93 protein-coding genes, 7 tRNA genes, 3 rRNA genes and 2 pseudogenes (2 of these 105 cut by a window edge) are annotated in these 115,343 nt (G+C 58.9%); 60 read left to right on the top strand and 45 right to left on the bottom strand.

From position 1 onward, the window contains the following. A protein-coding gene (locus tag DXC90_RS03920) for a DNA/RNA non-specific endonuclease (protein ID WP_117734846.1) crosses the window boundary here: on the top strand, positions 1–196 show its final stretch. Its footprint begins 782 nt before the window's first position; only the last 196 of its 978 coding nucleotides appear in the window; its start codon lies off the left edge, out of view; its stop codon occupies positions 194–196. A 114-nt stretch (positions 197–310) separates the two neighbouring features. Here the strand turns inward: DXC90_RS03920 and DXC90_RS03915 are convergent, their stop codons facing one another. From DXC90_RS03915 to DXC90_RS03900, 4 genes are all read right to left on the bottom strand, one after another. Next, a complete protein-coding gene (locus DXC90_RS03915) occupies positions 311–2,386 on the bottom strand; it encodes a translation factor GTPase family protein (RefSeq protein ID WP_117734845.1) in 2,076 nt (691 codons plus the stop codon). A 308-nt stretch (positions 2,387–2,694) separates the two neighbouring features. After that, positions 2,695–3,459 (bottom strand): amino acid ABC transporter ATP-binding protein, encoded by a 765-nt coding sequence (locus DXC90_RS03910; RefSeq protein ID WP_117734844.1) that lies wholly within the window; start codon positions 3,457–3,459, stop codon positions 2,695–2,697. Then, positions 3,452–4,105 (bottom strand): amino acid ABC transporter permease, encoded by a 654-nt coding sequence (locus DXC90_RS03905; RefSeq protein WP_233502140.1) that lies wholly within the window; start codon positions 4,103–4,105, stop codon positions 3,452–3,454. Before DXC90_RS03905 ends, DXC90_RS03910 begins: the two co-directional genes overlap by 8 nt. A gap of 146 nt (positions 4,106–4,251) precedes the next feature. Continuing rightward, complete coding sequence (locus DXC90_RS03900; RefSeq protein ID WP_117734842.1) at positions 4,252–5,112, bottom strand: transporter substrate-binding domain-containing protein; 861 nt, start codon at positions 5,110–5,112, stop codon at positions 4,252–4,254. A 337-nt stretch (positions 5,113–5,449) separates the two neighbouring features. On the opposite strand from DXC90_RS03900, the gene rlmD reads away from it, so the two are divergent. After that, the gene (gene rlmD, locus DXC90_RS03895; RefSeq protein WP_117734841.1) at positions 5,450–6,898 is read left to right on the top strand and encodes a 23S rRNA (uracil(1939)-C(5))-methyltransferase RlmD; all 1,449 of its coding nucleotides are present in this window, start codon (positions 5,450–5,452) and stop codon (positions 6,896–6,898) included. Positions 6,899–6,998: 100 nt separating this feature from the next. Here rlmD and DXC90_RS03890 read toward each other — a convergent pair whose 3' ends face one another. The 5 genes from DXC90_RS03890 to tilS all read right to left on the bottom strand — a co-directional run bounded on the left by DXC90_RS03890 (position 6,999) and on the right by tilS (position 13,746). Beyond that, entirely contained in the window at positions 6,999–7,820 is an 822-nt protein-coding gene (locus tag DXC90_RS03890) for a phosphatase (RefSeq protein WP_117734840.1), read from the bottom strand. A 165-nt stretch (positions 7,821–7,985) separates the two neighbouring features. Next, positions 7,986–9,170: a pyridoxal phosphate-dependent aminotransferase gene (locus DXC90_RS03885; RefSeq protein WP_117734839.1), complete on the bottom strand. Its 1,185-nt coding sequence runs from the start codon at positions 9,168–9,170 to the stop codon at positions 7,986–7,988. A gap of 189 nt (positions 9,171–9,359) precedes the next feature. After that, positions 9,360–11,507: an ATP-dependent zinc metalloprotease FtsH gene (gene ftsH / locus DXC90_RS03880; RefSeq protein ID WP_117734838.1), complete on the bottom strand. Its 2,148-nt coding sequence runs from the start codon at positions 11,505–11,507 to the stop codon at positions 9,360–9,362. Position 11,508: 1 nt separating this feature from the next. Beyond that, the gene (gene hpt / locus DXC90_RS03875) at positions 11,509–12,057 is read right to left on the bottom strand and encodes a hypoxanthine phosphoribosyltransferase (RefSeq protein WP_117734837.1); all 549 of its coding nucleotides are present in this window, start codon (positions 12,055–12,057) and stop codon (positions 11,509–11,511) included. Positions 12,058–12,204: 147 nt separating this feature from the next. After that, on the bottom strand, positions 12,205–13,746 hold the full coding sequence (tilS, locus tag DXC90_RS03870) for a tRNA lysidine(34) synthetase TilS (RefSeq protein ID WP_199406605.1): 1,542 nt from the start codon (positions 13,744–13,746) through the stop codon (positions 12,205–12,207). A 48-nt stretch (positions 13,747–13,794) separates the two neighbouring features. Between tilS and DXC90_RS03865 the strand changes: the two genes are divergently transcribed. Continuing rightward, positions 13,795–14,604 carry an MBL fold metallo-hydrolase gene (locus DXC90_RS03865; protein ID WP_117734836.1) on the top strand — a complete coding sequence of 270 codons (810 nt, stop codon included), beginning with the start codon at positions 13,795–13,797 and terminating at the stop codon, positions 14,602–14,604. An 81-nt stretch (positions 14,605–14,685) separates the two neighbouring features. Here the strand turns inward: DXC90_RS03865 and DXC90_RS03860 are convergent, their stop codons facing one another. Continuing rightward, positions 14,686–15,117, bottom strand: coding sequence for an Hsp20/alpha crystallin family protein (locus tag DXC90_RS03860; protein WP_055251783.1), 432 nt, complete (start codon positions 15,115–15,117; stop codon positions 14,686–14,688). A gap of 275 nt (positions 15,118–15,392) precedes the next feature. On the opposite strand from DXC90_RS03860, the gene DXC90_RS03855 reads away from it, so the two are divergent. After that, positions 15,393–15,860, top strand: coding sequence for a hypothetical protein (locus DXC90_RS03855; RefSeq protein WP_117734835.1), 468 nt, complete (start codon positions 15,393–15,395; stop codon positions 15,858–15,860). Positions 15,861–15,988: 128 nt separating this feature from the next. Here DXC90_RS03855 and rrf read toward each other — a convergent pair. From rrf to DXC90_RS03790, 13 genes are all read right to left on the bottom strand, one after another. Then, positions 15,989–16,104 (bottom strand): 5S ribosomal RNA (rrf, locus tag DXC90_RS03850). Between the two features lie 145 nt (positions 16,105–16,249). Further along, positions 16,250–19,225, bottom strand: a 23S ribosomal RNA gene (locus DXC90_RS03845). A 553-nt stretch (positions 19,226–19,778) separates the two neighbouring features. After that, positions 19,779–21,285 (bottom strand): 16S ribosomal RNA (locus DXC90_RS03840). Together the 16S, 23S and 5S rRNA genes form the textbook arrangement of a ribosomal RNA operon. 950 nt (positions 21,286–22,235) lie before the next feature. Further along, positions 22,236–22,311 (bottom strand) — tRNA-Lys (locus DXC90_RS03835). A 28-nt stretch (positions 22,312–22,339) separates the two neighbouring features. Then, complete coding sequence (locus tag DXC90_RS03830) at positions 22,340–23,620, bottom strand: aminopeptidase (protein WP_117734834.1); 1,281 nt, start codon at positions 23,618–23,620, stop codon at positions 22,340–22,342. A gap of 89 nt (positions 23,621–23,709) precedes the next feature. Then, the gene (locus tag DXC90_RS03825; RefSeq protein WP_117734833.1) at positions 23,710–24,285 is read right to left on the bottom strand and encodes a hypothetical protein; all 576 of its coding nucleotides are present in this window, start codon (positions 24,283–24,285) and stop codon (positions 23,710–23,712) included. Continuing rightward, positions 24,286–25,164: a phosphoribosylaminoimidazolesuccinocarboxamide synthase gene (locus DXC90_RS03820; RefSeq protein WP_117734832.1), complete on the bottom strand. Its 879-nt coding sequence runs from the start codon at positions 25,162–25,164 to the stop codon at positions 24,286–24,288. It abuts the gene before it with no gap. Positions 25,165–25,282: 118 nt separating this feature from the next. Continuing rightward, entirely contained in the window at positions 25,283–26,848 is a 1,566-nt protein-coding gene (locus tag DXC90_RS03815; protein ID WP_117734831.1) for a cell wall metabolism sensor histidine kinase WalK, read from the bottom strand. Positions 26,849–26,859: 11 nt separating this feature from the next. Continuing rightward, positions 26,860–27,582: a response regulator transcription factor gene (locus DXC90_RS03810; protein ID WP_117734830.1), complete on the bottom strand. Its 723-nt coding sequence runs from the start codon at positions 27,580–27,582 to the stop codon at positions 26,860–26,862. Positions 27,583–27,734: 152 nt separating this feature from the next. Further along, positions 27,735–28,946 (bottom strand): twin-arginine translocation signal domain-containing protein, encoded by a 1,212-nt coding sequence (locus tag DXC90_RS03805; protein WP_117734829.1) that lies wholly within the window; start codon positions 28,944–28,946, stop codon positions 27,735–27,737. Beyond that, positions 28,946–29,209: a TIGR03905 family TSCPD domain-containing protein gene (locus tag DXC90_RS03800; RefSeq protein WP_117629999.1), complete on the bottom strand. Its 264-nt coding sequence runs from the start codon at positions 29,207–29,209 to the stop codon at positions 28,946–28,948. Before DXC90_RS03800 ends, DXC90_RS03805 begins: the two co-directional genes overlap by 1 nt. A 128-nt stretch (positions 29,210–29,337) precedes the next feature. Then, the gene (gene purB, locus DXC90_RS03795) at positions 29,338–30,684 is read right to left on the bottom strand and encodes an adenylosuccinate lyase (RefSeq protein ID WP_055251306.1); all 1,347 of its coding nucleotides are present in this window, start codon (positions 30,682–30,684) and stop codon (positions 29,338–29,340) included. Positions 30,685–31,239: 555 nt separating this feature from the next. Then, positions 31,240–31,314 (bottom strand) — tRNA-Gly (locus DXC90_RS03790). A gap of 297 nt (positions 31,315–31,611) precedes the next feature. Between DXC90_RS03790 and DXC90_RS03785 the strand changes: the two genes are divergently transcribed. After that, positions 31,612–35,043, top strand: a complete 3,432-nt coding sequence (locus tag DXC90_RS03785) for a SpaA isopeptide-forming pilin-related protein (RefSeq protein WP_117734828.1) — start codon at positions 31,612–31,614, stop codon at positions 35,041–35,043. A 66-nt stretch (positions 35,044–35,109) separates the two neighbouring features. Here the strand turns inward: DXC90_RS03785 and DXC90_RS03780 are convergent, their stop codons facing one another. Further along, on the bottom strand, positions 35,110–35,328 hold the full coding sequence (locus DXC90_RS03780; RefSeq protein ID WP_022094153.1) for a hypothetical protein: 219 nt from the start codon (positions 35,326–35,328) through the stop codon (positions 35,110–35,112). A 21-nt stretch (positions 35,329–35,349) separates the two neighbouring features. Further along, entirely contained in the window at positions 35,350–38,547 is a 3,198-nt protein-coding gene (locus DXC90_RS03775; RefSeq protein ID WP_117734827.1) for a hypothetical protein, read from the bottom strand. A 198-nt stretch (positions 38,548–38,745) separates the two neighbouring features. Here DXC90_RS03775 and DXC90_RS03770 point away from each other — a divergent pair, with 198 nt between their 5' ends. Further along, positions 38,746–39,768 carry a YafY family protein gene (locus DXC90_RS03770; protein WP_117734826.1) on the top strand — a complete coding sequence of 341 codons (1,023 nt, stop codon included), beginning with the start codon at positions 38,746–38,748 and terminating at the stop codon, positions 39,766–39,768. After that, positions 39,755–40,672, top strand: a complete 918-nt coding sequence (locus DXC90_RS03765) for a YafY family protein (protein WP_117734825.1) — start codon at positions 39,755–39,757, stop codon at positions 40,670–40,672. The genes DXC90_RS03770 and DXC90_RS03765 overlap by 14 nt, the downstream gene beginning before the upstream one ends. Here DXC90_RS03765 and DXC90_RS03760 read toward each other — a convergent pair. Continuing rightward, positions 40,669–43,563: a helicase C-terminal domain-containing protein gene (locus DXC90_RS03760; protein ID WP_117734824.1), complete on the bottom strand. Its 2,895-nt coding sequence runs from the start codon at positions 43,561–43,563 to the stop codon at positions 40,669–40,671. The two genes, DXC90_RS03765 and DXC90_RS03760, sit on opposite strands and share 4 nt — an antisense overlap. Then, complete coding sequence (locus tag DXC90_RS03755; protein ID WP_117734823.1) at positions 43,557–44,522, bottom strand: D-alanine--D-alanine ligase; 966 nt, start codon at positions 44,520–44,522, stop codon at positions 43,557–43,559. Before DXC90_RS03755 ends, DXC90_RS03760 begins: the two co-directional genes overlap by 7 nt. An 85-nt stretch (positions 44,523–44,607) precedes the next feature. On the opposite strand from DXC90_RS03755, the gene rlmN reads away from it, so the two are divergent. Further along, complete coding sequence (gene rlmN, locus DXC90_RS03750) at positions 44,608–45,660, top strand: 23S rRNA (adenine(2503)-C(2))-methyltransferase RlmN (RefSeq protein ID WP_117734822.1); 1,053 nt, start codon at positions 44,608–44,610, stop codon at positions 45,658–45,660. A gap of 199 nt (positions 45,661–45,859) precedes the next feature. On the opposite strand, the gene DXC90_RS03745 is transcribed toward rlmN, so the two are convergent. From DXC90_RS03745 to rpmH, 9 genes are all read right to left on the bottom strand, one after another. Then, entirely contained in the window at positions 45,860–46,114 is a 255-nt protein-coding gene (locus DXC90_RS03745; protein ID WP_117734821.1) for a hypothetical protein, read from the bottom strand. After that, the gene (locus DXC90_RS03740; RefSeq protein ID WP_199406604.1) at positions 46,104–47,009 is read right to left on the bottom strand and encodes a ParB/RepB/Spo0J family partition protein; all 906 of its coding nucleotides are present in this window, start codon (positions 47,007–47,009) and stop codon (positions 46,104–46,106) included. Before DXC90_RS03740 ends, DXC90_RS03745 begins: the two co-directional genes overlap by 11 nt. Continuing rightward, the gene (locus DXC90_RS03735) at positions 47,002–47,802 is read right to left on the bottom strand and encodes a ParA family protein (RefSeq protein WP_117734820.1); all 801 of its coding nucleotides are present in this window, start codon (positions 47,800–47,802) and stop codon (positions 47,002–47,004) included. The genes DXC90_RS03740 and DXC90_RS03735 overlap by 8 nt, the downstream gene beginning before the upstream one ends. A 134-nt stretch (positions 47,803–47,936) precedes the next feature. Continuing rightward, positions 47,937–48,668 carry a 16S rRNA (guanine(527)-N(7))-methyltransferase RsmG gene (rsmG, locus tag DXC90_RS03730; RefSeq protein WP_233502138.1) on the bottom strand — a complete coding sequence of 244 codons (732 nt, stop codon included), beginning with the start codon at positions 48,666–48,668 and terminating at the stop codon, positions 47,937–47,939. A gap of 102 nt (positions 48,669–48,770) precedes the next feature. Then, a complete protein-coding gene (locus DXC90_RS03725; RefSeq protein ID WP_022093802.1) occupies positions 48,771–49,340 on the bottom strand; it encodes a R3H domain-containing nucleic acid-binding protein in 570 nt (189 codons plus the stop codon). Between the two features lie 44 nt (positions 49,341–49,384). After that, complete coding sequence (locus DXC90_RS03720; RefSeq protein WP_117734818.1) at positions 49,385–50,155, bottom strand: YidC/Oxa1 family membrane protein insertase; 771 nt, start codon at positions 50,153–50,155, stop codon at positions 49,385–49,387. A 29-nt stretch (positions 50,156–50,184) separates the two neighbouring features. Further along, positions 50,185–50,409: a membrane protein insertion efficiency factor YidD gene (yidD, locus tag DXC90_RS03715; protein WP_117734817.1), complete on the bottom strand. Its 225-nt coding sequence runs from the start codon at positions 50,407–50,409 to the stop codon at positions 50,185–50,187. After that, positions 50,406–50,744, bottom strand: a complete 339-nt coding sequence (rnpA, locus tag DXC90_RS03710; protein ID WP_117734816.1) for a ribonuclease P protein component — start codon at positions 50,742–50,744, stop codon at positions 50,406–50,408. The genes yidD and rnpA overlap by 4 nt, the downstream gene beginning before the upstream one ends. Before the next feature lie 20 nt (positions 50,745–50,764). Next, entirely contained in the window at positions 50,765–50,899 is a 135-nt protein-coding gene (gene rpmH / locus DXC90_RS03705; protein ID WP_019127408.1) for a 50S ribosomal protein L34, read from the bottom strand. Positions 50,900–51,244: 345 nt separating this feature from the next. On the opposite strand from rpmH, the gene DXC90_RS03700 reads away from it, so the two are divergent. From DXC90_RS03700 to DXC90_RS03660, 9 genes and pseudogenes are all read left to right on the top strand, one after another. Continuing rightward, positions 51,245–52,390, top strand: coding sequence for an ATP-binding protein (locus DXC90_RS03700; RefSeq protein ID WP_117734815.1), 1,146 nt, complete (start codon positions 51,245–51,247; stop codon positions 52,388–52,390). Between the two features lie 15 nt (positions 52,391–52,405). Further along, positions 52,406–54,130 (top strand): DnaA ATPase domain-containing protein, encoded by a 1,725-nt coding sequence (locus tag DXC90_RS03695; RefSeq protein ID WP_117734814.1) that lies wholly within the window; start codon positions 52,406–52,408, stop codon positions 54,128–54,130. A gap of 238 nt (positions 54,131–54,368) precedes the next feature. Beyond that, positions 54,369–55,472 (top strand): DNA polymerase III subunit beta, encoded by a 1,104-nt coding sequence (gene dnaN / locus DXC90_RS03690; protein ID WP_117734813.1) that lies wholly within the window; start codon positions 54,369–54,371, stop codon positions 55,470–55,472. A 9-nt stretch (positions 55,473–55,481) separates the two neighbouring features. After that, on the top strand, positions 55,482–56,588 hold the full coding sequence (locus DXC90_RS03685) for a DNA replication/repair protein RecF (protein WP_117734812.1): 1,107 nt from the start codon (positions 55,482–55,484) through the stop codon (positions 56,586–56,588). After that, positions 56,575–57,138, top strand: coding sequence for a DciA family protein (locus DXC90_RS03680; RefSeq protein WP_117734811.1), 564 nt, complete (start codon positions 56,575–56,577; stop codon positions 57,136–57,138). Before DXC90_RS03685 ends, DXC90_RS03680 begins: the two co-directional genes overlap by 14 nt. A gap of 105 nt (positions 57,139–57,243) precedes the next feature. After that, the gene (gyrB, locus tag DXC90_RS03675) at positions 57,244–59,274 is read left to right on the top strand and encodes a DNA topoisomerase (ATP-hydrolyzing) subunit B (protein ID WP_117734810.1); all 2,031 of its coding nucleotides are present in this window, start codon (positions 57,244–57,246) and stop codon (positions 59,272–59,274) included. Positions 59,275–59,315: 41 nt separating this feature from the next. Then, a complete protein-coding gene (gyrA, locus tag DXC90_RS03670) occupies positions 59,316–62,066 on the top strand; it encodes a DNA gyrase subunit A (protein ID WP_199406615.1) in 2,751 nt (916 codons plus the stop codon). Between the two features lie 12 nt (positions 62,067–62,078). Continuing rightward, positions 62,079–62,303: pseudogene (locus tag DXC90_RS03665) on the top strand (dTDP-glucose 4,6-dehydratase); the annotation flags it as partial. A gap of 1,062 nt (positions 62,304–63,365) precedes the next feature. Continuing rightward, positions 63,366–65,018 carry an RNA-binding domain-containing protein gene (locus tag DXC90_RS03660; protein ID WP_117734808.1) on the top strand — a complete coding sequence of 551 codons (1,653 nt, stop codon included), beginning with the start codon at positions 63,366–63,368 and terminating at the stop codon, positions 65,016–65,018. A gap of 332 nt (positions 65,019–65,350) precedes the next feature. Here the strand turns inward: DXC90_RS03660 and DXC90_RS03650 are convergent, their stop codons facing one another. Continuing rightward, complete coding sequence (locus DXC90_RS03650; RefSeq protein ID WP_117734807.1) at positions 65,351–65,944, bottom strand: hypothetical protein; 594 nt, start codon at positions 65,942–65,944, stop codon at positions 65,351–65,353. A gap of 330 nt (positions 65,945–66,274) precedes the next feature. Between DXC90_RS03650 and DXC90_RS03645 the strand changes: the two genes are divergently transcribed. The 9 genes from DXC90_RS03645 (at position 66,275) to typA (ending at position 72,621) form a co-directional block, all read left to right on the top strand. Further along, positions 66,275–67,486, top strand: coding sequence for a Fic family protein (locus DXC90_RS03645; RefSeq protein ID WP_117734806.1), 1,212 nt, complete (start codon positions 66,275–66,277; stop codon positions 67,484–67,486). Positions 67,487–67,723: 237 nt separating this feature from the next. Next, the gene (locus DXC90_RS09700; RefSeq protein WP_233502137.1) at positions 67,724–68,797 is read left to right on the top strand and encodes a VanZ family protein; all 1,074 of its coding nucleotides are present in this window, start codon (positions 67,724–67,726) and stop codon (positions 68,795–68,797) included. A 10-nt stretch (positions 68,798–68,807) separates the two neighbouring features. After that, a tRNA-Ile gene (locus DXC90_RS03635) sits at positions 68,808–68,884 on the top strand. A gap of 67 nt (positions 68,885–68,951) precedes the next feature. Then, positions 68,952–69,027, top strand: a tRNA-Ala gene (locus tag DXC90_RS03630). A 4-nt stretch (positions 69,028–69,031) separates the two neighbouring features. Further along, positions 69,032–69,108, top strand: a tRNA-Ile gene (locus tag DXC90_RS03625). A gap of 186 nt (positions 69,109–69,294) precedes the next feature. Further along, the gene (locus DXC90_RS03620) at positions 69,295–69,795 is read left to right on the top strand and encodes a bifunctional nuclease family protein (protein WP_117734805.1); all 501 of its coding nucleotides are present in this window, start codon (positions 69,295–69,297) and stop codon (positions 69,793–69,795) included. Further along, positions 69,796–70,185 carry a hypothetical protein gene (locus DXC90_RS03615; protein WP_117734804.1) on the top strand — a complete coding sequence of 130 codons (390 nt, stop codon included), beginning with the start codon at positions 69,796–69,798 and terminating at the stop codon, positions 70,183–70,185. It abuts the gene before it with no gap. A 30-nt stretch (positions 70,186–70,215) separates the two neighbouring features. Beyond that, a complete protein-coding gene (locus DXC90_RS03610; RefSeq protein ID WP_117734803.1) occupies positions 70,216–70,665 on the top strand; it encodes a hypothetical protein in 450 nt (149 codons plus the stop codon). A 117-nt stretch (positions 70,666–70,782) separates the two neighbouring features. After that, positions 70,783–72,621 carry a translational GTPase TypA gene (typA, locus tag DXC90_RS03605; protein WP_117734802.1) on the top strand — a complete coding sequence of 613 codons (1,839 nt, stop codon included), beginning with the start codon at positions 70,783–70,785 and terminating at the stop codon, positions 72,619–72,621. A gap of 127 nt (positions 72,622–72,748) precedes the next feature. On the opposite strand, the gene DXC90_RS03600 is transcribed toward typA, so the two are convergent. After that, a complete protein-coding gene (locus DXC90_RS03600; RefSeq protein ID WP_117734801.1) occupies positions 72,749–73,894 on the bottom strand; it encodes a polymer-forming cytoskeletal protein in 1,146 nt (381 codons plus the stop codon). A gap of 106 nt (positions 73,895–74,000) precedes the next feature. Continuing rightward, the gene (locus DXC90_RS03595; RefSeq protein WP_233502136.1) at positions 74,001–74,690 is read right to left on the bottom strand and encodes a trimeric intracellular cation channel family protein; all 690 of its coding nucleotides are present in this window, start codon (positions 74,688–74,690) and stop codon (positions 74,001–74,003) included. A 303-nt stretch (positions 74,691–74,993) separates the two neighbouring features. On the opposite strand from DXC90_RS03595, the gene DXC90_RS03590 reads away from it, so the two are divergent. Continuing rightward, positions 74,994–76,001: a hypothetical protein gene (locus DXC90_RS03590; RefSeq protein WP_117734799.1), complete on the top strand. Its 1,008-nt coding sequence runs from the start codon at positions 74,994–74,996 to the stop codon at positions 75,999–76,001. 162 nt (positions 76,002–76,163) lie between these two features. On the opposite strand, the gene DXC90_RS03585 is transcribed toward DXC90_RS03590, so the two are convergent. Continuing rightward, positions 76,164–76,254: transfer RNA gene (locus tag DXC90_RS03585), tRNA-Ser, on the bottom strand. Positions 76,255–76,302: 48 nt separating this feature from the next. After that, positions 76,303–76,393, bottom strand: a tRNA-Ser gene (locus tag DXC90_RS03580). Between the two features lie 505 nt (positions 76,394–76,898). On the opposite strand from DXC90_RS03580, the gene rpsF reads away from it, so the two are divergent. From rpsF to DXC90_RS09695, 13 genes are all read left to right on the top strand, one after another. Beyond that, positions 76,899–77,192: a 30S ribosomal protein S6 gene (rpsF, locus tag DXC90_RS03575; RefSeq protein ID WP_006235831.1), complete on the top strand. Its 294-nt coding sequence runs from the start codon at positions 76,899–76,901 to the stop codon at positions 77,190–77,192. 48 nt (positions 77,193–77,240) lie between these two features. Then, a complete protein-coding gene (locus tag DXC90_RS03570; RefSeq protein ID WP_117734798.1) occupies positions 77,241–77,693 on the top strand; it encodes a single-stranded DNA-binding protein in 453 nt (150 codons plus the stop codon). A 72-nt stretch (positions 77,694–77,765) separates the two neighbouring features. After that, positions 77,766–78,032: a 30S ribosomal protein S18 gene (gene rpsR, locus DXC90_RS03565; protein WP_006235829.1), complete on the top strand. Its 267-nt coding sequence runs from the start codon at positions 77,766–77,768 to the stop codon at positions 78,030–78,032. 15 nt (positions 78,033–78,047) lie between these two features. Then, on the top strand, positions 78,048–78,587 hold the full coding sequence (gene rplI, locus DXC90_RS03560) for a 50S ribosomal protein L9 (RefSeq protein WP_089572584.1): 540 nt from the start codon (positions 78,048–78,050) through the stop codon (positions 78,585–78,587). 218 nt (positions 78,588–78,805) lie between these two features. Next, positions 78,806–80,203 carry a replicative DNA helicase gene (gene dnaB / locus DXC90_RS03555; protein WP_117734797.1) on the top strand — a complete coding sequence of 466 codons (1,398 nt, stop codon included), beginning with the start codon at positions 78,806–78,808 and terminating at the stop codon, positions 80,201–80,203. Positions 80,204–80,296: 93 nt separating this feature from the next. Continuing rightward, positions 80,297–81,583, top strand: a complete 1,287-nt coding sequence (locus tag DXC90_RS03550) for an adenylosuccinate synthase (protein WP_117734796.1) — start codon at positions 80,297–80,299, stop codon at positions 81,581–81,583. Between the two features lie 118 nt (positions 81,584–81,701). After that, a complete protein-coding gene (gene purD / locus DXC90_RS03545) occupies positions 81,702–83,006 on the top strand; it encodes a phosphoribosylamine--glycine ligase (protein WP_117734795.1) in 1,305 nt (434 codons plus the stop codon). A 21-nt stretch (positions 83,007–83,027) separates the two neighbouring features. After that, a complete protein-coding gene (locus DXC90_RS03540) occupies positions 83,028–83,723 on the top strand; it encodes an NUDIX domain-containing protein (RefSeq protein WP_199406603.1) in 696 nt (231 codons plus the stop codon). 203 nt (positions 83,724–83,926) lie between these two features. Further along, positions 83,927–85,699, top strand: coding sequence for an ABC transporter ATP-binding protein (locus DXC90_RS03535; protein ID WP_117734794.1), 1,773 nt, complete (start codon positions 83,927–83,929; stop codon positions 85,697–85,699). 19 nt (positions 85,700–85,718) lie between these two features. Beyond that, positions 85,719–86,684 carry a hypothetical protein gene (locus DXC90_RS03530; RefSeq protein WP_117734793.1) on the top strand — a complete coding sequence of 322 codons (966 nt, stop codon included), beginning with the start codon at positions 85,719–85,721 and terminating at the stop codon, positions 86,682–86,684. 317 nt (positions 86,685–87,001) lie between these two features. Further along, positions 87,002–88,507, top strand: a complete 1,506-nt coding sequence (gene carA / locus DXC90_RS03525) for a glutamine-hydrolyzing carbamoyl-phosphate synthase small subunit (protein ID WP_233502134.1) — start codon at positions 87,002–87,004, stop codon at positions 88,505–88,507. A 98-nt stretch (positions 88,508–88,605) separates the two neighbouring features. After that, a complete protein-coding gene (carB, locus tag DXC90_RS03520) occupies positions 88,606–91,920 on the top strand; it encodes a carbamoyl-phosphate synthase large subunit (RefSeq protein WP_117734792.1) in 3,315 nt (1,104 codons plus the stop codon). Positions 91,921–92,064: 144 nt separating this feature from the next. Beyond that, on the top strand, positions 92,065–92,355 hold the full coding sequence (locus tag DXC90_RS09695) for a hypothetical protein (protein ID WP_232049589.1): 291 nt from the start codon (positions 92,065–92,067) through the stop codon (positions 92,353–92,355). On the opposite strand, the pseudogene DXC90_RS09845 reads toward DXC90_RS09695, so the two are convergent. After that, positions 92,287–92,742: pseudogene (locus DXC90_RS09845) on the bottom strand (EamA family transporter); the annotation flags it as partial. The gene DXC90_RS09695 and the pseudogene DXC90_RS09845 sit on opposite strands and share 69 nt — an antisense overlap. Positions 92,743–92,862: 120 nt before the next feature. On the opposite strand from DXC90_RS09845, the gene DXC90_RS03510 reads away from it, so the two are divergent. After that, positions 92,863–94,005 (top strand): YhcG family protein, encoded by a 1,143-nt coding sequence (locus tag DXC90_RS03510; protein WP_117734791.1) that lies wholly within the window; start codon positions 92,863–92,865, stop codon positions 94,003–94,005. A 218-nt stretch (positions 94,006–94,223) separates the two neighbouring features. Here the strand turns inward: DXC90_RS03510 and DXC90_RS09510 are convergent, their stop codons facing one another. After that, positions 94,224–94,568: a hypothetical protein gene (locus tag DXC90_RS09510; RefSeq protein ID WP_157758013.1), complete on the bottom strand. Its 345-nt coding sequence runs from the start codon at positions 94,566–94,568 to the stop codon at positions 94,224–94,226. A 251-nt stretch (positions 94,569–94,819) separates the two neighbouring features. Between DXC90_RS09510 and DXC90_RS03500 the strand changes: the two genes are divergently transcribed. Then, positions 94,820–96,208 (top strand): glycoside hydrolase family 1 protein, encoded by a 1,389-nt coding sequence (locus DXC90_RS03500; protein WP_117734790.1) that lies wholly within the window; start codon positions 94,820–94,822, stop codon positions 96,206–96,208. 20 nt (positions 96,209–96,228) lie between these two features. Here the strand turns inward: DXC90_RS03500 and DXC90_RS03495 are convergent, their stop codons facing one another. After that, positions 96,229–97,050: a MurR/RpiR family transcriptional regulator gene (locus DXC90_RS03495; protein ID WP_117734789.1), complete on the bottom strand. Its 822-nt coding sequence runs from the start codon at positions 97,048–97,050 to the stop codon at positions 96,229–96,231. A 252-nt stretch (positions 97,051–97,302) separates the two neighbouring features. On the opposite strand from DXC90_RS03495, the gene DXC90_RS03490 reads away from it, so the two are divergent. The 9 genes from DXC90_RS03490 to DXC90_RS03450 all read left to right on the top strand — a co-directional run bounded on the left by DXC90_RS03490 (position 97,303) and on the right by DXC90_RS03450 (position 105,341). Further along, on the top strand, positions 97,303–98,106 hold the full coding sequence (locus DXC90_RS03490) for a ChbG/HpnK family deacetylase (RefSeq protein WP_233502133.1): 804 nt from the start codon (positions 97,303–97,305) through the stop codon (positions 98,104–98,106). A gap of 154 nt (positions 98,107–98,260) precedes the next feature. Further along, positions 98,261–99,553 (top strand): PTS sugar transporter subunit IIC, encoded by a 1,293-nt coding sequence (locus DXC90_RS03485; protein ID WP_089572595.1) that lies wholly within the window; start codon positions 98,261–98,263, stop codon positions 99,551–99,553. A 48-nt stretch (positions 99,554–99,601) separates the two neighbouring features. Further along, positions 99,602–99,898, top strand: coding sequence for a PTS sugar transporter subunit IIB (locus DXC90_RS03480; RefSeq protein ID WP_089572594.1), 297 nt, complete (start codon positions 99,602–99,604; stop codon positions 99,896–99,898). 2 nt (positions 99,899–99,900) lie between these two features. After that, positions 99,901–100,242: a PTS lactose/cellobiose transporter subunit IIA gene (locus tag DXC90_RS03475; RefSeq protein WP_117734788.1), complete on the top strand. Its 342-nt coding sequence runs from the start codon at positions 99,901–99,903 to the stop codon at positions 100,240–100,242. Positions 100,243–100,327: 85 nt separating this feature from the next. Further along, positions 100,328–101,815: a glycoside hydrolase family 1 protein gene (locus tag DXC90_RS03470; RefSeq protein WP_089572592.1), complete on the top strand. Its 1,488-nt coding sequence runs from the start codon at positions 100,328–100,330 to the stop codon at positions 101,813–101,815. A gap of 24 nt (positions 101,816–101,839) precedes the next feature. Then, positions 101,840–102,748, top strand: coding sequence for an ROK family protein (locus tag DXC90_RS03465; RefSeq protein WP_089572591.1), 909 nt, complete (start codon positions 101,840–101,842; stop codon positions 102,746–102,748). 613 nt (positions 102,749–103,361) lie between these two features. Beyond that, entirely contained in the window at positions 103,362–103,826 is a 465-nt protein-coding gene (gene purE / locus DXC90_RS03460; RefSeq protein ID WP_117734787.1) for a 5-(carboxyamino)imidazole ribonucleotide mutase, read from the top strand. Positions 103,827–103,861: 35 nt separating this feature from the next. Beyond that, entirely contained in the window at positions 103,862–104,857 is a 996-nt protein-coding gene (locus tag DXC90_RS03455; RefSeq protein WP_117734786.1) for a class B sortase, read from the top strand. A gap of 64 nt (positions 104,858–104,921) precedes the next feature. Next, positions 104,922–105,341 carry a molybdenum cofactor biosynthesis protein MoaE gene (locus DXC90_RS03450; RefSeq protein WP_117734785.1) on the top strand — a complete coding sequence of 140 codons (420 nt, stop codon included), beginning with the start codon at positions 104,922–104,924 and terminating at the stop codon, positions 105,339–105,341. A 90-nt stretch (positions 105,342–105,431) separates the two neighbouring features. Here DXC90_RS03450 and DXC90_RS03445 read toward each other — a convergent pair whose 3' ends face one another. Next, entirely contained in the window at positions 105,432–106,661 is a 1,230-nt protein-coding gene (locus DXC90_RS03445) for a putative ABC transporter permease (RefSeq protein WP_117734784.1), read from the bottom strand. Positions 106,662–106,946: 285 nt separating this feature from the next. Here DXC90_RS03445 and purF point away from each other — a divergent pair, with 285 nt between their 5' ends. The 9 genes from purF to DXC90_RS03400 all read left to right on the top strand — a co-directional run. Then, the gene (gene purF / locus DXC90_RS03440) at positions 106,947–108,617 is read left to right on the top strand and encodes an amidophosphoribosyltransferase (protein WP_117734783.1); all 1,671 of its coding nucleotides are present in this window, start codon (positions 106,947–106,949) and stop codon (positions 108,615–108,617) included. A gap of 157 nt (positions 108,618–108,774) precedes the next feature. After that, positions 108,775–109,878, top strand: a complete 1,104-nt coding sequence (gene purM / locus DXC90_RS03435) for a phosphoribosylformylglycinamidine cyclo-ligase (RefSeq protein ID WP_117734782.1) — start codon at positions 108,775–108,777, stop codon at positions 109,876–109,878. Next, positions 109,868–110,569: a phosphoribosylglycinamide formyltransferase gene (gene purN, locus DXC90_RS03430; RefSeq protein ID WP_117734781.1), complete on the top strand. Its 702-nt coding sequence runs from the start codon at positions 109,868–109,870 to the stop codon at positions 110,567–110,569. The genes purM and purN overlap by 11 nt, the downstream gene beginning before the upstream one ends. A gap of 152 nt (positions 110,570–110,721) precedes the next feature. Further along, entirely contained in the window at positions 110,722–111,186 is a 465-nt protein-coding gene (locus DXC90_RS03425) for a PTS sugar transporter subunit IIA (protein WP_117734780.1), read from the top strand. A gap of 135 nt (positions 111,187–111,321) precedes the next feature. Continuing rightward, positions 111,322–112,542, top strand: coding sequence for a peptidylprolyl isomerase (locus DXC90_RS03420; protein ID WP_117734779.1), 1,221 nt, complete (start codon positions 111,322–111,324; stop codon positions 112,540–112,542). A 54-nt stretch (positions 112,543–112,596) separates the two neighbouring features. Beyond that, positions 112,597–113,040 carry a GatB/YqeY domain-containing protein gene (locus DXC90_RS03415; protein ID WP_006235801.1) on the top strand — a complete coding sequence of 148 codons (444 nt, stop codon included), beginning with the start codon at positions 112,597–112,599 and terminating at the stop codon, positions 113,038–113,040. Between the two features lie 416 nt (positions 113,041–113,456). Further along, on the top strand, positions 113,457–114,188 hold the full coding sequence (locus tag DXC90_RS03410; RefSeq protein WP_055251548.1) for an amino acid ABC transporter ATP-binding protein: 732 nt from the start codon (positions 113,457–113,459) through the stop codon (positions 114,186–114,188). 8 nt (positions 114,189–114,196) lie between these two features. Continuing rightward, positions 114,197–115,072 carry a transporter substrate-binding domain-containing protein gene (locus tag DXC90_RS03405; RefSeq protein ID WP_117734778.1) on the top strand — a complete coding sequence of 292 codons (876 nt, stop codon included), beginning with the start codon at positions 114,197–114,199 and terminating at the stop codon, positions 115,070–115,072. 25 nt (positions 115,073–115,097) lie between these two features. Then, positions 115,098–115,343 carry the beginning of an amino acid ABC transporter permease gene (locus tag DXC90_RS03400; protein WP_117734777.1) on the top strand. It continues 501 nt past the right edge of the window, so the window shows 246 of its 747 coding nt (coding positions 1–246); it begins with the start codon at positions 115,098–115,100; the stop codon falls past the right edge of the window.

The raw sequence follows: 115,343 nt of genomic DNA, 5'->3' as shown, positions 1-115,343 counted from the left end.
CACGGGCAACCACGTGCTCTACCGCGTCACGCCCATGTACAACGAAGAGGAACTCGTCTGCCGCGGTGTCCGCCTCGAGGCGCAGTCGGTCGAGGACCACGGCAAGACACTGTGCTTCCACGTGTACTGCTACAACCTGCAGCCGCATGTGCAGATCGACTACGCCACCGGCCGCAACCAGGCCTCGGGGGATTAGCCCCGAGCCACGACAAGAACCGATTTGCAACCCCACCGGGGATCAAAAAGGGCCGCTCCGGATCACCCAGAGCGGCCCTTGCATCGGCACGTATGTTACAGGCAACGTCACACGCTACTTGGCGCGGCCCTCCTCATAGCGCTCGACCAGCTTGGCCTGAACGTCATAAGGCACCTGCTCATAGCCCGCGGGCTTCATGGTAAAGTCGCCCGTGCCGCGCGTGATAGAGCGCAGGCGCGTCGAGTAATCCGTCAGCTCGGCCAGCGGCGCCTGGGCGATGACCACGGTGTCTCCGCGCTCATCGGTCTCCATGCCCGTCACGCGACCACGCGAGGCCGAGATGTCGCCCATCACGGCGCCGGCGTAGCTCTCGGGGATCGTCACCGTGATTTCCTCGATGGGCTCCAGCACCACCGGGTCGGCATCGGCGCACGCCTTGCGCAGGCCGATGCGGGCCGCCGCGCGGAACGCCATCTCGTTGGAGTCGACGCTGTGATACGAGCCGTCGTACACAGCCACGCGAATGCCCGTGAGCGGGTAGCCGGCGATGATGCCGTCCTTCATAGTCTCCTGAACACCCTTATCCACGGCAGGGATCAGCGAGCGCGGAATGCGGCCGCCCACGACCTCGTCCACAAACTCATAACCGTCGCTCGTACCGTCGGCGGTAATCATCGGCTCCACACGCAGCCAGCAGTCACCATACTGACCGGCACCACCAGTCTGCTTCTTATGACGACCCTGGGCACTTGCCGTGCGGCGGATGGTCTCGCGATACGGGATACGGATCGGCACGCTCTTGGCAGCGACCTTGGTGCGGTCCTCCAGACGATTGAGCAGGACCGAAACCTGTGCCTCGCCCACCGCCGAGATAATGGTCTGGCCGGTCTCCTCGTCGCGGTCGATGCTCATGGTCGGATCGGCCTTGCAAGCCTTCTCGATAAACGTGTAGAGCTTCTCTTCGTCGCCGCGGTTCTCGGCTTCGATGGCGATACGGTACTGCGAGTTGGGGAACTTAAACGCCGCAGCCTCGACCTTACCGGTAATCGAGAGTGTATCGCCCGTCTCGGCAGCCAGCTTGGGCGCCACGATGATATCGCCGGCATACGCGTGCCCGACCTCGGTCATGTCGCGGCCGCACATCACATACAGGTGAGCCAGACGCTCGCCCTTGCGCGTGCGCGCATTGACCAGCTCAAGGCCCGGCTCAAGCGTACCCGTCAGCACCTTGATAAAGCTGATGCGACCCTGCTGCGGATCGGCCAGGGTCTTAAACACAAACGCCACCGGGCGGTCATCGTCGCTCGAGATCTTGAGCGAATCGCCATCGATAAGCGGCATCTCGCCGTAGTCCGTCGGCGCCGGGAAGTACGTGGCAATATCGTCCATCAGCGAGTTGACGCCCTGCTCCTTAATGCAATCGCCCGCAAAGACCGGCACAAAGATGCGCTCGGCGATCGCCTTGGACAACAAGCCCTCAAGCTCTTCCTGCGTCAGTGTCTCCTCGCCTTCCAGGTATTTCATCATCAGCTCATCGTCGGCCTCGGCAACGAGTTCGCACAGGTGGTCGTGGGCCTGTTCGGCCTGGGTACGATACTCCTCGGGGATCTCCGACTCAACGGCTTCAGCGCCGTTGCAATGGCGCGCCTTCATGCGCACCAGGTCGATGATGCCGTCAAAGTCCTCGCCCTCGCCCCAGGGAAGGGTCACGGCGCCCAGACGCGTACCAAAGCGCTCCTGCAGCAGGTCCATCGTGGTCGCAAAGCTGGCCTCGGAACGCGACAGACGGTTTACGAACACCGCACGCGCCAGACGCAGGTCCTCGGCGGCATACCAGAGCTTAACCGTCGTAGGCTGCGGGCCGGCCTCGGCGTCGACAACAAACAGAGCCGTCTCGCAGACGCTCATCGCGGCATAGGCGTCGCCGATAAAATCGGGATAGCACGGGGCATCGAGCACGTTGATGCGCGCACCCTTCCAGTCGATCGGCGCAATGGTCGTCGAGATGGAAAATGCACGCTTGACCTCTTCGGGGTCATAGTCGAGCGTGGGCTTGGTGCCGTCGTGGCCGCCCAGGCGGGCGGTCTTGCCGGAAAGGTGGAGCATGGCCTCGGCGAGTGAAGTCTTGCCCACCCCACCTTGGCCTACGAGCACCACGTTCCTTACGTTACCGGTCTTGGGAGCACCCATGATGACCTCCTTGCAGGGCCGCGCGCAATGCGCGACGCCAACGGGGAGAGTTCGCGGTCGGTGCCGTCCCGGGAGCAGCATGGTCGGCAGCCGAGCCGACTCACCCTCCAAATGTCCTATGCCACCACCCTACCCTTGCATCCGCCTGTCCATGCACACCTTTCGGCGCACGTATGAATACAGACGGCGAGAGGCCAGAGCAAACGTGCGAGGCGATTATTAAACCCCATCGATACAAATAAAAGCCGCCGCAGGCCGTAAGACCTGGCGGCTTCGCCTCAATTAAAAAGTTGAGTAAATAGCTGATCCTACCCCTCGATACGGCTCAAGAACTCGCGGGTACGCTGCTCGCGTGGATGGTCGATGACCTGCTCGGCAGGACCTTCCTCGACAATACGACCGCCGTCCATAAAGACCACGCGGTCGGCAACATCGCGCGCAAACTGCATCGCGTGGGTCACGATCACCATCGTCATGTTCTGCGCCGCAAGGTCTTTAATGACACGCAGCACCTCGGCCGTCAGCTCTGGATCGAGCGCCGAGGTCGGCTCATCAAAGAACAAGATTTCCGGGTCAAGCGCCAGGGCGCGGGCAATACTCACGCGCTGCTGCTGGCCGCCCGAAAGCTCGCACGGCACCTTGTTCTCGTTGCCCACAAGCCCCATCTGAGCAATCAGCTCGTGCGCACGAGCTTCCGCCTGCTCGCGCGGGCGCTTAAGCACGCGGATCGGCGCGTCGGTGATGTTTTTCATCACCGTATAGTGCGGAAACAGATTGTAGTTCTGGAACACCAGGCCGAATCGCGAGCGCGCCTGCTTGGGCACATCGCCCTTCGCATACACCGCGCCCGAACCCGCATCCGTCGCGACGGCAAGGCCGCCAAACGAGAGCGAGCCTCCGTCGAGCGTCTCGAGCAGTGTGGCGCAACGCAGCAGCGTGGACTTGCCGCCACCCGAAGGCCCGATAATCGCCACGACCTCGCCACGCTTCACCTCAAGCGAGATATCCTTGAGAACCTCATTGCCGCCAAACGCCTTGCGCGCGCTTTCGATCTTCATCACTGAGTTAGTCATGGTAATAGTCCAGCTTCTTTTCGGCGGCGCCCAGCAGCATCTCGACCACAAAGTTAAAGACCCAGTAGATCAGCGCCGCGATTGCAAACGGCACCATGTTCACTTGCGAGGCAACCAGCGCCTTGGCCGTCGAGAACATCTCGCCCACGCCAATGGCAAATGCCAGCGACGTATCCTTGACCAGCGTGATAATCTCGTTGCCCATCGCCGGCAAAATGCGCTTAGCGACCTGCGGCATCACAATGTACAAAAACGTCTGCAGGCGCGAATAGCCCAGCACCTCGGCAGCCTCGTATTGACCGCGCGGAATGGACTGCAGGCCCGATCGATAGATCTCGGCAAAGTAGCCGGCGTAGTTGATGATGAACGCCACAACGCACGCCGTCCATTTGGAATCGGGTGTGAGCGAGATGCCAAACACGTAGTACGGGGCAAAGTAGATGGCAAACATCTGCAGCATGAGCGGCGTGCCACGCATGACCGAAATGTAGATGCGCGCAATCCAGCGAAGCGACGCGATTTTGCTCATGCGCATAAACGCCACGGGGATTCCCAGTGGAATCGACCCGAGCAGCGTCAGCACAAACAGCTGCAAGCTGACCAAGAATCCCTGGCCAAGCATCTGCATCATGACTTGGATAGACAACCTACCCTCTCTTTCGCAACAGCAGAACAGCGGATCTTATTCTCAAATAGGCGCAGTGCCCAAGATTGCGAGCGACAAGCCCGACGAAGCGTACTTTGGTACGCGAGGAGGGTTTGAGCGGCAAGATCGGGTTCCTGGGAAAGCCGTTATTTGAGCACCCAATTATCGAAGGAAAGACCGTAATCTGCATACTTGTCGCAGAGGTCCTTAACCGTGCCGTCCTCGTAGAGCGCCATGAGCGACTCGGTTACAGCATCGGCCGACTTGGTGTCGCCCTTCTTAAAGCCAACGGCGTAGTGCTCGCTGGACAGCGGCTTGTCGAGCTGCGTATAGGCATCGGGCTTGGCGGCGAGCTGATACTGGGCAATCGAAAGGTCGCAAGCCACGGCATCGACCGCGCCGCTCTCGAGCTGCATAAACGCCGTGTTGTACTCACCGATGGTATCGAGCGTGGCAAACGTCGCGGCCAGATCCTTCTGGTCGCCCTCGAGCACATCCTGCGCAGCGGAATCGGTCTGGGTGATCACGGTCTTGCCGGCAAGATCGTCCCAGCTCTTGATGCCCGCATCCTTCTTGACCACCAGCACCTGCTCGTTGAGCATGTACGGCTCGGAGAACGTGTAGTCGTCCTCGCGGCCCTCCATGGTAAAGCCGTTCCAGATGCAGTTGATGGCACCCGAGTTGAGCAGCGTATCCTTGGCATCCCAGTCGATGGCCTCGTATTTGACCTCCCAGCCCTGCTTATCGGCAACAGCCTTGGCCAGATCGAGATCAAAGCCGGTGTACTCGCCGTCGTCGCCCACAAAGCCGTACGGAGGATAGGACTTATCAAAGCCCACCACGAGCTTCTTGGACTCCGCGGCACCCTTCGTATCCTTGGCCGCGGCAGAGCCGGCAACAGAGCCCTTACCGGCACCGCCGCCACAACCGACAAGACCAAGGCCGAGCACCGTGGCGAGCGAGCCGGCTAGACCAACAAACTGACGACGAGACATATCGGTATTCATGGTATTCCCCCTTGGTGGCACTTTAGTTAAGTAAAGTGAGTCATGTAACGTTCAGAATCATACACTTTACCTTGATAGAGTACAAGGGAGGATTTGCCCGCCGGGTGCCGGGGCAGGGGTTAAGTTTGCTGCTCTACAGTCCTGCTCACGACGGAGGCCACATTAAGTGGCCTCCTGTTCGTGCGGAACTCGCGACAAATTAAACTCCGCGCCGGGCGCCACTCAGCCGGGAGACAACGTGCTCGGAACCTTAAATAGCCTCCTCTCCAAACGGGCACGTTGAATGCACGGTACAATTGCTTCGGACTTTTCTTTTATTAAATAGTGGGGTTAATTCATGGCAGAATCTCGTGCGGAGCGTAAGGCTCGTCGTGCTTTGATCGAGGCGGCTGAGGGGTCGGGGGAGAAAAAATCTTCTAAGAAATCCAAGGCGTCTCAGGATGCGAAGGGTAAGTCGGCCAAGGGCAAGGCTAAGGCCAAGCGTTCTGGCTCTCGTCGGGGCGGGGATAAGGCATCTCAGACTCGCCCCAAGCACTCGCATAAAGATCCGGCTTCGGCTGCGCGCAAGACTGTGGACCCCAAGTCTCCCTGTTCGATCATGAAAGCTTGCGGTGGGTGCACGGCGCTCAATCGTCCTTATAAGAAGCAGTTGGCGGCCAAGCAGGCTGCTATGGAGGAACTGTTTGCTGAGCTCTGTGAGCGCGAGGGCATAACCGTCGATCCCATTCGCGGTATGGGCGTCACCCTAGGCGACCCGGGCAAATATCCTGCGCCGCGCGGTTTTCGTCATAAGGCTGCCACTCCGTTTGCTCCCGGTAAGGAGGGCGCTGTCCGCTGCGGTTTCTTTGAGCGCGGCACGCACAAGATCGTTGCCGTACCCGAGTGTCCTGTCGAGGCGCCGGGTGCTCGTCAGATTCTCAACGGTATCGCTCGCGAGGCCGAACGTCTGCACATTCCCGCCTTTAACGAAGACAAGCATCTGGGGCTGCTTCGCTATGCCGTCGTTCGCTGCGGCTGGCGCACCGACCAGATTATGGTCACCCTCGTGACCGCTCAGCGCGACTTGCCGTATGCGCAGGAGTTCTTTGAGGCCGTCGCCGCACTCGATCCGCATATCGTCACCGTTGCCCAAAACATCAACGGACGCCCCGGCAACGCCATTCTAGGCGAGGAGACCCGCATCGTGCATGGCGCCGAATGCATGCGCGACCAGCTGCTCGGCTGCGACTTCGACATCTCCCCCACCGCGTTCTATCAGACCAACCCGCAACAGACCGAGCTGCTCTACCAGCTCGCCATCGACGGCATGGACCTGCGCCAGGGCGACGTGCTTATGGATGCCTATTGCGGCAGCGGCACCATCGGCCTTTGCGCCGCAAAGGGTGCCCAGGACAAGGGCATTGGCATCATGCTGCTCGGTGTGGAGCGAAACCCCGCGGGCATTGCCGACGCGCGCCGCAATGCCGAGCTCAACGGTCTCACCCGCAGCGCTTGGTTTATGGCCGACGACGCCACCGACTACATCCTCGATGCCGCCGACAACAACGAACGCGTCGACGTCCTTTCCATCGACCCGCCGCGCGCCGGCTCCACCCCCGAGTTCCTCGAAGCCGCCTGCGCACTCAAGCCGCGCCGCATCACCTATATCAGCTGCAACCCCGTGACCCAAGAGCGTGACCTGCACCAGCTCCTCGACGGAGGCTATCGCCTGCTCAAGATCACGCCGGTCGACATGTTCCCCCATACCGACCACACCGAAACCGTAGCGATCCTCGGGCGCCGCTAGCCCACCCCAGTAGATTTTTGGGACATGCCTTAAAATCTACCGGCACAAGAAAGGGGGCGGCCCGTCTGGACCGCCCCCTTTCGTTGGCTATATGAGCCCGTTACATGCTCTTGCGCAGGTCGCACACGCCGGCTGCCGCCATCTCGCGCAGCAGCGTCTCGCGATCGCGCGTCACAATCAGGTCCAGCGGGAAATGAATCTCGTCGAGCATCTTGCGCGCCTGCTCGAGCTTGCCAATCGCCATACCAATGTGCGCGTCGGTCGAGATGCCAATCCCCACGCCCAGCTCGGCGCAGCGCTCGGCAATCTTGCGGCACACACCCCAATGCTCGGCATCGGTACCATGTTCAAGACTATGGTTGTTAATCTCGATAATCTTGTGCTTGGCCTTGGCCGCCAACAGCACCTCATCGATATCAAAGGGAACACCGGCGCGACCCGTGTGGCCCAGCATGAACACCTTGGGGTGCTCCAGGGCATTGATATACATCTCGGTCGTCTGGGCCAGCGTCGCGCCTTCAGCAATCTGTGAATTATGCACGCTTGCCACCAAATAATCCAAATTGCGCGTAACCAAATCGAACAGCGAATGCTGGCGGCTGAACGGATCGCCGGCAATATCGAGCGTGACAGGAGTGTCCTCGCCAAACAGGCTTCCGTCCAGCGAAACGATATCGGCCTCGGCACCGCGCAACACCAGCACGCCACTCCAAATGCGAGGCCAGACATCCTGGTTGATAAAGAACTGGTAGCTACGCAGGTCATTGGGGCAAGGCGAAACCATAGAGCTCAGATGGTCGGCAGATCCGAGCACCTGCAGGCCACGCTCTGCCGCCCAGTACACATTCTCCTCAATGGTCGAATATGCATGCGCAGAGAACATCGTATGAGTATGGATATCACAAGAAAGCAGGTAGGGCATCGGATCTCCTTATCCGGCATGGCCGTCGCGTATATTCATTGTACGCATAGCCTTCGATAGTCGTAAAACTGCTTCATCCCAATCACACAACGGCATAGACAACGGGGTCTGGCTTAAAACCAAACCCCGTTTCACGTAAAACATTGTAAGCAGAGCGCTTTACTTTCAAAGATATTCGTCGGCCAGTTGCTTCCAGGCAGGCAACGAATTGACGATGGTCTCGTAGCTCACGCAGTAGCCCAAGCGGAACCAGCCCGGCATGCCAAAGCTGTCCGAGGGAACCGCAAGCAGCTCATACTTCTTCGCGCGCTCACAAAAAGCGTTCGCATCGGGCTCCAGCGCCTTCACCCATAGGTAGAACGCGCCATTCGGCTCAACATAGGTGTAGCCGTACTCCGCCAGTGCATCGGTAAGCGCGGTGCGGTTGCGCGCATAGGCCTCGACATCGCTCGGTTCATCAATGCAGTCGATAATCACGCGCTGGAAGAGCGCCGGAGCGCACACGAAGCCCAGCGTACGGGCGGCACCGGCAACGGTGGGCATTAGACGAGCTGCCTGAGGATTCGTATTGGGAACCAGGATCCACCCCACGCGCTCGCCCGGCAGCGACAGCGACTTGGAGTACGAATAGCACACGACGGTGTGCTCGTAAATCGAGGGTACCCAAGGCACCTCGGCGCCGTATACAATCTCGCGATACGGTTCGTCCGAGATCAGCATGATCGGATTCTCGGGATCGCGCTTGGCGTTGACCTCGCACAAAACTTTAGCCAGGCGCGTCAAGGTATCGCGCGTATACACAGCGCCGGTCGGGTTGTTGGGTGAGTCGATAATGACGGCAGCCGTCTTATCGGTAATCGCCTTGAGCACGTTATCCACGCTCAGCTGGAACGTATCTTCATCGGCGAGCGCCTCGACACACGTACAGCCGGCCTTCTCAATCCACACGCGATACTCCGGAAAGTACGGAGCGATAACGATGACCTCGTCGCCCGGATTGGTAATCGCGTTGAGCGTACAGGTGAGCGAAGCCGCCGCACCCACCGTCATAAAGACATCCTTGCCCTCATAGCTCGTGCCAAAGCGGCGGTTGAGCGATTCGGCCACGGCGGTACGGCACTGCGGCAGACCCGGTGCAGGCGTGTATCCATGCAGCTGGTCGCTCGGCAGCTCCAAGGCCTTCTTAATGGACTCAGCCACGGCGGCAGGTGCCGGAACGCTCGGGTTACCCAGTGAGAAATCGAACACGTTTTCCGCGCCGATCTGTGCCTTGCGCTCAAGGCCGTAGCTAAAGATCTCGCGGATGATGGAGCTCTCCGCACCGCGCGCATACATAATATCGTTGATCATCTGTTCCCCTTTCGCATAGGCGCTATTGTACGCTTTAGCCGAGCAAAGTGCCGCAGCAATGTTGATTGGGGACAGACTTAAATGCGTGAAAACGCTCATTTAAGTCTGTCCCCAATCAACAGATGGCTCCATATCGCTCAAAAGAAAAAGCCTCCATAGGTTTCCCCGCGGAGGCTTTTGTGACAAAGATTACTCGTCGACGTCAGTATTGCCGTCGGCCTTCTTTGCGTCAGCAGTCTCGACATCGTCAGCATCCTCAGATGCGACGTCGGCATCCTCCTGCATGGCCGCCTGCGCAAATGCCGCGGCATCGGCCGCCAGCTCCTCCTCGCTCATACGAGGCGCACGCTTCTTGGTCGGCATGCCGGCCGCCTTGGCATTGCGCTCCTCCTTGGCTGCCAGGATATCGCCCTCGCGCTCAAGGTAGGCATCCCACTCGTTGTCGAGCAGGGCGTTCACGGCGTCGCCTTCGACGGTTTCGCGCTCAAGCAGCACCTTCGCCATCAGGTCAAGCTGATCGCGACGAGCATCCAAAATCTCGACCGCACGACGATGGGCCTCACGCATAATGCGCTGGACCTCAATGTCGATGCGACGCGCCGTCTCCTCGGAGTAATCCTGGTGATCGGCGTAATCGCGGCCCAGGAACACCTGATGCTGCGCCTCGCCAAACACCTGCGTGCCCAGCTCCTCGCTCATGCCCAGACGCGTGACCATCTCGCGCGCCATCTTGGTCGCGCGCTCCAGATCGTTGCTCGCGCCCGACGTGATGTCGTCGCACATGAGCTCCTCGGCAACGCGACCGCCCAAGAACACGGCAAGCTCGTCGAGCATCTCGTTCTTGGTCTTGAGGAAGTGGTCCTCCTGCGGAAGCTGCAGCGTGTAGCCCAGGGCCTGGCCGCGACTGACAATCGAGATTTTGTGGACCGGATCGGAGTGCTCCAGGATGTGACCAACCAGGGCGTGACCGCTCTCGTGGTAGGCGATCGTGGTGCGCTCGGCCTCGGTCATCACGCGACCCTTGCGCTGCGGACCGGCAATCACGCGCTCCATCGATTCCTCGACCTCGTCCATCGAGATCACGGAACGATGGCGGCGGGCAGCCAGCAGCGCAGACTCGTTGAGCAGATTTGCCAGATCGGCACCGGTAAAGCCAACGGTCATCTGGGCGAGTTTCTCAAACTTCACGTCCTCGTCCATCGGCTTGTTCTCGGCATGCACGCGCAAGATCTGCTCGCGGCCCTTCACATCCGGACGGTCGACCGTGACCTGACGGTCAAAACGACCGGGACGCAGCAGCGCCGGATCCAGAATGTCGGGGCGGTTGGTGGCGGCGATCAGGATGACCGACTCGCTCTCCTCAAAACCGTCCATCTCGACCAGCAGCTGGTTGAGCGTCTGCTCGCGCTCGTCGTGACCGCCGCCCAAGCCGGCTCCGCGCTGACGTCCCACGGCATCGATCTCATCGATGAAGATGATCGACGGGGCCTGGGACTTGGCCTCCTTAAAGAGGTCGCGCACGCGGCTGGCGCCGACGCCCACGAACATCTCGACAAAGTCGGAACCCGAGATGCTAAAGAACGGCACGCCCGCCTCGCCGGCAACGGCCTTGGCCAGCAGGGTCTTACCAGTACCCGGAGGGCCAACCAGCAACACGCCGCGCGGAATCTTGGCGCCCAGCTTTCGATAGCGATCCGGATCGCTCAAAAAGTCGCGAATCTCCTCGAGCTCCTCGACCGCCTCGTCCACACCGGCAACATCCTCAAACTTGACCTTGGGGCGCGTTGCCTCGTTGGTCTTGGCGTTGGTCTTGCCAAACTGCATGTTCCTGTTGTTGGCGCCCATCATCTGGCGCATAAAGTAGAACATGATGGCGATCAGGGCGATCGTCGGCAGCGCGCTCATCGCCAGGTCGCCCCAAAAATCGGGGTCATTGGTGTTGACGATGTACTTGGTATCGGGGTGCTCCGCCATAAGCTCGGCAAGAGAATCGGAGCCGACATAGGTCGAGGAGAAGCTCTTGAGCTCGCTCGTGTCGCCCTTGTCCTTTTTTGTCTTCCAGTAATGACCCGCCACGCTTCCGTCTTGAACCGTATAGGTCAAATCTTCGACGCGATCCTGCTTAATGGCGTTGACCATCTCGCTCGTCGCGAGCTTTACGGTATTGCTGGAATTGGCAAAGCCGGAGCCCATGTTAAAGAAGGCGTAGCCCAGAAGCGCGCAAGCCAAAATAAAATACAGCCAGCCCGTACGCGTGGGCTTCTTGCCTCCGGGCATCCCCGGGATCTTAGGCTCCCGGGGAGTCTGGGAATTGTTATCGTTACGGTCGTCGGGCATCTTACGAATAAACCTCCGGTTTCAAAATGCCCAGATACGGAAGGTTACGATAGCGCTCGGCATAGTCGAGGCCGTAGCCCACCACAAAGGCATCGGGGCAATGGGTTCCAACATACTTGGGCGTGACGGCCGAGGCACGGTCCTCAACGTCCTTCCACAGGAAGGCGGCGACCTCCAGAGAAGCGGGCTTGCGGCTCTCGAGGTTCTTCATCAGATACTTGAGCGTCAGGCCCGAGTCCAGAATGTCCTCGACGATCAGCACGTCGCGGCCACGGATGTCGATATCCAGGTCCTTGATGATACGCACGATGCCGGAGGACTTCACGCCGTCGCCGTAGCTCGAAACAGCCATGAAATCGATGTTGGTCGGCAGCTCGATCTTGCGCATCAGGTCGCCCATAAAGACCACGGCGCCGCGTAGGACCGCGATCAGCACCAGATCCTTACCCACGTAGTCGCGAGTAATCTGCTCGCCTAGGCGAGAAACGATACCGTCGATATCCTCCTGCGTAAACAGAACCTTCTCGATATCCGGATGTTGAGAAGCCATGACAACCCTTTCTTGTGCTTATCGCCCACACACCGCCGTATGGACGCGAACTACACATTCTAGCAGCGCACGGGGTATATTTACCAGCCCGTGCGCCATCAGCGCGGGAATACCGTCAACGTCGCACAGAATAGTAGGCGCAAGGCGCTATTCCGCATCGACTACGCGGAGCAGATATGCCACGCGCGTTGCGGCCGTGCATTTAAAACGCTCGTCGGCCCGAACGCCCGCAACCCACACCACGGCTCCCCCCGGAGCCGTTCTTACCACGGGCACGCCAGAGCGTTCGGAAACGGGAATGCGCGCCTCGTTGAGCAGGTCGGACACTTTCTTGCTTCGACCACTCATTCCCAGCGGGCACATCACATCCCCCGGCACAGGGTTATCCACCCACAAGCGCGCCGATCGAGCCTCAGCGGGAATCTCTCCGCACGAGCCAGCGAGCATCCGATCGCTATCGCGGTCGGCAAAGCCCAAGGCCGCCGCATCCACGATAGCGGCCACCTCTCCGGCAGCCACAAGCTCGCGGGCTCGATGCACGACATCGTATCCCGGCTCAACGGCCATCGGCTCGGCCACCAGCATACGCCCCGCCCCCAAAGACAGGCGCCCGGGAACGGAGATCCAGTCGGCAACTAAGCCCTCGCGCGCCACCGGGGCCTTGAGTGCCAGCATTCCAAACTCCACGCGCGCATCAATTCCCGCCGGGAGTGTGACCGAGCCCGCACCCTCGGCAACACAGGCGAGCACGCGCTCCACATGCCGCATCTCCGGCCGAGCATCGGGGTCGATGCGCTTAATTGCCAGTCGTACGATGCGCCGGGCAATCACCACCTCGGCCGCGGCAAGGCGGCGCGCGTCGAGGACCAGCGCACCCGCCACTTCCTTGCGCAGGCAGCTTCGAAACGCCTGAGCCGAAAGCTGAGACAAAAACGCATCCTCGTCGCCCAGGATCTCGCAAGCGGCACCAATCGTCTTGCAGACGTTCGCGTTGCGCTGTGCCACCACCGGCATCACCCGGTGGCGCACATAGTTGCGCAGGTACGAAACGTCCTCGTTGCTCTCATCCTCCCGCCACAGCTGGCCATGCACCTGCAGATAGTTCACGAGCTCATCATGCGTGAGGTCGAGCAAGGGGCGTACCACGATGTTCCGACGGCGTGGAATGCTCGATAGACCAGCGGGCCCCGACCCCTTAATCGCATTCATCAAAAACGTTTCCGCGCGGTCCGATGAGGTGTGCGCCGTACAGATGCGGGCCGCCGTCCGCGGTGCGCCCGTCTGGGCGCAGAGCTCACGAACGTATCTCCGTGCCGCGGCATAGCGTACCTCGCGGGCAGCCGCCTCGATATTGCCCGATTCATCATCAAAATAGGCATGCTCAACACACAGCGGCAAGCCATATTGCGCGCAGAGCTCGCGCACAAAGGCCTCGTCGCCATCGGACGCCTCACCACGCAGGTGATGATTTACATGCAGTACGTGCAGACGCTCGCGCGCAATGGAAGCGACGCCGCGCCCGTCCATGATATCCAACTTTGATGTGCATGCCATAAGAAGCAAGGCCGTCGAGTCCGCACCACCTGATACCATGAGCACCACAGGAGCAGCCGTCTGCCGCGTCGCCAGGGCGTAATCATCCGCCCTCGACGCAGCATGATGTCCATAGTGCTGAGATACCGTTGGCATTCGCTTCCTCCTCTATTCGTCCGCACCCATTGTATCCTTTGGAATCTTATGTCTCGCCTGCACCTTCATATCCTCGGCAGCGGCTCAAAAGGCAACTGCGCGCTCATCGAGGGGCCGCAAGGTCTCATCATGATCGATGATGGCCTGTCCCGCCGCGAGACACTTAAACGCATGGCGGAGCTCGGCCTCTCGGCAGACGACGTTGCCGCGCTTGTAATTACCCATGAGCACACCGACCACATCAAAGGGCTCGATGTATGGTGCAAGCACTGGCATGGTCCCCTCTTTGCCAGCAGGGGCACGCTTTCGTGCAAAGAAACCCTCGCACATCTACCCGTAGAGGAATTTGACCCCGGCGACACGCTTTCCATTGCCGGCATCCGCGTACGAACCTACCCAACATCGCATGATGTCATCAATCCTGTCGGTTATCGATTCGACACTTTCGATGACTCCATTGGCTTTGCCACCGACACCGGAGAGCTAACCAAACAAGCTATAGACACCCTCGAAGACTGCCGAGTTCTTGCACTCGAGAGCAACCACGATGTGGCCATGCTGCGCCAAGGAGATTACCCCCGCTTCCTCCAAGATCGAATTTTATCTGCAAAAGGCCATCTCTCTAACGACCAAGCCGCCGGCGCAGCGCGTGGGCTCGTCACCGATCGCACCGAACAGCTCATTGCGATGCATATCAGCCAAGATAACAATCGCCCGAGCCTTACCGTCAAAAGCTATGCCAAAGCTCTAGCCGCAACCCTGGATGACGAGGTCGGCAGTTCCGCCACCCTTCTCCAAGGATCGCGAAAACTCTCGATACGCCCCGCAAGCCAGCATCGACCAGCAACCATTCAATAGTCGTCCCAGACAGCAAAAAGGGCCGGGAATCGCTTCCCAGCCCCTTTTGTTGTCTTTTAATAGCGCGGAGCACCAACGAAGTTAGTCGATGGAGATCTTCGTAACGTTCTTCTTCTCGACGATCTTGGGAACCGTTACGGTCAGGATGCCGTCAGCATACTTAGCCGAGAGGCCCTCGCTCGAAGCGTCCTTGAGATACACGCCACGCGTCGCGCTGTACGAGCTGAACTCCTTCTGCAGGAAGTTCTTGCCCTCGTTCTCCTCGTCCTCCACAACGTTCACGCTAATGGACAGACGGCCTTCATTAAGCTCAACATCGATGTCATCCTTAGCCACGCCGGTCAGATACGCCTTGACCTCATAACCATCGCCCTTGTCCTCGACATCAACGGGAAACGCCTTGGAAGCAATCGAGTTGTTTGCAAGGTCGGTCATGTCATCAAACAGATCGAACAGCGAGCTAGCAGAAGGACGAACGCCAAAAACCGAACGATAAGGAACCATGCTTGCCATGTTTACCACTCCTTTTAAGGACTGCCGAGCCATCTTCTAAGTGACTGGGACTTCTTTTGACGCTCTTATATATGCCCAGCCGCTTCTTATATATACATCGACTATAAAGTTTTTTGAGTCTAGTAGTATAAGTATATCTAAGTCTTATTGACTAAGGTTTTGTCTGATTAGCGGAATTTGAACTAAGACTTAAATAATGTATGCAATCTCATCAAAACTAGACGGCTGACTTACAATGGGCGCATAAACGATATTGATGGCGAACTAAGGGCATCATGGACGATCAAAAACAGTACAACACGCTTATGCCGGAGCAGGACGAAGTTTCCAGCCCGCAACCGATTCGATTCCATCGCCCCCACATCTCGCAAGAGCCCATTAATGATCCAGAGCCCGAGTATGTGACGAGAAACCGATATCAAACACTCGAGGATGCCCAAACGGGACGTAAACATATGGGCGTCGCCTCGGGAGACCCTGTATATCTGAAAGACGCACCATTATCTAACAACAGCGCAGCTAGTGATGGGCCACTGAAAGCATCCGCCGCTCATCAACAAAGAGGTCCTCGACCCAAGCAAACCTTGACGCACTCGGCTCGCTATCTCGAAACGCCAAAACAGGGAAAATCGATCTTCGTTTCGTCAAGTAAACGACGCAAGCAGCATCGACTGACAATCCTGCTTTTGATCATTGTGGCCATAGCAGTTGCCCTCGTTATTCGATTTATTATCTTTAAATAAAAGCTTAGTACCAAAAACGATAAGATCATCTGGGGTAATTGAGTCATTTACGCCTCGTAAACGCAAAAAAGGGGGAGGCCGCGAGGCCTCCCCCTTCTAAGTTCGCTGACGGCTCGGTGCCGTCCACCGGTCAGCGGCGCCCTGGCCTCCCACGGGCTGGCCCCGCAGTACTCTCGGCGCGATGGGGCTTAGCTTCCGGGTTCGGAACGGGACCGGGCGTGCCCCCCATGCTCTGGCCGCTGACCGGTGGGCGGCGCCCACCGTTACGGTGTCCGGTGTCTCTTCACGTGCCCTGGGGGCCGCATGGCGCATAGGAGGAGTCGACTCGGGGGCATCCTCGTGCCCGGACCGCGCATGGAGCGCTCAGTCCCGCGGGCCGCGAGGTGCGGTTCCGGAAGAGCTCGGGCGATTAGTGCGGCTCGGCTGAGGCTGTCGCCAGCCTTGCACCTGCCGTCTATCGACCAGGTAGTCTACCTGGGCCCTTACCGGAAGGAGAACTAATCCCTGGAACGGCTTCCCGCTTAGATGCCTTCAGCGGTTATCCGCGCCGCACGCGGCTACCCGGCCGTGCCGTTGGTCGACAACCGGTTCACCGGAGGTGCGTCCACCCCGGTCCTCTCGTACTGGGGGCAGCCTCCATCGATTCTCCTGCGCCCACGGAGGATAGGGACCGAACTGTCTCACGACGTTCTGAACCCAGCTCGCGTACCGCTTTAAACGGCGAACAGCCGTACCCTTGGGACCTGCTCCAGCCCCAGGATGCGATGAGCCGACATCGAGGTGCCAAACCTTGCCGTCGATGTGGACTCTTGGGCAAGATCAGCCTGTTATCCCCGGAGTACCTTTTATCCGTTGAGCGACGGCCCACCCACTCGGGGCCGCCGGATCACTAGAGCCTGCTTTCGCACCTGCTCGGCTCGTGGGCCTCGCAGTCAAGCCCGCTTGTACTCTTGCATTCAAAAGGACGGTTGCCGACCGTCCCGAGCGGACCTTCGCGCGCCTCCGTTACCCTTTAGGAGGCGACCGCCCCAGTCAAACTGCCCGCCTGGCACGGTCCCCGAGCCGGTTGACGGCCTCGGGTTAGGACGCCGGTCGCGCGAGGGCAGTATTCCAAGGGCGGCTCCCCGGGGGCTGGCGCCTCCGGATCGATGCCTCCTGCCTATCCTCTACACGCGGGACCAGCGGCCAATGCCAAGCTGCAGTGAAGGTTCACGGGGTCTTTCCGTCCTTCCGCGGGTAAGTCGCATCTTCACGACCAGTGCAATTTCACCGGGTCCATGGTCGAGACAGCGCCCAAGTCGTTGCGCCTTTCGTGCAGGTCGGAACTTACCCGACAAGGAATTTCGCTACCTTAGGACCGTTATAGTTACGGCCGCCGTTTACCGGGGCTTGGCTTCGGGGCTTCGCGCGGTGCGCTAACTCCTCCGCGTGACCTTCCGGCACCGGGCAGGCGTCAGACCCTATACGTCGCCTTGCGGCTTCTGCAGAGTCCTGTGTTTTTGGTAAACAGTCGCTTGGGCCTCTCCACTGCGGCCCGCCTCCGCTCCCGGAGCAAGTCCGTTCACGTACGCGCGGGCACCCCTTCTCCCGAAGTTACGGGGCCATTGTGCCGAGTTCCTTGACCATGGTTGACCCGATCGCCTCGGTATGTTCTACCCACCCACCTGTGTCGGTTTGCGGTACGGGCGCGCACGCGCCTGCCTAGGGGTTTTTCTAGGGACCTCGGGCTCACTCGCTTCGCTCAGTCGCTTCGTCCGGAGCCTCGCCCTGTGTGCGGACCGGATTTCCCTGGTCCGCGGGCCGCGCTCCATCACGGGGACGTCCAGAACCCCGCCGAGCCACCCCCATCCGTCGCCCCGTCGGTCGTAGCGCCGCGTGCGCGGTGCAGGAATGTCTGCCTGCTGCGCGTCGGCTACGCCTCCCGGCCTCGCCTTAGCCCCCGACTGACCCTGGGAGGATTAGCCTTGCCCAGGAAACCTCGGGTTCACGGCGGACGAGTTACTCTCTCGTCTCTCGCTACTCATGCCAGCATTCTCACTCCCATGCGCTCCACCGCCGGTCGCCCGGCGGCTTCACCGCCCATGGGAAGCTCCCCTACCGATTCTACTTAGGTAAAATCCCGCCGCTTCGGTGTCCAGCTTAGCCCCGTGTATTGTCGGCGCATGTCCACTCGACCAGTGAGCTGTTACGCACTCTTTGAATGCATGGCTGCTTCTAAGCCAACATCCTGGTTGTCTGGGCGGACGCACATCCTTTGCCACTCGGCTGGAACTTGGGGACCTTAGCGGGCGGTCCGGGCTGTTTCCCTCTCGAGCACACAGCTTAGCCCACATGCTCTGACTGCCGCGCTCTGGGCCGCCGGCATTCGGAGTTCGGTTGGATTCGGTAGGCGGCGAAGCCCCCTCGTCCATCCGGTGCTCTACCTCCGGCGGTGAACGCGCGACGCTAGCCCTAAAGCTATTTCGGGGAGAACGAGATATCTCCGGGTTTGATTGGCCTTTCACCCCTATCCGCAGGTCATCGCCGCCGTTTTCAACCGACGTGCGTTCGGCCCTCCACGGGGTCTTACCCCCGCTTCAGCCTGCCCACGGATAGCTCACCCGGCTTCGCGTCCGCGGCGCGGGACTCAAGTCGCCCTGTTAAGGCTCGCTTTCGCTACGGCTCCCTTCCGGTTAACCTCGCCCCGCGCCAGCGACTCGCTGGCTCATTCTACAAAAGGCACGCCGTCACACCATATAGGTGCTCCGACTGCTCGTGGGCGCACGGTTTCAGGTACTGTTTCACTCCCCTCCCGGGGTGCTTTTCACCTTTCCCTCACGGTACTGGTGCGCTATCGGTCACAGGGTAGTACTCAGGCTTGGATGGTGGTCCACCCAGGTTCGGACCGGGTTTCACGTGCCCGGCCCTACTCAGGGACCGCGTCGCGCCGTCCGGTCTGGGTTCGCGTACGGGGCTGTCACCCGCTGCGGCCGGCCCTCCCATGCCGTTCCGCTCCCCAGCCGGACCTGCGCCCGGGGGCGGCAGCCCCCGGATGCGCGGCCCTGCAACCCCGCCGGCGGAACCCCTGCCGGGTATCCCCGCTCGACGGTTTGGCCATCGGTCCCCTTTCGCTCGCCGCTACTCGGGGAGTCTCGAGATTGATTTCCTCTCCTCCGGGTACTTAGATGTTTCAGTTCCCCGGGTTGTCCTCCCCGCCCCTATGCGTTCGGGGTGGGGATATGCACACTGCTGTGCATGGGTTCGCCCATTCGGAGACCCCCGGGTCGAAGGATGTGTGCTCCTCGCCGGGGATTATCGCAGCTTGCCGCGTCCTTCATCGGCTCCCTGTGCCAAGGCATCCGCCGTGCGCCCGTGGTATCTTGCGGGACCGCTCCCGGGCCCGCGGGATATCCACGTGTCGCTAAAGTTAATTAATCGATATCATGAATAGCGCTCGTATGTCGCAATTCGGGTATCTCATACCGCGGCACAGTGTCTTCACTGTGCTCGCGATCAGATGCTCCTCACTCATAAATAAGTGAATTCTTCTTGTTTGGATCGGATGAATGATTGCTATCATTCTGTCTGATAAATCGCAGAAAAGAATCGAGTCTGGAAGAATGATCTTCCATCTCTCTCCTATCGCTATGCGGCTCTCAAGGTACGCGGGTGCGACCCCGGGGACCGGGTGCTGCGGGGACTTATCCTGGCGGACATCTACCGGACGGGCTCCTGCCCTCTAATTCGAGTTAAAGTGTTTTCTCTCTAAGAATGTATCTCCCTAGAAAGGAGGTGATCCAGCCGCACCTTCCGGTTGGTACGCGGGTGCGACCCCGGGGACCGGGTGCTGCGGGGACGTATCCTGGCGGACATCTACCGGACGGGCTCCTGCCCCCCATTCGAGTTAAAGTGTTTCTCTCTAAGAATGAATCTCCCTAGAAAGGAGGTGATCCAGCCGCACCTTCCGGTACGGCTACCTTGTTACGACTTCACCCCCCTCACCCTCCACACCTTCGGCGCCTCCCCCCTTGACGGTTGGGCCGGCGACTTCGGGTGCAGACGACTCGGGTGGTGTGACGGGCGGTGTGTACAAGGCCCGGGAACGCATTCACCGCGGCATGCTGATCCGCGATTACTAGCAACTCCGACTTCATGGGGGCGGGTTGCAGCCCCCAATCCGAACTGGGGCCGGCTTTCCGGGATCCGCTCCCCCTCGCGGGGTGGCATCCCTCTGTACCGGCCATTGTAGCACGTGTGCAGCCCAGGGCATAAGGGGCATGATGACTTGACGTCGTCCCCGCCCTCCTCCGCCTTGACGGCGGCGGTCCCGCGTGGGTTCCCGGCATCACCCGATGGCAACACGCGGCGGGGGTTGCGCTCGTTGCGGGACTTAACCCAACATCTCACGACACGAGCTGACGACAGCCATGCACCACCTGTATGGGCTCCTCTCGGCCACGGGGTCTCCCCCGCTTCACCCATATGTCAAGCCCTGGTAAGGTTCTTCGCGTTGCTTCGAATTAAGCCACATGCTCCGCTGCTTGTGCGGGCCCCCGTCAATTCCTTTGAGTTTTAGCCTTGCGGCCGTACTCCCCAGGCGGGACGCTTAATGCGTTGGCTGCGGCACGGGGGGATCGCCCCCCCACACCTAGCGTCCATCGTTTACGGCTGGGACTACCAGGGTATCTAATCCTGTTCGCTCCCCCAGCTTTCGCGCCTCAGCGTCGGTCTCGGCCCAGAGGGCCGCCTTCGCCACCGGTGTTCCACCCGATATCTGCGCATTCCACCGCTACACCGGGTGTTCCACCCTCCCCTACCGGACCCAAGCCGCGGAGGTTCCGGGGGCTTCGGGGGGTTGAGCCCCCCGCTTCGACCCCCGGCCTGCCGGGCCGCCTACGCGCGCTTTACGCCCAATGAATCCGGATAACGCTCGCCCCCTACGTATTACCGCGGCTGCTGGCACGTAGTTAGCCGGGGCTTCTTCTGCAGGTACAGTCTCTTCTCTTCCCTGCTGAAAGCGGTTTACGACCCGAAGGCCTCCGTCCCGCACGCGGCGTCGCTGCGTCAGGGTTCCCCCCATTGCGCAAGATTCCCCACTGCTGCCTCCCGTAGGAGTCTGGGCCGTGTCTCAGTCCCAATCTGGCCGGTCGGTCTCTCAACCCGGCTACCCGTTGTCGGCACGGTGGGCCGTCACCCCGCCGTCTACCTGATGGGCCGCGGAGCCATCCCCTCCCGTCGGGGCTTTAGCCGGGGTGCCATGCGGCACCCCGGGGTATCCGGTATTACCCGTCCTTTCGGGCGGCTATCCCGGGGGAGGGGGCAGGTTCTCCACGTGTTACTCAGCCGTTCGCCACTCGCTTCCACCCGGAGGTGGGTGCCGTTCGACTTGCATGTGTTAGGCGCGCCGCCAGCGTTCATCCTGAGCCAGGATCGAACTCTCCGTCCAAAATGTATGGGCTTCGAGCCCGTCCGGTCCTCACAACTTTTACGCTGATCGGTTCCGTTCGATTCATATGGTTCTGTTTGATAGGAAAAGGAATTTCTCGGGGCCGCCTCTCGGCGGCCTTGCGAAAAACAAATCCAAGTCAGACCATTTCAAATGGTTCGATGTCTGCCCGGATGCGACACATCTGTTGTGTCCATCCTCGCAGTATCCGGTTCTCAAGGTGCACGCCTGGCGGCTGATCCGGTCCGACCGGTCCGCGCGGCAAGGAGATATATTGCCAGACCGGAGGGGCCCCGGGGGCGGGAATCACGCACTCCATATTTTGTTCACAAATGAATAGAACCCTCAGTTGCTTCACTGAGGCCGTATTCGAAGCAAGAGCTTCTGATATTGGCGATGACCAGCTGGTTTATAGGTGTTAAGGCATCGGTCATCTCTGGAGCGCCACTTTACTCCAAAAGCATCAGCTATTTGTTTCCCGTCGGTAAAAGGCAGGTTTTGTTCGCCAAGCGTTCTTATATATAGAGAAGTTCGGGTTCGAACCCGTAGCTCGGCAACAGAAAGCGACCAACCGGAGTCGATCGCCTTCTGTTCTATGGTGGGCCGTCAGGGGTTCAGCCTGCTCCGCAGGCGGCCGCTGCGGCGCTTTCTCGCCTCGCGCGCTGCGCTGGCAAACGCTCTCGCGTTTACTCAGCTCCGCGCCCCGACGGGTTCGAACCCGTGTACCTGCAACAAAAAAGCGGCCGGCATCCGCCAGTCGCTTTTCTTTTCTATGGTGGGCCGTCAGGGGTTCAGCCTGCTTCGCAGGCGGCCGCTGCGGCGCTTTCGCGCCTTGCGCGCTGCGCTGGCAAACGCTCACGCGTTTACTCAGCTCCGCGCCCCGACGGGTTCGAACCCGTGTACCTGCAACAAAAAAGCGGCCGGCATCCGCCAGTCGCTTTTCTTTTCTATGGTGGGCCGTCAGGGGTTCGAACCCTGGACCTTGGGATTAAAAGTCCCCTGCTCTGCCAGCTGAGCTAACGGCCCGCGGGTGGCATTGTACCACGGTCTGGGTCTATTCCCAACTCCATTGGCCGTTCTGGAAAATCACAACTTCACGTCCATCAGGCGTAATGCCCGTAATATCGATGTCGTCCGTGCCGATCATAAAGTCGACATGCGTGCTCGAGACGTTAACGCCATGCTCCAGGAGCTCCTCCTTGGACATGTCATACCCGCCCTCGATGCACTCGGGGAAGCCGACACCCAGCGCAAGGTGGCAGCTGGCGTTCTCGTCATAGAGCGTATCGTAGAACAGAACGCCACTTTCGCGGATCGGCGTGTTCTTGGAAATGAGCGCGACCTCTCCCAGATGAGCAGCGCCCTCATCGGTATCGATGATGCTCGCAAGCGTCGCCTTGCCCACGCGGGCGTCGTAGTCCACCACACGGCCGCCCTCGAACTTAATCCAAAAATCGTCGACCTTGTTACCGTGGTGGATGAGCGGCATGGCCGAATACACGATACCGTCGGCACGCATGCGATCGGGCGAAGTGAAGACCTCCTCGGTGGGAATGTTGGGGAAGAAGGGATGTCCATCGGGCGTCTTGCCCTTGCCGCCGGCCCACTCGTGACCTTTCGTCATGCCAATCGTCAGATCGGTTCCGTTCGAAGCGGTGTAGTGCAGGCAATCAAATTGATTATCGTTTAGGAAACGCAGGTTCTTTTCGAATGCGGCGTCATGGAGTTCCCAGTCGCTCTCCGGGTCCTGGCCATCGGCGCGAGCGGTGTGCAGAATCGCATTCCACAGCTTATAGATTGCAACCTCATCGGCGTCTCCCGGGAACACCTCGTGCGCCCAAGCCACGACCGGAGCGCCGGCGATGCACCACGGATTGATGTTGTAATCCAGCCCACGGCGGAAAACTTTGCACTGCGTATTCCTCGCCTTGGATGCCGCGGCCGGCTTGGCTGGATCGATGCCCTTGAGGGCTGCGGGATCCGCACCCTCGATAAAGATAAAGCAGGCACCGTCCTGGGCCAGGGAATCCAGCTGCAGGCGCTTCCACTCGGGCGTCTGCTCAAAATAGCTTTTATCGACATGCTCGTACGTGAGCCTCGTCACGGCATCATCGGCCCAAATGACCGTCACGTGGCCGGCGCCGGCAGCATAGGCCTCCGCGACCACCACGCGCGCAAACGGCGCGCACTCGACCGGAGACTGAACGACGACTTCCTGGCCGGGCTTGACGTTTACGCCCTTGCAGACAACCAGGCGAGCGTAGTTTTTAATCTTGGGCTCCAGGGCCTTCATGCCCTCCAGAGCTTCTTCAACCGTCAGGGCAGCTCGAATCATGTGCCACTCCATCTATCTATAGAACAGTAAAAAGGCGCGCCGCAAAAACGACGCGCCTTATATCTTAGCGATATGTATGGATACAAACGCTACTTCTTCTTGGAGTCCTTCTTGTCCTCCTCGGCAGCCGCGCGCTCGATAAGGGCGTTGAGCTTGTTCTCGGACATGCCCTCGGCCTGCGTGCGGTACATGTTGCGCAGGGGACGAATACGAATGAAATCGTAGATAAAGTCACCCAGAATGATGACATAGGACAAAACGATGCCGACCATCTGGACGGGGCTGGACACCATGCCAGCGGGAGCGAAGTACAGCGAAGCCCAAATGGCCACGACGAGCACCATACCGATGGCGAGCACGGCCCACCAGATGCGACGGCGCTTGGTGTAGTCCTCATCCTGCTTGAGGAGGATATTCGACACCGTATAGATGCGGTCCTCCTTGGCGCGCTGCTTAGCCTTGCGGGCGCGCTTCTCCTCTTTAGAGAGGCCCTCGAGGTTCTCACCCTTCTCGAGCTCTTTGCGGCGTGCCTTAGACGAAGCCGGCACGACGCGAACGGAGCTCGCTGCTTGGCGGGCGGGCTTAGCAGATGCGGCAGACTTGCGCGCAACCCCGGTAACCTCGTGGGATTGCGTGCGCTTGTTCGTGGCGCTGCGGGTACTCACTTACGCGTTCTCCTTCATGCTTGTGAACTGGGAGCCCGTGATGATCTGGAAGGCCTCGCGATAGCGCTCGGACGTGCCATCGATGACCTCGGCGGGCAGGTGCGGGGTCTCCCCCGTCATATCCCAGTTGGCCTTGAGCCAATTGCGGACGAATTGCTTGTCGTAGCTAGGCTGGATCTTGCCCTCCTCGTAGCTGGCAGCAGGCCAGAAACGGCTGGAGTCGGGCGTGAGGCACTCGTCGATCAGCGTGACCTTGCCATCTATGACACCAAACTCAAACTTAGTGTCGGCAATGATGATGCCACGGGTCGCGGCGTACTCAGCAGCGGCCTTGTAGATCTTGAGAGACAGGTCACGAATCTGCGTGGCGATGTCCTCGCCCACGATCTCGCAGCAACGCTCGAACGAGATGTTCTCGTCGTGGTCACCGATCTCGGCCTTCGTGGACGGCGTGAACAGCGGCTCGGGAAGCTTGGAAGCCTCGATCAGGCCCTCAGGCAGCTGGATGCCGCAGACGGTGCCGTTCTCGTCGTAGGTCTTCTTGCCCGAACCGGTCAGATAGCCGCGGACGATGCACTCGATAGGAATCGTCTGGGCCTTCTTAACCAGCATGGCGCGGCCAGCGAGGTAGTCACGATACTCAGCAAACTCCTCGGGGAAATCCGCCGGGTCGATGGAGACGAGATGGTTGGGGACGATATCGGCAAACTTGTCGAACCAGAACGCCGAGATGCGATTGAGCACCTCTCCCTTAAACGGAATCTCGTCGGGAAGAATGAAGTCGAACGCAGAAATGCGGTCGGTGGCGACCATCAGCAGGTTTTCACCGGCATCGTAGATATCACGAACCTTGCCACGGGAATCCGGACGACGCTCCATCGTTGTCACGTGAGTCACTCCTTACCTAAATACGACAGAAATGCGGGTTCTTTCCCACACGTTTTCGCAAACTCGGAGCGGCAGGGACGCGGCCCCTCCTTCACCGAATAGCGAAAAGCTAGTGCTCCATTGTAGTAGATGCCGCGTCCGCCGTGTGCTCGCGGGGCAGATGAATTGTAAAAGTCGTACCCTTTCCAAGCTCCGACTCCACGGATATGTAGCCATGGTGACGCTCGACGATCTGCTTGGTCACGGCGAGGCCAACGCCCAGGCCGCCAGCTTCGCGGGCGCGGCTGGCATCGGCGCGCCAAAAACGGCCGAAGATGCGCGACAGATCGTCCTTGGCAATGCCGATACCGGTATCCGAAACGGCAATACTGACATGCTTGCGGTCACTGAGCACCGACACCACGACCCAACCGCCCTCGGGGGTGTAGCGCATGGCGTTGCTCATGAGGTTGATGACGCATTGCGTGATCATATCGGGGTCGGCCTCGACGACATCATCGTGACCTTGGGTCTCGTCTGCAAAGCGCAAGCGCAGATCGCGGTCGACAAACAGGCGCTCCTGAGCGTTGACGATGGAGCGCACGAAGGGGACCATGTCCACCTGCTCAAGGTTGAGCGGCGCCGTGCTGTTTTCCATGCGCGACAGGTCGAGCATCTGCTGCACCAGACGGGCAAGTCGACGCGTCTCGGAAGCAACGGTTTCCAAATGCTCATCATCGGTGGGATACACGCCGTCCTGCATGGCCTCGACCGTTGCAAGCATGGCCATAAGCGGTGTGCGAAGCTCGTGCGCGACATCCGAGGTCAGGCGCTTTTCGTGCTTCATATCCTTCTCGAGCGAGGTGGCCATCTCGTCAAAGGTCTCACCCAGCTGATCGATTTCGTCATCGCCGCGCAAGCCCGTGCGAGCGGATAGATCGCCATCGCGAATTTGCTTGGCCGTGCTGGTAATACGATGAATCGGCTTGGTGAGCATGCGCGACATGAGCGATCCGATAACGACCGAGATGCAGACTGCCACAACCGCGGCAAGGGCCATGGCGTTAAAGGTCTTCTCTCTAAACGCAGAATCTGCCTTGGTGAGCAGGGCGTCGGAGCCGATGGCCCATAGCTTTACCTGTCCGACATGCTCGCCGGAAGACGTTATGATTTCGACGTTGGCAACACTATCGGAGTCGGTGGGCGCCGACGAAACCGGGCTATGCGAGGCCTTTTTACCGCTCGAGCTGCTCGACGCCGATTCGCTCTCGCGCACATCGGCGGTCGCACTTGCCGAAGGCCATGAGTCGTCATAAACGATCACGCCCTTTTTGTTGACGACCTGCATGCCCAGATCGTCGGACACCAAACTCGATGTCGCGACCGTGCGCAGCTCGCCCGCCGTCCAATTGCCGTTTTCCTCGTACGACGTCGCAAGCTTTTCGGCGGCAGAATTGGCGATCTCAACGATATTGGAACGCGTGTAATCCGAAAAGACGGTGCCCCATACAACGGAGACAACGCCCACCAGCACCAATACCGTCATGAGCGACGTCAGGGCAAAAGCCAGGGCCATACGCGAGGGATAGCTCATCGTTGGCCGTGAATCGGAACGAGGCGTGTTCCAACTTGCTTTGGAACCCGCCTCGTTTTCCTGCTTGTGCTTTTGTCCGATTTCAAAGCGCGCAGGTGTCATATGTGATTTCCCTATTTCTCGTCCGCCTTATCGGTCTTGGCCGGGGCCTCGAAGCGATAGCCAACACCGTGGACGGTGTAGAGCCACTTAGGCTTCTTGGGGTCGTCGCCCAGCTTGGCGCGAAGGTTCTTCACGTGGCTGTCGATGGTGCGCTCATAGCCCTCAAAGTCGTAGCCGAGAACCTTCTCAACCAGCTCCATACGGTTGTAGACACGACCGGGATGACGAGCAAGCGTGGTGAGCAGCTTAAACTCGGAAGCGGTCAGGTCCACTTCCTTGTTCTCGACCAAAATCTTGTGGCCCGAGATATCGATGACCAGATCGCCGAAGTCGAGTACCTCGACGGCGGGCTCGTCGGCCTGATGGGCACGGCGGAACAGAGCGCGAACGCGCGCAACAAGCTCGCGCGGCGAGAACGGCTTGATCAGATAGTCGTCGGCTCCGAGCTCGAGGCCGATAATACGGTCCTCGATCTCGCCCTTGGCGGTAAGCATGATAATAGGCACATCCGAGGTGTCGCGAATGGTGCGGCAAACGCGCTCGCCGGGAATCTTAGGGAGCATGAGGTCGAGCACGACCAGGTCGAACTGATGCTTCTCGAACTCCTCGATAGCAGACTGGCCGTCGCCCACGCCCACAACCCAATAGCCCTCGCGCTCGAGATAGGCAGCGACAGCGTCACGGATTGCCTTCTCATCCTCGACCAGCAGAATCTTTTTTGCATCTGAAGCCATAACACGGCCCCCCTGTCTCAATTAGCTAAGAACAAGCCCATTTTAACGCACCTATGCCCACCGAGCACCGCTGCAGTGCGGCGGCTCGGCGGGCGGTACTCACAATTACAACGCGTTTATTCCCCCGTTGGCGCCTTTTTAACCCCTCGGTACTAAAGAGAGAATAGGCGGGCAGTGACCGTCTCGGGGATTCCCTGGCTGTTGCGTACCGTGGCATAGGTCAAAAACGTATTCGATTTACCCGCCGTAGCTGGATAATCGCCATATTCAAGGGCGCGGTCGGGCGACAGCAGCGAGCCATAGGTTTTGGCGGAGGTATCGATCAGAAAATGCGATGCCTGAACCTTAACCAGATATTTGTTCTTCCTGCCGGCAGCACATGCAAGCGGCTCACGCGACAGGAATAGGAAGGTCCCGTTCTCGTTGCCAATATAGGTGCCCATGTTTCCAAGACTTCCCACGCCGTTATAGGTCGCCTCGATGGAGAACACAAATGTGTCACCCATATATACGGCCTCAAAGGGAGACACCGAGGAGGGAAGGACCAGCTGAGCCCTTTTGGTATTGTTGCCGTCCGTCAGGTCAATCGCCGTCATGCCGTAGTAGACACCCTCGTCATTGCGCACGCGCGGGGATATGGTCAAGATACCGTCACTCACGCGCGGGGCAGATGCAAAGCGACCCGTTGACTTCCAAATGGTCTCGACCTTTGCCTCATCGAGCGAACGGCGGTAGCAATACGAATCGCTACTCGTCTTATTTCCGCCCGTTGAGGGCATCTTGTACCAAATGACAGACGATTCGAACGCCGTAAACATCGGCGGATCGTAGTCCTTGCCGCCTCGGTCGAGCTCAACCACATCTCCGACAAGCGACGCGCCTGCCATACTTTGCGCATAGAGCTTCCATGACGAGTTCGCAAAGTTCATCTCGACCCAAGCAAACACGCCATCGCCGGCGCGGACATCGTAAAACGAATATCCCGTACCTTCGACGGGATCCTCGATAAGCGTCGTGAGCGAGCCATCGCCCAGGTTGAGCACACCAAGCGTATTGGCATGCAGGGCAGAAGCAGGCGCCATCATCGCGGCAGCGTAGTCACCATCGCAGTAGTACAGTAGCGTGCCCAGCGGCAGCGTCCACGAGGCCGCAGGCTCAAGATCGATATCAACAGCTTCGTACTCATCCGTAATCGAGACAATCTTTGAGTCGTCTTTGATAACCTGTGGCTCGCCGGCAGCGTCGTCGCTGGTACCCGTTTTCTTTGAGCATCCGGCAAGCACCGTGGCAGCGCCCGCGGCAGCCCCTCCGAGCACAAAGCCGCGGCGCGATATTCCGTTCTTGATCTGGTCGGCGATACTCATTAGGCGATCTCGGCGCGAGCGGCCTCGATAGCGCGCGTGAGCTGATCGGCGCAAGAAGTCTTCTTCATACCGCAGGTATTACCAGCGAGAACCTCGATGACGCGATCGGCAGGAGCGCCCTCGACCAGCTTGGAGATAGCCTTGAGATTGCCGTTGCAGCCACCGGTAAACTCGACGCCCACCACCTTGTTGCCGTCATCGGACAGGTCAAGGTGAATATTGCGAGCACACACGCCCTGAGGCTTGTAATCAAACGAAATCATGCGATCCTCTCTCAGAATGTTATTCGAGACGACTATTATCCCCGTCTTTCCCTAAATGCAACGAGGCGCTTTGCCGGCAACACACATTACCAGCAAAGCGCCCTAAAAAGCTAACGTTATGCCCGAACCTACTCGAAGCTCAGCTGCTCCAGGCGATCGAAGACCGTGTCGATACGGGTGAGGAAGTCCCACGGATCAAAGATCTCGTCGAGCTTCTCCTGGCTGACGGTGCAGCGCGGGTCGGCCTCGAGACGCTCCTTAAAGGTGGGACCGGAGACGCAATCCTGCACCTCGTGCCAGGTAGCCATGGCGTTTTCCTGCACGATGGCATAGGCATCCTCGCGGGTGATGCCCGTATCGACGAGGGCCAGCAGGACCTTGGAGGAGAAGATGAGGCCGCGAGTCTTGTTGAGGTTGGCCATCATGCGAGCCGGATACAGCTGCAGGCCGTCGATAACGCGGATAAGGCACTGGAACATGTGGTCGAGTGCGATAAAGCTATCGGCCTGGGCGACGCGCTCGGCAGAGGAGTGCGAAATGTCGCGCTCATGCCACAGGGCGACATTGTCGAAGGCAACCTGGGCATTGGACTTCACGACGCGCGACAGGCCACAGACCTTCTCCATGGTGATGGGGTTGCGCTTGTGCGGCATGGCGGAGCTGCCCTTTTGGCCCTTGCGGAAAGGCTCCTCGGCCTCGAGCGTATCGGTCTTCTGCAGGTTGCGGACCTCGGTAGCAATGCGCTCGCAGGTGGCCGCTGTAGTGGCAAGGACGCCGGCCAGGTAGGCATGATGGTCGCGGCTGATGACCTGCGTGGACAGCGGATCGTGAACCAGACCCAGGTGCTCGCAGACATATTCCTCGACAAACGGCTCGATGGAGCTATAGGTACCGACGGCACCCGAGATAGCGCCAAAGGCAACGTTCTTGCGGGCGTCCTCAAGACGATCCAGATCGCGCTTGAGCTCCCATGCCCAAGAGCCAAACTTCATACCGAAGGTCATCGGCTCGGCATGGATGCCATGGGTGCGACCGGCACAGAGCGTGTTGCGCTCCTCGAAGGCGCGGCGCTTGCAAATCTCGCCGAGTTTTTTGACGTCCTCGATAATCAGGTCACAGGCCTGGGTGAGCTGGTAGCACAGAGCCGTATCGCCCAGGTCGGAGCTGGTCATGCCATAGTGAACCCAGCGGCTGGGCTTGGGGTCGCCCTCGGGGACATCGGCGTCGATGTACTCCTTCATGTTGGTCAGGAAAGCAATAACGTCGTGGCGCGTGACTTCCTCGATCTCGTCGACCTTTGCCTTCTCAAAGTTGGCGTGGTCGCGGATCCACTGGGCTTCGTCTTTAGAAATGCCGATCTTGCCGAGCTCCGCCTGGGCCTCACAGGCCAGGACCTCGATCTCCTGCCAAATGGCGTACTTATTCTCGAGGGAGAAGATGTGTCCCATCTCCGGGCGGGTATAGCGATCGATCATAGCGGCTCCTTTTTGGTTATTGGCACGTTGGTCGTAACCCAACCATTGTACCGTGCGCGGGTGCGAGTATGGACAGTAGGCATGAACCTAACATTTTGGAATTGGAGCGGGCAACGGGACGTCCGCGCGCCCGCGTCGCGGACGCGCACCGGCTGTGGGCGATCTCCTCGGATTCACGGAGACGATGGGGAGGCTTTGTTGAATTGGCCGTCCCGAGGTCTCCCACGCTCGATGGAGCGGGCAACGGGACGTCCGCGTATTTGCTTCGCAAATCCGCACCGGCTGCGGTCGGCATGCTCCGGTCCACGGAACCGCTGAAGGAGACCCGGTCGAGCCGTGTGTCCCAGCGTCTCCCTTTGCTGGGGGAGCGGGCAACGGGACGTCCGCGTATTTGCTTCGCAAATCCGCACCGGCTTCAGGCGCCTGCCGGCGCCTTCGCCTGCTCGCTACAAACGCTTCGCGTTTGCTTTACGCTCGCACCCTGTCGGGTTCGAGTCCCGGCACTTTATTGAAAAAAGCACGGCACCGTGATGGTGCCGTGCTTGTGCTCTTAACTGGAGCGGGCAACGGGACTCGAACCCGCGAGTGTCAGCTTGGGAAGCTGATGCCTTACCACTTGGCGATGCCCGCTTGTGTGTTGGCTAGTATAACGCGGTTGTCTTGTTCGATACAAGGGTGGCGATGCTTGTTTTAGCTGTGGAGATTCGTTTGAATATCACATCAATTGTGGAGACGAGGACCTTTGACCTCCTGTTCTCCCTATCTTCTACCTGCGCTTTTGTCTGATTGTTGTATTTGAGCTCAATTTGTCAGGAATTGGGCAAGCTTTTGGTCAGGCTCCGGTACTTACCCGCATGAACCTCGGCTGTAGCCTCATCCTACGCGCCGCAGCCTCCCCGTGCGGCGCACGAGGGATAAGGAGCAGCCATGTCCAACGCACCCACGCACTCTGTCCACAGCGCAATCGCAACAGGTCCGCTGCTCCTACTCCTCTTCCTGCTTTTCGGCTGCCTGGCACCGGGAGCCGCATTTGCCGTCGATGGCTACGATCAGCTCGGCTTCCGCACCATTAGCGATGATTGTGGACCCTTCTTCATCGGCAAATATGAAGCTCAGGACGCCTCGATTGCCTACTGCATGAACCAGGAACGCCCCGGGCCCACCAAGCCGGGCGGCCCATGGCTCAACTTTGATCAAGGCTGGGTGTGGCTCGACGACGAGTTCGCGGCAATCGTTTGTCACGGATATCCTACCGCCACGTCGTTTGGCGGTTATCATCTTTCACCAGATCGCGGCCGCGCCGCCACCCAGCTTGCCGTATGGATGCTCAACGGCACTACCCATGTCGACGGCACCTACTCCTACACGACCGCTCAGGGCAAAACCAAGAGTGGGCACTTTACCGCCGACAATGAAGTCGTGGCGGCTGCGCGGTGGCTCCACGACAACGCAAAATCAGGAAGCATCAAAGCCGCTCCACACCGCGCGCGGCGCTATTTAGGAACCGTATCGGGCGGCAGCAAACGTCAAGACATGCTCTATGTACTGCCGGCGGTCTCTGTTTCCTTCCAAAAGCAGTCTGCGAACACCGTTATTACCAGCGGAAACAATACCTATCAGTTTGACGGGGCAACATTCGATGTTTTTGAGAGCGCCAGCGACGCACGTGTCGGCACCATCCAGATGGACGGCAACGGTCGAGCGCAGGCAGCACTTCTGCCCAATACGGCATACTACCTAGTTGAAACGAAGGCGCCGGCCGGCTATGTCCCCCGTCGTGATCGCATCGCCTTTACCACGGGGAATGACGGTGGACAGGTCACCATTGATGAACAGCCCGGCACCATCAACCTGTGTATCGTAAAACTCGATGCCGCGACGAATGCCGGCCCCCAGGTGGGATCTTCACTCGCAGGAGCAGAGTTCACGTGTGTGTCGCAATCAACCCCCGGATGGGCGCAAATCCTCACGACCGACGAAAGCGGTCGAGCCACCCTCACCGATGTCCCCCTAGGAACCTTTACCATCTATGAATCAAAAGCCCCCGAGGGCTACCTGCCATCCAATGACAGCTGGACCTATACCGTTGGAGCCGACCAGCTCGGCGATTCAGGCGTGGTCGAGATCGAATCTCGCGTTTCCGATATCCCCATTGCGTTTGACCTTGAGATTTCCAAATTCAAGGACTACGGCAATAGCGATCAATCCGGCCTGGAGCAGCCGGCAGGAGGTGTTGTCTTTGAGGTTGTCAGCAACAGCTCTCAGCAGGTTGTTGGCACGCTGACCACAAACATCTATGGCTTTGCCTCCACCAAAGATCAGTCAGAAGCATGGTTTGGCGCAGGCAAGCGACCCGCCGGTGTCCACGGAGCCATCCCATACGACCGCGCCGGCTACACCGTTCGCGAGGTTCCGGAAACCGTCCCCGAGGGTTTTAAACGTGCAGGGGAATGGACCGTCGAGGCCAATCAGATTTCCGACGACGCCGAGCTTCAATATATCGTGGACAACCACGCTCTGTCGACGCATCTCCAAATTGTAAAACGCGATGCCCAAACAGGCGCTTCTGTTCCACTAGCCGGATTCACCTTCCAACTACTAGACAGCAATCACGAACCTGTCTCACAAACTTGCTGGTATCCAGCACATAACGTAATGGACACCTTTACGACTGACGCGACCGGGACCATCACACTGCCCGAATCGCTCGTGCCGGGCACCTATTATGTACGCGAAACCTCGGCCAAAGATCCCTATCTTGTCGGCGAAGAGATCGAGGTAAACATACCCGCCGACATGAACCTAACGCCCGTTGCAATCGCCTCGTATTATGACCACGCCGCGACCGGAAACATCAGGATCGTTAAAACCGATGCCGTAGACGGCAGCAGCCTCGCGGGCGCCATCTTTGAGATCCGCGCCTCGGGTGATATCGTGCGCCCCGACGGTAGCATTGCCGCGCTCGACGGTGAGACTGTCGCTACTGTCATTACGGATGAAGCTGGAAAAGCACGCGCGGACGACCTCCCGCTGGGATCTGGTACCGCGCGCTACGAGGTTGTCGAGACTCAAGCGCCGGCAGGCTTCTTGCTCGATCGGACATCCCATATTGTCGACCTTACTTATGCCGACCAAAAAACGCCCGTTGTAGAAGCGCGGCTTAAACTATCCAACGATTACACCAAGGTTGATATCTCCAAGGTCGATGCAAGCGGAGAGCAGGAAGTGAAAGGCGCACAACTCACCTTATATGGTCCCGATAAAACCGAAATAGACTCCTGGACCTCATCCGACAAGCCGCACCGCGTCGAACATCTTGCACCCGGCACCTACTCGTTGCGCGAAATGATGTCTCCGCGGACCTATGACCTTGCCGAGGAGATAACGTTTGAAATAAAGGATACGGGAGAAGTCCAATCCGTCGCGATGAAGGATGCGCCCATCGAGATCAAAGGACAGGTCGACAAGCGTCAGGAGCTTGTCCAACCTATCGGGAAGGGTCTGCTGGCCAACGGCGATGGTAAAAATCGCGCCGCAACGCAAACCAATACGGACGGACTTTTCTCCTATACCATCGACGCTCGAAACGATTCAGCTACCTGGGTTGATGAGTTCACAATTACCGATGATCTTGAGTGTGCCGAGGACGATGCGGCGAGATTCGTCTCAATCGAAACTCCCGTCGCCATCGGCGACCTCAACGGTCTGTGCAACGTGTGGTATCGCACGACGCCGTTGGACTCGACAGACGTCGATGAGCCGGCAAACGCGACACTTGACGATGGGCACGAAAATCCTTGGCTTGAGTCCGACGAGGTAAAGGAGAGCCTTGGTGAGGACTGCCGCCTCGTCGATTACGACGGCTGGCACCTCTGGAAGGCGGATGTCTCGACCACGGAATCCACCACACTCGAGGCGAAAGAACTCGACCTTGCATCCAATACCGTCGTAACGGGTATTCGCATTGAATACGGTGCAGTAGCCGCCAACTTTACGACTCGAAGCGATGCAGATTCCTGGACCCGCGATGATCTCAAAGATGAGCACGACGACCTTGACGATGCCAAAGCAATCCTTGGCACAGACGCTCGGGGCGCAGTCGTGCACATGCAGGCAACGTCGGCTTATACGCCCCAAACCGCACTCACCAACAGCGCGCGCGTCGATCTTTGCCGCAACGGCGGCGGCGATAAACTTGAGTCACATGACGAGGACCGTGTCATTCAACGCTGTACCCTACCGCAGGACCTACCGGCAACAGGATCAGTTCCCATCGCCGCTTGCATCACCGCGCTCCTTACCTCGGGTGCCGCAGCCATATGGTTCGCTCGCCTTAGGTCGATCCCAAAGAAGCTCTAGCGCGATAAAAAAGCGGGCGCGCCAGTCCCCCGGCTCGCCCGCTTTCAATCATTTAAATCGCCGTATCTACTCTGCAGACGAAGATCCACCATCAACGATTGCCTGCTCGGACTCAGGAATCCCATCGGCACCCGTGCTCTGTTCTTGCTCCACCTCTTCGCTGATTGCGGAGGCGGGGGTCGAGCCCTTCGCACCCACGATGTAGGCAGCCCCAAATCCTAACGCAATGGCGATCAAGGTCAAAATCACGTAGACAGGCCAATGGCGCTTAATATACGAAAACACGTTGACTCCTTAGAGCTCCGTCTACGAACGGCGGATAACCTCGGTCACGACCTCGGATACCGTGGCAATGTTCGTCGGGTTGACATTGTGGGGCAGGTCGTCCTCGGTACGAGCGCAAGCCAGGCGCGTGCCGTCCACGCCGGCGATGGTGAGGGCTCGGCGGCTCGCCTCGAGCGCGGAGTAGGCATCGGTCTTGGCATAGGGCATCTCGAGCGCGCCACAATCGACATGGAACGACTTGCACACCTTGCTGACCAGGTTCATGATGCGGCGATCGCCCTTGAGCAGCTGCTGTTCGCCCTCAATCGTCACCACCGAAAGCCTACCGGCGCCGACGGATTCAAGATTGATGAAGAATACGCCGCGGAGCTTATCGCGATGCGAAGCCAAGAAGGCCTTCATACCGGCGCCATCACAATCCGAGGCGCCCGTTGCCACAAACCAGATATCGTGACCGAGCAGCTCATCATCGCCCATAGAGGCGACAGCCGAGAGCATATCTTCGGAAGAAGCGCCGTCGGAAGACGTAGCGCCGCCCTTCCAGCCATCGTTATCGTCCTCGAAATTATCCCACGAACCGATGCCGCGACCGGACTTCTTGGCATCGTAATCGTCTTCGACGCCCAGCCAATCACTCATGCTGTCCTGTTCGTTTTTCTTTTTACGACCGAACAGGCCGCCCAGGCCGCGCTTGCGAGACTTGGGTGCCGCCGGGGCGGGAGCCGAAATAGTCTCGATCGGCTGAGCGCCCGACGCAACGGGCATAGGAGGCGCAACGGGTGCCGATGTGGGTTCGGGACCCTGAGCGGTAGCAAAGGGGTCGTTGACCTGTGCGGAGGGGTCGGGAAGGTCGAACAGCGACGTGCGAGACGCAACGTTTGCCTGCTTCATCGACGGCAGCGACGGATCGGGGACCGAAACCAACGGAGACGAGGAAGGTGCAGGCGACGGAGCCGACGCCGGATCGGGAACATTCATCTGCGGACGCGGCGATGCCTGGGAGGAAATCTGGGCCATAAGGGAATCGACCGTTTCGTCCTGGGTGGGAGCAACATCGGCAACCGTGGCACCGGAACCACTCGGGGTCGGCATGGTGAAAATCTGCGTGGAGTAAGGCCTCGACTCATCTATCTCGGGAGCCTCGGAAACCGCAGGCACTTCCTCCTGCTCGACCTCGGTCGAATCATCTTGCTCGGCTGTCGCGTATTGCTCTTCGTCAGAGTTGGCCTCGACGGGCTCGTCCTCGGCGGCATCTTGGATTTCGGCGGCATCAATAGGCTCGTCATCGTCTGCCGCATCGCCCTGCTCATCGGAAACAGGAAGGGGCTCGGCGATCGCGGTGCCTTGCTTTTCAAACGTTATCGTGGAATCGAACTGCGCGGCATCAAACGACATGGTGCTATCGACGTGCTGTTGAGCCTCGAAAGACGTTGTCGCCTCAACAATATCCGCGGACGTCGGCTGCTGGGACTCAAAGGACGTTGTAGCTTCGGCGGCATCGACGGGCACGGACTGCATAGCCTCGTTCTGCTCGAACTCTTGCGCCGCGAGCTCACGTGCCGCCTCGGCTGCCTGCTGCTGAGCGATAGCCTCCTGCTCGGCAGCCTCGCGTGCGGCAGCGCGCTTCTCCTCGAAATCGTCGACAAATTTCTTGCCCTTTGCAAGCGCACTCTTAAAGAAGTTGGAAGCGCTGGCGCCAATCGAAGAGAACGCGGATGCGATATCGGCATGGGGCGTTGCCGCGGGAATCTCGGCTGAGAAATCAGTATCGCTCTCGTAAGACACGAGCCTCGGCTGTTCAACGTAATCGTCGTCAGACTCGTCCGCAACGTCTTGCGCCGGCGCGGCGGGAGCCAAAACGTCCAGTCCTGCAGCGGGATCGATCGCGGACACTGTCTCGGGCTCGGCAACGGCAGCGGCCACCGCGGCAGACTCATCATCCACGGTGGCAACGGGCGCAGGCGCAGTCACGACGGGGACAGGCTCGGACTCAAACGTCGGCTCCTCGCCCTCCTCGTAATCGAGCGTGCAGGACTCGGGAAGCATTCCGAGAGCACGGATGGCATCCGAACCAAAACGGATGTTGCCGGCGGCATTGCGATAGAGCTTGGGCTCGGGGTCGGGCGCGACAGGCTCCTCCGCCGGCTCGACAGCGGGAACCTCGTCATTGAACTCTTCGGCCTGGACAGCCTGATTCTGATCCTCGGGCACAATGGCGCCAATCAGCGTCTCGTCGGCAGACGCACCCTCAAAGCCCTCGATCTGCTCGTCGAAAGCCTCACCCTGTTCGGGCTCGGCCTGAGCGTCGGGAGCAATCGGCTGACCGAACTCGTCCTCGGCGTAGGTGGGCTCTTCATACTCGATGGTGTTGCCGTAGTCGTTTTGCTGCTGGGCCGCGGCATACTCCGCCGCTGCGCGCGCCATTTCCTCGGCACGACGCTTTTGCTCCCCAAAATAGGTATCGAACGGAACATCGTCGGGAAACTCGTTTTCGCCCTGGAAGGGAGCAACGTTGTCCATAACGCCGAGCATAGCGGCGACAGAAGACTTGTTGCACACCGCGCCGGACGTATAGGGAAGAATGTGGCGGTTAGAGATGATGTTTGCCGCGTTGGCAAGTGCAACGAGGGAAGCGAGGATCGCGACAATCCACAGCAGAACCTTGAGCGCGCCGGGGAGCGGCAGGATACGCAGGATGGCAACGGCAGCGGGGGCAACCGTGGCAACGGGCAACAACTTGGCGATGAGCGCACGATACGAAGCATAAGGCTCGCGGGCAAGCAGCTCAGCGCGGGGAGAGTCGTAGTGTGCGACAACGACCACCGGGCGGTTGCGCGGAGACGCAAGCGGGCCCGAGGCCTTGTGGTAGGCGATGACATTTTGGCTCACGCCCGTCTTGCCCAGGCGCGAAACCACGGGGTGGCCCGTGCGCTCGAGCACGTAGAGCACGGCACCGACAATGGCCAGCAAGGTGCCGACCAAGCCGATACCGCCGCCGATGCCCATCAGCAGGGCGCCGGCAAACGCAAGAATACCGGTAACGGCAAATGCCAACCTACTGGGCGCCGGGGCATTGAACTCCTGAACCTCGGGATCAAAGCCGTGGTTGCGGAAGATCTGAGCGATATCCTCGGCAGCCAAGCGCTCTTCTTCACTGCATGCCGGCGTAATGCCGGTGTTCTGCAGCAGGTGGTTAATATAGTTCTGGGTGTTCGCCATGTGCGCTCCACATCCATAATCCGACAAATAGGCCCAATGCATGCACATTAGAACCGTATATAGTCGAAAGTATACCCCGAGCGAGCGCAAACGACCGAAATTGGGCCATCTTAACGCCCCGAGCGGACAAGGATATAGCCTAATCTCCATATCGGACTAAAATCATGGCAGCAAACCACCTTCTCATGCGAGGACTCTATGACGGCAAGCGACACGACCGCGACAATTAAAAAAGGGAATTCGGAGCCCAGTTTCGATAAAACGGCTCAGCGCATCCTCAATCTTTTCTTTGTGCTCAACAGCTCTCCCGAACCGCTGACGACCGAGCAGATCGTCTTGGATTCTGACCTGGGATATGGCTCGGGCAACATCGACTCGGATAAGCGCAAGTTTCGGCGCGATCGTGACAAACTGCTCGAGCGTGGCATCTTAATCAAGGAGGTTCGCCCCGCCGGTGCGCAGGAGACCGAGGAAAGCTCGTGGACAATCGACCGCGAGCACACGTTTGCCGCAGGTGGCCTCATCACCGCAGACGACGCCGACATCCTACTCAACGCCATCGACCAGACGCTAGCGGCCGGCTCTTCCACCTTTGCCGCACCGCTTGCCGATATTCGCTCCAAAATTGCCTACCTCACCGGTGGGACGGCGGTGGACGAAGCACCGATCCGCCGCTCTCCCGCCGTCGATGCGGTATGGAGTGCCTTTGCCGAGCGTTGCGCGCTGCGCTTTTTGTACCAAAACGGACGCGGCGAGCAACGCGAGCGGACCGTTTGCGTCTACGGCATGTTCGAGCGCGAGGGCGTGGCGTACTTCTGCGGCCTCGACAATGTCACCGACGACATCAGGACATTCCGCTGCGACCGTATCGTTCGCGCTTGGCGTCCTTCGAAGGCCTACGCCATCCCTGCGGACTTCAACCTCAACGATTACTTATTCTTTGAGTTCGATTTTGCCGACCGACCGCCCGTTGCAGCTACGTTCTCGTTCGCCCCTCAGACGCAGATCGATATGATCAACGGTCTCACGCGCGGGCGCGGCGAGCTCGCACACACCGATTTGGGATGGACCTGGACCGTTGACGTGCGCGACCTTGAAGCCGCCGCTTCATTTTGCATGGCCCACGCCATGGACGGCATGAGGCCCGTGGCCCCAAAATTGCTCAAACAGGCGTGGAACCACCTCATTGAAAGGACGGTGCACGAGCATGCCCGTGCGTAAACTCACCAGCGAGCAGAGGCTCTCGCGCGCCATCGACATCATGGAGGCCCTCTACGCCGCCGGCGAGAACGGCATGACTCGAACCGAGATTTGCAGTCGCTTTAACATCACGAGGGTGTCGCTCGACGAGATTCTCGAGATCGTCTCGACGCTCGCTGATCGAGAATCGGGTGCGCGCATCATCTGCGAATGCCACGGCGAGCGTGTGGTCCTCACCGGTGACGCCGGGCGTGTGCTACCGCTGCGCCTGAGTGCCGCCGAGGGCGCTGTGCTCAACCATGAACTTGAATCGTTGGGGATCGAGCCGCAGACGGCGGCTCGGATTCGATCTGCTCTTCTACCCGAAGAGCTCGGCTATAACCAGCGCGTCTTTGACACCGTCAACCGCGGGTCGCACTGGCAGCAGCTGAGCTGCGCCATTCAGGACGGCGTTCGCTGTCGTATCTCGTATCGCTCGATGGACGATGCACGGCCACGCGAGCGTCTGGTCGACCCCTTGCGCATTACGGCAAACGGCGACCAAACATACCTGATTGCCTGGGACATCGCGGTCGATGAGCAGCGCACCTATCGCATGGATAAAATCGAGGGACTCGCCCTGACGGAAGACTCCGTCGTGCCTCACGCACCGGACGTTGCATCCCTCCACGATTCCCTTGCCCGGACGCAGCGTAGCGCAAAGCTCTTGATGCCATTCGATATGGCGGAGCATCTGGACTGGGCCGGCGTCACCCTCATCGAGCGCGGCGGGGCAGACACGGCAACGCTAACCGTGCATTATGGCTCCGAGCGTTGGCTACTGAGCCAGGTAATCGCAGCGGGCGGGGCCATCCGCATCTTGGATGACCCCGCCTTGTCAGAGCGTCTGTGCGATATGGCAAAATCCCTCGTCTGTCCGCTTTAGCGGCGCCGTTCGTGGCGTGCGCGCCACAGCTGTAGATAGTGCCCGATTTGTGCCGATTCGATGCGCTGATAGGAACTCGTGGGCAGCGACGTTAAGAATTTCTTGCCGTAGCCCTTCGTCACCAGGCGCGGGTCGGCCAAGATGAGTACGCCGCAATCGGTCGATGAGCGAATGAGGCGACCGGCTGCCTGCTTGACTTCAAGCACCGCCTCGGGCAGCGAATAGCGCGCCCAAGCGCGATCTTCGCGCAGATTGCGCTCGCATGAGAGCGGGTCTGTGGGGCTCGAGAACGGCAGCTTGGGAATGATGACGCAGCGCAGCGTCTCGCCGCTGGCGTCAAACCCTTCCCAAAAGGCCTTAAGCGCAAAGAGTGACGAGGTCGGTTCGTTGATAAAGCGATCGCGCAGACGGCGAGGGGACGAGTTGCGCTGCTGGCAGTTGAGTTCCAGACCCGCACGGGCCATCTTGGGCTCAACGCGGGCGTATAGGTCTTCCATGTCGCGCCGATTGGTGAACAGCGTGAGCACCGAGCCGCCCATGGCAAGATGCGCGTCGACCAGCACACGCTCGAGCGCCGTAAGATAGCTCTCACGATCGCGCGGATCGGGGATATCGCCCGCAACGACTACAGCCATGTTCGAATCGAAGTCGTAGCTCGAGTCCAAGTGCAGCGATGAGGATGTCGAGGCACTGATGCGATCGAGGCCGACGGCGTGGTTAAAGTGCTCAAAGCTCTTGGAAACCGTCATGGTCGCCGATGCAAAGATAGCCGTGTGGACCTCGGGCAGCCACTCGGTTGCCAAGGCCTCGCCAATATCGATACGCTCCGCGGTCATCGACTCGCCGCCGGCACGCAGCCTGCGATTGACTTGCAACGAATACACGTAGTGCTCATCGGTACCGTCAATGATGAGCTTGAGGTTCTCGGCCAGCTCGTGCAGGCGGCGCGAGATTTCACCCAGGTCGACAACAACCTCGGGCTTGTCGGCGGCGACGGCTTGTACCAACGCGTCGACGCTCTTGTCAGCTTGTTCCAATGCGTCGATGGCAGTGTAGGCCGACTGCAAGAAATCATGCCAGTCGTCAGATTCGCGCAGCTCGGGGCCAATCCATAGATTGGCATTGTCATAACCCCCACGGGCACGGCGGCCGAGCTCGCGAACGCCATCAAACACGTCGGCGATCGCCATGCTCGCACGCGCAACCGTCGAGGTCGCTTTGGCAGTAAGGCCCAGATAGAGCGTAGAGCCCCCGGAGGCTGCCAAATCACGGGAAACCTGGCTTAGCGCGCCGGTGCTCGAGCCGCCCAGGCGCTCAAACAGAACGCGTGATTCGTCCGCCGACACCACGCGCGCCCACTGACGGCGAGCCTCGCGCTCGATGGAATGGGCCTCGTCGATTACCCAATGACGAATCGGAGGCAAAATCCTGCCTTCGGCCGCGACATTGCGGAACAGCAGGGAATGGTTGGTGACCACCACATCGGCATGCGCCGCACGACGGCGAGCGCCGTGGACCAAACATTTATCAGGGAAAAACGGGCAGAGGCGACGAGCACACTCGCGCGAGGCCGTCGTAAAGTCGGGGCGGTTGACGCTGCGCCACCGAATGCCGAGCGAGTCGAGGTCGCCATCGGCTGATTGGCAGACGTACGCCATGATGACCGCGACTGCCGTAAGCGTATCGGCAGGATCACGCTTAGTCGTAATTTCGACTTGGCCGCGGCTCATGCGCTCAAGCTTGCGCAAGCATGGATAGTGGTCATAGCCCTTGAGGGCGCAAAACGATAGGCCTCCGTCCAGTTGCTCGGCAAGTTTTGGCAGCTCATGATACATGAGCTGGTCGGCGAGATTATTCGATTTAGTCGCGATACCAACCGTGATGTTGTTGCGGCGTGCTGCCTCGGCAAAAGGCACCAGATAGGCCATCGATTTGCCGACGCCTGTGCCCGCCTCAATTACACGATGAGTGCCCGTGACCAGCGCATCGCGGACCTCGAGCGCCATCGCGATCTGCTCATCACGCGGCTCGTAGGTGGGATACATGCGATTGACCAGGCCACCCGGCGCATAGTCTGCCTCAATCTCCTCACGACTCGGCATCTTGAGGACCGGCAGTTCGTCGGCGTCCACCCGATCGTCGGCGCGATCGGCCTTGAGAACGTCAGCACGAGCGGCGCTGAGAGAGAAGATAGAACCGGGGTTCTGCCCCGCCAAGAATGAGAATATAGGACGATAGGACCAGGGTACGTCGGGGTGCATGTCGGCCAGGCGCGCCATTAAGCCCTGAGGCAAGTCCCCGAGCGCCACGAGCAACACACGCCACACACCACACAGGGCGTCGACATCGGCGTTGGCGCGGTGCGACACCGAGTCGCAGCCAAACAGGTCGGCCATGAAAGACAGCTTATGCGATGCCAGGCGCGGAAGCGCGATGCGCGACAGTGCCAGCGAATCGATCCAGATGTCGCTGACGTTGACACCGCCCTTGACCGACTCGATAAACGAACGGTCGAAGGTGGCGTTATGCGCAATCACCGGGCAGCCACCGACAAATTCGGCGAGAGCGGCCACGGCCTCGACGGCCGATGGGGCATCTGCCACATCGGCATTTGTAATGCTCGTGAGCTCGGTTATCTCGGCGGGAATCAGCTGCTTGGGATGCACGAAGGTATCGAAGCGGTCGATGATCTCGCGGCCCGAAAGACGGGCCGCGGAAATCTCAATTAACTCGTTGTCCTGTACCGAAAGACCCGTGGTCTCGGTATCGAGGACGATAACGTCCTCTTCGATAAGGCCAAACGATTGGGTTTTGGCGCGCTCGGCAAGCGTGGCATAGGAGTCGATGACAAACTGCGGCGTTCCTGACGAAACCGCGTCCTCGATTAGCATGCAATGCCCGCTCGACGAAGACCCATACGGATCAGGCTGTCACAGACCTGCGGGAACGTCATGTCGTCGGTGTGGCGGATTTCATCCGGATACAGCGACGTATCGGTCATGCCGGGAATGGTATTGGTCTCGAGGATAACGGGGCCGTCCTCGCTCACGATAAAATCGCTGCGCGAGATGCCCAAGCAACCGAGTGCCCTATGGGCCGCACAGGCAAGTTCCTGGGCACGCGCATAGTTTTCGGGCGAGATCTGCGCCGGAATACGATGGATGTCAGCGGGATCGACGTACTTTACGTCCAAGTCGTAGAACTCGCAGTCCTCGGGCTTACGAATCTCGACGATCGGCAGGGCGCGCACGTCGTCCTCACCGTATACGCCGACGGTGATCTCGGTACCCTCGATGCACTTCTCGATCAGCACTTTGTCGCCGTACTCAAACGCCTTGGCGATTGCCGCGGGCAGCTCGGAGGGCTCATGGACCAGGGAAATGCCATAGCTGGAACCGTTGACGGCCGGCTTCACAAAGCAGCGCTCGCCACAAACCTCGACGATATGATCGGTATCGACTTCATCGCCCACCTCGAGCGCGAGGCCGGGGGCAATGGGAATGCCCGCCTTGGCGTACAGGAGCTTAGAGACCTCCTTGTCGGCACCGCAGGCGCTGGCAAGCACGCCCGAGGCCGTGTAGGGGATACCCAGGGTCTCCATGGCACCCTGCATGGCGCCATCCTCACCGCCGGCGCCGTGCATGGAGATAAATGCCACATCGAAACCGCCGGTCGCCATGGTTACCATAAAGTCATCGGCGGCGGTGTCGAGCAGCTCCACCGAGGTGTAGCCGGCTTCCTTCAGTGCCGCCACGACGTTCTTTCCCGAATTGAGCGAGATCTCGCGCTCGGCGGAATGACCGCCCGCCAAGACCGCTACGTGCATGTTCTCTAGGCTTTTACCCGGCATGGGCAGACTCCTCCTCTATAATTTCTGCAGCTGATACCATATTGTAGCGATACACTCTACGTTTCCCCAAAATCGAAAGGCTTCCATGAATCCCAGGACTAAATCTCAGGACATTCGCGACTTGAGCCAAAACGATATTCGCGAGCTCGTGGCCGAACTCGGCCAGCCCGCCTTCCGTGCAAAGCAGCTCATCGAATGGGTCTTTGAGAAGAACGTTTGTTCGTTTGACGATATGACCAACCTTCCTAAGGCTTTCCGCGAGCAGCTTAAAGGCGCTTTCGCCTTTGACACGCCGACTGAACTCACCAAGCAGGTTTCCAAAGATGGCTCTCGCAAGTATCTGCTCGAGTACCACGACGGCATTTCCGTCGAGACCGTCGGCATGCCCCGTCGTAATAAGCTTTCCGTCTGCGTTTCCACCCAGGCAGGCTGTGGCATGGGCTGCGCCTTTTGCGCTACTGGCCTCAACGGCCTCAAGCGCTCTCTGACCGCTCAAGAGATCGTCGACCAGGTACTTCATGTATCCAACGACTTTGGCGAGCGTGCCACGAGCGTTGTCTTCATGGGCCAGGGCGAGCCGTTTGCCAACTACGACGAGGTTCTCAAGGCACTGCGTATCCTCAACGACCCCGATGGCATCGGTATCGGCGCCCGTCACCTCACCGTCTCTACCAGCGGCGTTATTCCTGGTATTCGCAAATTTGCCGACATACCCGAACAGTTCACGCTTGCCGTTTCCCTTCATTCCGCCATCCAGTCAACGCGCAATAAGCTCATGCCAGGTGTTAAGAAGTACACGCTGCTTCGCCTTCACGAGGCGCTTCAGCTCTACACCGAGAAGACTGGCCGCCGCCCGACCTATGAGTATGCCATGATTGAAGGCGTCAACGATACGAATCCCGAGATGCAGGCGCTCTGCGACTTCTGCGAGGGAACGCTGTGCCACGTTAACTTGATTCAGCTTAACGATATCGAGGGCAGCCCGCTCAAGCCGTCGCCGATTCATAAGGTTGAGGATCTTCAGCGCCGCCTTGAGTCTCGTGGCATCGAGACCACAATCCGTAATTCTCGCGGCAATGATATTGATGCCGCCTGCGGACAGCTGAAGCAGCGCTTCAAAGTTCAAAAGAACGCATAGGGGAGTCACACCCCAAAACGTTTCATGTGAAACATCGAGCAGCCCCGGTTGCAGGATATGCAACCGGGGCTGCTTCATTTATTGACTTCGATTATAAATCAGCTGCTACTGGTCCCATTAATAACAGCCAAAATAAGGGGTCCTTGTCGTGTGAATCAGACAAGGACCCATCAAAAAATGCTGGGTAATTGTTAGGTACCTAATAGCCTACATTTTCCCATTGATTGCTAACCCAACCTTGATTAATTTTGGGATTCTTCGTTACCTGAGCAGTACGCATGGTAACATCTTCTGTCATAACATCCATTTTCTTCTTGGACGTATCAACGATATCTTGCGCACCACGAAGCAAACGACCTCGGAGCTCATCGTCTGTCGCAATCTTATAGCCAGCAAAGGCACCAGCCGCGACAGTCGTCGCCAATGCAATCGCAGTTAAAATCTTATTCCTCATCTTGGTCTCCTTGATCAAACTGAATCATTTCACCAAGAATACGAGAGAGCTCTTCCTCGTCTTTAAACTCAATCTCAATCTTATTCTTTCCACGTGAGCTCTTCACACGTACGTTGGTATTAAATACCTGACGAAGTACGCGGGCAGCCTTTTTAAAAGACTGAGGCGTGGCAGGCCGCGGCGTCTTAGGTGTCTCTCCGGCAGAAAACAACGGAGCAAGATTTTCTGTCGCTCTAACGGAAAGGCCCTCTGCAACAACCTTCTCAGCAAGTCGAATTCGAGCATCCTCATAGGGAACTGCAAGAATAGCACGTGCATGACCAGCTGTAAGTTTACCTTCAAAAATCATCTGCTGAACAACTTCGGGGAGATCGAGAAGGCGCAGCGAGTTTGTAATTGCAGAACGTGACTTGCTTACCGCCTTCGACAATGCCTCCTGGGTCATACCGCTGGCATCAATGAGCTGGCGATACCCCTTGGCCTCTTCGACAGGATTCAGATCAGAACGCTGAAGGTTTTCGATAAGTGCAAGAGCCAGCATCTCTTCATCATTAACATCTTTAATGATGACAGGCAGCTCCTCAAGACCAGCAAGCTTTGACGCCTGGTAACGACGCTCACCAGCGATGATCTCATAGCCGTTTCCATGCTTGCGAACCAAAAGCGGCTGCAAAACACCATGTTCTTGGATTGACTCACTCAACTCGCGAAGTTCAGTTTCGTTAAAGTGAATTCGTGGCTGATTTGGGTTGGGAACGATATCCTCAATAGGTAGTTTTGCTTCAGATGCAGCATTTGAAGCAGATGCAGCCGAACCACCGGTCTCATACTCGGCCTCTGAGACCAAAGCATTGAGTCCACGTCCCAATCCGCCACGTTTCTTTGCACTAGGCACGCTTGATCACCTCTTTTGCAAGGTTCATATATGCTTTTGCACCCTTATTTTGTGGCGCATAGGTAATTACCGGCTCCCCAAAAGACGGAGCTTCGGAGATTTTAACCGTACGGGGAATCAGTGTCTTAAACGCCTTATCACCAAAGTACGATTGAACTTCCTCAACAACCTGATTCGACAGAGAAGTACGCGAGTCATACATAGTCATAAGCACTCCATAGGTGTCTAAGCCCTTGTTCAGACGTGATTTGACCATCTTCATTGACTCAAGCAGCTTCGTAACACCCTCGAGTGCGTAATACTCGCACTGGATCGGAATCAATACGCTATCTGCTGCAGTCAAGGCGTTAATAGTAAGCAGGCCGAGCGATGGAGGACAGTCAATAAAAATGAAATCGAACTCATTCTGAATCGGCTCAAGCAAATCTTTGAGGCGGGTTTCACGAGCAATTGCACTTACGAGCTCAATTTCGGCGCCTGCAAGCTGAATTGTAGCAGGAATTACGAATACCTTTTTGCAATTTGTATCAAGAACAAGCGATTCTGCCGGCACATCATTCAACAATGCATCGTAGATGCAGTGATCAAGGTCTTCTTTTTCAATTCCAAATCCACTGGTGCTATTTCCCTGCGGATCAAAATCGACAATCAGTGTCTTACGACCCTGCTCACCCAATGCTGCCGCAAGGTTTACAGCCGTCGTCGACTTACCAACGCCGCCTTTTTGATTGATGATTGCAATGATACGCGTGTCTTTTGCGCTCTTAGAGCGCTTAACGTCGCGAAATCCCACGGTCCCTCCTGGTGTGTATTAAAGCTGTCAAACGGAGGATGTTTCACGTGAAACATTCCGAATCAATATCAACCGCCATGTTTCACGTGAAACACTGCAAGTTGTTAATATCCATTATGTTTCACGTGAAACATCTAGGCAAGCGGATTCTTCTTTGCCATGCCATTTGCACGAGGCAATGAAACGGATGCCGGATGACTCTTTTTAAGAACAATAAACTCCCTGTGGCCCAAGCCCTCAGGCAAATCGATTGCATCATTCAGAAGCAAAGTGAAGCCGCAGATCTTAGCTGCTGACATGCCGGAAGCAAGCTCCTCATCCGAAGGATTGCCTTTGGTGACAACAAATAACCCTCCATCCTTGAGATACGGAGCCGCATACTCAACAAGAATCGGTAGAGGGGCCAGTGCGCGGGCGGTTACGACAGAGAACTGCTTCTTATGGCTTCGAGCATATTCTTCAAGACGATAATGAACCGCATGAGCATATTTCAATCCAAGAGCATGAACAAAAGAATTAACGGCATCAACCTTCTTGCCAACAGAGTCAATATAAGTAGCTTTACGATGCGTGGTTATGGTTAAAGGAATACCAGGGAAGCCAGCACCTGTTCCCATATCGAGCAAAGCCCCCTCAGGAGCCATATTGATATAGGGGAGCAAAACTAGTGAGTCGAGGATATGAAGTATCGCAGCATCTTCTACGTTAATGATGCGGGTAAGATTCGTTGTCTTATTTGTTTCCAGAACTAAATCCAAATGCTGAATACATTTCATCAGCTCAACATCAGTTACGCTCAAGGAATACTCATTGCAATAGGAAGTTAGACGACTCAACATCTCGTCAGCTTGCTGATCAGTAAGCACTAACAACGAAAGCTCCTTTCTGACAAAAATCAGTGTATCGAGAACTTTTGACAAAAAAAGGGGACGTGGAAACCACGTCCCCTAAGCATAAGCTCGAGTAGATTATCGAGCAACAATCACAACATGGCGATCGGGATCAGAGCCCTCGGAATGAGTGTCAACGGCATCGTTGCCGCGAAGGGCAATGTGAACCAGTCGACGCTCATAGGCATTCATGGGCGGCAAGGAAACACTCTTATGAGTGCGAATGGCGCGCTCGGCAGCGGACTGCGCCATGGAAGCAACCTTGTCCTGTCGGCGGCTCTTATAACCCTCGACGTCCACGACGACCGGATACCTAAAGCCAAGCTTGCGGCTCACCAGCAGCGAGAACATAACCTGAAGGGCATCGAGGGTACGTCCATGACGCCCAATGAGAACAGCAAGATCCGGAGCCGTTACATCCAAAATCAGCTCACCCTCGTCGCCCTCATACTCATCGATAGGAGAGTTGGCGGCATCGAAGTGCGAAAGGATGGAACGCAGGATGGAAATCGCGACATCGGCAATGGTGTCGAGCTCCTCGTCTGTCAGCTCTTCACCAGCCTTGTAGCGCTGTGCAATCTCGGGATAATCGCCCGCGACCTGCGGGGCAACCTCCTCAAGCATATCCTCGATGATCTCTTCAGACATAACGTACTCCAAAAGTTAGGTACCTAAATAAGATTACTGTCCCATTACTTCTTCTTGTGCGGGCGCGGCTTCTTCTCGCGACGAGTGACCTCGACCTGCAGCGGAGCGTTCTTAAGACGCTCCTCCTCATCGGCCTTAGCCTTGTCAATAACCTTCTGCGTCACGAAGATCTGCTGGATAACCTGCCAGGCAGAGGACACATCGTAGTACAGCAGAACGCCGACGGGCAGGCTCCAGCCCATCCAAAGCATCATGACCGTCATGACAACGGCCATCATACGCATGCTCTGCGCCTGCTGGCCGGTCTGATTGCGCGACATATAGAGCTGCGGAATCAAGGTCAGGACGGCAAAGAGGATCAGGCAGATCAACGCAGGCAGTGCGACCATAAAGCCATCGGCAAAAGAGGCGCTCGGCGTGGTGGTCAGGTCGGGCAGAATATTAAAGAACGAGAACGTGCCGTCGTTAAAGTAGTCCGGCAGGTTACGCAGCAGCGTAAATAGGGCGAACAGGACAGGCATCTGGATCAACAGCGGCAGACAACCAGCCATGGGATTGAACTTGTTCTCGCTGTAGAACTTCTGCATCTCCTCGGCCTGACGCTGGGGATCGTCGGCATAGCGCTCCTGGATCTCGAGCATCTTGGGCTGCAGCACTTGCATGCGAGCCGTCGACTTGGTCGACTTGAGCATAAGCGGCGTCAGCAGCAGACGGATGATGACCACCAGGATGATGATGGACAGGCCCCAGTCGACCGCAAAGGTCTGGATGAGCTTGAGCAGCTCGAAAAGGATGTTAACGATCCAATCCCACATGTAAGTTTTCCTCCGATAGCGAGTGCCCGCTAAGGCACAGGGTCATAACCGCCGACGTGCAGGGGATTGCAGCGAGCGATGCGCCTCACGGCAAGCCAGCAGCCTCTCAAAACGCCGTGCTTCTCAATCGCCTGGACGGCGTATTGCGAGCACGTTGGGTAATAAATGCAGGCGTCAGGCAATAAGGGCGAAATAACCTGTTGATATATGTGAATAGGAGCGATGGCAACACGTCGCAAAACGTGATTGCTCATCGCTCCTCCCCGGCAACGCCGGCGCGTTTCATAAGCGAATGCAATGCCTTGTCCATCTCCTGCGGCGAGGAATCCCTCGTCTTGGGAGTTGCGAACAAGATGATGTCATAACCAGCAACGGGAAATCCACAGCTGCGGGCGGCCTCGCGCATCACACGCTTAGAACGGTTGCGCACGACAGCACAACCGAGCCGTTTAGCACCAACGAAGGCGACCCTTCCGGAGTCGCCTTCGCCAACCGATTCACATATGGTCATTCGAATCAGAGGGTGATTGAAACGACGCCCCTGACTGAACACATGCTCGAAATCTTGCCGAGACTTAATAGTCTTCATGCGAGATGTGTGTATCGCTGCTAGACAGTGAGACGCTTGCGGCCCTTGGCGCGGCGACGGGCGAGCACGGCACGACCGCCCTTGGTGGCCATACGGGCACGGAAGCCATGGGTCTTGGCACGCTTACGCTTATTAGGCTGATACGTACGCTTCATCTTAAGTTCCTCCTGCTGCATTTCGAGTGTCCGCGGGGGCGCGGACGCAGATATAGACACGTGAGCTTGAAGATTGTAGGGAAATCAATGTTCAAATGTCAAGAAATCAAAGGTAAAAGGTTGCGCAGTTCACACGGTTCCCCCATAAGCCGAGCTCGATTTAGCGGTGCGTGGCAACTTTTCACGATATTTCATCGAGTTTTCAACAGGTCATGTTGGCAATGTTGAGAACTTTTCGTCCGTTTTCCAAAGTTTTCAACAGGTTTTGAAAGTTTGTCGAAAGATGAGAAACATTGCACGGTGAGCTACTATTTGTTCGAAACCTATTGAAAGATTGCGAGCGGCATGTCTGACGACTTTTACACCATGGTCGATTCCGGAGACCCGGCACCCGACAACGAGCACATCACCGGCGTGCGCGAAGAGCGCGACGAAGGCGAGCAGACGACCACGCAGGCGCCAAAAGCCATGTACGCCGCACGCATAGCGGTCTATGACGATATGCTGTCGACGCCGCGTGTGATCGTCATAGATCCGCAAGATGTCCGCACGTATTTGGAAGAGACAACCAACACCGTCTACCAGTGCATGAAAGAACAAGGTGGCCATATCTCGCTCATGGTCATCCGCGAGATTGTCGAAAACTTTATCCACGCCCACTTTGCCGAGCCCATCATCTCGATCCTGGACGGCGGCGACACTATCCGCTTTGCAGACCAAGGACCGGGCATCGATGACAAGGAACGCGCTTTCGACTTTGGCGTGACCAGCGCAAACAGCAACATGAAGCGATACATTCGCGGGACTGGGGCTGGGTTTCCCATGGTGCAGGAATACCTGGAAAATGCCGGCGGCGCCGTGTCCATCGAGGACAACATGGGCAGCGGCACCGTGGTTACGGTAAGTCTGGACCCCAAGCGCGTGCAGGAAATCGAGCGTGCCGGCGGACGCGGTGCTGCCGTGCGGCCCGAGACGGAGCAGCCCACATATCCCCTGCCGGGAGCTTTTGCGCAGCAGCCCATGGCAACGCAGCAGATGCCGCCACTGGGGTATGGCCAGCAGTTCCCGCAGCAGTACCAGCAGGGATATCAGCAGCCGTACCAGCAGATGCCGCAGCAGCAGTACAACCCCTGGGCCCAGCAGATGCCTCCGCAGCCTTACCAACAGTGGCCCCAAAGTTTTCAACAGCAAATGCCGCCGGTGCAGAGTTCTCAACAACCAGCAGCTCAAATGATATATCCTAATGCAGCAAATCAGTATGCGCAGCCACAACCGGACGTGTTCGTAAGCGATCGCGGCAACGCCGCGCTGGGCTATCTGGCGCAAAATCAAGCGTGCGGCGCAACCGATCTGGCGAGGGCGTTTGGAAACTCGGCCCCCACTTGGTCACGCACGCTCAATGACTTGGCGCAGGCCGGCTTGGTCATCAAGCATGGCCAGAAATACCATCTGACCGAACTCGGCGCCGCTCGCGTGCGAGCTCAGAGCTAAAGAACGGGAGAGACAGTGGACGAGGAAGCAAGCATCATCCTGGGGGATGCCATCGCCTTTTGCCAGCGCGACGGCCAAGATGCACGCCTCATCAATATGCTGGGGCAATCGCGCGCCATAAGCCTGACCGAAGATACGCTCACGATCGAGGCGCCCTCGCGCTTTGCCATCGCGCAGCTCAAAAAGCATCAGTCGACTATTGAGGCCTATCTGGAAGAAATCGCCTTTGCACCGATTGCACTCGACATCGTGGCACCGCAAGGCGCCGCGACAGAATCCGCTGCCGCGACGGCGCCCGCCACGGCTCCCGCTACTTCCCCGGCGGCGCCGGCCTCCGCAGGCGACGCGCCGACAATCGAGCACCAGCACGGCGATGTTTCCCGTGAAACCATGGCACCGTTGCCGGCCGCGGCGGCGACGTCAACGAACGCACCCGTCACGCACATGCCCATCGCCCACGACGCAGCGGCGGGCGCGGATTCGGGCATTGCAATCAAGAACACGCTCTCGGCCGATGATTTTCGTCGCATGATGAACCAGATGAAGGGCGGAGCGCCGACTAAATCCACGCAAGCTGCGACCCCCGCTTCACCCATGCCAGCACCGACCGTGCCGGCCGAGCAGAATACGGATGGAGCCCCACTCGCCGCGAACTCAAAATTTACCTTTGAGAACTTTGTCTACGGCCCCGAGAACAGCCACGCCTATCGCTCGGCACTCAAGTTTGCCGCCCTCGCGGACGAGCGCGGCACGTGCACATCGCTGTTCATCTACGGCAAATCGGGCCTGGGCAAGACGCACCTGCTGCTTGCCATCAAAAACGAGCTCGCCGAGAAGTCGCCCGAGATCAAGGTCAAGTATGCCAACTCCCAGGCATATCTGGACGACCTGATGACCGAGTTCGACCGCCAAAAGAAGAGCAACGCCCCCATCATGCAGGCGTACCACGGCGTGGACGTGCTCATCATCGATGACATCCAAAACATCATCGGCAAGCGCGCGAGCGTGGACTACTTTTTCCAGCTCATGGACGAGTTCATCCGCAACAACAAGAAGGTCGTCATCGCGGCAGACCGCGCCCCCAAGGACCTGAGCATGGACGAGCGTCTGACCAGCCGCTTCAACGCCGGCATGCTCTGCCTGGTCGCAGAGCCCAGCTACGAGATGAAATACAAGATCTTGCAGCGCTATTACGAGAACACCATCGTCGCCGCTCCCGAGGCAGGCGACGACTCGCTGCTGGCGGCCTATGGGGGCGACGGCGGGCACCTGACCGATGAGCACTTTAAACACATGGCCGAGGTCTCGGGCACCAACATCCGCGAACTCGAGAGCTTCTGCGAGCGCTGCGCCGGCGAGGCGGGCGACCGCGAGCGCGAGGGCGGGGAGCTCACCTTTGATGATATCGACGCCATCGCCAGCCAGTACTTCGACACATCGGCCAAAAAGATCAACGTGCAAACGGTTCAGTCCGTCATCGAAGAGCAGTACGGCGTGACGCACGAGGAGCTCATCGGCCCGCGGCGCAACGCCAACATCGCCAAAGCACGCCACATTGCCATCTATCTGGCAATCGAGATGTGCGAGATGACGACCACGGCAGTGGGCGCCGAATTTGGCAACCGCAACCACTCGACCGTCAGTACAAGCTACAAAAAGGTCCAGAAGATGATCCAGGAAGACCGCACCGTCACCGAAGACCTCAAGTCGCTGCGCGATAAAATTACACTGCGCTCGTAGGGAAATAGAGACACCTGTTGAAAACTTGTCGAAACCACGGGCATAAGGTGTCTAAAACCCAACCCGCGGTGATGAAAAGTTTTGCGCAGGTTTTGAACGTGGAAAACCACCCCCGTTGCACACAGGTTGCTGTCGATTCTCTTTTTGGGTCTGACCTGCGTCTTTGGGAGTAATCAACAGTTTCGTCAGTGCTATTACTATTATTAGGATATTTATATCTATAGAAAGGTATTAAAAGATGAAGTTCACCGTCAGCCAGAGCTCGCTTACACAAGCCATCAGCGTCGTTATGAAGGGTGTCGCTTCGGCATCCACCCTTCCCATCCTGTCGGGCGTGCTCGTTAAGGCGCAAGACGGCATCTTGGAATTCCAGACCTCTAACTACACCATCTCGATCCGTCATCGCATCGCGGCGCATGTCGAAGAAGAGGGCGAGATGGTTATCCCCTGTAAGATGCTCTCCAATATCACCAAGACTCTCCCCGATGCCCCGGTCACCTTTGAGCTGTCCGAGCGCCAGGTGCTGATTGGTTGCGAGAAGAGCTCTTTCCGCCTGAACACGCTCGATGCCAATGACTTCCCCGAGTTTCCGGCCTATGCCATCGAGAGTGCCGTGGAGCTGCCGACCGATATCTTGTCCGAGATGGTCGGCCGCGTGTGGCGCGTCACCTCGACCGACAAAGCCCGCCCCATCCTGGGCGGCGTGCACATGAAGGTCGAGAACAACACCGTGCGCCTGGTGGCGACCGATTCCTTCCGCTTGGCCGTGTGCGATACGCAGGTCGAGACCTCGACCCTCGAGGGCTCCTTTGAGCTCAACGTTCCGGCGGACGCCTTTAACGACGCACTGAACATCATGGCCAGCCAGGCGACCATCATGATCGGGGCTACCGACACCCAGGTCGTCTTCGAGGCCGGCAACACCACCTACGTGTCGCGCCGCATCGAGGGCGTGTACCCCAACTACAAGCAGCTCATCCCCGATTCGTGCGTGACAAGCGTCAAGATCGACGTCGCCGCCTTTAACGCCGCTCTCAAGCGCGTGGCCGTTATCGCGAGCGCCAACCCCGCCGTCAAGTTCGAGATCGATGTCGAGAACGGGCAGATGGGCTTGTCCTCCATTTCCAATGACCAGGACCTTGCACAGGAGACGATCGATGTCGAGGCCGAGGGCGAGTCGGGCACCATCGCCTTCAACTACCACTACATCTTCGGCTGCCTCAATGCCCTGTCCAAAGAGAAGGAGATCACACTGGAGCTCAAGAGCTACTCGCAGGCGGGCATCTTCAAGTCCTACGACAAGATCAACTACCTGTACCTGGTCATGCCGGTCCGCATCTAGCGCTGCGCCATGACCATATTCGCCCGCGATCTTTCCGTCGCGCACTACCGCAGTTTCGATAGCTATCGCCTTGCCCTGGACGAAGGCGTGACGATACTTGCGGGACCCAACGCGGCGGGAAAGACCAATCTCATAGAGGCGCTGCAGCTGCTGACGAGCGGCGTCTCGTTTAGGCATCCGACCGCAGCCGAGCTCGTCCATGACGGCGTGGGCTCGTGCAAGGTCGAGCTGAGACTCGAGGGCGACGGCCGCGTGCTTGATATGGGATTGAGCGCGGAGGACGGTAAGCGCTCGTTTAGCCGAAACGGCAAGAGATGCTCTGCCGCCGGTGTGCGCGGGGTTCTGCCGAGCGTGCTGTTTTGCCCCGACCATCTGGACATGGTTAAGCGGGGCGCCAGTGTGCGCCGCTCCGCTCTCGATGACTTTGGCATGCAACTGAGCGCGCGCTATGCCGATCTTGTGAGCACCTATGGGCGCTGCGTGACCCAGCGCAACGCCTTGCTCAAGGAGACCTGGTGCTGCCGTGAGATGCTCGGCGCGTGGAACGATTCGATTGCCCGCGCGGGCTCGGCTCTGCTCGTGCACCGGTTGGCCCTGCTCGACCGGCTGGCGGGCCATGTGCACACTGCCTACGGGCAAGTGGCGTCCGGCGAGGCCGCCAACGTGACCTATGCGTCCACGCTGGGGGATTTGCCCCAGGTCGAGGATCGCGAAGAGCTGAAGGGCTGGGCGTACGAGCGCATGCTGGCTGCCCTTGATGAGCACGCCGACGAGGAAATTCGCCGCGGCGTGACGCTGGTAGGACCGCATCGCGACGAGATCGAGTTTACCGTGGCGGGTCGCTCCGCCCGTTCATTTGCCAGCCAAGGACAGCAGCGAACGTTGGTACTGTCCTGGAAGGTGGCCGAGGTGGCCGTGGCTCGCGATGTCCTGGGCACCGCCCCGCTGTTGCTTCTGGACGACGTGATGAGCGAGCTCGACGGCGAGCGCCGCGGTGCTTTCCTGCGTCTGATCGGCGATGATATCCAGACGGTCATAACCACGACCAACCTGGGGTACTTTACCGATGACCTGCTTGATCGAGCCAAGGTGGTGAGCATGGGTGAGACGTGCTAATTACGAGCGCGAGAGCGAGACGGTCGCCTTCAGTGGCTTTTTGAACGCAGAGTGCCAGCGCATCCTGGCGTCGGCGACGCCTAAGCGCCGTGCGCAGATGGAGGCTGCCGAGGAATCGCGCGCGGTCTATCGCGCGTGGAACGCGGTGTGCTCGGGCACGCGCGAGGGGCGGCATGTGACGGGGCTGCGCTACCTGCCTGAGTCCAATGAGCTGCTGGTGTATCTCGACTCGCCCTCGTGGACGCAGGAAATGACGCTGTTGCGCGAGATCATCCGCGCGCGCATGGAGCGCGCCGGTGCGCATGTGGACGGCCTGGTGTTCAAAACCACCGCACCCGGTCACACACCGCCCGTCGCCAAGGAGCGCCTGCGCCCGGCGACGACCGAGCGCCCGCCGGCCCCGCACGCCGACCTAAGTGAGGCCGAGCGCACCGAGATCAAGCGCCAAGTGGCGCCCATCGAAGACCAAAAACTGCGCGAGGCCCTCGAGAACGCCATGAGAGCCAGTGCCGAGTGGGCCAAGGGCGTGCAAAGCAAAAAAGAGCCTTAAATCGCATCTGGTGGCCTTGTAGAGCCAAATACCCTCGTTCCCGAGGGTATTTTTTTACGATAAACTAGTAAGGCTGTACACATTTTCTTGACTGAAGGAGGACGTGTGGCAAACGAAAACGATTACGATGGCGGCGAGATTAAGATTCTCGAAGGTCTCGAGGCCGTTCGTAAGCGCCCGGGCATGTATATCGGTTCGACGAGTGCCAGCGGTCTGCATCACCTGGTGTGGGAGATCGTTGACAACTCCGTCGACGAGGCCATGGCCGGTTTCTGCACCGAGATCCAGGTGACGGTCCACGCCGACAACTCCATCACGGTCGTCGACAACGGGCGCGGCATCCCCGTCGACGAGCACCCTGTTAAAAAGATTCCGACGCTCGAGGTCGTCATGACGATCCTGCACGCCGGCGGTAAGTTCGATAACTCGGCCTATAAGGTCTCGGGCGGCCTGCACGGCGTGGGCATCTCCGTCGTCAACGCACTGTCCAAGCGCGTGGTCGTTCAGGTTCGCCGCGATGGCAACACCTACGAGATGGAGTTCTCGCGCGGCAAGACTGTCAAGAAGATGGAGGTCGTGGGCACCTCGGATTCGACGGGCACCACCGTCACCTTCTGGCCCGACGACGAGATCTTCGAGACCTGCATCTACGATTTCGATACGCTGCACAACCGTCTGCAGGAGACGGCGTTCCTCAATAAGAACCTCAAGATCGTGCTGACCGACGAGCGCGAGGCGACTCCCCACGTGGAGGAGTTTTGCTACGAGGGCGGCATCATCGACTTCGTCGAGTTCCTCAACGAGGGCAAGGACGTCCCCGAGGCCTTTAAGGAGCCCATCTACATCGAGGGCAAATCGGACCCGGACGCGCCTGTGGCCAAGATGGGCGAGGTCGAGGTTTCCCTGCAGTGGAATAGCGGCTACGGCGAGAACGTCATGTCGTTTGCCAACGATATCTACACCCCCGAGGGCGGCATGCACCTTGAGGGCTTCCGCACCGCGCTTACCCGCGTAATCAACGATTACGCGCGCAAGCAGAATCTGCTCAAGGAAAAGGACGCCAACCTGACCGGCGACGATGTGCGCGAGGGCCTTTCGGCCGTTATCTCGGTCAAGCTGCCCGACCCGCAGTTTGAGGGCCAGACCAAGGCCAAGCTCGGCAGCTCCTATATGCGCGCGCTGACGCTCAAGATCGTGACCGACGGCCTCGCCGATTACCTCGAGGAGCACCCTAAGCCTGCCCGCGAGATCGTCAAGAAGGCCCAGCAGGCCTGCAAGGCCCGCAATGCCGCCCGCAAGGCGCGCGAGGCGACGCGTCGCAAGAGCCTACTCGAGACGGCGTCCCTGCCCGGTAAGCTCGCTGACTGCTCGGTGCGCGATGCCGAGCTGACCGAGCTCTTTATCGTAGAGGGCGACTCGGCAGGCGGCTCGGCCAAGGACGGCCGTCGCCGAGACATCCAGGCGATTCTGCCCCTGCGCGGCAAGATTTTGAACGTCGAACGCGTTGGCGACCACCGCGCGTTCTCGAGTGACACCATCCAGTCGCTGATTACCGCGATCGGCTGCGGCGTTACGACGAGTGCCGGCGACGGCGGCGACTTCGATATTGCTAAGGCGCGTTACCACAAGATCATCATCATGACCGATGCAGACGTCGACGGTGCGCATATCCGCATCCTGCTGCTGACATTCTTCTACAAGTACATGCGTCCGCTGATCGATGCCGGCTACGTCTATGTTGCCTGCCCGCCCATCTTTGGCATTAAGGTGCGCAACAAGATCCACTACGTGTATCCCAACGGCCGCCAGCCCGAAGACGAGATCCTACGCGACACCATCCAGAGTCTGGGCCTGAACCCCGACGACAACGACGAGGACGGCAAGGCCAAGGATGGCAAGATCACCAAGAAACGCAAGGGCTATACCGTCCAGCGCTACAAGGGCCTGGGCGAGATGGACCCCAAGCAGCTTGCCTCGACGACGATGGACCCCAAGACCCGTATTCTGCAGCGCGTGTCGATCGAGGACGCCGTGGTGGCAGACCGCGCCGTGCGCGAGCTGATGGGTTCCGAGGTCGGCTATCGCCGCGAGTACATTGAAAAACATGCACATGATGCACGATTCCTTGACGCTTAAGAGGAGGTAACGTGGCAGACGATATCAACAATAACGAGGGTATGGGCGAGGCCGGCGATGCCGGTATGCCCGACGATCTGAAGCGCCTGCTTGCCCGTGCTGAGCAGGGCGAGGACGGCGATCCGGACGCCTATAACCCCGATGCCGATGATGAGGAGGAAGAGGACGACGACGCCGAGCTCGAGGAGAGCTTTGGCGAAGTCGACCGTGGCGCCTCGGCCGGCGAGGATATCAACGGCGGCCAGCTCCAGATTTCGGAGTTCGGTCGCGAGATGAAGCAGTCGTTTATCGAGTATTCGATGTCGGTCATCACGGCGCGCGCCCTGCCGGACGTGCGCGACGGCTTAAAGCCGGTGCACCGCCGCATCCTGTACGCGATGAACGAGAGCGGCATCTACCCCAACCGCCCGCACAAGAAGTCGGCGTGGACGGTCGGCGAAGTTATCGGTAAGTACCACCCGCACGGCGATTCCGCGGTCTACGAGGCCATGGTTCGCCTGGCGCAGTGGTTCTCCATGCGCACGCCGCTCATCGACGGCCACGGCAACTTCGGCAACATCGATGGCGACGGCGCGGCGGCCATGCGTTACACCGAGAGCCGCCTGGCAAAGCCCGCCATGGAGCTTCTGCGCGACCTGCAGAAGGATACCGTCGACTGGCAGCCCAACTACGACGAATCGCTCGCCGAGCCCCAGGCGCTGCCTGCGCGCTTCCCCAACCTGCTGGTCAACGGCAGCCAGGGCATCGCCGTCGGCATGGCCACCAACATCGCCCCGCATAACCTCACCGAGGCGATCGAGGCCACCTGCTACCTGATCGACAACCCCGACGCCACCGTCGACGAACTCATGCAGATCATGCCCGGTCCGGACTTCCCCACCGGCGCCATCATCATGGGCAGCGCTGGCATTAAGCAGAGCTACGAGACCGGCCGCGGCTCCATTACCGTGCGTGCCAAGGCACATGTGGAGTCCACCAAGACCGGCCGCAGCCGCCTGGTCTTTACCGAGATTCCCTACATGGTCAACAAGGGCACCCTGCAGGAGAAGATCGCCCAGCTCGTTAACGACAAGCGCATCGAGGGCATCTCAGACATGCGCGATGAGTCCAACCAGAAGGGCATCCGTCTGGTCATCGAGCTCAAGAAGGGCGTCATTCCGCAGGTCGTGCTCAACAACCTGTATAAGTACACCTCGCTGCAGACGACCTTCGGCGCCAACAACCTGGCGCTTGTCAACGGCGTGCCCAAATGCCTGAGCCTGCGCGAGATGCTGCAGCACTACATCGACCACCAGGTCGACGTCGTCACCCGCCGCACCCGCTTCGACCTTAAGAAGGCCCAGGCCCGCGCGCATATCCTCGAGGGCTACCTGATGGCCCTTGACCATATCGACGAGGTCATTAGCATCATCCGCTCCTCGCAGACCGACTCCGAGGCCAGCAGCCGCCTGATCGAGCGCTTTGGGTTTACGCCCGAGCAGACCACGGCCATCCTTGAGATGAAGCTCCGCCGCCTCACCGGCCTGGAGCGCGACAAGATCGAGGAAGAACTCGAAGGCCTGCGCCGCGCCATCGCCTACTACGAGGATCTGCTTGCGCACGAGGAGAAGATCCTCGGCGTGATCAAGGAGGAGATGCGCGAGATCGCCCGCAAGTTTGGCGACAAGCGCCGCACCGAGATCACCCACGCCGAGAAGGACCTCGACGTCGAGGACCTCATCGCCGACGAGGACATGGTCGTGACCATCACCCACACCGGCTACGTGAAGCGCATCCCGGTGGCCGCCTACCGCGCCCAGAAGCGCGGCGGCAAGGGCGTCTCCGGCGTGAGCCTCAAGGAAGACGACGTCATCGACGAGATGTTCATCGCCAGCACCCATGAATACGTGCTGTTCTTCTCGACGCGCGGCAAGGTGTACCGCCTCAAGGTGCATGAGCTGCCCGTGGGCACCCGCCAGGCCCGCGGCACCGCGATCGTCAACCTGCTGCCCTTCGAGGAGGGCGAGAAGATCGCGAGCGTCATCAGCTGCCGCGAGTTCCCGGCCGACGAGTACCTGATGTTTGCCACCAAGAGCGGCATGGTCAAGAAGACCGTGATGAGCGCATATGACCGCAGCCGCCGCGACGGCCTGATCGCTATCAACCTGCGTGACGACGACGCGCTGCTGAACGTGCGCCGCGTGCGCGAGGGTGACAAGATCATCCTGGCCACCACTGCGGGCAAGGCGATTATGTTCTCCGAGGAGCAGGTGCGCGCCACCGGCCGCGACACCAGCGGCGTTCGCGGTATCGGTATGAAGGACGGCGTGAGCGTTCTGGGCATGGAAGTCACTAACGGCAACGGCGATCTGTTCGTCATTACCGAGCGCGGCTACGGCAAACGCACGCCGGTTGCGGACTACCCGGAGCAGAATCGCGGCGGCCAGGGCGTCTACACCATCCAAATGACCGAGCGTAAGGGTAACCTCGCGGCCATGAAGGCGGTGGGCCCGCAGCACGAGCTGTTCATCGTGACGGAAGGCGCGACGGTCATTCGAGTCAAGACCGACGAGATCAGCCAGACCGGTCGCGCGACCCAGGGTGTGAAGATGATGAGCGTGGGAGATGGCGACCGCGTCACCGCTGTGGCTCGTATGACGAGTGCCAAGAAGAAGGCCAAGGTTCCGGCCGTTGCCGAGGGCCAGGAGTCGCTCGACCCGCTGGCCGCCGGCGCGATGGAAGCCCCGGCCGATGACGACCATGTTGACATCGGCTCTGGTGACGAGGCGCTGGAGGACCTGCTCGAGGAGTAAGTGAAGGCCTTCGGCCGCCCCGAGGACGACTTCGACTGGGTGCGCGACCGCCCCGGCCACGACCGCCGCTACGCCATCGACGCGGCCAAGCTCCGCCGCGAGCTCGGCTGGGAGCCGAGGAACACCGACTTCGCCGCGGGCCTCGCGGGGACGATCCGCTGGTACCGCGCCAACGAGGCCCGGCGGCGCTCCGCCAAGGAGGCCACCGAGGCCAGGTACAAATCTCAGGGGCAGTAGGACCGCCCGCGTCAATACGGCGGGCCTCTCTGGCGTCTTCCGAAAGGGCCTGTCTCGCCTGAGGCTTCCATTGGTTTGACGATGCCCCCGTGGACCCAAATGATGGCGGGTCCATGGGGGGCGTCTCATTTCGTGGGTTGGTTAGGCATGGAGCGGCCTCTTCATCCGTGTCGATTTGCGATGCCATTCGTCCTAATCCTCAGCGGCACTTCAAGATTGTCAATTATCCAGCCCCCTGGAGAGCCAATGCCTATAACATTCACACCCATCTCCGACCGTGTATCAGGGTGTCGGATATATCGAGATCGCATGTCGCCCATGGTATCGGAAGGCTTATCCCATAGAAATTAATCGGAGAGGTGTCTATTGTTTCGAGGTGGCCGTTCGCCCTACGGATCCACGATGTGCCACGGGCGTCGGTAAAAGCAATCTCTGAGCCAAGAACAATTCCCATTCCGCGCCCGTGAGTTGGCAAAAGAGTGGACCAGGAACCCGGAGGAAGAACGGATATGTAAGAACGACATTCATAGTCAGGGCCGGCGAGTTCACCGTTAGGTTTAGGGCCGCTTCCCTGGATTCCAACACAAGTTATGACGACGTTGTAAACCGGAGATTCACTTTTGTTTGACAAGACAGTCCGCATGTATAGGAAAGCGCTGTCGTATGGGTGGTCGTCGGGCCCGAGATCCTCAAGCCAGCACGAGACGCCTTCCACCTGAGCGCCGCCGCATATCTTCATCGTGTACATTTCTTGCGCGATGAGAGTCTCGGAGTGCGACTATGACCGCTGTGGCAGTTGCTATCGCGCTTATGATTTGAACTGCTAACTCTATGAGTCGATCACAAGTCATGCCGTCTCCATTCATATTGCGTGCATGTTAGGTCCTTGAAAGGGCATTCTAGTCTCACGATATCGAAAAAAAGCCGTTCCCGAGGAATTTGGAATTAATTGCTGGAATATGCCCCGTCGTGAGGCGATATATCAAACTATATCTATACTATCGATATATATATCTGATTACAGATATAATCTGATACAGATTCAGATATAAGGAGTTGGATATGAGTGTCCCGCAGCGCGAATCTTTAATCGTAGAATTTAAGAGCGATCGTAAGACCATCTCCGAAAATGTCATCGTAGATGAGGTGGTTGCCCTCTCCAACACCGATGGAGGGGAGCTGTACATTGGTGTCGAGGACGACGGAACGCTCACCGGTGCTCAGCCTCAACATCGAGACCCGTTGCAGATGAGCGCCATGATTGCGAACAAGACAGTGCCTTCTGTCTCCGTGCGAACGGTCGTCCTTGTGGAAGACGAAAAGTACATTACTCGAATAGAGGTTCCGCGTTCCACGAGCGTCATCGCTTCCGCCCAGGGGCGTATCCTGCGCCGGCGTCTCAAGGCCAACGGCGAACCTGAGAGCATACCAATGTATCCGTACGAGATATCGACCCGCCTCTCCGACCTTGGTCGCTTGGATTACTCCGCCCAGCCCGTCCCGGATACTACGCGTGAAGATTTTGATCCGTTGGCGATGGAAAATCTTCGTAATGTTGTGCGGAAATACAATAACAGCGATAAATCGCTTCTAGAGCTCGACGATGAGGATCTTGAGAGGGCGTTGGGGTTTGTCGCAACCGTTGGAGACCAAACAATTCCAACTTTGACGGGACTGTTGATGATCGGCCGCGAAGATGTTCTTGCCAAGGCCGTCCCCACTTCCGAGGCGACCCTTCAGGTGCTGGAGGGCACGAATGTGAGGGTAAACCTTACCTATAAAGGCCCCCTGCTCCGCACTATCGAGCAGGTCTCCGAGGCGATCATACCGTGGAATCCCGTCACCGAAGTATCTTTGGGGTTGTTCAGCGATCCGATTGAAACGTTTAACGGCCGCGCAATTCGCGAGGCGCTTGTAAACGCATTCGGGCACAGGGATTACTCGATGTTGGGTAGGGTCCGCGTTCTGATTGACGACACGGGTTTAACCATTTCGAATCCGGGCGGTTTTATCGAAGGCATATCGATCGATAACCTTCTCACTGCCGATCCCCATGGAAGAAATCCGAGTCTCATGGACGCCCTTAAGCGCATCGGCCTCGCAGAGCGAACCGGGCGAGGGATCGACCGAATCTATGAAGGCTCCCTGCTTTCGGGCAGGCCTCTCCCGGATTATTCCGAATCCGGTTCGACGGGCGTCAGCCTGTTTATTGCGCGCAGCAAGCCGGACCAGGAATTCATCAAGCTCATTGCGGAAGAGTCGGAGAAGAGATCTGCGCCGCTTCCCCTGCAGACCCTGCTTGTCCTCGATGCGCTCAAGCGCCTGCGTCGAGCTACGATTGAGGTGCTGACAGAGCATGTTGACGTTCGAAAGGCTCAACTCATCCAGACGGTAGAGCTGCTGGTCGAGTCTGGTCTGGTTGAGGCAGTTGGCTCGGCGGCGCATAGGGAATACCGTATGAGCTCAAAAGTATATAAGCGCACGGGAAGAGTTAAGGAGTATGTACGTCAGGCGGACATCGATTCGATCCGCTATCCAGAACTCATTTTAAGACTGGCGCGGGAACAGGGGCGTGTGACCAAGCAGGATGTGGCGGAGCTCCTTCACGTTAATCCCGATGTTGCTTACTATGAAATTCGGAAGTTGATCAAGGCTGGAGAGCTTAAGTCGGCAAAACGCGGTCCGGACGCCCATTACGTCCTGAGCTCCCAGTAGTGGGGCTCAATATCTATATCGAACTATATCTGGAACTCTGACATCTATATCGATACCACAGAGATAGTCCGATATAGATGGGGTGATGTTAGATGTCGTCTCAAAAGGCTCATAGCTGACGGTGTAGTCACTGTTGATGTTCACTAAGATGTGGTCCGAATGACCACCGCTTCCTGAGTGCCGTGGTCATTGAGAATTGAGCAGAGCATGCCCCGGAAGGGTAACTGCATCGACGACGGCGCCATGGAGCAGGTCTTCGGCCACATGAAGGACAAGTTCTTCCGGAGGGATGTGGCCCGACTTCGAGTTCTTCAAAGCGGACCTCGACGCAATTATCTTTCTATTCCTGCAAGATGTAATAGCTTGAGCGTAATCAGCGCGAGGTTGTATGAAATCCAGTGAATGTCCAACTTCATGCCTTTGAATAGGGAGCTGCCTTCCGCACCGCCGTATTCTGGATACCGAAAGTATTCAATGTGTCCCTCCTCAACGCACTTTTGGTATAACGTGCAGAAATCGACAATCCAATCGCAATACGCCGGTAGCGGGCTATATGCGTTATTGACCTTCTCGGCAAGAACACCGAGGTTGTGGGTTCTAATGAAGGAGTTGGTTTTGGCGAGCAGGAGATACTTAAACCCAAGTTCAACTGCATGTCCACCTAGATAGGCGGTTGCGACGGAGTCGGGGCGTACGGTTGCTAGTGTGTCAAAGGAATCAATATACTCGAGCCAAAAGTGCTTCCAAAGTTCCAGACGCTTTCGATCGTCGCTTTCCAAATCAAGTTTCCTGGAGAGCGAGCTTGTGGTGGTGTCACTGAATACCGGACTTCTCTCATATAGAGCATGTTGCGAGGGGGAGGTTCCGTCAAGTTGAATTAGATTTCGGTGGTCGATATTGGCTCCGAGCGCGCTAAAAAGCTCCATGTGATATTACTTCCTTGTCGTCGGTATTTATTGATTCTGCCCAAGTGTAGAGGGCGTACATATCGTGTGACGTTTTCGGTCGACCCCTGCTGGGGTGCGTCTGAACTCTGTTGAGGTTGGACATATTGCCAATGTGAGTGGGGCCGCTGCCGAAGAGAGTGATATTCATTGTGGAAAGAGGTCGGCTCGTCTGCGATTCAAACGGTGTAAACGCGAAAAAACGCTTCTTTTATCTTGGGGTAGATTTAATCTTATAAAAGAAAAAAACGGCGATTTCTTTCTTTTATAAGCACTTCCTGTTACCGTAAAAGAAAAAAGTAGGGAGGATTGATGGCATACTGTACTCTCGAAAAAACTTTCTATGCGGACGCTTCGTCCGATCGATATGCAAATGTCGAAGAACTGTATACGTCTAGATTCAATAGCGAATCGACCTATAGAACTGGAATTGAGCTCGAATCGGGCGAGATGTTTCTGTCTGTGCCCCATGAGCTGCTCTATAACACGGAACAAGTGCTTCGCAAGGAGAGAAGGGTGTCTGCCCTTTGGAGGGACCTGCCTATCGTTGCCTTGGGTGCCTACGTTCGCTCCCTCATTATGGATGAGGTTGTGTATAGCAATGAGATTGAGGGTGTGCACAGTACCCGGCGTCAGATTGAGGAGGCTCTCGCCGCCAACGACAAGTCGGCTCATGCACCCTTTGTTGAGTTTGCTCAGTTGTATCTTAATTTGAGCAACAATCCACCTATGCCCCAATCGCTGCAAGACATCAGGCGGATATACGACTCGGTAGTTGCGGATGCGATATCCCCCGAAGACCTACCGGGGGATGGTCTGTTTCGGTCCGGGCCGGTCGAGATACTCAATCAGCATGGGAAGACAGTCCACAAAGGGGTTTACCCGCCTCAGAAAATCGAAGAGATGATGAGCGCGTGGCTCGGCCTTTCTCAACGTGAGGACATTCCCGAGCTGTATGCTGCGGCACTGTGTCACTTTCTGTTCGGTTATATTCACCCCTTCTTTGATGGCAATGGAAGAACCGGCAGGTATCTGCTTGCTTTGCAGTTGAGCAGACCGCTGTCTCAGCCGACCGTTCTATCGTTATCTCGCGTGATTGCAGAAAACAAGGCAACGTATTATCGCGCATTCGATGCGGTCGAGCGCCCATTAAACAGATCGGATGCAACAAGCTTCGTCATTGCTATTCTGGATTTGATTTCGGACGCGCAAGATGGGCTCATCGCGAATCTTGAGGAGAAGAAGCGCGCTCTAGATGGCCTATTTGAGTGCGTGCATAATCTGGAAGGGGAGTTCAGCAAGAGGCAGCTCGAGGCGCTTTGTTACGCGGCGCAGATTCATCTTTACAGCATTTTTGGGGAAATCAGGCTCGATGGGCTGCGAGAATACCTGGATGTATCACTGCCGACGGCTCGAAACTGCGCGAAAGAGCTTGAGAGGCTGGAGTTAATGTCTAGGGTCTCACAGCGACCTCCTATTTATAAGTTGACGGATGTGGGTGCCGAGCTTTTGGGCATTGGGTAACGGAAAAAAGAAACGTGCCCCTCTTTCAGATGGGTCAAACAGGAGTCCCTTAAAAGAAAGAAATCGTCAATTCTTTCTTTTAAGGGGTTTACTGCAGGGTGTGGAGAGGGCCCTGTAATCGAACCTTTATAAAGTGGGATCGCGTGTTGCGCGCATTTCTCCTCATGCCCATTCCGTTGAGTTTCCGCGCTTGGAATAAAACCGTAGGAAAATGATGGCGTTTGGAAGGGGGTCAACATGCCCAACAACGATTACCCGTTTCAAAACGAAAATGCGCCATCTGGCGATTACCCGTCTGCCGACAAGACGGTGGTGAATAACCCCTACGCAGATTCTTGGCCTGCGGGGCTGCAGCCTGATCCATACACCAGCCCTCAAGCAGCGACTCCGCAGCCGAGCCCCTACGAGTCTCCTAATGTTCAGGACGGCCAGGTTGCATCGCCAGGCAGCACGGCTCCACAACACCGCATCATGCAGGATGCTCCAACGGTGCAAATGCGTCGCCCGCCCACATCTCGGCAGAATCTTCCTGCAGATCAGGCAGCATATGGGCAGCGTGGTCAGCAGCCATATCCGTCGGCCTACGATCCTGACACCTATGACCCGTCTCCGGCAAAACCCGAGCGCCCCACACGCAAGACGTCTCAGCAGCTCGCCGAGCCTCAGCCTCGCCGCGGCGCATCTGCGCTCCGCTGGATCGCGCGTATCTTGTGCCTCGGCCTGCTTGTTTTCGGGGCGATGACCGTCTACTACCTTACAGAGCAGTCGGTCGCAGACACATCCGCCCTGTCCTCCGGCGCGGGCTCGCTTGCCGAACATGGGGCCTATTTGGTGCAGGCTGGGCTGATTCCGGCCTTCGAGGACGATCCAATCAAATGGACGGCCGCTCACATCCTGCTGCTTTCTGTGAAGTTCTCTAACCATGGTCTATCCGTTCGCCAGCAGGCGCACGTGGTCGAATTTGCCATTTTGGGCGGAGTGATAGCCCTCAACGTGCTCGCCTGGATGTCTGGATGGGCGCACCGTCGCAGCCGTCGAGGCCACATTCGTATATGGAGAACGTGGCTCATGTACGCCCTGACTATCCTGGCCTGCGCGGCGGCGTCGTTTGCCGACCAGTATCACAAGCTGTATGTGCCTGGTCGTCACTTCGACAAGCTCGATTTGTTTCTGGATGCCTCAGGCTACATCACGGCTGTTACCTGCGTCTTTATAGCTTGGAGTATTGGCTCATTCGTGTACCGCCTCATTTTTCAAAACAAATTTGAAAAAAAAGTTGTTGACGCGCCACCGACCTCTGGGCTATATTAATCCCCGCGATGGACCTGTAGCTCAGTTGGTTAGAGCGTCCGGCTGATAACCGGGAGGTCACAAGTTCGAATCTTGTCAGGTCCACCACTTTCTTTCGCAATAAACACCCCAGCGAGAGCCGAGTCGCCGCTGGGGTGTTTATTACTGTCTCCGTGGGGGTTTAGCTCAGCTGGGAGAGCGCGGGCTTTGCAAGCCTGAGGTCAGGGGTTCGATCCCCCTAACCTCCACCATGATGGACCTGTAGCTCAGTTGGTTAGAGCGTCCGGCTGATAACCGGGAGGTCACAAGTTCGAATCTTGTCAGGTCCACCATCAAAACTGTGAAGAGCCTCGGGGCAATTGCCTCGGGGCTCTTTTCTTACCTACTGAAAGTAGTCAAAAAAGCCCCGTCCCTAATTAACTACTTTAATTTTGTGTGCTGTGCGAAAGATTGGGTAGTATAGCTATTCAATGCGGCGAAGATGCCGTGTGTTAATCGCTACGTACCGGAGGTGTTCCATGGTTCGTGTCGACATAGAGACCATCGTCATGGCCGCCGGTCCCGTGCCATCGCTTATCGTGCTTCGCGAGCGCTGCAGCAAATCGGACTCGCCCGCGCCGCTGCGTTCCCTTTCCATTCAGACTGGTTCGTTTGAAGCTGCTGCCATCAGCCGCGGCATCGATAGCGGCCGCGCCGAGCGCCCGATTACCCATGACCTGCTGCTCGATACTGTTGGCGCCCTGGGCGCCAAACTCGAGCGCATCGAGATCGTCCGCGCCGAGCCGCCGGTGTTTTACGCGACGATCGTCGTGCTGGCCGATGGCGAGGAGCGTAAGATCGACGCCCGCCCCAGTGATGCCATTGCCCTTGCCGTGCGCAGCAATGCTCCCATGTTTGTGGAGGACGACATCATGAATCGCCTGGGCACTCTTTCTACCCACGCCGAGGAAGTCGACGACGAGCGGGAGTTCGAGAAGTTCGACGAGTTCGTCCATACGCTCTCCCCCGATGACTTCTAAATGCGGGGCGTCCAGGTTGCGGAGCGTTCGCTGATGGCCGGCGGCATGTCGGCCGAGGCGGCCGCCATCGCGCGTGAAGCCCAGATGCGCTCAGAGGCTTTTGAGGCGGCTCGCATTGCCTATGTGACGCAGGCCCGCACGCTTCGCGAGCGCCGCGGCTCGTTTATCAAGATGGTCGTCATCTCCGCCCTTGTCGCGGCAATCTGCTCGCGCCTTCGTGGTACAGTTGGTGCGCTTGGGTTTTCGATCTCTACGGGCCTGGTGATCTGGGGCGTGGTCGACGCGGTGATGCTGACCAGTCAGATCAAGGTGCTCGACAAGCGCGCGATGGATATGATGCGCGCCCGCGACGCTGCCGCCAAGATCGCCGCCGAGGCACAGGAACTGTAACGACTCCGGACTCGATGGGAAGGTCTAAAGATGGCACAGGATATGCAGGACGCCGGTAACGTCTCCGCCGAGCTCGACGCCATGGTGTGCGATCTGATTGGCGCCTTCTTGGACGACCTGGCCGCGGGCGAAAACCCTGGCGTGGTTGTGGCAATTGAGGACGCCACTTCCAACCGTTATCTTGCCGCGCTCGACGAGGATGGCGAGGAGGCATGCCTGGAGGCTGCCACCAACTTTATCTCCGAGCACAAGATGGGTCTTAAGGACGAGGGCCTGGGCCGTATCGCCCGCTATGCTATCGGCTATACCGGCTGCGTCGAGATTGACGGCGGCTATCACGACGCCCTGCTCGTGAGCTTCTTCGAAACCACGCTCGAGAGCGGTTTTTCGGCATACGTGCTGTATGAGGGCATGGGTGCCGGCGATGGTTTTATGTGGAGCGACCCTGAACCTGCAGGTGAGGAAACCCCTCTTATCTAAAATCGCTAAAATAAACGAGTTTTCGGTAAAAGGCTCAATATTCTCGCTGAGCGTTGTATCGCTGGGCGGGCCGCATACGCGTGCCGTTTGTATATGGATAGAAGATAGGGGAACTACATGCGCGTAGACAATCTGAGGAACATCGCCATCATCGCCCACGTCGACCACGGCAAGACGACGATGGTCGACAAGCTCCTGCGTGCCACGGACGCTTTCCGTGCCAACCAGCAGGTCGAGGACCGCGTCCTGGACTCGAACGACCAGGAGCGCGAGCGCGGCATTACGATTCTCGCCAAGAACATCTCTATCGAGTACAAGGACGTTAAGATCAACGTCATCGACACCCCGGGCCACGCCGACTTTGGCGGCGAGGTCGAGCGCGTGCTGCGTATGGCCGACGGCGCCCTGCTGCTGGTCGACGCTTTTGAGGGTCCCATGCCCCAGACCCGCTTCGTGCTGCGTCACGCTATCGACACCGGCCTTAAGATCATGATCGTCATCAACAAGATCGATCGTCCGGGCGCTAACCCCGAGAAGGCCTACAACGACTGCCTCGACCTTATGGCAGACCTGGGCGCTACCGACGACCAGCTCGAGTTTGCCATGGAGCACGTTATCTACGCCAGCGGCGTCAACGGCTTTGCCCGTCATGACCCTGAGGACGGCAACATGGACATGTACCCGCTGCTCGACATGATCATCGACGACATGCCCGCGCCCGAGGTTGACGAGAACGCCCCGCTGGCCATGCAGTGTGTGACCATCGACCACTCCAACTTCGTTGGCCGTATCGGCATCGGTCGCGTGTATTCCGGCGCCATCCATCAGGGCGACCAGATTCTGGTTGTGAAGAACGACGGCTCCAGCGCCACCGCTACCGTCAAGCAGCTCTTTACCTTCGACTACCTGGGCCGTACCGAGTGCCAGGAAGTCGGCGCCGGCGATATCGCCGCTGTCGTGGGTATTGACCGCACCGATATCGGCGATGTCTACACCGATCCCGAGAACCCCGTCGAGCTCGAGCCCATCGAGATTGACCCGCCGACCCTGTCCATCGTCTTTGAGGCTTCGACCTCCCCGCTCGTCGGCCGCGACGGCGACATCGTGGGCGCCCGTCAGCTTAAGGAGCGCCTGTTCAACGAGGCCGAGAACAACGTGACCATGAAGATCGAGGAGCTCGAGGACAAGAGCGGCGTCGAGGTCTCGGGCCGCGGCATCCTGCATCTGTCCGTTCTGATGGAGTCCATGCGCCGCGAGGGCTTTGAGTTCCAGGTCGGTCGTCCCCGCGTTCTGTTTAAGAAGGACGAGAACGGCAACAAGATGGAGCCTGTCGAGCAGGCCGTCGTCGAGTGCCCGGACGAGTACTCGGGCAAGGTCGTTGAGGTCTTCGGCACCTCCGGTGGCATCATGACGAGCATGGATACCTCGGGCATCGTGACGCATCTCGAGTTCAAGATCCCGACGCGTGGCATCATGGGCCTTAAGAACCGCATCATGAACGTCACCCACGGCGAGGGCGTGTTCTACCACACCTTCCTGGAGTACGGTCCCTACGCCGGCGAGATCGGCAACCGTCAGAACGGTGCCATGATCTCCATGACCACTGAGAAGGCCGTTGCCTATGCTCTGGGTACGCTGCAGGAGCGCGGCCAGCTCTTCGTTGAGCCGGGCACCGAGTGCTACGAGGGCATGATCGTGGGCGAGCGCAGCAAGGCTGGCGACATGGTCGTCAACATCGCCCGTACCAAGAACCTGGGCAACCAGCGTTCCTCGACCTCCGACATCTCCGTTCAGCTGGTGCCGCCTCGTGTCTTCTCGCTGGAGGAGGCGCTGGAGTACATCGCCGACGACGAGCTGGTCGAGATCACTCCCAAGAACATTCGCCTGCGCAAGCGTCTGCTCAACGCAACCGACCGCAAGAAGGCTGCTGTCCGCGCCGGCCAGGTCAACAAATAAGCGCCGGGCTTCATAGCTTTAAATGAAAGGGCGTCGACCGCAATGGTCGTCGCCCTTTTTGGTGCACGTGGATTGAGACGGCCTGCGCCACCACAAAGGTGCCTGTCCCCTTTGTGGTGGTTGGTGGTTAGGCGGTGGGGAGTCCCGGCGTGTTAGCCGGCTGCTGCGGCTTGAGGTGGGCGTTGCGCCAGATGATCTGGATGACGTAGCCGAGTGTGAAGACGAAGGCTACACCGCTGACAAAGTTGCCCATAAGAGGAAGTGCCGTGAGTGCGCCCGCGACGATACCGCCCACGGCGGCCATGGCGTAGCGATTCTGGTTGTGTCCGACCATGCGTGCGATCGCGGTGCCCGTAAATGCCGCCGAGACCAGGGCGATGCCGATGATGCCGCACATGAGGGCACCGGCGAGCGACAGGCCTGCAATCGAGATGATGAGCAGCACGACGGCGGGAATGACGGCAACCGTGCCCAGAAGACCGCTTACCCACAGCGGCGTGGGACGCTGATGCAGCATGCCGGCGGCGCTGGCGGTTGCGCGCGGAAAGACAAGCTCAAGCAGGATGGCGACAAAGCAGGTGGAAAGCGCCGCGGCAACGATGCCGCCGATAATGTCATTGACCGTAGAGGTGTCCTCGTTTTCGGTTCGGTCGATCTTGAGGGCTCCAACCTGGGCACCCTCTGTCCGCTCGGGATCCTGTGAGACGTGGGCGTTCACCGTGCCGGTGATGCGGGCGTTTTTGCCCAGGATGAGCTTGTCGGCCCAGACCTCAACATCGCCATCGACGGTGCCGTCAATGGTAACGGTGTCGCCGGCGAGCGCCGCCGATTTGGCAGAGCCACGCAGGGCGACCGTCTCGCCCGCCGCGTAAAAACAGTTGGCAGTACTGCCGGTGTTGAGGACGACGTGCTGGCCGGCCACCGTGACGCTGCCATCGATTGTGGTTTTGGCGATATCGATGGTACGCGCCGCCAGGCGAACGGCGCCGCCTACGGTGCAGTCGCGAATCGACAGGCTCTCGCCCGCCGCGATAATATCGCGGCCGATGGAGGCGTCGTCTAGGTTGAGGCTTTGGCCGGCCCAGTACAGGTCGCCTTCGACACCCGACGGAGTTGAGTCAACTTCGGTCGCGAGCACGTTTCCCGCGGTGTCGGTGCTGGCGAACGATGCCGTGGGGAGTGCGGTGAGCGCGAGCGCAATCAGCGCGAATAGGATAGCGATGTGACTCCGCGCTTTGCGGCGCCGGGTTGACGGTACTTGGTTGTAAGGCATAGTGAATCCTTCGTTAGATACTCGACAGGTATCTAACAGGGTACCCAATGCGCAAGCGCTCTAAAAGAACCTGCCGGTTGCATTTCGAAGGGCTGGGCCGTGCTACCTACTTTTTACGGTGCAAAAAGCGTGCGATGTCGTCTTCGGTTGGGCTTTTGATGTCAAAGCGCAGCGATAGCCAACGCAGCCCCATGGTCACGATGACGCATACGACCAGCGCCGCGACATTGCTCATGAGCCCGCTCATGACGAGGCCTACATAGCTTGTCGATCCGGCGATGGCCGCGATGGCATAAAAGTTAGTGCGTTGGAAAATGCCCGGCACCACGCCCATAAAGCCGTCGCGCAGCATGCCGCCGCCCACTGCGGTGAAGAAGCCCATCATGATGCATACGGCGGGCGCAAAGCCGTAGACCAGCGCCTTGTCCGCGCCGGTGGCCGCATAAATGCCGACCGAGATGATGTCGAGCAGGGGAATGAGCTTGTCGGGCTTATCGACGATTGCCGGGAAGATATAGATGATGGCCGCCGTGGCGATGGAGAGCGGTAACGCCATTGGTTGGTTGAGGATATACACGTTGCCGACCTGGAGCGTCATATCGCGCAAGAGACCGCCGCCCAGACCGCAGACCACTGCGAGCGCGACCGCGCCCACCAGATCGAGCTTGTGCTCGCGCGCGACCAGCACGCCCGAGATCGATGCCGCGACAACGGCGAACATCTCGAGCCAAAATGGGATAGCGACCATGGCATCCGAAGCATGTGAAGTAATGGTCATAGCGGCGGCGACGGGCAAGATGGGTCCTTTGAGTTGTAGGTTTGAACAATGCCCGTACATAGTACATGGTTGACGGCGATTGAGACCTTATTGCTCGGCAAACGGTAGGGACTGGGCGCGGGCGTGGCATTGCTGGAATGTCAGGGGTCCAAAACATGTACGTCACCCTCCAAAAACGACATTTTTCGGCATCTTTGGAGGCTGACGTACATGTTTGGATTGGGCCCACAGCATGAATGAGTTGATTTACTCACATCCGGTATATTTCCCCACTTCAACGGACATAAGAGTTGGATACCGGCTCAGAGCGAGAGGCCCTCAATGGACACCCCTGTTCTCATTTCGCATAAAACCGCATGGCTTGTCCATCATGCACCCCAGAATTTGGTTCAGTCTCTTGCGCGGCACGACTACCAGATAGGCGCACAAGGCATTTCCACCCAGCAACGTGTTGCGCGCATACGACAGGCCCTTACCGACTGCGGCATTCCGTCCGATATGCTCAAGACTATCGATATTGCGGTTGTATTCGAATTCGAGCGAATTCGCACCAAAGGCGTCATTTGCCACATGCTTGGACAAAATCTTCCCTACGAGCATATTAACGAGTTGACGCCCGGAGTCTTCATCACCGACGAAGCCTTCACCTTCGTGCTCGCTGCCGAGTGGATGGATAGGATCGAATATCTCGAATATGGCTATGAAGTTTGCGGCGATTATCGCATGAGGCTTAATCCCGCCGACCCTTATACCGAGCAACCAGCCACCACCTTCAAGGATGAAATAATCGAACTGCTCGATCGGCATCCCGGCAAACCCGGTGCCACACGTGCACGGCTCGCGCTCAGGCACATCTACGATCGCTCTGCCTCGCCTATGGAGACCGCTTCGGCAATCGCCCTCTCACTCCCAACAAGCGAAGGCGGCGTTGGCATCCGAGGTATCGAACTCAACAAACCGCTCGAGATCCCTCAACGTCTCTGGCATTGCGCCAAAGCTCGAACACTCAAAATCGATGCGCTCGTTACCTACAAGCGCAGGGAGCTCGGTATCGAATATAAGGGCGGCTTTCACGATGAGTTCGAGCGCAAAGGAGCAGATGCGGAGCGAGAGGCCGTTCTCTCCCAAATGGGATATCGAATCGTTACACTCACTTCGGCTCAGTTCGACAGCCAGCTCGCCTTTCACCGCGCCATGAACAACGTTCGCGAAGCACTCGGCATGCCTCGCTGTACCGACACCGGGCACCAGCGAGAGCAAAACGAACTACGCAAGGCGCTTATCCGCAACTGGAAAGGCATGCGAGACGAAGAGGCACCTTCCGAATAGTGCCACTCCCGTGAGCTCAATCCAAACGTGTACGTCAGCCTTCAAAGATGTCGAAAAATGTCGGTTTTGGAGGGTGACGTACATGTTTGGGGAAGCGTGGGATCGAGACGTATTTCGATAACAAAAAAAAGCTCCCATTGTTGGGAGCTTTCTCAACCAAAATGGCGGAGGAGGAGGGATTCGAACCCTCGTGACCTTATACAGGCCAAACGGTTTTCGAGACCGCCGCATTCAACCACTCTGCCACCCCTCCGCGTGGGGTAAAAACAAAGCAGGCTCGAAGGCCTGCTTTGGAATTAACTGGCGGAGAGTCAGGGATTTGAACCCTGGAGACGCTTTTGACGCCTACACGATTTCCAATCGTGCTCCTTCGGCCACTCGGACAACTCTCCGTTAAATGCGAAAGTCAGTATACACGAGGAATCGCAAAGTGCAAACAGAAAAGTTGGCATTTTTTAAAACGCTTGGCCGCGCTTGGCGCTGCAGTGGGGTTTGAGGTTCCGAAAAACGGCTTCCGACCAGCGTGGTTGATCACCTCAATTGTTCAAAAAAGGGTATTCATAAGCGACTTGGCAATGAATTTAAAAATCTTTGGTTGGCGTTGTGGACCACTGGTATGCATTTCGCGACCACAGCGTTGTGCCCGTTGACCTGCGGCTTGGTGCGACTTGTCCCCACGGCGCCGTATCTTGTCCACAGATCCGTCAAGCTTTTGGTCAGCATTTGGTTGGAATGTGCATGAAACGTCGTGCGAGTATGGGCATATGTGGAGGTCATGAGGTTGTAGCTGCATATTCTTGCAGCCTAGGAGGTTGAAAGATATTATTACCAAGTCTTTTCCTGCTTCAGGCGCACCTTCACGACCTGAAGCCACATTTGCCCAGAGGAGGTGACAATATGAAGGCTTATGAACTGCTGTTCTTTGTTGACCCGTCGCTCGACCCCGAGACTCGTCTCGCTGTTATGAAGCGTATCGATACCACGATCGCTGAGGGCGCTGGCAAGGTCGACTCCGTTGACGAGTGGGGCAAGCGCAAGCTCGCCTACGAGATCAACGACCTCACCGATGGTGACTACACCCTCATCAACTTCCACGCAGATCCTACCCAGATCGCCGAGCTTGATCGCGTTCTGCGCATCACCGACGCTGTGGTCCGCCACATGATCGTCCGTCGCGACGACCAGGAGTAAGACTGTCGTTTTGGACTGGGCTTGTGCCCCAAGAGGAAGTAGTGAGTTATGAGCATCAATCGAGTGAACATCACCGGTAACCTCACCCGCGATCCCGAGCTGCGCGCCACCGCCGGCGGAACCCAGGTTCTGTCCTTTGGCGTCGCTGTGAACGATCGTCGCCGCAACGCGCAGACTGGCGAGTGGGAGGACTATCCCAACTTTGTCGACTGCACTATGTTCGGCACCCGCGCCGAGGCCGTGAGCCGTTTCCTGGCAAAGGGAAACAAGGTCGCGATCGAGGGCAAGCTGCGCTACAGCTCTTGGGAGCGCGACGGCCAGCGCCGGAGCAAGCTTGAGGTCATCGTCGATGAGATCGAGTTTATGAGCTCCCGTGGTGGCCAGGGTGGCTACGATCAGGGCGGTTACGCCCCCGCAGCTCCTGTGCCCACAGCACGTCCTGCCGCACCGGTGGCTACGCCGCCCGCGGTCGACGTCTACGATGAGGACATCCCGTTCTAAGGGTTGTTCACCTATTTTTGAGTGAGAGGCGGCTTCGGTTCGCCGAAGTTGCCAAACGAAAGGTATTTTGACATGGCTAATGATTTTTCTGCACGTCAGCCGCGTCGTAAGTACTGCCAGTTCTGCAAGGAGAACACTGAGTTCATCGACTATAAGGACACTCAGCTTCTCCGTAAGTACATGACCGACCGTGGCAAGATCAAGCCCCGTCGCGTCACTGGCGCTTGCACGCAGCATCAGCATGACATCGCCAACGCCATCAAGCGCGCCCGCGAGATGGCTCTCCTGCCGTACACCGTCCCCGTGGTTTCCTCTCGTGGCAACCGCGACCGCGGCTAAGAAGGGAGACGCATCATGAAGGTTATTCTTCTCGATGAGATCAAGGGCAAGGGCGGCGAGGGTGACGTCGTAGAGGTCGCCCAGGGTTACGCTGAGAACTTCCTGTTCCCCAAGAAGCTCGCTGTTGCCGCTACCAAGGGCAACCTCAAGCAGCTCGACGAGCGTCGCAACAACATCGCTAAGCGCGAGGCCGTCCGTCTGGCTACCGCCAACGAGACCAAGGCTGCCCTCGAGGGCAAGCAGGTCACCGTTGACGTCAAGGTCGGCGACGAGGGTATCCTCTTTGGCTCCGTTACCGCCGCTATGATCGCTGACGCCATCAAGGCTCAGCTCGGTATGGACATCGACCGCAAGCGCGTCGAGCTCGGTAAGCCCATCAAGGTTGCCGGTGCCCACACCGTTGCCATCTCGCTGTACCGCGAGATCAAGGCCGAGGTTGTCGTTCTCGTCGGCGTTACCGCCGAGGAGCTCGCTGCCGAGGCTGAGGTCGAGGAGGCCGCTGAGGTCGCCGAGGCCGAGACCGCCGAGGTCGAGACTGAGGCTGCTGCCGAGTAGCATTTGCTGCAACGCAACAATCTTGTTCTAAGAAGGGCGCTCTGGGAAACCGGGGCGCCCTTTTGTTTTTTGCGCTGAGTGAGTGTCATGGTGAACGTTGCGTCGAAGTCCTATATACGGGACCGTTCATCCGTTTCGTTCGGTGATGATTAGCGGCGCGTGGCGCGTTTTGGGACCGTGGCTGATACTATGGATGCTCGCAAGCGATATGAATGAGGATGCTCATGGCATATGACGAAAGGGAGACCGGGCTGACGGTTGAGGACCGCGGCTCAAAGTTGGGTCTTCCCCAAAACCAAGATGCAGAGGCCAATGTACTGGCCGCCATGCTGCTATCGCCCGAGGTGGTCGAGGAGGCCCAGGTCGAGCTGCAGCCCGATGACTTCTACCGGCCCATTCATAAGACCATCTATACCGCGATGGTCGATATGTACAACAGCCGCATTCCCATCGACTCCATCTCGCTGATCGATTACCTGCGAAGCATCAACAAGCTCGATGCCGTGGGCGGCGAGGCCTACATTTTGGAGCTGATGGGCCAGACTCTGTCGCTCGTGAACTGGCAGCACCATGCCGCCATCGTCCGTCGCGACTCGATGCTGCGCGAGCTGATCGGCGCCACCAACGAGATCAACGCGCTGGCCTATAACGCCCCTACCGACACCAAGGAGGTCGTGGAGCTGGCCGAGAGCAAGCTGCTCAAGGTCACGGCGCGCGAGGTCAAGTCGAGCTACAAGACGTTGACCGAGTTTATGGTCGAGGCCTATAACGAGGCCGAGGAAGTGTGCCAGGCCGGTGGCCAGGCTGCGGGCGTGCCCACGGGTTTCCCGTCGCTCGACCGCATGCTCATGGGTTTTCGCGAGGGTCAGCTCATCATTATCGGTGCCCGTCCTGCTGTAGGTAAGACGTCGTTCGCCCTGAATCTGGCGCTCAACGCTGCCGCCGCTGGTTATACCGTCGGCTTCTTCTCGCTGGAGATGTCGGGCAAGGAAATTGCCCAGCGTCTGATCTGCGCCTACGCCATGATCTCGATCAGTGACTTTCGCATGGGCCGCATTAGCCCCGAGCAGTGGGCCAATATCAACGAGGCCACGCAGACCTTGTCTAAGCTCGATATTCTGATTGACGATACGCCCGGCACCACAGTGACCGAGATTCGCGCCAAGAGCCGCCGCATGCTCCACAACAAGGAGAAGGCCATCATCATCCTGGACTACCTGCAGCTGGTGAGTCCTCCGCCGGGACGTCGCTCCGAGAGCCGTACCGTCGAGGTCTCCGAGATGTCGCGTGGTCTGAAGATCATGGCCAAGGAGCTCAAGATCCCGCTCATCGCGCTGTCGCAGCTCTCGCGTCAGGTCGAATCCCGTACCGGCAAGCGCCCGCAGCTTTCCGACCTTCGTGAATCGGGCTCCATCGAGCAAGACGCCGATATCGTTATGTTCTTGGACCGCTCCGCCGACGAGGCCGAAGCCTCACGCGACGATCGACCCGACGAGGGCGTTACGCGTATCGTCGTGGCCAAGAACCGTTCGGGCCCGATCGGCGACGTCGACCTGATGTTCCTGCCGGCATCCACCAAGTTCTATGAGCTTGATGGGGCACATGCCGAGGAGTAGGACAGGCGCCCGTTGCACGGGTATACTGGGAATGTTTTGTGCTTCTGCGTGCCGACGCGGCGCGTAGACAGTCCATGAATGTAAGGAGTAAACATGCCGTCAACCGTTTTGGTCGGTGCCCAGTGGGGCGATGAGGGCAAGGGTAAGATTTGCGACCTGGTCGCCGGCGACTTCGATGCCGTCGTGCGCTACTCGGGCGGCAACAACGCCGGCCACACCATCGTCGTCAACGGCAAGAAGTACGGCCTGCACCAGGTGCCCTCCGGCATCATGTATTCCGACCACGTGTCGGTAATCGGTAACGGCTGCGTCGTTAACCCCAAGGTTGTCCTTGAGGAGATCGACATGTTCGAGGCCGACGGCATCACCACCAAGAACCTCAAGATTAGCGGCAACGCGCATGTCATCATGCCGTACCACATCGATCTGGATGGCGCCTTTGAGCAGAAGCTCGGCAAGAAGAACATCGGTACCACCAAGCGCGGCATCGGTCCGTGCTATCAGGACAAGATGGCCCGCATTGGCCTGCGCATGCAGGACATGCTGGACGAGGCGCTGTTCCGCGACAAGCTGGAGACCGCTCTCGCCCGCGTGAACCCCGAGCTCGAGCTCATCTACAACCTGCCCACCTACACCGTGGACCAGATTTGTGACGAGTACCTGCCCATGGCCGAGCGCCTGCGTCCCTACATCACCGAGACGAGCCTGCTGCTCAACAACATGATCGATGAGGGTAAGGACCTGCTGTTTGAGGGCGCCCAGGCGACGCTGCTCGACATCGACCACGGCACCTATCCGTACGTGACGTCTTCCAACTGCACCGCCGGCGGCGCCATCACCGGCTCCGGCGTGGGCATGAAGAATGTCGACCGCGTGCTGGGCGTCATGAAGGCCTATATCACCCGCGTCGGTTCGGGCCCCATGCCCACCGAGCTTTCCTATGAGTCCGAGGCCGGTCACACGCTGACCGAGGAGGGCTATGAATACGGCGTGACCACCGGTCGCCGTCGTCGCTGCGGCTGGTTCGACGGCCCCATCGCCAACTACGCCTCGCGCGTCAACGGCCTCACCGATATCGCCCTGACCAAGCTCGACGTGCTTTCGGCCTTCGACACCATCAGGGTGTGCGTCGCCTACGACGTCGATGGCGAGCGCTATACGAGCGTGCCCGAGCATCAGGTGCGTTTTGAGAATGCCAAGCCCATCTACGAGGAGCTCCCTGGCTGGAAGTGCGACATCACCGGCTGCCGCAGCTTTGACGAGCTGCCGCAGGAGGCCCAGGACTACGTGGCGTTTATCGAGGATCTGGCACACACCCGCGTGACGTTTATTGGCGTTGGCGCTGGTCGCGAGCAGATCATCAACCGATTCTGGAAGTAATCGGGACCATTTGGTTATTGCGATATACCCCTTTGCAGCCCAAGTGGGCGGCCGAGGGGTATATTTGCTTGCAAAGGGCTCGCGCGGAGCGGGCCATTCATCCATAGAGGAGGCACCCTTGAAGGCGGACACTCAAACCATCGACATCCTGTTGTTGGGCAGCGGCGGCCGCGAGCATGCTTTGGCAGCAAAGCTCGCAGCATCACCGCGCGCCGGCAAGCTCTACATTGCGCCGGGTAACGGCGGCACCGCGAGCTGCGGCGAGAACGTTGTTCTCGACGACTGCGATCCTGCGGCCGTGGCGGCGTTTGCTCAGAGCCACGGATGCGGACTCGTGGTAATTGGCCCCGAGGCTCCGCTCGTGGCGGCCGTGGCCGACGCCGTGCGCGCGGCGGGTATTCCGTGCTTTGGCCCGGGTGCCGAGGGCGCCCAGATGGAGGGCTCCAAGCTGTTCTCCAAGCAGCTCATGGAGCGCGCCGGTATCCCGACGGCAGCCTACGGCTCGTTTACCGACGAGGCTTCGGCTCTCGCCTACGTGCGCGAGCAGGGCGCCCCGCTGGTCGTCAAGGCCGACGGCCTTGCCGCGGGCAAGGGCGTTATCGTGGCGACCGAACTTGAGCAGGCCGAGGAGGCCGTGCGAGAGTGCTTTGGCGGCACCTTTGGCGATGCCGGCAACACCGTGGTCATCGAGGAGATGCTGACCGGTCCCGAGTGCTCGCTGCTTGCCTTTACCGACGGCAAGACCGTGCGCCCCATGGCCACCTCGCAGGACCACAAGCGCGCGCTCGAGGGCGACAAGGGCCCCAACACCGGCGGCATGGGCGTCTACAGCCCGGTGCCCATCGTGACCGACGAGGAGCACGCCACCATGGTGGCGGTCATGGAACAGACCGTTGCCGAACTTGCTGCCGAGGGCATTGACTACCGCGGCTGCCTGTACGGCGGCTTTATGCTCACGCCCGCCGGCCCCAAGGTGCTGGAGTTCAATGCTCGCTTTGGCGACCCCGAGACGCAGGTCGTGCTGCCGCGCCTTAAGAACGACCTGGTCGAGGTCATGCTGGCCTGCGCCAACTGCGAGCTCGATCAGATTGAGCTCGACTGGCGCGACGAGTGGGCCGTGGCCGTTGTCCTGACGAGCGCGGGCTACCCCGGCAGCTACGAGAAGGGCAAGGTCATTACCGGTATCGAGGATGCCGAGGCCATGGAGAACGTGACGGTGTACCACGCCGGCACCGCCGTGGCGGACGGCCGGCTCGTGACCAACGGCGGCCGCGTGCTCGCCGTGACCGCGCTGGGCGACACGTTCGAGAACGCTCGCGACCTTGCCTACGAGGCCTGCGAGAAGATCGATTTTGAGGGCAAGACCCTGCGTCACGACATTGGCCTGCGCGCGCTGCGCGGCCGCGACGCCTGGGATGCCTAAAATCCGAGAGGAATGAGACGGATGGACGATAAGAACGAAGAGCTCGTGGACGCGCAGATCGTCGAGGAGGACAGCCGCGTGTATGGGCACGCCGAGGGCGAGCCTGGCGGCGAGGTTGCTGACGAGCCGGTGCTGGTGCTGGGCGATGACGACCCGCACGATGCCGAGCTACACGAGAAGATTCTTTCGGAGGAGTGCGCCTGGAAGGGCAAGATCCTCGACGTCCACCGTCTTGAGGTTGAGCTGCCCAACGGCCACCGCAGCGCCCGCGACATCATTCGCCATCCGGGCGCGGCGGCCGTTGTGGCGCTGACCGAGAGCGGCAAGATTGTGCTGGTGCGTCAGTACCGCACCGCCATCGACCGCGTGACGGTCGAGATTCCCGCCGGCAAGCTCGACCCGGGCGAGGATCCGCTCGATTGCGCCAAGCGCGAACTGCACGAGGAGACGGGCTTTCGGGCCGGTCGCATTCGCTTTTTGACGTCAATTGTCACGACCTGCGGCTTCTGCGACGAGATCATTCACATCTACCTGGCCACCAAGCTCGAGTTCGACGCGCCTAATCCCGACGATGACGAGTTTGTCAACGTGGACCTGGTGCCGCTGCACGAGCTGATCGACGCCGTACTCGACGGTAAGATCGAAGACGCCAAGACCGTCGTGGGCGCCTTGGCCTGCGATAGCATCGCGCATCGCCTTGGTGGAGCCGAACTGTAGCGAGCGGTTACTTTGTTGAGGCGGGGTTATGACCTCGCTGGTTTGTGTAAGTCAGCGAAAGTGCTCCATTAGAGACGAGGTGGCCTAAAAGAGGAGGGAAGCGTATGGATATACGCGACCGACGATTGAAGGCCAGATTGTCCAAATGGGGCACTTGCAGCGTCGAGACGAAACGCGGTTTGGTAAAACCGCGTAAGGTGATTATGCTGAAGCGTTTTTTGTCGTATTACAGGCCCCAGATGGGGCTTCTTGTTGCCGATACGGTTTGCGCCCTGGTGCTTGCCGCCATTGACCTGGCGTTTCCTATTATTCTGCGCAATCTGACCGGTGGGCTGTTTACCCAGGGTCAGGCTGCCATTATGCAGGCGCTCGGTATGATCGCGGTGGGCTTGGTGCTGATGTATGCCGTCCGCTGTGCCTGCCGCTACTTTGTGAGCTATTGGGGTCACGTGATGGGCGCGCGCATGGAGTCCAAGATGCGCGAGGACCTGTTTGACCAGTATGAGCGCTTTAGCTTTGCGTACTTCGACCGCAACAGCTCGGGCGACATGATGAGCCGCGTGGTCAACGACCTGTTCGATATCTGCGAGGCGGCGCATCACGTGCCCGAGTGGATCATCATCTGCGGCATCGAGATCATTGGCTCGTTTGTGATCCTCTTTACCATCGCCCCGGTGTTGGCGCTTGCCATGGCCGTGGTGACGGCGGTGTTTGCGGTCATCATGTTTTGGCAGAACATGCGTATGCGCGAGGTCTTTAGCGACAACCGCAAAAAGATCAGCGGCATCAATGCACAACTGCAGGATTCGCTGGCGGGCATGCGCGTAGTCAAGAGCTTTGCCAACGAGGAGACCGAGCGCGCCAAGTTCCGTGCCTCTAACGATGGCTACCTTTCGTCCAAAGAGAACATGTACCATGCCATGGGCGTCTATACCGCGACGTATGGCCTGCTCTCGGGCGTGCTCTACGTGATCGTGGTGCTGCTCGGCGGTTGGCTGGTGGCTCAGGGCGATCTGCAAGCAGTCGATATGGCGACGTTTGCGCTCTACATTTCGTTGTTCTGCACGCCGCTCGAGACGCTTGTCAATTCCGCCGAGATGTATCAGAAGGCTATCGCCGGCTTTAAGCGTATGGACGAGGTGCTCTCGACCGCGCCGGATATCCAGGACAAGCCGGGTGCTACGGATCTGCAGGTGACCGCCGGCGCCGTGGAGTATCACGACGTGTGCTTTAACTACGAGGATGTTGAGCTGGGCGAGGGCGATGCCGACGAGCGTCCCGTTATCGACCATATGGACCTGTCCATCAGGCCTGGTCAGACCATCGCTTTGGTTGGCCCTTCGGGCGGTGGCAAGTCCACGACCTGTTCGCTGCTACCGCGCTTTTATGACGTGGCTGCCGGATCCATTAGCATCGACGGCCAGGACGTGCGCGATGTGACACAGCAGAGCCTGCGTCGTGCCATCGGCCTGGTGCAACAGGATGTCTACCTGTTTGACGGAACAATCGGCGAGAACATCGCCTACGGCAAGCCGGGCGCTACGGCAGAAGAGATCGCCGAAGCCGCTCGCCGCGCCAACATCGATGCCTTTATCGAGTCGCTGCCGCAGGGCTATGACACGGTCGTGGGCGAGCGCGGCAGCCGTCTTTCGGGCGGACAGAAGCAGCGCGTCGCCATCGCGCGCGTGTTTCTCAAGAACCCCAAGATCCTGATCTTGGACGAGGCGACGAGCGCTTTGGATAACGAGAGCGAGGAGGCGGTGCAGGAGTCACTCGAAGAGCTGGCGCGCGGCCGCACCACGATTATCATCGCCCACCGCCTCTCGACCATTAAGCATGCTGACGAGATTGCGACCGTTGAGCATGGTCGCGTTGTGGAACGTGGCACGCACGAGGAGCTTCTCGCCCGTGGCGGTACCTATGCCCGTTACTATCGAATGCAGTTCGAAGGTGCGCGTGCGCACGAGCTCGACTGATTGATATGACAGGAAGTTTATGGCTGACAAGAACCCTTTGACTCCGGAAGAGGTGACGGAGTTATTCTCCGAAATCGATGCATCCGGCGTCTTGGATCCTACGCTTGCCAAAAAGCGTACCGAGCGCATGCGCGAGAAGGAGGCTGCGGCCAAGCGCGGTGACAAAGCGGCGCTAGCGCAGCTGCGCAGCGAGGACCGCGCGCGCCAGGCAAAACATATCGACCCGCTGTCCGAGGACGATCCTTCGGGCTCGCAGGTGAGCCATACCATTACGAAGACCGCGATGGCCGTGGTCATCGGTATTTTGGTGCTGATCGTGGGCATGCAGATCGGCTACGGCGTGATGCGCCGTCTGAATACCGCCAATCTGTCCGAGAGCGTTTCGGTCGATACCGTTTCGACGGCGCTGAAGGGCGGCCTTGAGTGGGGCAACGGCTTTACGCAGTTTCCGCTCGACTTTTCCGTCGACGAGGCCGATGAGCGTACGGGCACGGTCGAGGCAACGGTGTTGGACACATCGTCTGCCAACGAGCTCGAACTGCTGTCCAACGGGCAGATTCAGGCCGCGGCACTCGCGACCAACGCGCTGCTCAACGATAAGATTGACCGCGTGGTGTATAACGTGCACGCCTATATCGACGAAGATAGCAACATTCAGCACGATTCCTTCTTTGGCATGTTTCCCGCCCAGGGCCACCAGAGCGCCATTCTGACGTTCGTGTGGACCAAGAGTTCATCCAACGCCACGAGTATCGACTGGAAGATGCGCATCGTGAGTATGGATGACACCATCGCCGAGCGCATTCAGAAGCAGGTGAACTCGGTGTCGTCGTTGATTGAGGACCCGGTGGTGAGCCAGACCAAGATTGACGAGGAAAAGGCCGAACGTGACCTGGAACATCGTCTGCATGGTCGCGAGATTTTCCGCGGCGGCAAGCCCGATCGCTCACCGTCCGATCTGCTGGAACAGGACAAGAAAAAGTAGGAGGCCATCATCCCGCGTGAGCCACAAGCCCACGCGGGATGATTTTTCTGGGTAGTCTTTTTGGGACGGGGCTATTTTAGCTACCCCGGCCGTCAATCAGACAAAACGCTAGCGCTAGCAGCCGAGGCAGCTAAAATAGCCCCGTCCCAAAAAGACTACCCGATGGCGGTTGTGAATCATTATGCATGGGGAGTCATAATTATCATTTTGTAAACAATTCTATGAAATTAACGCCATAAGTGATGCTTGCGGTTACAATACCGCGAGGCCTAACTACACACCTTTAAGCCGGTCCTGTGAGACCGGGAAGGAGAACTATGGCGAACAACCATACCGCGGGCGCTGCCGCCCGCACCTTCGCGCCCAGCGAGCTTTGCCAGCGTATGCTGGCCAAAACCAGCAAGGGCACCTGCGGTCCCTGCATCCTGTATCTTGAGGATGGGACCATTTTTTATGGACGTGCATGCGGCGCCGAGGGCACCGCGACCGGCGAAGTCTGCTTCAATACCTCGCTCGAGGGCTACTTTGAGGTTATGACCGACCCGAGTTATGCCGGCCAAATCGTAACCATGACCTATCCGCAGATCGGTAACTACGGCATCGACGAGACCGACGTCCAGTCGGCCTTCCCCGGCGATACCGCTCGCCCCGCGAGCGCTCCCGCCATGCGCGGCATGATCGTCCGCGACATGTGCACCACGCCTTCTAACTGGCGCTCGGCCGTCAGCGTGCCGGAGTACCTGCGCGCTCACGGCATCGTCGCTATCGAGGGTGTCGACACCCGCGCTCTGGTGCGCCATCTGCGCGACAATGGTTCCAAGATGGGCATTATCTCGACCGAGATCTTCGACGTCGACGAGCTTGCCGAGCGTCTGGCCGCAGCGCCCACACTGGTGGGCGAGAATTTGGTCAAGACCGTAAGTTGCCCTGAACCCCACGTCTTTGCCGCGAGTGACCTGCCTGCCACGCATGACTTTGCGCTTGCGGCTGCCGCTCCTGCCCGTCACAAAGTGGTCGCCTACGACTGCGGTGTCAAGCGCGGCATTCTGGAGGGCCTGGTCCGTGCCGGCTGCGACCTTACCGTCGTGCCGTGGGATACGCCCGCGAGTGAGGTGCTCGACATGAATCCCGACGGTGTCTTTTTGTCCAATGGTCCCGGCGACCCCGACGCCGTGGTGGAGACCTATGAGCAGGTGCAGCAGCTGATCGGCAAGGTGCCGGTCTTTGGCATTTGCCTGGGTCATCAGATGATCAGCCTGGCCTGCGGCGCCCAGATGGAAAAGCTTAAGTTCGGTCACCGCGGTGGCAACCAGCCAGTCATGAACCTGGTAAGCCGTCGCGTGGAGATTACCGCGCAAAATCATGGCTTTGGCCTGCTGTTCCCCAGCTTGGGCAAGCTTGTCCCCGAGCTTTCCGGCGGCGAGACCGAGCATGCGGCCGATGGAGATCTGCGCGTCTGGGTGCGCCGCGGCATCGCGCCGGTCGTGATGAACGAGCGCTTTGGCCGCATTCGCCTGACGCATGTGAACCTTAACGACGGCACCGCCGAGGGCATCCAGTTGCTCGAAGCCCCGTGCTTCTCGGTCCAGTACCACCCCGAGGCCTCGCCTGGCCCCACCGATGCCCACTATCTCTTTACCGCCTTTACGCGACTCATGGACGGCGAGGAGAACTACCTGGACATCGACACCGCGAAGGACCGCCTTGCCGGTTGGAATTTCGCCGACGATGGTTCCGCCGTTCTGCCGAACGGCGGACCGATCGACGCTGCGGCTGCATCTGGCACATCATCTTGCCGTTCTGCTTCGGACGCGCGGGCATAAGCCCAGCGCGCCCTCGCATCACGGCAACCTGATGCACCAGCTGCACCCTCGCTGACTTTTCCAAAACATTGAGTCAGCCTCTCTAGGAGGTTTTAAACATGCCGAAACGTACTGACATCAAGCGTATCCTCGTTATTGGTTCGGGTCCCATCGTCATTGGCCAGGCCTGCGAGTTCGACTACTCCGGCGCCCAAGCCTGCAAGGTGCTCAAGGAGGATGGCTTTGAGGTCATCCTGGTTAACTCCAACCCGGCGACCATCATGACCGACCCGGGTCTTGCCGACCGCACCTATGTCGAGCCCATCACCGCCGAGTTTATCGAGCGCGTGATCAAGAAAGAGCGCCCGGACGCGCTGCTGCCCACGCTGGGCGGCCAGACCGGCCTGAACGCCGCCGTCGAGCTGGCGAAAGACGGCACGCTGGACAAGTACGGCGTCGAGATGATCGGTTGCGACCTTGCCGCCATCGAGCGCGGCGAGGACCGCAAACTCTTTAACGAGGCCATGGCCGAGATTGGCCTGGAGGTCGCGCGCTCGGGCTATGCCTACAGCGTGGCTGACGCCGAGGCTATCGCTGAGCGCGTGGGATATCCTTGCGTGCTGCGTCCGAGCTTTACCCTCGGTGGCGCCGGCGGCGGCATCGCTCATACCCACGAGGAGCTCGTCTCCATCGTGAGCCAGGGCCTGGAGCTCTCGCCCGCCCACGAGGTGCTGGTCGAGGAGTCCATCGAGGGCTGGAAAGAGTATGAGATGGAGGTCATGCGTGATCACGCCGGCAACGGCATCATCGTGTGCTCCATCGAGAACCTCGACCCCATGGGCGTGCATACCGGCGACTCCATCACCGTGGCGCCGGCGCAGACGCTCTCCGACCTTGAGTATCAGCGCATGCGTGTCGCCTCGCTCGCCATCTTGGAGAAGATCGGCGTCGAGACCGGCGGCTCCAACGTGCAGTTTGCCGTGAACCCCCAGACCGGCCGCCTGATCGTCATCGAGATGAACCCGCGCGTGAGTCGTTCCTCCGCACTGGCCTCCAAGGCCACGGGCTTTCCCATCGCCAAGGCCGCCGCGCGCCTGGCCGTTGGCTATACGCTCGACGAGATCGTCAACGACATTACCAAGGCAACGCCTGCCTGCTTTGAGCCCACGATTGACTACTGCGTGGTCAAGGTGCCGCGCTTTGCCTTCGAGAAGTTCAAGGGTACCGACCCCACGCTCACCACGCGCATGAAGGCCGTGGGCGAGATCATGGCGATCGGCCGCACCTTCGAGGAAGCCTTTGGCAAGGCCATGCGCTCGCTGGAGGATGGACACCAGGGTATTTGCGCCGGTGGCAAGGAGGGTGCCGATAAGCTGAGCGACAATGAGCTCGCCCAAGCCGTGGCAACCCCGACCGAGCACCGCATCTTCTTTGTGGTCGAGGCCCTGCGTCGCGGCTGGGACATCGCCCAGATCCATGCCATTTGCGGCATCGATCCGTGGTACCTCAACCGCATCAACGACATGGTGCAGGTCCAGGAGAGCATCCGCGGCCTGCGTGTGGAGGACATTGACGCCGACGCGATGCGCCTGCTCAAACAGTACGGCACGAGTGACGCCGAGATCGCCGCGCTGACCGGCTCCGATGAGCGCTTTGTGCGCGCCTACCGCAAGGGCCTGGGCGTGGTTCCCAGCATGAAGACGGTCGATACCTGCGCTGCGGAGTTCTCGAGCGCCACGGAGTACCACTACAAGACGTACGAGAACATCTACCGCACGAGCCCGGATGCCAAGAAGTGCGTTGCCCCCGACGAGACCACGCCGGCGGACAAGCCCAAGGCGATGATCCTGGGCGCCGGCCCCAACCGTATTGGCCAGGGTATCGAGTTCGACTACTGCTGCGTGCACGCGAGCTATGCGTTGGCTGCCCGCGGCTTCGAGACCATCATGGTCAACTGCAACCCCGAGACCGTTTCGACCGACTACGACACGTCCGATCGCCTGTACTTTGAGCCGCTCACCTACGAGGACGTCATGGACGTCATTGATGTTGAGCGTCCCGACGGCGTCGTAGTGACGCTCGGCGGCCAGACCCCGCTTAAGCTGGCGCGCATGCTCGAGGAGAGTGGCGTCAACATCATGGGCACCAAGCCCGATGCCATCGACTTTGCCGAGGACCGCGAGCGTTTTGCCGCCCTACTCGACAAGCTGGGCATTATGTACCCGCCGGCGGGCCAGGCTACCTCGTTTGAGGAGGCCGAGGCCGTGGCCGCGCACATCGGCTACCCGCTGCTGGTGCGTCCGAGCTACGTGCTGGGCGGCCGCGGCATGATGATCGCCTACGATGCCGAGCATCTGCGCGATTACATGGCCGAGGCCGCGCGCATTAGCCCCGACTACCCGGTGTATCTGGATCGCTTCCTGGAGGGTGCGATCGAGTCCGATGTCGACGCCCTGTGCGACGGCGAGGAGGTCTACATCGGCGGTATCCTGGAGCATATCGAGGAGGCCGGTATCCACTCCGGCGACTCCGCGACGTGCATTCCGCCGTTCAGCTTTAGCGAGAGCCTGCAGGCGAAGCTCCGTGAGACCACGCGCCGCATCGCGACGGCGCTGGGAGTCCGCGGCCTGGTCAACGTGCAATATGCCATCAAGGGCGAGACCGTCTACGTGATCGAGGCTAACCCGCGTGCCAGCCGTACCGTGCCGTTCATTTCCAAGGCCACCGGCGTGCCGCTGGCCAAGTGCGCGGCGCGTATCATGGCGGGCGATTCCATCGCGAGCCTGGGCCTGCCGAGTGACGAGCGTCAGCTGGACTGGTTCTGCATGAAGGAAGCCGTTATGCCCTGGGGTCGTTTCCCGGGAGCCGACGTTATCCTGGGGCCCGAGATGAAGTCGACGGGCGAGGTCATGGGTATCGCCAAGAGCTATCCCGAGGCATATGCCAAGACGCAGCTGGCGATTGACTACAAGCTGCCCGACCCGAGTTGCGGCAAGGTGTTCATTAGCGTGTGCGACCGCGACAAGCGCCACATCCTTTCGGTCGCCCGTATCCTGCGCTACCTTGGCTTTGATATCTGCTCTACCGAGGGTACGGCGCGCGTGCTGCGCGGCGGTAACGTGACGTGCGAAATCGTGGAAAAGATCAGCGGTCCGCATGACGGCGAGCGTCCCAATATCGGCGACCTTATCGCCGATGGCAAGATTGCGGTGATCATCAACACGCCGTATGGTCCGGGTTCGCGCGGCGACGGCTATCTGTTGCGTACCGAGGCGGTGCGCCGCGGCGTGACCTGCGTGACCGCGATGTCCGCTGCCAACACATACGTGAGTGCCATCGAGGCGGTGCGCGAGGACCAGCAGGGTCACGGCAGCGCCAACGACATGGGTATGGACGTCATCGCCCTGCAGGACCTGCCGCAGTACACGATGTAGTGTGACCTGGTCGGCCGGGGCGGCAGCCGGACACTTTCTCTCGGAAACTGGGCTTCGCGAAGTTTTCCGAGAGAAAGGTCCGCCTTCCCGCCCCGGCACACGGTGACTCGGCTGCACCGTGTGCTGCCGAAGGGGCTTTGCGCGATGACTAGGGCTGATAAACTGGTAGCCGCTGAGCGCCACGGGGTCCTCGCGCTGGGAGTAGGTGTGGATGAGGGCAGACGAGACAGCGTAGGAGACAGCGGCAATAAGGATGAAGCCCTCGCCTGTGAGCGTGACGGCGCCGCCGCTATCGCCACCGGTGAGGTTGACGATAACGACTCCGGTAAAACCTATAGCGCAGCCGAGGACTTTGCGCGCAGTGAGCCGTTCTTGCCGGAACACGAGCGCTGCCATCAACACGCAGAGAAACGTGTTCATAGCGTTGACGATTGAGCCGCGCACACCCGAAGCGTTTGAAACGCCGATATAAAAGAAGGCGTACTGCACGATAGTTTGGGCAAGCGAGAGTCTGATAACGAGTGGCCATCCCGTGCGTGAGACGCGAGGCAAGCGACGTCTTGTTATGACTGCAGCGGCAAGTGCGATAGCGCCGGCAAGCATAAAGCGCACGCCAGCGAAGAGAAACTCCGATGGTACGTCGCCGTTTTGGATGCCGAGAAGCTCGTAGCCGATCTTGATGCAGGGGATCGCACTGCCCCAGAGCGCGCAGCAGATGAGGGCGAGCGCAGCTACGCACCATGTGCGCGTGAGAGGGTGGCGCGCGGAGTCGGCGTAAACATCGCAAGAGCTGGCGTCGAGTGCGGATGAGGGTTTGGACATACATCTCCCAAACGAGGCGAAGCAGAAAACGCCTCTATGGTACGCGCAATTTTGTGTCCGCACGCGTTGATAGCATAGAACGCGTCATGGAACACAAGTTCGTAAGAAGAGGAGAACGCCATGATGTCAGAGATTACGGGCTATCGTGAGGAAGTTCAGACCATCAAGACGGCGATATTGCGTGCGCAGTATGCTGCGGCGAAGAGCGCCAACGCTCAGCAGCTGCAGCTCTATTTCGCCGTGGGAGGCTACGTCTCCGCCAACACGCGCAATGGCACGTGGGGAACCAACGCGCTCAAAACCATCAGCGAACAATTGCGGAAGGAGCTGCCAGGACTCAGGGGCTTCTCCACAACAAGTCTCAAATATATGCGAATCTTCTTTGAAGCTTGGTCTGCTCCGGGCGATGAACAGGCGTTTCTCGATTCGTCACTCGTGAGTGACGAATCTTCAGACGGTGGCCTTCTGCAAATTCGTCACTTGCAAGTGCCGAATTCAAACACATGTTCTCTCGATGATTTTTTAGCGATTGGGTTTACCCATCATCGGTATATCCTTGCAGGTGCTAAGACCCTTGACGAGCGGCTCTTCTACATTCACAAGTGCGCATTTGAGCACTTAAGTGTGGAGGCGCTCAAACGCTCGCTGAAGGCGGACGACTTTCATCATCAAGGAGAGGTCTCCAACAACTTCCTCTCAACGCTGCCAAAGGGTCAGCAGGCGCTGCGCGCTATCGCCACGTTCAAGGACGAGTATCTGCTCGACTTTATCAATATTGAGGAACTCGGGGTGCGCGATGCGGAGGATGTCGACGAGCGCGTGTTAGAGCAAGGCATCGTGCAGAATATCAAGCAGTTCATCATGACGTTCGGTCGAGCCTTCGCGTTTGTGGGAAACCAGTACCATCTCGACGCCTTTGGCATCGATCAGTACATCGACCTCCTGTTCTTCAACCGCGACCTCAACTGTTTAGTTGCAGTCGAGCTCAAGAGCGGCCCCTTCAAGCCGGCCTATCTCGGCCAGCTCTCTGGCTATCTACGCATCCTGGACGACTTTGAGCGTCGCGAGCACGAGAATCCCTCCATAGGCCTTGTGCTTTGCAAAGACATGGACAAGGGATTTGTTGACTATGTGATCCAAGACTTCACAAAACCCATGGGTGTGGCCACCTATAAGACGTCGAAGGATATGCCACGAGAGTTGCTCGATGCTCTGCCGCCCATCGATGACTTACGGATGTTGCTGGAGAGGTCTGATGGGTAGCGGTAGGAATTGTTCGGTGTTAGAAGCTTATTTCGCTTATGGCCTTGAGCTTTGCCGATGAGCATGGGGTGGGGAACGTATCAAGGCAGAGTTTGTCATGCAATGAGTATGACAAACTCTGCCTGGAGGAGAGGATACTTCCATGGCAATTGTCCACCGCAATGCTCTCAAGCATGGTTTGTCTGAGAGGGAGGTTCTAGATAATGACTGAGTACAAACTAGCTGATGGATCGGTCCTGACAGACGAAGATATCGAGCGCGAGAGCGTAGAGTTTGAGCAAGAGACTTGGACGGGTCGTCTTGAGCGCATCCATGTCAGGCCTGGCGTTGTTGCTGATGAGCCGCTTGTTGCAGTTACCGTGCGCTTTCCGGCATCCATGGTGGTGGCAATCGACCGAAAGACGGGGGATCGATCCGATTTTATTCGGCGGGCCGTTTTCCCTGCGCTGTAGTAACGTTGCGTCTCCTAAATCGACCTTGGTTTCGTCGAGGAGGTAGATCTTGAGGATGAGGTGTCCTGCTTCGGTGAACCCGTTCTCGAAGACGGGCAGCACGCGCGACACGGACTACCGCGACCTCCTGACCTTCCGCGACGGGGAGTAGCGGCTTGGCGGTGTGCGGCGCCGGCACGTGACGGTGGCGGGCATGAGGCTTGGCCTTCGCGACGGCATGTTCTTTAGAGTTTGCGGTGCATGATGGCACGGCCGTTTTCAAATCGTGAAACATTGCCCGGGAATGAGTAACAGGCTTTGGTTCGTACATCCGTTATAACGGGAGTTGCAAGAAGTGACATCCGTGACGAGAGGTTGAACTCATGACTCAGCACCGGTTTCCCGAAGGTTTCCTCTGGGGTGCTTCCACCAGCGCTTTTCAGGTTGAGGGTGGGTATGATGAAGGAGGCAAAGGTCCGGCAACCACCGATCGCGGCCCGGGGCGTCCCGGCATCGCCGATAACAAGATCGCCTCGGACCACTATCATCACCGGCGTGAGGATGTCGACCTCATGGCCGAGCTCGGCATCAAGGTCTACCGGATGGGTTTCGCTTGGAGCCGCATCATGCCCGATGCCTCGGGGGATCCCAATCCTGAGGGCTTGGCGTTTTATGACCAGCTGATTGACTACCTGCTGGAGCGAGGGATCGAGCCCTTGGTCACCCTGTATCACTTCGAATGTCCGAGTGCGTTGGTCGAGGCCTTCGGCGGCTGGAAGAGCCGTAAGATGATCGACTTCTATGTGCGCTATGCCGAAATCTGCTTCACGCACTTCAAGGGGCGCGTCAAGCGCTGGGTTACCGTGAATGAACAGCTAATTGCGACCTCCGCGCCCAGCAACACGGGTGACACCGAAACCGATCCGCGCCAACGGCAGAAGAACGCCTACCAGATGAGCTATCATGTCGCTCTTGCCGAGCATCGCGCCATCGCGTGCCTGCGACAGATCGACCCCGATGCGCAGATCGGCCCCGTTGTCGCCATGCAGGTGGTCAACCCGCGGACGAGCGCTTCGGCGGATGTGCTTGCGGCCATGAACGCCGAGGAGATGATGCAGAACTACCTGCTCGACCTGAGTGTGCGCGGCGACATCTCGCCTTATGCGCGCTATTACCTGGAGCGCGAAGGTTTCTACCCTGTTGTTGAGTGCGGGGACCACGACATCCTGGTCGCGACGAGGCCCGATTTTCTTGGGGTGAACTACTATTTCAGCAATTGTGCGCATGAGCGCACGGAGCCCATCCGCTTCGACCGGTTCCCTCCGTGGTCGGGCGGGGATTTCGAACTCTGCGATAACCCTGCGATCGCGCCGACCGAGTGGATGTCGAACGGCATCGACCCCCTTGGGCTTCGCGTGGGCATGCGCAAGCTCTACGATCGCTACCAGCTTCCGATGATCGTCACGGAGAACGGCATGGCGCTTTCCGAGTCACTTGACGAGGAGAACAGGGTGCATGATGCCGTGCGCATCGAATACCTTTCACGACATTTGGGCGAGGTCGAGGAGCTCATTCGCGAAGGCTATCCCGTCTTCGGCTACTGCGTTTGGAGCCTCATGGATCTATGCTCAAGTCATCAGGGGTTCACTAAGCGCTACGGCCTTCTGTATGTCGATCGCACGGAAACCGATGCGAAGCAATGCGCTCGTTTCAGGAAGGACAGCTTCTTCTGGTATCAGGACGTGATTAGAGAAAACGGCTTGCCCTGCTGAGCGTCGGTGGTCCGACGAGATTACTCGCCAGTACCGGAATCGGCTCCATAACGCCTCAGGTATTCCATGACTATCAAGTCGATGGCGGCAAGCGCACCGAACTTGCCCGTGTCGATGTTGTTGGTCACTCCGCAGCTCAGTATGCAGGAGGCATGGTTCCAGTAGGCGCTTGAGGTGTTTTGTGTGATGACGAGAAGACGACAGCCGGAGGCGGCGAGTGCGTTGACGATTTCTGGATAACGAATGGGGTATGTTCCCCCTATGCTGCAAATGATGGCGAGGCTGGATTTGGTGAGCGATTGCGCGCAGGCGAGCTGCGATGAATAATCGAGGTAAAGCTCGATGAGGCGGTTCATGATGGTGAGCCTGCTTTGGAAGTAGCGGCCCACGTCCCAGAGGAAGTGGTGGGAGAAGAACGCGACATGCCCGCTGTCGTGCAAATCATCGACAATGGCGGGCAGTTTCGCGATGTTTGCCGCCGAGACGGTCGTTTCGATATTGAGCAGGATCGCCTCCCGGTAGGATGCCAGAGCGCCTTCCGTGTCGTTTGACAGCTGTTCTACAAAGGCATGTGGAAACAACCCGGTTTTGAGGACGTCATGTTCAAGCTGGTTGCGCAGGTCCTTGAAATCAGCGAAACCCATAAACCGGCAGAATCGCGACACTGAAGCCTTCGAGACGAAGCACATGTCGGCGATTTCTCCAATCGAGAGCTCGCTCAGCTTGCTGTAGTTTTTCACCAGCGTGGTCGCTATCTCGTAGTTGGTGTCGTGCTGCATTGCGGTGTCGATGTAGTCAAGCAACCGTTCGGCAACCGATCCCATCGAGATGGATTTTTCCATGATGGCTGTCCCCTTTATGCTCAGTGGCCCGAATAAGAGGGCCTCATTTGACCAAACTATAGCTCAAACATGCCGGTATTCCTGCGGAGTTTCACGTTATGAAACTCGCGTAGCCATCTCGCAACCTTGTGGCACAGCATGTAACCGATTTTGGATATAGCCGGCGTCATACTTAATGCAAGAAGAGACGACGAAGCTTGCCGCCCCGCCGGAACACGGCATCGGCTCTACACAGGGCATCGCTTCGTTGCTTTGCCGCTCGACGAGATATCGGTTGAGGAGGATCGGATGAAGCGGTTATTGCTGCGCGCCGACGATTTAGGTTACAGCGACGGTGTTAATTGCGGGATAGCGGCCGCGGTCCAAGCGGGGCTCATTCGCTCGGTGGGCGTCATGACCAACATGCCGCTTGCAGAAAGCGGTTTGGCGCGCCTGCAAATCAAGGATCTCTGCTTGGGTCAGCACACCAATATCTGCACGGGTAGGCCCCTCAGCGATTCCTCGCTCATCTCGAGCATCGTTGACGATGATGGCAATTTCAAGCGGAGCTCAGCATATCGCGCCGCCGCGCGGGCTGGGGAGGACTTCGTGGTGCTTGACGAGGTCATTATCGAAATCGAGGCGCAGTATCGGCGATTCCTTGAGCTCGTCGGGCGTGAGCCCGATTACTTCGAGGGACATGCGGTCGCAAGCCCCATGTTCTTCCGCGGCCTTGAGATCGTTGCCGAGCGTCACGGCCTGCCCTATTTCGCGATGGGTGCTCCGGGCGAGCCAGTCACCTTTCGCTCGACGCCGGTGCTTTCCTATGTTCCCAAGGATTTCTCGTCATATGAAGCGGATCCCTTTGCGGCGCTTCGAGAGGCGCTTGAAACGACACCGGAAGGGATATGCCGTCTCATGGTGTTTCACCCAGGTTATATCGACGCGTACTTGCGAGATAACTCGACCATGCTCGAGGCCCGCATCCGGGAAGCCGCGATGCTTGTCGACCCTGATGTCGCCGCATGGCTTGCAGAGCAGGACGTGGGGCTCGTGACGTACGCGGACCTGACGTAAGCGTCCGCTGGGGCAATCTCGCCAATTCACGCTGAATGGCGTACTGCCTGAAGCACGTCGTTGTGATTTTGAAGAGAGGTGGATGCGCTATCTAGAGGGGAAGATGCCGCACACGGGCATCGATAGGGTTCACTGCAAAGATTGGAGCTGAAACATGGCGGTATTCGACAAGATCCAAAACATAATGGATAAGACAATCGCACCTGTGGCAAGCAAGGTTGCTGACAGCAAGATGCTCGACGCCCTCATGGGCGGCATGATGTGCACGCTGCCCATGACCCTTGGCGTCTCGGTTATCGCGATTCTCATCAACTTCCCCATTCCGGGGTTCTCCGATTGGGTGGTTTCGAGCGGTCTCATGGCGACCGGCAACTCCATCCTCACCGTTACCATGAACATGATGGGTATATACATCTCCTTCTTCATCGGTTTGAGGTGGGGTAAGGTATGCGGCCTTAGCGGTTATACCGGTGGCATCGTGAGCGGCGCGGTGTTTTTGGCATTCATGCCGCAGCAATCGTTCGAGGATATTCCCATGGCGAGTTTCATCAACACGTCGTACATGGGATCGAACGGCATCTTCGTCGCCATTCTGCTTGGCCTGATCGTGCCGAAGGTGACAGCCATTTTGATGAGCAAGCTTGAAATCAAGCTCCCCGATATGGTTCCGCCCATGGTTGCAGACTCGCTGTCGCCGATGTTTGCCGCCATCGTGCTATTCACTGCGGTGTGGTTCGCCAAGTGGGGTCTTTCTTTCACCCCGTGGGGCAACCTGTTCGATATGATCAACACCTTGATCGGCACGCCGGTCACGATGGTTGGTGCCTCTCCTTTGGCCTATATCATCGTGTGCTCGCTGCAGTCGATCTTCTGGTTCTTCGGTGTCCACCCCAACGTGATGCTCAACTTCTACGCTCCGGTAATCATGGCTTGCAGCGCTGCTAACACCGAGGCCATCATCGCGGGCGAGGCACTGCCCTATGGCGCTTGGGCCGTCGTCGCGCTCGGCACCGCCATCGGTGGCCAGGCTAACGCCCTGGGCATCAGCATCTCGCTGCTCTTCACCAAGTCCGAGCGCTTCAAGGCGATTCGCGGCATCGCGCTTGTTCCGTCGCTTTTCAATATCTCCGAGCCGCTCATGTTCGGTCTGCCGGTCGTGCTGAATCCCACGTACTTCATCCCGTTCGTGCTGAACATCCCGGTCTGCGCCATCGTGGTCCAGGCGCTTTACGCCCTCGGTCTTGGGGCTGCGTTCAATCCCACGATTCAGCTTCCCTGGGTGCTTCCCCAGCCGGTCATCGCATTCATGCAGGGCGGCATCGGGTGCCTGGTGATCTCGGTTGCGGTTTTGGCGGTGTCGGTGCTCATGTATACCCCCTTCACCCTTATGGCTGATCGCCAGGCGTTGCGAGAGGAGCAGGCCGCTCTCGAGGAATCGGCCGCATAGGGATTTTCATATTCACACCATCATTTTCCATGAGGTTGGGAGCGTAGGATGAAACATATCGTACTTATGTGCGCCGCGGGCGCTTCGACGAGCATGCTGGTACAGCGCATGCAACAGGCGGCTGAAAAAGACGGTTTCGTGTGCACCATCGAGGCGCACCCTGTCAACCAAGCGGCGGAATATGCGGATAGCGACGTTATCCTGCTGGGACCGCAGGTTCGCTTTGAACTCAACAAGGTGAAGAATCAAGTGAACTGTCCGGTGGAGCCGATTGATATGACAGCGTATGGGACAATGAACGGCGAGGCCGTGCTCAAACAGGCTCGAAAGTTGCTGGGGGCATAGCCATGTCAGAGATCAAACAAGAAGCGATCGATCAGTTTGAAATGACGTGCTTCTCTATCGTCGCTCAGGTGGGGAGCGCGCGCAGCTGCTACCTCGAAGCGATAGCCTGTGCCGAGAATGGTGATTTTGAGGCCGCCCGGAAACTTATCGACGAGGGCAACGTGGTGTTCAACGCAGGCCACGACGCTCACATGAAACTGCTTCAGCAAGAGGCCAGCGGCGAGGAGCTGCCGTTTCGCATCATCTTGCTGCATGCGGAGGATCAGCTCATGAGCGCTGAGGGCTTCCGTATCCTTGCCGAGCGCTTCATCACGGTCTATCAACGCATGGGTGCAAGCGCCTAACTGATTATCTGACGGGAAGCCGGGACTGCCATGCAGCCCGTCTTCCCGTTTCATGAAGATGTTTTCACGATCGAGGAGGTACCCAATGGCATTTCCGGAAGGTTTCCTGTGGGGTGGCGCCACCGCCGCCAACCAGTATGAGGGCGGCTGGGAAGAGGGCGGCAAAGGACCGAACACCTCGGACGCCATGACCAGCGGTAGCCATACGGTGTCACGGCAGATAACGTGGCGTAATACCGCGACAGGGGAAACCGGCGCGCTTCCCGTGTATGCGGTTTGCGAGGAGGGACTTCCTGAAGGGCTGGAGGTGGCGGTGGTTGATGGCTACTACTATCCCAGCCACACGGCCACCGACTTCTACCACCACTACGCCGAGGACATCGCCCTCATGGGCGAGATGGGCTTCAAGTGCTTCCGCCTGTCCATGAACTGGGCGCGCATCTTCCCCACGGGCGAGGAGGCTGAGCCCAACACCGAGGGTCTAGCGTTCTACGACGCCGTGTTTGACGAGTGCGCTAAGTACGGCATCGAACCGCTCGTGACGCTCTCGCACTACGAGACCCCGCTCGCGCTCGTGAACAAGTACGGCGGTTGGAAGAGCCGCGAGCTCATCGACCTGTTCGTGCGCTACGCCACCTGCGTCATGAAGCACTATCAGGGCAAGGTGAAGTACTGGCTCACCTTCAACGAGATCAACATGATGAGCATGGGGAGCTTCATGGCGGGCGGGCTTACGGATGGGAGCCCCCATGCGAAGGCCCAGGCGGCGCACAACCAGTTCGTGGCGTCTGCCCTTACGGTTCGGTCGGCGCACCAAATCTCCCCTAAGATCATGGTGGGTCAGATGCTCGCGTACAACCCCATCTACTCCTATTCCGCCGACCCCGCCGATCATCTGCTCGCCATGGAACGCGAGCGTGACGCGCTGTGGTATGCCGACGTGCAGGTGGGCGGCCACTATCCCGCCTATCGCTTGAGGGAGATGGAGCGCGCGGGCATCAAGCTGGAAATGGGCGAGAACGACCTCGAGCTTCTCGCAACCTATCCGGCAGATTTCCTGTCGTTCTCGTGCTACGGAGGCTCGACGGTATCGTTGCGCCAGAAGGAGCTCGAGGTCGCGTCCGGCAATCTCGCTTTCGGCATGGTGAAAAACCCCTACCTCGAGACCAACGCCTGGGGCTGGGCGACCGATCCGTACTGCCTGCGCATCGCCTTGAACGAGCTCTACGACCGCTATCACAAGCCGCTTTGGATCGTGGAGAACGGTATCGGCTGGAGCGACGAGGTGAAGGCCGACGGCTCCATCCATGACGGCTACCGCATCGACTACCTGCGCAAGAACATCCAGAGCATGGAGGATGCCGTGGAACTCGACGGCGTGGACCTCATGGGCTACACCATGTGGGGCTGCATCGACCTGGTCAGCGCCGGCACGGGCGAGATGCGCAAGCGCTACGGCTTCGTCTACGTCGACCGCGACGACGAGGGCAAGGGCACGCTCGCGCGCAGCCGCAAGGACAGCTTCTATTGGTACAAGAAGGTCATCGAGAGCAACGGCGAGGACCTGGACTAACCCTATGGGACAGGGGATAAGATTATGGACTGCTATTTCGGTATAGATGCGGGCGGCACTCAGGTGAAATGGGCGGTGGTGAACGCCGACTACCACATTGAGGAGCACGGAAGTATCCCAACATGCACCTCGCCCGCCGACCAGGTTATCGAAACGTTCCGCTCGGTGATCGAGCCCCATCGCGCCCGGGTGAGGGGTGTGGGAATAAGTATGCCCGGAGTCTTTTCCGAAGGCGATTCCGATGGCGTGGTTGGGGGAGGCGGCGCCCTTCACTGTTTGGACGGATATCCGCTCGGTCGCATCTTGCGCGAGAGCACGGGGCTTCCCGTAACCATCGAGAACGATGCGATGTGCGCGGCACTGGGAGAATATGCCGTCGGCGCGCTGAAGGGGGTCTCCCTGGGGTTGATGGTGGTGATCGGTACGGGTCTCGGCGGTGCCATCGTTGTTGACGGTCACATCTTGCGAGGCGCGCACAATCTCGCCGGCACCGTGTGCTTTGTGAGCAACGATGTGCGCAAGCCCGTGACCTTTGGGTCGGTGTACGGTGATGTCACCAGCTGGCGGGCGCTCCGAGACCAGGTGTGTGCGGCGAAGGGGATTGATCCGACCGATGATATTGACGGATATCGGATTTTCTCTTGGATTGAAGAGGGGGATGAGGACGCTCGTCGCGGTCTGGATGCATACGCGCTGGTCTTCGACAACATGCTGATGGGGTTGCAGTCGGTCATCGACCCTGAGGTCATCGTGGTCGGCGGCGGAATCAGCGCCCGTCCCGAGCTGTTTGAGGCATTTGAGCGCATGATGGATCAGGCTCACGTTCTTCCCATCATACCGAGGCCCTGCATCAAGCCAGCACAGAACGGCAACGATGCCAATTTGCTTGGCGCTGTGCGCACGCTGCGCCGCTCGCTTGGCGAGTGCGATTGATTGGCGGCTGGTGGCCCGACTCGCGGCCTCCTGTCCTAAAAAAAGAGTATGGGCTCCTTCGTTCATTCGAACGAAGGAGCCCACGTTTTGTATGGGGCCTCCTGGCGAATTTTGATTCGCCAGGAGGCCTTTTGCCGGGGGGTGAAACATACCCTTGGACAGTTGGTTCAGATACGTATTTTTTAGAGGGTGTGTAAAGGCCGACCCGAGTCCGATTGGGCTGAATTTGACTTTCCGAACCGGTGGAGACGCTCAAATAAGGGCGATAAAGGTCATTATGGGGCTCAAAGTGACTTCAAACCACTTTATTAGCGCCAAGAGGCACGGCCAAAAAATACGTATCTGAACTAACTGTCCACTACCCTCCGCAAACCTTTCATTCCAACCTAAATTAGCCAACGTACGTCATAGCAATTCCCGGTAGGTCCCCGGGTGCCCCGCGGCGGGCCGGGTTTATTATCGGAGCGACTTTGCGAAGCAAGGGGAGCGAAGATAAAACCCGGCCCGCCGCGGGGCACCCGGGGACCGCAGGGACGGGAGCAGCTATACTACTCTCAGTAGTTAAGGGTCGCGGATTCGCTGCGTCACCGCTCTCAACAGGAGGTCTTTGTTTATGGCAGATCAGAAGCCGGTTGTCGGGATCATCATGGGCTCCAAGTCCGATCTGGGCGTTATGGAAGGCTGTACCGCCGAGCTCGAGGCGCTCGGTGTGCCCTATGAGCTCGTCATTGCGAGCGCGCACCGCACACCGGCGAAGGTCCACGAGTGGGCTTCGACTGCTGCCGACCGCGGCATCGAGGTGATTATTGCTGCTGCCGGCAAGGCTGCTCACCTGGGCGGTGTCGTGGCTGCGTTTACGCCGCTGCCGGTCATCGGCGTGCCTATGAAGACGAGTGACCTGGGCGGCATGGATTCGCTGCTGTCGATGGTGCAGATGCCTTCGGGCGTGCCCGTGGCCTGTGTGGCCATCAACGGTGCCAAGAACGCCGCCATCTACGCCACGCAGATTCTGGGCGCATGCGACCCCGAGTACCGCAAGGTTATCGAGAAGATGAAGCAGGAGATGGCCGACGCCTAGGCGTTCCGCCGTTTCACCGCAGTATAAGGAGAGCCATGTCCGACTATCAGGGAAAACGATTCAAGGTTTCTCAGATTCCCGATCCGTCGAAGCCGGGTGCTGCCCGTGCGGCACAGCAGGGTCGGACATCCTCTCCTCAGCAGCCGCGCGCGCCGCGTCCCGTAACGCCGACATCCCATCGTCGTCAGGATACGCCGGCTGCGTATCGTCCTTCGTCTTATAGCACCGCTAAGAAGCCGCCCCTGTCTTCATCGCATGCCACGCCGTCGGATTACACCGAGCCGCCGCGCAAGAAACGCCGGTCCGTCATTCCCATTCTGCTCATCATTATCGGTATCGGTCTGATCGTTGCCGCTGCCGCCATCTTTATCGATGCGCAGATTGGCTACAAACAGGCGAGCGAGTCGTATCAAAAGATCGAACGGCAGTATAGCGATAAGGACGCTAGCGGCGTGCCGATTATCGATTTCAATGCTCTTGCCCAGACAAATCCCGAGGTCGTCGGTTGGATTTACGTACCGGGCACCAACATTAACTATCCCGTAGTGCAGGCTACTGATAATTCCAAGTACCTCAACACGTTGTTCGATGGCACGTCCAACGCATCGGGTGCCATCTTCTTGGATTACGAGGACACTGCGCCCGGCATGGTGGATCAGCAGACTACGATCTATGGTCACCACATGAACGACGGATCGATGTTCAATGTGATCTCGGACACGACCGATCAGGCGACGTTCGACAGCATAGAGTGCGTGTATTACATCACGCGCGATGCGACGTATAAGCTGCGTCCGCTGGCGACCAAGGTCGTTGAGGATACGTACTCCAAGGCGCGCGCGGCCAATTTTGAGGGCGATGACGGGCTCAAGAACTACCTGTCCGAGATGCTCGACGGTGCCTCTGCCGTGGCGAGCGATGCCACCGATCGCGCCGCCTCGGCAACCAAGGTCTTGACGCTCGTGACCTGTCGTTCGTTATCGCTGAGCAACACGCGTGCCGTCATGGTGCTCACGCCGGTCGAGGAGTAGATTATCCAGGGGTAGCTAAAAGAGCCCCGTCCCAAATTAGCTACTCGCTGACGGTAAGGGAGAAATGATGCTTGAAAGTGGCAAAACGATGCCTTCGGTTGATGCTTGGCTGCGTGAGGCTAAGGCCGATGCTTCGGCGGCTGGCTGCGGCATGTACCTGACACACAACGGTGTGGTGCGTGCGACGCCCAAGGCCGAGGTGCGCGGAGTCGAGACCGATGGCGTGGCGTCTGGGCATAAGGTGAGCGGCATGGTGTTCGGCTTCGATGCTCAGAAGGTGCAGGCTGCTATCGAGGCCACGCGCGCGATGCCGGGTATCGGCTATGTGCGCGTGTGGCTGGCAAGCGGCGAGCTTACCGTGGGCGACGACATCATGCTCGTGCTCATTGGCGGAGACGTTCGTCCGCACATGGTCGATGCCCTGCAGTCGCTTGTCGGCACCATCAAAAATGAGTGTGTGAGTGAGGTCGAGCGCGAGGCGTAGAGGCTTACGTCGATAGAAGGCTCGTTTATAAAAATGCCCGCCGGTACGTGTGATACCGGCGGGCATTTTGCGTTTTGGGCGAGGTGGGCGCTACACGCGCGTCGCATCCTTGGGGCTCATAGTCATGCTCTGGAAGCGGTTCTCCATGTATTCGTTATCGAAGTACGTGCCGTAGAACTGCGCGACGGGAATATCCGGCTCAGTGCCGTTGACGCGCTGGTACCAGTAATCGAGCGACTGCAGCGTCATGACGCCGTCGACCAGCATGATGATGGTAAAGATGACGGTAGCGGAGTAGCGGCTCTTCCACGGAATCATGTTGATGAGATTGAGCAGCCTCGGCAGCAGCAGCTTGATCCAGATGAGGCCACCCAGGCCCCACAGGCAGGCAAAGCCCGTGCAGGTGCGTCCGCCGGTAAGGACGGCGAGTGGGTCGGGCATGCCAAAGAGCTTCATGTGCGAGTAGTTCCACGAGACCACACCGAACGAGGTCTGCATAAACCAGCCCACGAACACCTCAAAGCTTGCGCCAAGTAGGGCACTCACCAAAAAGATAATGATGGGGTTCTTTTTGTAGAAGCGGTTGAGCACCATGGTCATGAGTACGGCGCCAAATCCGTAGATGGGGCTGAAGGGACCAAACAGCATGCCGGCGCGGTTCTGGTAGACGCCCGGGTCGTCGACCGTCATATGCCAGATGTCCTCCAGGATCAGGCCGAGTACGCAGCAGACAAAGAATACCCAGAACAGGTTGAAGTAGTTGAGCTTGATGTAGCCTTCGCCGGTCTCATCGCGGCCGAGCATGCCCTCGGCGGCGGCGTCGCGATCGAGCATCTCCTGCAGGCGGCGCTGCAGTTCGCGCTCCTGACGAAGCGTGGGGTCGACGGTGGCCGAAAGCGCGACGAGGATGCCGAGCTGGATGGCGGGGCGCAGCAAGAACGGCCCGATACCCTGGAGCATCACGTCGACCAAAAGCTCAACGACGGTAAATGCGATAAGGATATAGGACAGGCGCGCGGCGTTGCGGCGCTGGTTTTTGATAAGGTCCAGGCCAAAGATGATCAGGATGACGGCACTTGCCGCAGAGAGCATGATGCCGGCGACGATAAGGCCGACCGCGACGAGCGTGTTGTCGCCGAGCTTGGCGGCGGTGTTGCCGGTGATGAGCGCGGTGATGACCTGCCACATAAAGGCGGCGACCGACGGGAGCGTGCCCACGCCGGACAGAATGCACAGGGCGGCGTACACCTTAATGATCAGGGGGATCTTCTTGACCTCTGTGGCGCTGGGGACGCTGGGGTCGAGTTCATTTCGATCCATACATAACCTTTCTCGCTTTGTTGCAGGTTATAAGGATACGCCGCCGACCTGCCAAAAGACAGGACAAACGACCCAATTGCAACTTTGTAATCCCCAACGGTGGACACGGCGGCCATCTGGGGGCGCGGGCGCTTGCACTGGACAGACCGATAAAATGTTTGGCTACAAAACTGATTATTAGCTCGGTGGGCTTTTAAAAAGCGCTGTTCATACGCGGGAGTGCTTGTCCTGCCGTGCGTATAATAAGGTGGGTAACGCCAAAATACGAGGCTCTGAGGGGATGCCATGTCTCAAGAAACCATCCGCGCGGCCGAGCGTGCCGCGGGACAGGTGAACACCATGTCGACGTATGATCCGGACTCCGACCAGCTGCATGAGGAATGTGGCATTTTCGGCGTATGGGCGCCCGATCGCGACGTGGCTCGACTGACGTACTTTGGCCTGCGTGCGCTGCAGCACCGTGGCCAGGAATCGGCGGGAATCGCCGTGGGTGACGGCGGCACGGTTATGGTCCGCAAGGATCTGGGCCTGCTCGACCGCGTGTTCTCCAACGCCGACCTGTCGACGCTCTCCGGCCAGCTGGCCGTGGGCCACGTGCGCTATGGCACCGCCGGTGCCAAGAGCTGGGAAGCCTCTCAGCCGCATCTTTCTACCATCAACAGCGTCATTATCGCGCTTGCTCACAACGGCACGCTGGTCAACACCGACGAGCTGCGCCGCCAGCTGATCGAGCTGGGCGTGCCGTTCCTCTCCAATTCGGATTCCGAGGTCGCGACCAAGCTCATCGGCTACTTTACTCAGCGTACAGGCCATCTGCGCGAGGGCATTCGTAAGACCATGGAACTCGTGCGCGGCGGCTACGCCATGACGCTCATCAATGAGCAGGCGCTCTATGCCTTCCGCGACCCGCACGGCATTCGCCCGCTGGTGCTGGGCAAGCTCGTGGACGAGGGCCTGGACCAAGCCGATGCCGCATCCGTTTCGCAGCTGCCGTCGCAAGACGACGCCGCGACGGTCGACGCCACCACCCATGTCACGCGCGCTGGCGGCTGGGTCGTTGCCTCGGAGACCTGTGCGCTCGACATCGTGGGTGCCGAGTACGTCCGTGATGTCCGCCCCGGTGAGATTTTGCGCATCAGCGCCGAGGGCCTGGTATCCGAGCAGGGCGTACCTGCAGCCGAAGAGTCTGCCAACTGCATCTTTGAGCAGGTCTACTTCGCCCGCCCCGACTCCATCATGAACGGCAAGAGCGTCTACGCCTGCCGCTACGACATGGGTCGCCAGCTGGCACACGAGGAGCCCGTCGAGGCTGATCTGGTCATCGGCGTGCCCGACTCCGGCCTGCCGCCCGCGGAGGGGTATTCGCACGAGAGCGGCATTCCCTTTGGCGAGGGCCTCATCAAGAATCGCTATGTGGGCCGTACGTTTATCGAGCCCACGCAGGAGCTGCGCGCCATGGGCGTGCGCATGAAGCTCAACCCGCTGCGCGACAACATCGAGGGCAAGCGCCTGGTCGTCATCGACGACTCCATCGTGCGCGGCACAACCATGGTGCAGCTCGTCAAGATGCTGCGTAACGCCGGCGCCAAGGAGATTCACATTCGCATCAACTCGCCCGAGGTCATTTGGCCGTGCTTCTACGGTATCGATACCGACGTGCAGTCGCAGCTCATCAGTGCCAACAAGACGGTCGATGAGATCTGCGAGTACATCGGCGCCGATTCGCTGGCCTTCCTTTCGGTCGAGGGCCTGCTGAAGGTCATGCCCAAGGGCGGCTATTGCGATGCATGCTTTACCGGTCGCTATCCCGTGGCGATTCCCGAGAGCTTTGGCCGCGACAAATTTATGGAGGGCTTTAAGCCCCGCAACCTGGACAAGCCGCTGCACTTTGACGACGACGCCGTGGTCGAGAAATACGACGACCGCAGCTGGGAAGAGGAACACGGCGAGGCCTAAAGCCTGCCAAAAAGGGACAGGTTTATTTTGGTAGGTTTTACCTGCTGTTTTGTTGATATGACGGCGCGTGCTGTTATGGCGCGCGCCGAAATGAACGCAACTATGAGCACCGTTTGGCGCCTGCGCGGCGCCACGGTAATGGGAGAGGAAGGCTCAGATGAGCGACAGCAAGCATGTGACGTATGAGGATGCCGGCGTCGATACCGCCGAGGGCGGCCGCGCCGTCGACGCGATTAAGCAGATGGTCAAGGACACCAATCGCCCCGAGGTTATCGGCGGCATCGGCGGCTTCGGTGGCCTGTTCTCGGCTGCCGCGCTTAAGGATATGGAAGACCCGATCCTGATTAGCGGCACCGACGGCGTGGGCACCAAGCTCGTGCTCGCCCAGATCATGGACCGTCACGAGACGGTGGGCCAGGACCTGGTCGCTATGTGCGTCAACGACATTCTGGCTTCGGGCGCCGAGCCGCTGTTCTTCCTGGACTACGTTGCCATCGGTCACATCGAGGCCGAGCACATGGCAAAGATCATCAAGGGCGTGGCCGATGGCTGTAAGCTCGCGGGCTGCGCGCTCGTGGGCGGCGAGATGGCCGAGCACCCGGGCGTCATGGCCCCCGCCGATTACGACCTCGCCGGCTTTACCGTGGGCGTCGTCGACCGTCCCAAGATGCTCAACCCCGCAAACGTCCGCCCGGGCGATGTGATCCTGGGCCTGCCTTCCACCGGCGTGCACTCCAACGGCTACTCGCTCGTGCGCAAGGTCATCGGCGTCGACGGCATTAAGCCGGGCACGCCCGAGGCCGCCGCTAAGGCCGAGGAGCTGAGCCGTCCGCTCGAGGAGCTCGGCGGCGCATCGCTCGCTGACGCCCTGCTCGCTCCCACGCGCATCTACGTCAAACCGATTCTTGAGCTGCTGCGCGGCGGCGCCAACGTGCACGCCATCGCCCACATCACTGGCGGCGGTATTACCGAGAACCTCAACCGCGCGCTCGCCGACGACGTCGACGCCGTGGTCACCCGCAACGGCGCTGAGATGGGTTGGGACGTTCCGCCCGTCATCACCTACGTGTCGCGCCAGGCTGAGCTCGCGCCCAACGAGGCGTGCAAGACCTTCAACATGGGCGTTGGCCTGTGCCTGATCGTCGCCCCCGAGGACGAGGCCGCGGTTACCGAGGCCCTGGTCGCGCTGGGCGAGAAGCCGTTCCGCGTAGGCGAGTGCGTCGAGGGTTCCGGTAAGGTCGTGTACTCCGATGAGCGCTAACGAGCAGATGGCTGCCGCCGAGGGCCTGGACTTTGTGCCCTATGCCCGTCCGACCGGCACCGATACGGCCGAGCCGCTCAAGATCGGTGTGCTCATCAGCGGCTCTGGCACCAATCTGCAGGCGCTGATCGACCTGATCGCCGCTGGCAAGCTCAATGCTTCGATTGAGCTGGTGGTCTCGAGCCGTCCTTCGGCCAAGGGCCTGCAGCGTGCCGAGCGTGCGGGCATTCAGACGCTGACGCTTTCCAAGGATGTCTATGCCGACCCTATTGCCGCCGACGAGATCATTGCGCACGAGCTGCTCGAGCGCGGCTGCGAATATGTGGTCATGGCTGGCTACATGCGCATGGTCCGCACGCCCCTGCTGGCGGCGTTCCCCAACCGCGTGGTAAATCTGCATCCGGCGCTGCTGCCGAGCTTTACCGGCGCGCATGCGATCGACGATGCCTTTGCGCGCGGCGTCAAGGTGACCGGTGTGACCGTGCACTTTGCCAACGAGATCTACGACAACGGTCCCATCATCGCCCAGCGTGCGCTGGCTGTCGAGGAAGGCTGGGACGTCGACACGCTCGAGGAGCACATCCATGCCATTGAGCACGTCCTGTATCCCGAGGTGGTCCAGATGCTTGCCGACGGCCGCGTCCACGTGCTGGAGAGCGGCAAGGTCGCAATTGACGCGCCTCGCGGCTAGCGGCGCACAGTACAATTTATCCGAGTAGTCAGGGTGGTCATTGGCGCCAAGGCGCGCGTGGCCACCTTTTGTTTTAGGTAGTCACCTGCGACGTTCTTGAATGGCTAGTCGTTTAAGAACGTCGCAGGTGACTAGGTGAGAGAGGTGAGCGCATGGCGGATAACGAAGCGCTGTTTACGCCTGAGCTGGTGTTTTTTGATTGGGAGTGCGCGACGCCGGATGAGGTGTTTGCGCGGCTCGAGGACGAGCTTGCGCCTCGCGGCTACACTGCGCCCGGTTGGCTCGATGCCGTCCGCATGCGCGAGGATGCCTATCCCACGGGTCTTGCCATGCCGGCGGCAAATATCGCCATTCCACATACCGATCCGGGGTTTGTAGCCAAGCCCTATATCGCGGTGGTAAAGCCCGCCGCGCCCGTGACATTTAACGCTATGGCTGGCATGGGCGCTCCGGTGCCGGCGCAGATCGTCATCAATCTGGGCATCGCCGAGCCGGGCGGCCAGGTCGAGGCCCTGCAGGCGCTCATGAACATCTTTATGGACGCGAATGTCGCGGCCGATGTGCTCGGCCAGACCACACCTCAAGGCATGGTCGACGCCATCCGCCGCCACTTTTAAAGCCGGCACTTGGGGACAGTCCCTAACTGCCGGCAGAAAAGGAACGTCCCCAAGTGCCAGGGTTGCCCCCTTTGTCGCGGGGGCCGCGTTGTGACACAATGGCGTTTGTTCGATTCGTGATGCGAAAGGCCAAACATGGCAAATAAGAAAAAGAACTCCGAGGCCGCGCCGACGCCCGAGCAGCAGGCTCGCGCTGCCTCCAGCTCTCGTAAGAAGCAGCGCAAGACGTACGTGTCTAAGACCGTCAAGATCGTTCTGGTGGTCATCGGCGTGCTGGCGATGCTGCTTTCCGTCTCGGCCATGGCGTGCTCCGGCCTTATGTCGCAGGCAGAGGATACCTCGGGCTACAAGCTTACCGGCGGTGTGGCTGCCACTATCAACGGCACCAACCTCACCGAGGACACCGTGACCAAGCAGATCATGAGCATGCGCACGTCCTACGGCTACACCAAGGACAAGGACTGGGCGCAGTATCTGGTCGACAACGACCTCACGCCCAAGAAGTACCGCAAGCAACTCATCGACTCCTACACGCAGCAGATTCTGCTTCAACAGGCACAGAAGGAGAACGGCGTGACGGTGTCGGACGAGGAGGTCGAGAAGGCTTGGAAGGACGCGTGCAAGAGCGCGGGCGGTGCCAAGGCCTTTAAGAAGACCCTTAAGACCTACGGCTACACCGAGGACACCTATAAGAGCTCGCTCAAGGAGAGCCTGGCGCAGCAAAAGCTCAAAGATGCCGTGGCGCCCACCAGCAAGCCCAAGGACAGCGAGATCGTCGATTACATCAACGAGAATCTGTCGAACTACAACGATGCCCACCGCTCGTCGAACATCCTGATCAAGGTCGATTCCGACGCATCCGACGAGGACAAGGCTGCCGCCAAGGCTAAGGCGCAGGAGTGCCTGGACAAGATCAATTCCGGCGAGCTGAGCTTTGAAGACGCCGTGAAGCAGTATTCCGACGACACCGGCTCCAAGGAGAAGAAGGGTGACGTGGGCTGGGACAAGCTCACCAGCTTCGTCGACAGCTACCAGGCGGCACTCGAGGGGCTCAACAAGGGCGATGTGAGCGACGTGGTCGAGTCGACGTACGGCTATCACATCATCAAGTGCACCGACTACTTCCATGTCGATAATCAGGTCGATGACATCAACCAGGTGCCCAAGGCCATCAAAAAGTACGTCTCCAACGTGGTGAAGACGCAGGCAGAGAGCACTGCGTATAGCGAGTGGCTGGAGCAGTACAAGAAGGATGCCGACATTACCGTTAACCCCATGCCCAAGGACGTGCCGTACAACGTCAGCCTGAAGGGCGTCACCAAGAGTTCGACCGACGATTCGTCGACAACTGAGTAATCATGGGGCGGTGCTCGCGCGAGTGCCGCCCACGCTATTAGAGAGGATTTGCAGATGACCAATGAAGAGCTGCAGAAGGAAATGATCGCGGCCATGAAGGCCAAGGACAAGGTTCGCCTGTCCATCATTCGCCAGGTTAAGGCTGAGGTGAAGAACATCGAGGTCAATGAGCGCCGCGACGTGACCGAGGAAGACGTCAACAGCATGATCAAACGTCTGATCAAGCAGACAAGCGAGACGCTGGAGATGTCCATCAAGGCCGGCACCGACCAAGAGCGTACCGACAACCTGACCGAGCAGGTCAAGATTCTGGAGAGCCTGCTGCCCGCGCAGGTTTCGGGCGAGGAACTCGAGGCCCTGATCGAGCAGGTCATTGCCGAGCTGGGCGCCACGTCCAAGAAGCAGATGGGCCAGGTCATGGGTGCACTCGGCAAGGCCACCGGCGGCAACTTCGACAAGCCGGCTGCGGCCAAGATCGTCGGAGCCAAATTGGCGTAATTTGTTACGCGGTTTTACCAAACCGCGTAACGGCTCGACACTGCAAACCCGCACACACGGCAATCCGACGTTCAATTTCAAGGGCGCGACCATAAGGTCTGCGCCCTTTCATTTCACGTCACCTTGCTCGCGTGTACGGGTTTTCGCTGACTTATGCTCAACAAGGGCGGTTGTATTATTTTCGGGTCTTGAGGGGCGTGGCCGTCATGGTCGCGCCCCTTTTTGGTAGGGCACCCATTGGGGACAGACTTAAATGAGTACCCAATGAGCAGGTACTCATTTAAGTCTGTCCCCAATGGGTGCCAACGAGTGGGTGGAAGATTGCGGGTTCTTTACGGGGGTGCAGTGTGGGCTGCGGAAACGCGATTCTTTCCGTACAATGATGCAATTCGTGTAAACGCAGGGAAGGGGCATTCATGGCAGACATGATCGAGATCAAGCATCTCAACAAGTACTTTGGCGACCTGCATGTGCTCAAAGATATCAACCTCACCGTCAAGCGCGGCGAGAAGCTCGTAATGATCGGGCCTTCCGGTTCGGGCAAGTCGACGCTCATCCGTTGCGTCGACTATCTGGAGGAGCCCACATCGGGCGAGGTCATCATCGACGGTACGCCGCTCACCAAGAAGAATCACCTGGAGATGGCTCGCAAGTACAGCTCCATGGTGTTTCAGCAGTTCAACCTGTATCCCAACATGACGGTGCTCGGCAACCTGACGCTCGCGCCCATCAAGCTGCAAAAGAAGAGCAAGGAGGAGGCGACCGAGATCGCCATCGCCGCGCTCAAGCGCGTCGGCATGGCGCATAAGGCCGGCGAGTATCCGCAGAACCTCTCGGGCGGTCAGCAGCAGCGCATCGCCATCGCCCGTGCCCTGTGCACCAAGCAGCCCATCATCCTGTTTGACGAGCCGACCTCGGCGCTCGACCCCGAGATGGTGCAGGAGGTGCTCGACGTTATGATTGAGCTCGCGCAGGAGGACATCACCATGATCTGCGTGACGCATGAGATGGGCTTTGCGCGCCAGGTGGCCGACCGCGTCATCTTTATGGAGGACGGCCGCATCCTGGAGGAGGGCACGCCCGAGCACTTCTTCGATAACCCCGAGAACCCGCGCTGCCGCGAGTTCCTGTCCAAGATTCTGCATTAGGCGCGGTGATGGACATGATGCCTATGACGAGGGCGGCCGTGTCGCGCCGTCACTTTTTGCAGCTGGCGGGCGCCGGTATGCTTGCGCTGACGGGGGCCGCGCTTACCGGTTGCGGCAACTCCACCAGCGGCGAGGGCTCCGACAAGGGGTCCAAGCTTGCGGCCATCAAGTCGCGTGGCCATCTGAATGCCGGCGTTAAGAAGGACGTTCCCGGCTACGGCTATTACGACACCGCCAAGGGTCGCTTTGAGGGCATGGAAGTCGATTTGTGCTACCAGATTGCCGCCGCCGTCTTTGGCGTGAGCTACAAGGAGGCCCGCGCCCAGGAGCTGGTCGAGTTTACCGATGTAACGCCCAAGACGCGCGGCCCGCTGATCGACAACGGCCAACTCGATGTGGTCGCGGCGACCTACACCATCACCGACGAGCGCAAGAAGAGCTGGGATTTCTCGACGCCGTATCGCACCGACTACGTGGGACTCATGGTCAAGAAGCGTTCGGGCTTTACCTCGATTGAGGACCTGGACGGCAAGGTCATCGGCGTGAGCCAGGGTGCCACCACACAGGGCCTGATCGAGCAGATGATCAAGGATAACGGCTTTAGCTGCGAGCCCGAATTTAGGGCCTTTAGCGGCTATCCCATCATCAAGAGTTCGCTCGACGCCGGCAATATCGACGTCTTTGCCATGGACCGCTCCACGCTGGCCGGCTATATGAATGAGACCGTCGAGCTGCTGCAGCCCGAGGTCAAGTTTGGCGAGCAGGGCTACGGCGTGGCGACCAAGAAGGACTGCGACCTTTCGGCCGTGGTCGATCGGGTGGTCTGCGATCGCCTGGCCGACGGCTGGCTCGATCAAGAGGTCAAGACCTGGGGTCTTGTGTAGGCGCATCGTCCAAGGAAGGAATCAAATGCTCGAAGGATTGTTTGACGCCGACCGCTGGTCGACGACATTTCAAAACATGGGGCCCTTCTGGGAGGGCTTTGGCGTGACGCTGCAGGTGGTTATTGCCGGTCTGCTGCTGTCGCTCGTGCTGGGCACGCTGTTGGGCGTGTTCTCGACCACCCGTTCGCGCGTGCTGCGTGCCATCAGCCGCGTGTACGTGGAGTTTTACCAGAACACTCCGCTGCCCGTACAGGTGCTCTTTATGTACATG

The sequence above is a fragment of the Collinsella sp. TF09-1AT genome (genome assembly GCF_003436895.1).
Lineage (GTDB): Bacteria > Actinomycetota > Coriobacteriia > Coriobacteriales > Coriobacteriaceae > Collinsella.
The sequence above is the reverse complement of the archived record's forward strand: the minus strand, read 5'-3'. Positions and strand labels throughout refer to the sequence as shown.

Excerpts from the sequence above, each read along its gene's own strand:
- DXC90_RS03550 (WP_117734796.1), top strand. The coding sequence starts at position 80,297 with ATGCCGTCAACCGTTTTGGTCGGTGCCCAGTGGGGCGATGAGGGCAAG.
- DXC90_RS03765 (WP_117734825.1), top strand. The coding sequence starts at position 39,755 with ATGCCCGTGCGTAAACTCACCAGCGAGCAGAGGCTCTCGCGCGCCATC.
- DXC90_RS03615 (WP_117734804.1), top strand. The coding sequence starts at position 69,796 with ATGCGGGGCGTCCAGGTTGCGGAGCGTTCGCTGATGGCCGGCGGCATG.
- DXC90_RS03465 (WP_089572591.1), top strand. The coding sequence starts at position 101,840 with ATGGACTGCTATTTCGGTATAGATGCGGGCGGCACTCAGGTGAAATGG.
- DXC90_RS03495 (WP_117734789.1), bottom strand. The coding sequence starts at position 97,050 with ATGGAAAAATCCATCTCGATGGGATCGGTTGCCGAACGGTTGCTTGAC.
- DXC90_RS03785 (WP_117734828.1), top strand. The coding sequence starts at position 31,612 with ATGTCCAACGCACCCACGCACTCTGTCCACAGCGCAATCGCAACAGGT.
- DXC90_RS03810 (WP_117734830.1), bottom strand. The coding sequence starts at position 27,582 with ATGGCTTCAGATGCAAAAAAGATTCTGCTGGTCGAGGATGAGAAGGCA.
- rpmH (WP_019127408.1), bottom strand. The coding sequence starts at position 50,899 with ATGAAGCGTACGTATCAGCCTAATAAGCGTAAGCGTGCCAAGACCCAT.
- DXC90_RS03500 (WP_117734790.1), top strand. The coding sequence starts at position 94,820 with ATGACTCAGCACCGGTTTCCCGAAGGTTTCCTCTGGGGTGCTTCCACC.
- DXC90_RS03820 (WP_117734832.1), bottom strand. The coding sequence starts at position 25,164 with ATGGAGCGTCGTCCGGATTCCCGTGGCAAGGTTCGTGATATCTACGAT.
- rpsR (WP_006235829.1), top strand. The coding sequence starts at position 77,766 with ATGGCTAATGATTTTTCTGCACGTCAGCCGCGTCGTAAGTACTGCCAG.
- DXC90_RS03860 (WP_055251783.1), bottom strand. The coding sequence starts at position 15,117 with ATGGCAAGCATGGTTCCTTATCGTTCGGTTTTTGGCGTTCGTCCTTCT.
- DXC90_RS03410 (WP_055251548.1), top strand. The coding sequence starts at position 113,457 with ATGGCAGACATGATCGAGATCAAGCATCTCAACAAGTACTTTGGCGAC.
- DXC90_RS03815 (WP_117734831.1), bottom strand. The coding sequence starts at position 26,848 with ATGACACCTGCGCGCTTTGAAATCGGACAAAAGCACAAGCAGGAAAAC.
- purN (WP_117734781.1), top strand. The coding sequence starts at position 109,868 with ATGAGCGCTAACGAGCAGATGGCTGCCGCCGAGGGCCTGGACTTTGTG.
- hpt (WP_117734837.1), bottom strand. The coding sequence starts at position 12,057 with ATGGCTTCTCAACATCCGGATATCGAGAAGGTTCTGTTTACGCAGGAG.
- DXC90_RS03890 (WP_117734840.1), bottom strand. The coding sequence starts at position 7,820 with ATGCCCTACCTGCTTTCTTGTGATATCCATACTCATACGATGTTCTCT.
- DXC90_RS03755 (WP_117734823.1), bottom strand. The coding sequence starts at position 44,522 with ATGCCGGGTAAAAGCCTAGAGAACATGCACGTAGCGGTCTTGGCGGGC.
- dnaN (WP_117734813.1), top strand. The coding sequence starts at position 54,369 with ATGAAGTTCACCGTCAGCCAGAGCTCGCTTACACAAGCCATCAGCGTC.
- DXC90_RS03450 (WP_117734785.1), top strand. The coding sequence starts at position 104,922 with ATGATGCTTGAAAGTGGCAAAACGATGCCTTCGGTTGATGCTTGGCTG.
- DXC90_RS03800 (WP_117629999.1), bottom strand. The coding sequence starts at position 29,209 with ATGATTTCGTTTGATTACAAGCCTCAGGGCGTGTGTGCTCGCAATATT.
- DXC90_RS03760 (WP_117734824.1), bottom strand. The coding sequence starts at position 43,563 with ATGCTAATCGAGGACGCGGTTTCGTCAGGAACGCCGCAGTTTGTCATC.
- DXC90_RS03485 (WP_089572595.1), top strand. The coding sequence starts at position 98,261 with ATGGCGGTATTCGACAAGATCCAAAACATAATGGATAAGACAATCGCA.
- DXC90_RS03900 (WP_117734842.1), bottom strand. The coding sequence starts at position 5,112 with ATGAATACCGATATGTCTCGTCGTCAGTTTGTTGGTCTAGCCGGCTCG.
- DXC90_RS03915 (WP_117734845.1), bottom strand. The coding sequence starts at position 2,386 with ATGGGTGCTCCCAAGACCGGTAACGTAAGGAACGTGGTGCTCGTAGGC.
- rplI (WP_089572584.1), top strand. The coding sequence starts at position 78,048 with ATGAAGGTTATTCTTCTCGATGAGATCAAGGGCAAGGGCGGCGAGGGT.
- DXC90_RS03405 (WP_117734778.1), top strand. The coding sequence starts at position 114,197 with ATGGACATGATGCCTATGACGAGGGCGGCCGTGTCGCGCCGTCACTTT.
- DXC90_RS03570 (WP_117734798.1), top strand. The coding sequence starts at position 77,241 with ATGAGCATCAATCGAGTGAACATCACCGGTAACCTCACCCGCGATCCC.
- gyrA (WP_199406615.1), top strand. The coding sequence starts at position 59,316 with ATGGGCGAGGCCGGCGATGCCGGTATGCCCGACGATCTGAAGCGCCTG.
- DXC90_RS03660 (WP_117734808.1), top strand. The coding sequence starts at position 63,366 with ATGAGTGTCCCGCAGCGCGAATCTTTAATCGTAGAATTTAAGAGCGAT.
- DXC90_RS03535 (WP_117734794.1), top strand. The coding sequence starts at position 83,927 with ATGCTGAAGCGTTTTTTGTCGTATTACAGGCCCCAGATGGGGCTTCTT.
- DXC90_RS03510 (WP_117734791.1), top strand. The coding sequence starts at position 92,863 with ATGATGTCAGAGATTACGGGCTATCGTGAGGAAGTTCAGACCATCAAG.
- DXC90_RS03455 (WP_117734786.1), top strand. The coding sequence starts at position 103,862 with ATGTCCGACTATCAGGGAAAACGATTCAAGGTTTCTCAGATTCCCGAT.
- DXC90_RS03775 (WP_117734827.1), bottom strand. The coding sequence starts at position 38,547 with ATGGCGAACACCCAGAACTATATTAACCACCTGCTGCAGAACACCGGC.
- DXC90_RS03610 (WP_117734803.1), top strand. The coding sequence starts at position 70,216 with ATGGCACAGGATATGCAGGACGCCGGTAACGTCTCCGCCGAGCTCGAC.
- DXC90_RS03830 (WP_117734834.1), bottom strand. The coding sequence starts at position 23,620 with ATGATTCGAGCTGCCCTGACGGTTGAAGAAGCTCTGGAGGGCATGAAG.
- DXC90_RS03805 (WP_117734829.1), bottom strand. The coding sequence starts at position 28,946 with ATGAGTATCGCCGACCAGATCAAGAACGGAATATCGCGCCGCGGCTTT.
- rpsF (WP_006235831.1), top strand. The coding sequence starts at position 76,899 with ATGAAGGCTTATGAACTGCTGTTCTTTGTTGACCCGTCGCTCGACCCC.
- DXC90_RS03700 (WP_117734815.1), top strand. The coding sequence starts at position 51,245 with ATGTCTGACGACTTTTACACCATGGTCGATTCCGGAGACCCGGCACCC.
- DXC90_RS03470 (WP_089572592.1), top strand. The coding sequence starts at position 100,328 with ATGGCATTTCCGGAAGGTTTCCTGTGGGGTGGCGCCACCGCCGCCAAC.
- DXC90_RS03540 (WP_199406603.1), top strand. The coding sequence starts at position 83,028 with ATGGACGATAAGAACGAAGAGCTCGTGGACGCGCAGATCGTCGAGGAG.
- DXC90_RS03745 (WP_117734821.1), bottom strand. The coding sequence starts at position 46,114 with ATGAGGAATAAGATTTTAACTGCGATTGCATTGGCGACGACTGTCGCG.
- DXC90_RS03910 (WP_117734844.1), bottom strand. The coding sequence starts at position 3,459 with ATGACTAACTCAGTGATGAAGATCGAAAGCGCGCGCAAGGCGTTTGGC.
- DXC90_RS03855 (WP_117734835.1), top strand. The coding sequence starts at position 15,393 with ATGGACGATCAAAAACAGTACAACACGCTTATGCCGGAGCAGGACGAA.
- carB (WP_117734792.1), top strand. The coding sequence starts at position 88,606 with ATGCCGAAACGTACTGACATCAAGCGTATCCTCGTTATTGGTTCGGGT.
- DXC90_RS03685 (WP_117734812.1), top strand. The coding sequence starts at position 55,482 with ATGACCATATTCGCCCGCGATCTTTCCGTCGCGCACTACCGCAGTTTC.
- DXC90_RS03770 (WP_117734826.1), top strand. The coding sequence starts at position 38,746 with ATGACGGCAAGCGACACGACCGCGACAATTAAAAAAGGGAATTCGGAG.
- DXC90_RS03620 (WP_117734805.1), top strand. The coding sequence starts at position 69,295 with ATGGTTCGTGTCGACATAGAGACCATCGTCATGGCCGCCGGTCCCGTG.
- rnpA (WP_117734816.1), bottom strand. The coding sequence starts at position 50,744 with ATGAAGACTATTAAGTCTCGGCAAGATTTCGAGCATGTGTTCAGTCAG.
- DXC90_RS09700 (WP_233502137.1), top strand. The coding sequence starts at position 67,724 with ATGCCCAACAACGATTACCCGTTTCAAAACGAAAATGCGCCATCTGGC.
- ftsH (WP_117734838.1), bottom strand. The coding sequence starts at position 11,507 with ATGCCCGACGACCGTAACGATAACAATTCCCAGACTCCCCGGGAGCCT.
- DXC90_RS03720 (WP_117734818.1), bottom strand. The coding sequence starts at position 50,155 with ATGTGGGATTGGATCGTTAACATCCTTTTCGAGCTGCTCAAGCTCATC.
- DXC90_RS09695 (WP_232049589.1), top strand. The coding sequence starts at position 92,065 with ATGACTAGGGCTGATAAACTGGTAGCCGCTGAGCGCCACGGGGTCCTC.
- purB (WP_055251306.1), bottom strand. The coding sequence starts at position 30,684 with ATGATCGATCGCTATACCCGCCCGGAGATGGGACACATCTTCTCCCTC.
- rlmN (WP_117734822.1), top strand. The coding sequence starts at position 44,608 with ATGAATCCCAGGACTAAATCTCAGGACATTCGCGACTTGAGCCAAAAC.
- DXC90_RS03415 (WP_006235801.1), top strand. The coding sequence starts at position 112,597 with ATGACCAATGAAGAGCTGCAGAAGGAAATGATCGCGGCCATGAAGGCC.
- DXC90_RS03475 (WP_117734788.1), top strand. The coding sequence starts at position 99,901 with ATGTCAGAGATCAAACAAGAAGCGATCGATCAGTTTGAAATGACGTGC.
- DXC90_RS03445 (WP_117734784.1), bottom strand. The coding sequence starts at position 106,661 with ATGGATCGAAATGAACTCGACCCCAGCGTCCCCAGCGCCACAGAGGTC.
- DXC90_RS03865 (WP_117734836.1), top strand. The coding sequence starts at position 13,795 with ATGTCTCGCCTGCACCTTCATATCCTCGGCAGCGGCTCAAAAGGCAAC.
- tilS (WP_199406605.1), bottom strand. The coding sequence starts at position 13,746 with ATGCCAACGGTATCTCAGCACTATGGACATCATGCTGCGTCGAGGGCG.
- dnaB (WP_117734797.1), top strand. The coding sequence starts at position 78,806 with ATGCTCATGGCATATGACGAAAGGGAGACCGGGCTGACGGTTGAGGAC.
- DXC90_RS03725 (WP_022093802.1), bottom strand. The coding sequence starts at position 49,340 with ATGTCTGAAGAGATCATCGAGGATATGCTTGAGGAGGTTGCCCCGCAG.
- DXC90_RS03650 (WP_117734807.1), bottom strand. The coding sequence starts at position 65,944 with ATGGAGCTTTTTAGCGCGCTCGGAGCCAATATCGACCACCGAAATCTA.
- typA (WP_117734802.1), top strand. The coding sequence starts at position 70,783 with ATGCGCGTAGACAATCTGAGGAACATCGCCATCATCGCCCACGTCGAC.
- rlmD (WP_117734841.1), top strand. The coding sequence starts at position 5,450 with ATGGCAGAATCTCGTGCGGAGCGTAAGGCTCGTCGTGCTTTGATCGAG.
- DXC90_RS03480 (WP_089572594.1), top strand. The coding sequence starts at position 99,602 with ATGAAACATATCGTACTTATGTGCGCCGCGGGCGCTTCGACGAGCATG.
- yidD (WP_117734817.1), bottom strand. The coding sequence starts at position 50,409 with ATGAGCAATCACGTTTTGCGACGTGTTGCCATCGCTCCTATTCACATA.
- DXC90_RS03885 (WP_117734839.1), bottom strand. The coding sequence starts at position 9,170 with ATGATCAACGATATTATGTATGCGCGCGGTGCGGAGAGCTCCATCATC.
- DXC90_RS03645 (WP_117734806.1), top strand. The coding sequence starts at position 66,275 with ATGGCATACTGTACTCTCGAAAAAACTTTCTATGCGGACGCTTCGTCC.
- purF (WP_117734783.1), top strand. The coding sequence starts at position 106,947 with ATGTCTCAAGAAACCATCCGCGCGGCCGAGCGTGCCGCGGGACAGGTG.
- DXC90_RS03425 (WP_117734780.1), top strand. The coding sequence starts at position 110,722 with ATGGCGGATAACGAAGCGCTGTTTACGCCTGAGCTGGTGTTTTTTGAT.
- DXC90_RS03600 (WP_117734801.1), bottom strand. The coding sequence starts at position 73,894 with ATGCCTTACAACCAAGTACCGTCAACCCGGCGCCGCAAAGCGCGGAGT.
- DXC90_RS03530 (WP_117734793.1), top strand. The coding sequence starts at position 85,719 with ATGGCTGACAAGAACCCTTTGACTCCGGAAGAGGTGACGGAGTTATTC.
- purM (WP_117734782.1), top strand. The coding sequence starts at position 108,775 with ATGAGCGACAGCAAGCATGTGACGTATGAGGATGCCGGCGTCGATACC.
- purE (WP_117734787.1), top strand. The coding sequence starts at position 103,362 with ATGGCAGATCAGAAGCCGGTTGTCGGGATCATCATGGGCTCCAAGTCC.
- carA (WP_233502134.1), top strand. The coding sequence starts at position 87,002 with ATGGCGAACAACCATACCGCGGGCGCTGCCGCCCGCACCTTCGCGCCC.
- DXC90_RS03590 (WP_117734799.1), top strand. The coding sequence starts at position 74,994 with ATGGACACCCCTGTTCTCATTTCGCATAAAACCGCATGGCTTGTCCAT.
- DXC90_RS03420 (WP_117734779.1), top strand. The coding sequence starts at position 111,322 with ATGGCAAATAAGAAAAAGAACTCCGAGGCCGCGCCGACGCCCGAGCAG.